The following is a 112,588-nucleotide window of genomic DNA, read 5'->3' on the forward strand; positions in this document are numbered from 1 at the left end:
ACACTTTCACTTCTCTCCTTCGCGGATTCAGACCATGGCCGAGGTGATCGCCGCCAAGTTGGTGGAGCTGGATCCTGACAATGAGCCCCAGTACCGGGCCAACCTGACGGAGTTCAGTCAGCGCTGGTCCCAGGCGACCACCCGCTGGCGGACCCAGGCAGCGCCGCTCAAGGGCAAGAGGGTGATCGCCTATCACACCAGCTTTCAGTATCTGTTTGACTGGCTGGGGATGGAGCAGGCGGGGGATCTGGAGCCCAAGCCGGGACTGCCACCCACCACCGGTCACCTGGCACAGCTGCTGAAGCTGACCGAGACCACCCCCATCATGGCGGTGATCTATACCGGCTACCAGGATGGCCGCGGTGCCCAGTGGTTGGGGCAGCGGGCGGGGCTGCCTGTGGTGCAGCTGCCTTTTGGCCCGGGTGTCGAGGGCGCGGCGGATCTGTTCCAGCTGTACGACACCAACATCGCACTGCTGTTGGCGGCGATGGAGGAGAGTGATGTTTGATCTCACCATGTTCAGCATCCTGTTGCCGGCCCTGGCAGCAGGCACCCTGGTGTTGGCCAGCCATGTGGTGATGGGACGGCAGGTTCTGGCCAGGGGGATCATCTTCATCGATCTGGCGATCGCCCAGATCGCGGCGTTGGGGGCGGTATTCGCCGCCACCCATCATGAACTGGCACACCTGCCCGGTTCGGGGTTATGGATGCCGCTGCTGTTTGCCCTGCTCGGTGCGGGCCTGATCGCCCTGCTGGAGAAGCATGCCAAGGCGGAGCTGGAGGCGATGATCGGTTGCCTCTATGTGCTGTCGGCGGTGGCGGCGATGCTGCTGCTGGCCAAGGACCCCCATGGCGGTGAGCTGCTCAAGCAGCTGCTCTCCGGTCAGATCCTCTGGACCGACTGGCCGGCGCTGATGTTGCCCGGGTTGTGCACGGCGCTGGTGCTGGGCCTGCTGCTGTGGCGGCCGGCGCTGCTTGACGGCCGCGCCTTCTACCCGCTGTTTGCCCTGATGATCACCTTCTCGGTGCAGCTGGTGGGGGTCTACCTGGTGTTTTCCAGCCTGATCCTGCCGGCGCTGGCGGTCAATCGCCTCAACGGAGCCAGGGCGCTGTTGCTGGGCTATGGCGCCGGACTGAGTGGTTACCTGTTGGGGTTGTGGGTGTCCGCCAGCTGGGACCTGCCCTCGGGGGCGACCATCGTCTGTACCCTGACCGTGGTGTGTGCCCTGATCAGGTTGACCCTGGCCAGGGGCGGAAAGTGGTCACAGTCGCAGAGTGGCAGATGAAGCGGCAAGAGCGGCGGATGGGCCGCTCTGTTTCAACGGCCTCATTAATCCTCGTCGATGTTCTGGGTCTGCAGGTAGTTCTGGATGCCCATCTTGTCAATCAGCTCCAACTGGGTCTCCAGCCAATCCACATGCTCCTCCTCCTCCTCGAGGATGTCATCCAGCAGTTCGCCGCTGACAAAGTCCCGTACTGATTTGCAGTAGGCGATCGCTTCCCTCAGGTCCTGCATGGCGTCCATCTCCAGGGCCAGGTCGCACTCCAGCATCTCCTTGGTGTTTTCACCAATGCGCAGCTTACCCAGACTCTGAAGGTTGGGCAGTCCTTCGAGGAAGAGGATCCGCTCGATCAACTTATCGGCGTGTTTCATCTCGTCGATGGACTCGTGGTACTCCTTGTCGGCGATCCTCTTCAGGCCCCAATCTTTATACATCCGCGCGTGGAGGAAGTACTGGTTGATGGCGATCAGTTCGTTAAAGAGGATCTTGTTCAAGTGGGTAATGACTTTCGGATCGGCTTTCATGATCAGGCTCTTCTCAGGGTGACGACCATTAAGCATAGAAGAGCCCGCCCCCCTGTCAAAAAGGGACGCAGGAGAGGGGAGGACGAAGGATCAGGCCACTTCGTAGTAGCGGGGTTGGCTCTCCATCAGTTGCGCCTGGATCACTTCCAGGGTTGCCTGGATGCAGCGGCCACACTCGCTGCCGACACCCAGTTTCTGCTTGAGTGACTTGATGTCGGTAGCGCCGTCGTCCACCGCTTGGCGGACCTGCTTCTCGGTGACGGCGTGACAGATGCATACGTACATGGTGACAACCCTTTTGTTGAACTGGGCTCAGATTAAATGAGAACGATTATCATGTCCAATCACTTTTGGCCATTAATTCGGCACTAGTTAGGTTTTGTTGTTATAAAAATATGTGATGTCGATCTTTTTCAGCAGGAGGTGCTGGCTATGGATATTAATAAAGAAGCTCTAAATCAGTCAATTAGGCGATATCTTAAGGAGGTGGGCATAAAGTCTCACCAGACGCTGGAGAGCCAGATCCTGGCACAGGCGAGCAAGCTCGGAGAGGCACAGACGGTCAAGGTGACCATGATCCTGGAGGTGGAGGCCCTGGGGCTGGAGCAGCGGGTCGAGGGGCGGCTGACCCTGAGGGGTCAGTAGCCGCGGGGCCAGTCGAAGAGGTGGATCAACCTCTCCCCCCGCTGATAGCGCTCGAGGTTGGCGGTGAACTGCTGCCAGATCTGCTCGGGAAAACTCTTGGCGGCGACATGGGGGGTCAGTGTGATGGCGTGGTGATGCCAGTAGGGGTGCTCCGCTGGCAGCGGTTCGCCGGGAAAGACATCCAGTACCGCATGGCTCAAGGGCCCGCTCTCCAGGGCGTCCAGCAGGGCGGCCTCCTCCACCAGGCTGCCGCGGCCGATATTGATCAGCACCGCGCCTTCGGGCAGGGCGGCCAGTGCCGCGGCATCCAGCAGGCCCCGGGTTGCTGGGGTGTCAGGCAGCACCCCCACCACCACCTGCGCCTGGTCCAGCGCCCGCTGGAGCTGCGCCACCGGATGGACTCGCTCGAAATGGTGGACCTTGGCGCCACTGCGGCTGACGCCGATCACGGTCATGCCGAAGGCGGCGGCGACCCGGGCCACCTCCTGGCCGATGTCTCCGGTGCCCAGAACCAGCACGGTTTTCCCCTTGACGCTGTCATAGTCGAAGGGTTGCCAGATTTTTTGCTGTTGCTGTCGCCTCAGCCGGGGCAGATCCCGAAACAGGCTGAGCAGATGGGCCATCACATATTCCGCCATCAACGGCCCGAAGATCCCCTTGATGTGGGTGAGGGTGTAGTCCCGGGGCAGATCGGGGGCCAGCAGGGGGTTGACCCCGGCAAAGGTGCTGGCCAGCCAGGATGGTGGGGGGCAATGTCGGAGGGCGTCGACGGCCAGCGCCGGGTCGGCCAGCCAGATCTCCGCCTCGGCGGGATCCTCGACCAGGGTCAGGCCCTCGGGCCGGGTGGTCACCATCAGCGCCCGGTAGGCGAGGTTGTTGGAGGTGAGCAGGGTCAGGGTGGTCATTGCCAGGCTTCCCCCGGGCCGCGCTGGTCGTTGCCGATGATGCTCCTGGCTTTGTCGGGCCAGTTGCAGAAGACGCCGTCCACCCCCAGCAGTTGAAGCTCGAGAATGTCCTCCGCCTCATCGACGGTAAAGACGTAGACCCTGAGTCCGCGCCGCTTGGCGTCGGAGATGAACTCGGGCTCGGCAAAGTTCACGTCCATATGCACGGAGAAGGCCCCAAGCTCATCGGCAAATCTGGCGTAGTTCAGCGGGCAGCTGGTGGTCAGGGCGCCGATCTTCAGCCAGGGCAGCGAAGCCTTGATTCTGGCCAGTTGGGGGTGGTTGAAGGAGGAGACCAAAAACTGCTCCCGGCTGTAGCCGAGCTCGGCGATGGCCCGCTCGAGCATCGGAGCGAGCAGTTCGCCGGTGCCCCGTCCCTTGAGTTCGATGTTGAGATCGCAACGTCCGGCGATCAGCTCCAGCACCTGCCACAGGGTGGGCACACGTTCGCCGTTGCCGGCATCCAGGCCGGCCAGGTGAGCCAGGGTGGATTGGTGGACCAGGCCATGGCCGTCGGTATGACGTTGCAGCCAGCGGTCGTGGATCACCACCAGTTCCTGCTCCACCCGGTGAACGTCCAGTTCGATGGCGCAGGCTCCAAGCTCTAAGGCCTTCTCCATGGCGGCCAGGGTGTTCTCCGGAGCCAGGCCGCTGGCGCCGCGGTGTGCGATAACTAACATCGGTTCATCCTTGCTTGACGGTTAACGAATCAGGGCAGTGGCGCCTTCATGCGGCTCGCCGCGGTGTCTCAGCTGGATCTCCATCTGAGGGTAGGCCAGCTCCACCTTGGATTCTCGGAACTTTTTGATGATCAACTGGTGCAGGCGGTGACGCAGGGGCCAGCGTTTGCCCATCTCATCGGTGTAGACCCGGATCTCGTAGTCCTGGGTGTGGGTACCGAAGCCGGCGAAGTAGATTTCAGGCTCGGGCTGGGCCAGGGCATGGGGGGTCTCCTTGACGGCCTGGTGCAGCAGGGCCTCCACCAGCGCCGGATCGCTGTCGCGGGCTACGCCCACCTTGATGGTGACCCGGGTAATGGCGTCGGAGAGGGACCAGTTGATCAGCTGCTCGGTGATGAACGCCTTGTTGGGAACGATGATCTCCTTGCAGTCCCAGTCGACGATGGTGGTCGCCCGGGTCTGGATCTTGGAGACATTGCCGGTGAGCTCGCGGATGGTGACGGTGTCACCGATGCGGATCGGCTTCTCGAACAGGATGATCAGGCCGGAGATGAAGTTGGCGAAGATCTCCTGCAAGCCGAAACCCAGACCCACCGACAGGGCGGCGACCAGCCATTGCAGTTTGCTCCAGGCCATACCCAGGGTGGAGAAGGCGGCGATGGTACCCACCAGGACCACCAGGTAACGACTGACCGTGGTGATGGCGAACCCGGTGCCCGGGGTCAGTTCCAGCCGTTGCAGCAACACCAGCTCCAGCATACCCGGCAGGTTGCGGGCGGTCATCAGGGTGAACACCAGGATCAGGCTTCCCGCCAGCACCGATTTCAGGGTGATGGGCAGCGTCTGCTCGATGCCGCCGACCACCTCATTGCTGGTCCACAGCACGACGGCATCCAGGGAGCTGAACATCGCCGGATGGGTCTGGCTCCAGACGCCCAGCAGGGTCAGGATGAAGGCGAGGATCATCAGTGAACGCACCAGCCCCAGGGATTGAGTGGAGATGGTGTCCAGATCGATCTGCGGCTCCTCCAGGGGGTCGAGGGCGTCGCCGCCAGGCTCGCTGCGCTCCTTCTCCCTCTGGGCCAGCACCTCGGCGCGTTTGGCCTTGGCCCGTTCGAAGGCCAGGCGGCGGCGCTGGATCAGCATCCAGCGCTTCACCATCAGGTGGGCCAGCATAAAGCCGATGGCCAGCAGCACGGTCAGTTGAACCTGGGTCAGCACCGAGAAGGCGGTGTAGTAGTAGCCTCTCAGGGTCAGCAGGAAGGCCACCAGGGGCAGGAGCACCAGCGCCAGCCACACCAGGCGCTCCAGCAGATGCTGATTGGGCCGGCTGCGGGTGTGGTACTCATGGTACTGGTCCACCAGTTTGATGAAGCGCCAGTAGGCGTGCCCGAGCAGCAGGCACAGTCCGAGGAAGGCCGCCCGCCCCAGGCTGTTGCTGAGCAGGGGCACCTGGCTCTCCTGGCAGAAGCGGATCAACACCAGCAGCGGCGCCGCGGTCAGCAGCAGTCTGCGGAAGAACTGGATGTTCTGTTGGATCAACGGGGGATGGCGTCGGAAATGGGCGATAAACAGGCCATCGTCACGGCTGAGCTGGTAGACCAGCCAGTAGAGGGCGATCAGCAGTACGCCGGCCATCAGTCCCGCCCCCAGGGCGTGGACGAACGGCAGCTGCACCTGGGATTGCAGGCGCCAGGCGGCGGCCAGCAGTGGTGCCGGGATGATGGCGGAATAGGCGATGGCGGCCACCAGCTCCTTGAAGGAGTCGTTGAAGCGGTCGTGGGTGACGTTTCCCACATAGCGGGCATGGTGCTTCCTTAGCCGGGCGTAGGGGGCTCGCAGCAGGTCCTGCATCACCAGGGCCAGCACCGCCATGACCAGCCAGAGGGACCACCAGCGGCCATCGGCATGAATGGCGCTGCTCAGCTCCAGCCAGCGGTCGGTGGTGGCAAGCCAGGTGATGCTGCCCAGTACCTGGGTGAACCAGTGAGTATCCAGCGTCTGGGCATTGGGCAGCCAGAACAGCCGTTCGCTGATGAGTTGCAGCAGGCGTTGTTCCAACTGGGTGACCTCATGACGCAACTGGTTCAGGCGGGAGAGCTCCACCACCTGCTGCTCCAGGGCGTTCAGCGTCTGGGTCAGCAGGGCCTGCTGAGCCTGCCAAAGGGGCACCCTGGGATCCTTGTCGCCTTTGTGGCTCAGCTGGTACTCCAGCTCCGACTGGCGCTGCTCCAGATCGAACTTCTGAACCCGCGAACGGCTGATGTCCTGGTCCAGCAGGGGCAGCTGCTGACGACGCTCCAGTTGCCAGAGCTGCTTGAGCAGACTGCTGCCGAAGGTGGCGTCCGGGGTCATCCACTGGAGCTGGTCCTTGACCTGGTTAAGCCGTTGCTGCTGTTTGCGGTGCATCTGCTCCAGCTGTTGCTGCTGCTCGACCAGAGACTCGGTGGTCTGGTTCACCGACGCCAGCTGTCGGGCCAGCTGGCCGTTTTCCTCAGCCAGGGCGGCCAGGGCGGGATCCGCCAGTTCCCTGGTGTCGGCCACGCCACTCAGGGCCTGCTCGCTCTGACGGCGCCGCAGTTCGTTGGCCTGCTGGTTCAACTGTTCAATCAGCTGCTCCTGGGCCAGGATCTGGGCCTTGACCAGGCGTTGGCGCAGCTGAGTCAGTTTGAGCTCCTTGGGGCGAACCTGCTCCTCCAGGGTCAGGGTATGTCGCCATTGGTTCAGATAGGCCTGGCGTTCGGACAGGGCGGCGCCGTCCTGTTCGGCCAGGCGTTGCTGCTCCTGGGCCAGGACCAGTTCCCGGTGTATCTCTTCGCGGCGCCCCCGCAGCCAGTCGATGCGCTCAGCCAGGGCCTCGAAGCTGCTCTTGAGTTCGCCGAGCATGTTGTGTGCCAGCGACAGCTGCTGCGCCAGAGGCAGGGCCTGGTCAACGCTGGCGGACAGGGGGTGTTGCAACTGGGAGAGGATCTGCTGTTGCTGGACCGGGTAGTCCGCCAGCTGTTGCTGATACTCCTGGGCGCGCCGCAGTTCGGAGCCGGTGGCCTCCTGCCACTGGGCCGGGGTCAGGGAACCCGCTTGGGGTTTTCCTCCGGAGAGCTGTTTTTCCAGTGAAAAGGGACTGGCTACGGTTAACGGAGTAGCCAATAGGGAGAGGCAGAGTAGAAGTATGCGCCACATGGGTGTTGTTCGGTTCATCTGAAGCAGTTAAGGCTGGTTCCGATGGTATCGGAGAATGGGGGAGGAGCACTAGCGGTTTGACTGGGATTTTTTCGCCCTGGCCGAACTTTGTTGATGGGTTTCAAACAGTGCGGCGCAGACCACCAGGCATCCTCCCAGCAGGGTGCGGCCATCGGGCCACTGTGCCAGCACCAGGGCGGCCAGGGTGACTCCGTAGAGAGGCTGCAGGCAGCCCACCAGGCTGACGGTCTTGGCAGCCAGGTGCCGCAGCGACTGAGACATCAGGGCGTGGGGCAGGGCGGTGAAGACCACGGCCAACAGCAGCAACAGCCCCAGTCCCTCAGCGTCAAGTTCCGTGGGGGCCTGGCCGCACCAGGGCAGCAGCATCAGTGCGGCGATGCCGGTCTGATAGGCCATGGTGGTGGGGCCGTCGTAACCACTGAACCAGCGCTTCTGAATCAGGTTGCGGGCGGTGAACAGGGCGGCGGAGATCACCCCCAGGGCAACCCCCAGGGTGAGGTTATTGGACAGGGTGGGGGCGGGCACCAGCAGAACAATGCCCGCCAGCACCACCATGGCGCTGAGCAGATCGGCCCCCTTGGGCAGCCGCTTCTGTAGCAGGGGTTCGGCGATCACCGTCATCACCGGATAGGTGAAGAAGGCGATCATGCCGATGGCCACACTGGAAGCCTGCATGGCGGCAAAATAGCTCACCCAGTGCAGGCCGACGATGATTCCCAACAGGGTAATCACCCCATAATCCCGGTAGTGCTGCAGCTTCAGATGGCCCCGTCGATAACCGACCACGCTTGCCAGCACCAGCGAGGCGATGGTGGCGCGGAAGGCGGTGATCTCGGTGGCGGGCAGGGGAATCAGGGCGGAGAAGAGGGCGGTGCCGCCGAACAGCAGCACCGCCAGGTGCAGTTGCAACAGGGGGGACATCAGTCCAGCTTGGCCATCGGTCTGCCCAGGCGGGTGACGGCGCCAGCGTAGACGTCGTCATCAAACTCCTCCAGCATCCCTTTGCCAAACAGGGCGATGATGGTGCTGCCCAGCTTGAAGCGTCCCAGCTCGGCCCCCTTCTCCAGGGTGATCGCCTGCTTGCCGTCGCTGGGGTAGTCCCAGCTGAATACCGAGGGACCGGTGGGCGGAGTAATGGTGCCGGCCCAGACGGTCTCGATACTGGCGACGATGGTGGCTCCCACCAGGATCATCGCCATCGGCCCCTTGTGGGTATCGAAGAGACACACCACCCGTTCGTTGCGGGCAAACAGGCCGGGGACGTGTGCCGTGGTCAGGGGGTTGACCGAGAACAGATCGCCGGGCACGTAGATCATCTTGCGCAGGGTGCCGGTCATCGGCATATGGATGCGGTGGTAATCGGTGGGCGAGAGGTAAACGGTGGCAAAGTCACCATCGGTGAACTTGGTCTCATCCTCGCGGCTGCCGGCCAGCAGGGTGTGCAGGCTGTACTCATGGCCCTTGGCCTGGAACAGGTGACCATCCTTGATGGGGCCTAACTGACTGACACAGCCATCCACCGGGTGAATCACCAGGTCGTCACCCTCGGCGATGGGGCGCATACCGGGCTTCAATGGGCGGGTAAAGAAGTCGTTGAAGGTCTTGTAGGCGCGGGGGTCGCTGTGCAGTGCCTCCTCCATGTTGACCTTATACTGCTTGATGAACCACTTGATGAAGGCGGTGGTCAGGGGACCCGCCTCGGAAGCGGCAAAGCTGCCCACCAGGCGAGATAGGGCGTGCTTGGGCAGGATGTACTGCAGATTTACTTTAAGTTTGTCCAGAGACACGGTTCTTCCTTTCTATTTCCTGTCCATGGGATCGTTGCTCTGGCGAGTGGGTCGATCTGTGGCCATGGTTTCCAAAATTCTGTGATAGTTATCGAATCGTTGTTGACTGATTTTTCCCTGTTCCACGGCTTGTTGCAAGGCGCATCCTGGATCATCCCCGTGTTTGCAGTCACGGAAGCGGCAGCTGCCCATCCATTCGCGAAACTCCCTAAAGCCCCAGGTGACCCGCTCGGTCTCCAGGTGCCACAGGGCAAACTCGCGCACCCCGGGGGAGTCGATCAGATCGCCGCCCTCGGGAAAGTGGATCAGCTTGGCGGTGGTGGTGGTGTGCTGCCCCAGGCCGGAGACTTCGGAGATGGCACCCACGTCCAGCTCGGTGTCCGGCATCAACGCGTTGATCAGGGAAGACTTGCCCACGCCCGACTGGCCGACAAAGATGCTGACCTTGTCCTTAAGACACTGGCGCAAGGCGTCGACCCCCTCTCCAGTGTGGCTGCTGAGCAGGAAGATGGGGTAGCCGATGGTCCGATAGGGGGCCAGGATGCGCTCCACCTCGTCGCGGCCAGGTTCATCCAGCAGATCGATCTTGTTCAGTACCAGCACCGGCGGGATGCCGGTGTCCTCGGCGGCCACCAGGTAGCGGTCGATGATCTGGCTGGAGAGCTCAGGCAACACCGATGAGACGATGAAGATCTGATCGATGTTGGCGGCCACCACCTTGACCCCGTCGTAGTAGTCGGGGCGGGTGAGGGCACTGCGCCTTGGGTGCACCGCCTCGACGATGCCACTGATGCCGTGCAGATGTTCCTTGCCCAGGCGAAACTCCACCTCATCGCCAGTGACCAGGCTGCCGATGGTGCGCCGCAAGTTGCAGCGGTGGACAGTGCCGTCTGGGGCTTCGATGTCGGCGTGCTGGCCATAACGGCTGATCACCCGCCCTAACATCTGGGGACCCAGCTGATCGTTGTCCCACTCGGGCTCCTGGCGTTTCAGTCGCTTTTGCTGATTCGCCCTGACCCGGCGAATCTGTCCTTTGGTCAGTCTCTTTTTGCCTTTGCTCACGCGTGAATAAACTCTGTCTCAGGCCATGGGGTGCCTTTCGGACCATGGCAGGGGGAGAAGTAAAAGGGTTATCATACTACTTAATGCATCAAAAATACTGGATTTGAGGGAAATCACCCATGGCAGCGGACCCAAGCAACCTGATCTGGATCGATCTGGAGATGACCGGGCTGGACCCGGACCAGCACTGCATCATCGAGATCGCCACCATAGTGACCGACGCTCAGCTCAATGTGCTGGCGGAGGGGCCGGTGCTGGCCATCCATCAGAGTGAGGCGGAACTGGCCAAGATGGATGAGTGGTGCACTCGCACCCATGGTGAGAGTGGACTCACCCAGAGGGTGAAGGCGAGCAGCATCAGTTGTGCCGAGGCAGAGCGGCAGACCATCGAGTTTCTGAAATTGTGGGTGCCGGAGGGGGCGTCCCCCATCTGCGGTAATAGTGTGGGACAGGACCGCCGCTTCCTCTACCGCTATATGCCGGCCCTGGAGCGCTACTTCCACTACCGCTATCTGGATGTGAGCACCGTCAAGGAGCTGACCCGCCGCTGGAAGCCCGAACTGCTTGATGGATTTACAAAAAAAGGCACCCACTTGGCACTGGATGATATCCGCGAGTCGATCGCTGAGCTGGCCTACTATCGGAGCGAAGTTTTTAAAATTTGACCACTTAAACCAAAATTGGCGGCTGGGGGTTGCAGAGGCTCTATTTTCGCTTATAATGCGCCCTCGCTTCCTGAGACAACTCGGGAAATGCGCAAGAGAAAATTAAGCGGCACTAGCTCAGCTGGTAGAGCGCAACCTTGCCAAGGTTGAGGTCACGAGTTCGAACCTCGTGTGCCGCTCCAATTTTCCAAGCTTGTCGAAGCGGCACTAGCTCAGCTGGTAGAGCGCAACCTTGCCAAGGTTGAGGTCACGAGTTCGAACCTCGTGTGCCGCTCCAAATTTACAAGCTTATCCAAGCGGCACTGGCTCAGTGCGGGGTAGAAAGTAGCGCAACCCTCTTTTCGCCCATGAGACACTCGCCAGAGTCCATAGAATTAAGCGGCACTGGCTCAGTGCGGGGTAGAAAGTAGCGCAACCTTCTTTTCGCCCATGAGACACTCGCCAGAGTCCAAAGAATTAAGCGGCACTAGCTCAGCTGGTAGAGCGCAACCTTGCCAAGGTTGAGGTCACGAGTTCGAACCTCGTGTGCCGCTCCAAATTTCAAAGCTTCTCGAAGCGGCACTGGCTCAGTGCGGGGTAGAAAGTAGCGCGACCCTGTTTTCGCCCATGAGACACTCACCAGAGTCCAAAGAATTAAGCGGCACTAGCTCAGCTGGTAGAGCGCAACCTTGCCAAGGTTGAGGTCACGAGTTCGAACCTCGTGTGCCGCTCCAAATTTCAAAGCTTCTCCAAGCGGCACTGGCTCAGTGCGGGGTAGAAAGTGGCGCAACCCTCTTTTCGCCCATGAGATACTCGCCAGAGTCCAAAGAATTAAGCGGCACTAGCTCAGCTGGTAGAGCGCAACCTTGCCAAGGTTGAGGTCACGAGTTCGAACCTCGTGTGCCGCTCCAAATTGAAAAAGCCATCCTCCGGGGTGGCTTTTTTGCGTTTTGAGGTTGATGCCGTCACTGGCGAAATGTCCCCTTGAAGGGCTGAGGTCTCCCTCTCTGCCCGGCTCGGGGAACCTCGCCCGGTGCGCCAGATTGGAGCAGGCAGCCTTAGGGACGGCTTTTGCCCGGAGACCGCTCTCCTTCGTTGCGCCGTCGACCTGGTTTGGCACCGCCACTTTCCATCAGATCCGTGAACGGAGTGAACCAGTTATCTGTTGATTGCCTGAAATGGTGTTCCCACGGGCATCACAGAGTAGCGATGACGGGATGTGATCCCAGATCACTAAAGGGTGATGACGTTCAAAATATCTTTTCTACAAAGCCACCATAATGAGGCTATACCTAAGATCAAACGCTTGAATTTGTGGAGAGATCCTATGCGCTTTAAACAGATGCGAGAGCTGCTCGAATATGTATCGCAATGCCGGGTGGCGATGAGCAAGCTGTACGATCGCCTGGACCATCAGGCTGACTCGTCCCGAGTTAAGTTGCTGCTGGAGTATCTGCGAAACCACCAACTTGAGGTGGCCAAGAAGATGGATCAGTACATCGAGGATGCGCCGGACGGGGTGCTGGACACCTGGTTCAAGCGGTTGGACTATGACGACATTGTGGCCGAGTGCACCCACATCGTCCTCGAGGGGGGAGCCGATGAGCACGCGGTGATGGATCTGGCCCTGGAACTGGATAACAAGGTGCTGTCGCTGCTGCATCTGGCCCTGGAGCAGTCTGAGCATCAGGAGACTCAGGCGGCCCTGGAGGCGGTGCTGGCGGCGGAGCGCGTTCGGCAGCAGCGATTCGTTCACAGTACACTGCGGATGGACGATATTTGACGCTGATCAAAGCCGGGTTCGATTAGGCTGGTAGCCGGGTTGATGTTGGGGTACCTATCATTAACCTTGAGCGGATGCAGATCACAGTCGTAGATATTTCGGCAACCGATTGACACAAGAAACGGTCAGGGATTCCTGACCGTTTTTTTTCCCTGTATGGAGGCAAGACACAGCGATGCGTAAGGCAACGGCGGCACTACCCTCAACCCTGTTTTCCGGCGCCACGGTAAGGAAATGGGAGCCTCTTCTGGCCAAGCAGCACGGTGTGCTGATGTGGTCGCTGATGGAGGAGGCGGGTCAGCGAGCCTGGCAACTGTTCCGGGAGCGCTGGCCCGAAGCGAAAGAGGTCGCGGTGGTCTGTGGCCGCGGCAACAATGCAGGAGATGCCTATGTACTGGCCAGGAATGCCCTGGCCGAGGGCATGGCGGTGAGGGTGCTGCAGATTCAGCCGGAGAGGCTGTTAAAGGGGGATGCCAAGATCGCCCAGCAGCAGTTTCTGGATGCCGGCGGTCGCATCGAGGTGGCCGAAGCCTGCCGTCTTGCCGATGCCACCCATATCGTCGACGGTCTGCTGGGGACCGGTTTTGAAGGGGAGCTGCGCCCCGAGTTCCTGGAGATGATCAATGCCATCAATGGCAGCGACGCCAAGGTGTTGGCGCTGGATCTGCCCTCGGGCCTCAATGGCGACAACGGCTATGTGGCAGAGGCGGTGGTGGAGGCTGATGTCACCCTGACCTTCGTCGGCGTCAAGCAGGGCCTGCTCACCGGCATGGCGGTTGGCTGCTGCGGTGACATCGTGCTGGCCCCACTGGCCATCGGTGACGCCATGGCCACTCAGGTACGTTGCGATGCGGCCAAGATCAGCTATGCGGATTATGTGCATTATTTGGGGCCCAGGAAGCCGGATTCCCACAAGGGCGATCATGGTCGCATCGCGGTGATCGGTGGCAATCATGGCATGCCCGGGGCGGTGCGGCTGGCCTCCGAGGCCGCCCTGCGCAGTGGCGCCGGCCTGGTGAGCATCATCAGCCGGTATGAGAACCTGCCTTTGATCCAGGCGGGCCGTCCGGAGCTGATGCTCTGGGGCAGTGATATCGCCGATATGGAGGTGTACCAGAGGGTGAGCTGGGGGCAGGTGGTGTTGTGCGGCCCGGGACTGGGCAGCGGGGACTGGGCCTATCACATGTGGCGGGTGGCCCTGAACTCCGAGCGCCCACTGGTGATGGATGCCGATGCCCTGAACCTGCTGGCGAAGAACCCCCAGAAACGGGATAACTGGGTGCTGACACCCCACCCCGGAGAGGCGGCCAGGCTGCTGGGGGTGGAAACGGTGGAGGTGCAGCGAGACAGGTTCAAGGCGGTGCGGGAGTTACAGGATCGCTACGGCGGCGTGGTGCTGCTCAAGGGGGCGGGCACCCTGATCTACGATGGTGACTCCATGTTGGTGGCGCCGGTTGGCAACCCGGGGTTGGCGACGGGGGGCAGCGGCGATGTTTTGTCTGGTATAATCGCCTCCCTGCTGGCCCAGGGGCTGCCACTGCTCGACGCTGCCGCCTGCGGCGTCTGTCTCCATGGGGAGGCTGCGGACATGGCGGCGGAAGGGGGCCAGCGAGGGATGTTGGCATCGGATCTGATGCCCTATGTACGACAACTGGTAAACCCGCAAGAGTGAACTGAATGAGGCAACTGACCCGGATTCTGGAAGACGACTCCCAAACCCTGGCCCTGGGGGCCGACCTGGCAAAGCAGATCGTCCCGCCGATGGTGATCCACCTGGAGGGAGAGCTGGGCGCGGGCAAGACGACCCTGTCCAGGGCGCTGATCCAGGGGCTGGGTCATCAGGGGCATGTGAAGAGCCCCACCTATACCCTGGTGGAACCCTATGAGCTGGAGCGGGTGAGCGTCTACCACTTCGATCTCTACCGGCTGGCGGATCCCGAGGAGCTGGAGTTTATGGGGATCCGGGACTATTTCACCGAGCGCTCCCTATGCCTGGTGGAGTGGCCGAAGCGGGGTCAGGGTGTATTGCCCCCGGCGGATCTAACCATTACCCTAAGCTATCAAGGGGATGGGCGGAGTGCGACACTCAGCAGCCATACCACCAAAGGCGAGGCACTACTGGAACAGCTATAACAGATGAGACGAAACTGGGGACACCGGCTGTTGGCCTTTTGGGGGCTGACGCTCTGTTTGGGGATCATTCCGGGCCTGGCCCGGGCCACCGACATCGACACTATCCGCATCTGGCCCGATAGCAATCGGACCCGGGTGGTGTTCGATCTCTCAACGGCCCCCAGTTACGACAGCTTCAGGTTGGACTCCCCCGAGAGGCTGGTCCTGGACCTCAAGGGGGGCAGACTCAACGCCAAGCTGTCCGACCTCAAGTTCGACTCCCCTCAGCTCAAACGGATCCGCAGCAGTCAGCCCCCCAAGGCGGGTACCCTGCGCCTGGTGCTGGATCTCAAGCAACCGGCCTCCCACAAGGTGTTCAAGCTGGGCCCCAAGGGGAACTACGGCCACCGGCTGGTGATCGACCTGATGGCGGCGTCGTCTGGCAAGCCCGTTGCCAAAAGCAGCCAACCCAAGCCCGGACGCAAGGTGGTGATCGCCATCGATGCCGGTCACGGAGGCAAGGACCCCGGCTCCATCGGTCCCTCCGGCACCTATGAGAAGAACGTGGTACTGCCCATTGCCCGCAAGCTGAGAGACAAGATCAACGCGGCCCCGGGGTTCGAAGCGATCATGGTGCGTTCCGGTGACTACTTTGTCTCCCTGGATCGGCGTTCGGAGCTGGCCAGGGAGAAGCGGGCCGATCTGCTGTTGTCCATCCACGCCGATGCCTTCACCTCGCCCCAGCCCAAGGGGGCGTCGGTGTGGGTGTTGTCGAAGCGGCGGGCTAACTCCGAGATGGGTCGCTGGCTGGAGAAAGACGACAAGCTGTCGGAGCTTCGGGGCATCGGTGAGGTGATCTCCGCCAGTGGCAGTGATGATCCTCATCTGCAGCGTACCTTCCTGGACCTGGCCCGCGAAAATTCCATGGTGGAGAGCCAGGCCATTGCCGAACAGATGCTGCGCCGAATCGGCAAGATCACCAAGCTGCATAAACAGGCGCCTCAGCACGCCAGCCTGGCGGTGCTCAAGTCTCCGGATTTTCCCAGCCTGCTGATTGAAACCGGTTTCATCTCCAATCCAAGCGAGGAGAAGAAACTGCGCAGCAGCGCCTACCAGAACAAGATGGCCGATGCCATTGTGCAGACGGTCAAGGCCTACTTCACCGATAACCCCCCCCGGGACGCACTGTTGGCACAGACCCGAACTCACAAGGTGAAGTCGGGCGATTCGCTTTCCCGCATCGCCCAGAAATACCGGGTGAGTGTGGCGGCCATTCGCAGTGCCAACCGGCTGACGTCTGACACCATCCAGGTGGGACAGACCCTGACCATTCCCCGCCTCTGAGGATCCCCCTATGCCCATTCAGATACTGCCGCCGCAGCTGGCCAACCAGATCGCGGCCGGCGAGGTGGTCGAGCGCCCCGCCTCGGTCGTCAAGGAGCTGGTGGAGAACTGCCTGGATGCCGGTGCCAGCCGCGTCGACATCGAAGTGGAGCGGGGCGGCAGCAAGGCGATGGTGATCCGCGACAACGGCCTCGGCATCGCCGAGCAGGAGCTGCCCCTGGCCCTATCCCGCCATGCCACCTCCAAGGTGGCCAGCCTGGAGGATCTGGAGAGCATCCTCAGCTTTGGCTTTCGCGGTGAGGCACTGGCGTCCATCAGTTCGGTCTCCAGGCTGACCTTGACCTCCAGGACCCAGGAGCAGGAGCAGGGGTGGCAGGCCTACGCCGAGGGCCGGGAGATGGCGGTGAAGCTGCAACCGGCGGCCCACCCGGTGGGCACCACAGTGCAGGTGGAAGATCTGTTTTTCAATACCCCTGCCCGCCGCCGCTTCCTGAGGGCGGACAAGACCGAATTTAACCACATCGACGAACAGCTGCGTCGCATCGCCCTGGCCAAGCCGACGGTGCACTTCACCCTCAGTCACAACGGCAAGTCGGTGCGCCAGTACCGTCCCGCGCGTACCGAGCGACAGCACCAGCAGCGACTGGGGGCCATCTGCGGCCACCGCTTCGCCGACGCGGCCCTGGCCATCGGTGCCGGCAACGACCAGTTGCAACTGCACGGTCATCTGGCCATCGGCGATGGCCATCAGCAGTTCAATGAGGTTCAGTACTTCTACGTCAACGGCCGGGTGGTCAGGGATCGTCTGGTCAACCATGCTTTACGTCAGGCGCTGGAACTTCACGGACAGCGACTGGATGCCGGCTATGTGCTGCACCTGGAGCTGCCGCCCCAGGAGGTGGATGTGAATGTGCACCCGGCCAAGCATGAGGTGCGCTTCCATCAGGCGCGCTACGTGCACGACTTTATCCTTCAGGGGCTCAGCGATGCCGTCGCCCAATTGGTCCGGGGTGCACCTGGAGTGGGAGAGGAAGCCGGAGAGTACCTAATATCACCGGCCCAGAGCGACAGCGACGCGGTTCGCTCACCTGCTGCCGACCTGGGTGTCCAAGAGCAGTCGAGCGCACCGCGGACAGGCTATGGCAGCGGTTTTTCGGGTTACGGGGGAGCCCCAGGTGAGAGGGGGGGCGAACGTTCCACTGCGGGGCCCGCCGCAGCGACGGGGTATAGTCCCGCTCCGCTGCAGCCGGCCCCGAGCCGGGACGCGGTGAGCAATTACGGTGACCTGATGCGCTCCGAGCGCGGAGCCGAGCCCGTGGTGGCGGGACAGAAGCAGGAGTCGTGCTGGCGTTGGCTGACCCAACTGGACGATCAGTGCGCTTTATTTGGCCGTGGCGATCAACTAAGATTGCTGCCCCTCAAGGCCCTGGCCGACGCGGTTCTGCGCCGGGAACTGGCCGAGCGCCTGCCTCAGGGACTGGTCGGTCAGCCCCTGTTGCTGCCGGTCTCCGTCTCCCGGGCCGATGCCTGGGACGGTGTGCTGGAGTCGCAGCTTCCCCTGCTGAAGCGTCTCGGCCTGGAACTGGCGGAGCAGAAGCAGCGGCTGATCATTCGCAAGGTCCCGGCTCTGCTGCGCCAGGCCAACCTGGCCCAGGCGGTGCCGGAGCTGCTGCAGTGGCTGGCCTCCTTCCCGGCAGGCGAAGCGCCCAACAACGATGCCCTGGTGGCCTGGCTGGCGGAGCACTCGGTCCAAGAGAGCACGGATGCCGAAGCGTTATGGCACCGTTGGCAGCAGCTGCCCGGGGCCGATATTGAAACATTGTTGATCAGCCGGGGCCGGGCACTGCCCTGGCGCACCCAGCTGGAGTCCTGATATGAGCAACACTCTGCCACCGGCCATCTTCCTGATGGGACCGACGGCGTCCGGCAAGACCGACCTGGCCATCGAGTTGTGCCAGCGTCTGCCTTGCGACCTGATCAGCGTTGACTCGGCGATGATCTATCGGGAGATGGACATCGGTACCGCTAAGCCCAGCGCCGAAGAGTTGGCGCTGGCGCCGCACCGGCTGATCGATATTCTCGATCCTGCCGAAGCCTACTCGGCGGCTGATTTCCGCACCGATGCGCTCCGGGAGATGGCCGAGATTACCGCCTCAGGCCGGATCCCGCTGTTGGTGGGGGGGACCATGCTCTATTACAAGGCATTGCTGGAGGGGCTGTCGCCGCTGCCCGGTGCCGATCCAAAGGTTCGGCAAAATATCGAACAAGAGGCGGAAAGCCTTGGTTGGGCCGAATTACACAGGCAGTTGTCAGAGATCGACCCGGTTGCCGCTGAGAGAATCCACCCCAACGATCCGCAACGATTGTCGCGGGCTTTGGAAGTCTATAGAATTAGTGGCGAAACTCTGACAGAGCTGACAAAACGCAAGAGCGAGCCCTTGCCTTATGAAGTCAGCCAGTTTGCCATTGCCCCGGAGCAGAGAGCGCGCCTGCATGAGCGGATCGAGCAGCGATTCCACCTGATGTTGGAGGCAGGCTTCGAGCAAGAGGTGCGTCGGTTGTACCAGCGGGGGGACCTCCATCCGACTCTGCCGTCCATCCGTTGCGTCGGTTACCGCCAGATGTGGTCTTTCCTGGCTGGTGACGATGACTACGATCAGATGACGCAGAAGGGGATTGCTGCGACCAGGCAGTTAGCCAAGAGGCAGATTACCTGGTTGAGGAGCTGGTCCGATCTGCAGTGGTTGACTTCAGAGTCTGCAGGTAATGTGGATAAACTGTTACGTGGACTCGCCATCTAACTTGACATAGGCTATAACTACCATCAGCTCAGTTAGATGTTGCTTGCAGACTGGTTATTAAAAGCAATTAGAATATTATTAGTTAAGGAATCATTATGGCTAAGGGGCAATCCTTACAAGATCCGTTTCTGAACGCTTTGCGTCGTGAACGGGTACCAGTATCTATTTATCTGGTAAACGGAATTAAGCTGCAGGGACAGATTGAGAGCTTCGATCAGTTTGTGATTCTATTGAAGAACACCGTGAGCCAGATGGTTTACAAGCACGCCATCTCCACTGTGGTTCCCGGCCGTCCATTTAATATGAACCAGAGCCAGCCGAGCGGTTACAATCAACAGGATCAAAATCAAGGTTAACAGCCAGGAGTGTCTGCTTGTTTGAGCGGTATGAGGCAGGCGAACGCGCTGTACTTGTTCATCTGAACTTCTCCCGAGAGGGGGATAGAGAAGACTTGGAAGAGCTGCAACTCTTGGTATCCTCCGCAGGCGTTGACGCCTGCGGAGTTGTTACCGGCGCACGCTCTTCTCCCCATCCCAAATATTTCTGTGGTGCCGGCAAGGCGGAAGAGATCGCGGCCCTGGTCCAGGCGGAGCAGGCCGATGTGGTGATCTTCAATCATGCCCTTTCCCCGGCCCAGGAACGCAACCTCGAAGCCCTGATGAAATGCCGCGTGCTGGATCGCACCGGCCTGATTCTGGACATCTTTGCCCAGAGGGCACGAACCCACGAAGGTAAGCTGCAGGTCGAACTGGCCCAGTTGCGCCATCTCTCCACCCGACTGGTGCGGGGCTGGACCCACCTGGAGCGTCAGAAGGGCGGGATTGGCCTTCGCGGTCCGGGAGAAACCCAGCTGGAAACTGATCGGCGCCTGCTGCGTGAACGTATCAAGACCATCCTGCGTCGGTTGGAGAAGGTGGCCAGGCAGCGCGAGCAGGGGCGACGCTCCCGCGCCCGGCGTGAGATCCCGACTGTGTCCCTGGTGGGCTATACCAACGCCGGCAAGTCGACCCTGTTCAACCTGGTCACCGATTCCGGGGTGTACGCCGCAGACCAGCTGTTTGCCACCCTGGATCCGACCCTGCGCAGGATCGAGATCGACCAGGTCGGTCCGGCGGTGCTGGCGGATACCGTGGGCTTCATCCGTCACCTGCCCCATGATTTGGTGGCGGCCTTCAAGGCAACCCTGCAGGAGACCCGGGAGGCGGATCTGCTGCTGCACGTTGTGGATGCCCATGACCAACGAGCCGTCGAGAATATCGAAGAGGTTCATCGGGTTCTTCAGGAGATTGAGGCCGATGAGATCCCGCAGTTGCTGGTTTACAACAAGGTGGACCTGCTGGAGGAGGCGGTGCCCCGCCTAGACAGGGACGACCAGGGACGGCCGATTCGGGTGTGGATGTCCGCCCAGGCCAACCTGGGGCAGGAGTACCTGTTCGAGGCGCTCAGCGATCTACTCAGTAGGCAAATTGTTGAACTATCATTGAAACTGCCACCAGCTGAACAGAAATGGCTCAACGTTTTCTTTGAACTCAGCGCGGTTCAAAAGAGTCAATACGACGAGGAGGGCAACTGTCTGCTGACCGTTTCCCTGCCCGAATCGGAGTGGCGCAGGCAGGTGAAGGCGTCTGAGGGAAGGCTGGAGCACTTTATCATCCAGTAATTGCCTGATAAATTAGCGTTAAACCTCTAGCTATCGGCCGGGGGCGCGATGTCCGTCAGAGGCGGGCGCTGCCACTGGAGTTCGATAAGACATTACGGAGAACTACATGGCCTGGAATGAGCCTGGAAATAAGGGAAATGACCCGTGGGGGAACCGCGGCGGTAATGATCAGGGACCACCGGACCTGGATCAGGTCTTCCGCAAACTCACTTCCCGCTTCGGCGGCAACCGGGGAGGCGGCGGCATCAACGCGGCCGCCGTCGGCATCGCCGTCATCCTGCTGGCCCTGGTGTGGGGCCTGTCCGGCTTCTACAAGATTGAGGAAGCGGAGAGGGGCGTAGTGCTGCGCTTCGGTCAGTACTATGAGCAGGTCGGTCCCGGCCTGGGCTGGAAGGCCACCTTTATCGATGAGGTGATTCCGGTCAACGTCAACAACATCCGCGAACTGCCGGCCTCCGGCATGATGCTGACCATGGATGAGAATGTGGTGGCGGTGCAGATGAAGGTGCAGTATCGCATCACCGATCCCCGCGCCTACCTGTTTAACGTGACCAATCCCGACGAGTCCCTCAACGAGGCGATGGACAGTGCCCTGCGCTACGTGGTTGGCCACACCACCATGGACGACATCCTGACCACAGGCCGTGAGCAGGTGCGTCAGGACACCCGTGTTGAGCTGGAGGGGATCATCGAGCCCTATGGCCTGGGTCTGACCGTGGTGGACGTCAACCTGCTGCCCGCCCGTCCGCCAGAGGAGGTGAAGGACGCCTTCGATGACGCCATCTCCGCCCAGGAGGATGAGGAGCGTTTCGTGCGCGAGGCGGAAGCCTATGCCCGTGCCGTCGAGCCTGAAGCCCGAGGCCGGGTCCAGCGCATGGAGCAGGAGGCGACCGCTTACCGTGAGCGTGTCACCCTGGAAGCCCAGGGTGAGGTTACCCGCTTCGTTCAATTGCTGCCCCAATATCTGGCGGCGCCCGAGGTGACTCGCGAGCGCCTCTATCTGGAGACCATGGAGAAGGTGTTTGGTAACACCTCCAAGGTGATGGTCGATACTGAGGGCAACGGCTCCATGTTCTACCTGCCCCTGGACAAGATCATCGAGCGCTCCGGCAGTAAGAGTGCCCCCAAGGTGGGAGCCTCACAGATGAGCGAGAGCGACTCCCAGCCCTCCGGCACTTTTAATACCAACCGCGGCGCCAACAACCGCGGCGGCAGCATCCGTCAGGGGAGGAACTAAGCCATGAGACCCGCAGCTATTGTTACCCTGGTCCTGGTGTTCTTCCTGGGCCTGTCCAGCCTGTTCGTGGTCAGCGAAGGTGAGCGCGGCATCGTCAAGCGCTTCGGTAAGATCGCCAAGGATGCCGAAGGGGCCACCGTGGTTTACGAGCCCGGCTTGCACTTCAAGGTGCCGCTGATCGACTCGGTGATCCGTATGAATGCCCGGATCCTGACCCTGGATGCGCCGGCGGACCGCTTCGTGACCTCCGAGAAGAAGGACCTGATGGTGGACTCCTACGTGAAGTGGCGCATCATCGATTTCGAAAGGTTCTTCCTCTCCACCTCTGGCGGCAACCAGTTGCAGGCGGAAGCGCTGCTGCAGAGCAAGATCAACAACGGCCTGCGCAGCGAGTTCGGTTCCCGCACCATCTCAGAGATCGTGTCCGGCAGCCGTGACGAACTGCAGCAGGAGGCGCTGAAGGCGGCCTCCGACAGTGCCCTGGAGCTCGGTATCAAGGTGGTCGACGTACGGGTGAAGCAGATCAACCTGCCCCGAGAGGTGAGCCAGTCGATTTACGACCGGATGCGCGCAGAGCGTACCGCCGTGGCCAAGGAGCACCGCTCCCAGGGCCGAGAGAAGGCCGAGATCATCCGGGCCTCGATCGATGCCAAGGTAACGGTGATGCTGGCCGAGGCGGAGAAGAAGGCCAGGACCCTGCGCGGTCAGGGGGAAGCCCAGGCGGCCAAGGTTTACGCCGATGCCTACAACCGGGAACCTGAGTTCTACAGCTTCATGCGCAGCCTGGAAGCCTACGCCAAGTCCTTCGACAGCAAGCAGGACGTACTGGTGGTCTCCCCGGACTCCGATTTCTTCCAGTATATGAAGGGTACCAACAAGGCCAAATGATCGAGGCCTGCCTGAAAAGCCCGGCCCGCCGCCGGGCTTTTTCATTGAAGGAGAGTCACTTATGTCTGAGTCCTGGCTAATTGCCCTGGGATTGCTGCTGCTGATGGAGGGGATCGGCCCGGCGCTGTTCCCCCGTCAATGGCGGGCGGCGGTCTCCGAATTGAGCCGTCAACCCGACGCCATGCTGCGGCGCATCGGCGGTGCCCTGGTGACTGCGGGTGCGGTAATAATGTACATTTTTTCTCGATAACGGCTGTTTTGCTCAGGCTGTTTTGCTAGAATCCTGCTTTAACCACCGACTCTGTATCCATAATGAGCAAAAACGTTGTTGTTCTCGGCACCCAGTGGGGTGACGAAGGCAAAGGCAAGGTCGTCGACCTGCTGACTGATAAATCCTCCTACGTAGTGCGTTATCAGGGTGGCCACAATGCCGGCCATACCCTGGTTATCAACGGCGAAAAGACCGTCCTGCACCTCATTCCATCGGGTATTCTCCGCGAAAACGTCAAGTGCATCATCGGTAACGGTGTAGTGCTGGCTCCCGATGCCCTGCTGCGTGAGCTGACCATGCTGAAGGAGCGTGGTGTGCCGGTCGAGGAGCGTCTGCTGATCTCCGAAGCCTGTCCGTTGATCCTGCCCTACCATGTGGCGGTGGACCAGGCCCGCGAAGCGGCCCGGGGCAGCAAGGCGATCGGCACCACCGGTCGCGGCATCGGCCCCGCCTACGAAGACAAGGTGGCCCGTCGTGCGCTGCGTGTCGGTGACCTGTTCGACGCCGAACGCTTCGCCGAGAAGCTGAAAGAGGTGCTGAGCTACCACAACTTCATGCTGACCGAATACCACAAGGTCGAGCCCGTCTCCTTCGATGAGGTGTATGAGCAGGCGATGTCCGTGGCGGATCTGCTGAAGTCCATGGTGGTGGACGTGACCGACTTGCTGGACAAGGCCCGCAAGGCCGGGGAGCCTATCCTGTTCGAGGGCGCCCAAGGCACCCTGCTGGACATCGACCACGGCACCTATCCCTATGTGACCTCCTCCAACACCACCGCCGGTGGTGTGGCTACGGGTTCCGGTTTTGGCCCCAACCGCATCGACTATGTGCTGGGGATCATCAAGGCCTACGCCACCCGCGTCGGCGGCGGTCCCTTCCCCACCGAGTTGGACGACGCGGTCGGTCAGCACCTGGGTGAAAAGGGGCACGAGTTTGGTGCCACCACCGGCCGCCAGCGTCGCTGTGGCTGGCTGGACATCGTGGCGATGCGCCGCGCGGTTCAGATCAACGGCATCACCGGCCTGTGCCTGACCAAGCTGGACGTGCTGGACGGCCTGGAAGAGCTGAAGCTGTGCACCGGCTACAAGATGGCCGATGGCAGTGTTGTCGAGGTTCCGCCCCTGGCTGCCGAAGACTACGAAACGGTCGAGCCCATCTATGAAAGCCTGCCCGGCTGGAAAGAGAGCACCTTCGGTGTGGTGGAACATGACCGGCTGCCCCAGGCGGCATTGGACTACATCGCCCGCATCGAACAGCTGCTGGAGGTCCCCGTGGACATCATCTCCACCGGCCCCGACCGGGTAGAGACCATGATTCTGCGGAATCCATTCGCCTGACGGCGATAGTGACGGGGCCATCTGGCCCCGTTATGCTATGTTGGACTACAGATTGAACACCCCGGGCCGATAACCTGAGTATGAGACGACTGCTGCTGCTGCTGACAACCCTGATGCTGATGGCCCCTGCCCGTGCGGAACTGCAGGCGGTGGAGCTGTACTCACAGGATGCGCTGCTGCAGATGCTTCGCGCCAACACCCACCTGATGCAGATGCGCCGGGATGAGTGTCAGCTGGTGGAGGACGTGCGCGCCCACGCCAAGGTGCTCAAGGAGCCCGCCTACCAAATGCTGTGGGCCGACATGCTGATGTACGGCGTCTGCATCGACAAGGATGTCCGTGAAGGGTTCTATTACCTGGAGACGGCGTCGGAATCCGGCCTGCCCGATGCCCTGGAGCAGCTGGCCCGCTACTACCGCATCGGCAAGTTCACCCTGGTGAACAATGAGCTGGCGGTACACTACTACAAGCTGGCGTCGGAGCAGGGCCACCTGCGTGCCCGCTTCGATCTGGTACGCATGTACCTCAGGGGGCATGGTGCTCCCCGGGACTACCCCCAGGCCTACCGCTGGCTGTTCGAGGAGGTGTACCGGCGAGAGGAGGATCAGCAGCTCGCCGCCACTCTGCTGGCTCAACTGGAGCCGTTGATCCCGCCCCGTGAAGTGGCCGCCATCCGCGCCGATCAGAAATTTCAGGATAAGTACCGCTGATTGTCGGTATACTTGAAGCTAAATTCCCTATTTTTCTACGAGAATATTTACTATTGGATAAAAACGATCCCCATTATCAGCGCGAGGCTGAGAAGTACGAAAACCCGATCCCCAGCCGGGAGTACCTGCTGCAGTTGATCACCGAAGGCCGCGGCCTGATTGGCCGCGACGAGCTGGCTGCCGAGCTGGGCCTGGAGGGTGAGCAGTATATCGCCCTGATGCGCCGACTGCGCGCCATGGAGCGCGATGGCCAACTGGTCTACACCCGCAAGGGGCGTTACGGCATCCCGGAGAAGATGGATCTGCTCACCGGTACGGTGATCGGCCATCGCGACGGTTTCGGCTTCTTCCGCCCCGATGACGGCAGCCAGGACCTGTTTCTGACCGAGCGCACCATGCACAGCGTGCTGCACGGCGACCGGGTCATGGCTCAGGGGGATCGCCATGATCGCCGTGGTCGCCAGGAGGGACGGATCGTCCGGGTGCTGGAGCCGAGAAACCCGATGATCATCGGCCGCTACTTCACCGAAGACGGGGTCGGCTTCGTGGTGCCCGATGACCGGCGCATCAGCCAGGATGTCCTGATCCATGAAGGGGACCGAATGGGGGCGCGTCTCGGCCAGGTGGTGTCCGTCGAGCTGGTCCAGCGCCCCGGACGTCACACCCATGCCAGGGGTAAGGTGATTGAGGTGCTGGGGAACGACATGGATCCCGGCATGGAGATCGAGATCGCCCTGCGTAACCATGATCTGCCCCATCAGTGGCCTCAGGCGGTGCTTAGCGAGGTGGCGGCGATCGACGACGAGGTGGCCGAAGAGGACAAGAGGGGCAGGGAGGACCTGCGCCATCTGCCCCTGGTGACCATCGACGGTGAGGATGCCCGTGACTTCGACGATGCGGTCTACTGTGAGAAGAAGCGCGGCGGTGGCTGGCGGCTGTGGGTGGCCATCGCCGATGTCAGCCACTATGTGCGCACCGGCACCCCCCTGGATGATGAGGCGATCAAGCGCGGCAACTCCGTCTACTTCCCGGCCCAGGTGATCCCCATGCTGCCGGAGAAGCTCTCCAATGGACTCTGCTCCCTGAACCCTGGCGTCGACCGCCTGTGCATGGTGGCGGAGATGACCGTTTCCAGGGGAGGCAACCTCTCCGGCTTCAAGTTCTACCCGGCGGTGATGCACTCCCACGCGCGCCTGACCTACACCAAGGTGGCAGCGATGCTCGATGGCGATCAGCGCCTTCAGCAGCGCTACGCCGGCATCCTACCCCACCTGCAGGAGCTGCACCGGCTCTACGGCGCCCTGGATGAGGCGCGGCTGAAGCGTGGTGCCCTGGTGCTGGAGACCACCGAAACTCAGTTTATCTTCAACGCCGACCGCCGCATCGAGCAGATCGTGCCGCGGGAGCGCAACGTGGCCCACAAGATGATCGAGGAGTGCATGATCCTCGCCAACGTGGCCGCCGCCAAGTTCGTCAAGAAGCACAAGGGGGAGACCCTGTACCGGGTCCACGAAGGTCCCAGCGAGTCCAAGCTCAAGTCCCTGAGAGACTTCCTTGGTCAGCAGGGGTTGCACCTGGGTGGCGGCGAGGAGCCCCAACCGAAGGATATCGCCAAATTGCTTGCCTCTCTGGAGGGGCGGGGCGATGCCGAACTGGTGACCACCATGGTACTGCGCTCGATGAAGCAGGCGGTCTACAGCCCGGATGACCAGGGCCACTTCGGCCTGGCGCTGCAGGGTTACAGCCACTTCACCTCCCCCATTCGCCGCTACCCGGACCTGATTCTGCACCGGGTGATCCGTGCCCTGCTGGTGAAGGACCAGGGCCTGATTCGCAAGGCGATGGACAAGATGAAGGGACGCGGCCAGGATGGCGCCGCCGTGCACTATGGTACCCAGCAACTGGTGGAACTGGGCGATCACTGCTCCCTGACCGAACGCCGTGCCGACGACGCCACCCGGGACGTGTCCGACTGGCTCAAGTGCGAGTTCATGCAGGATCACGTGGGAGATAGCTTCGACGCGGTGATCAGCGGCGTCACCAGCTTCGGCCTGTTTGTGCGCCTCAACAGATATCACATCGATGGCCTGGTGCACATCTCCAGCCTGGAGAACGACTACTTCCATTTCGACGCGGTGCGTCAAGGGCTCTACGGTGAGCACAGCGGCAAGCGTTATCGTCTTGGTGATGAGGTTCGGGTGAAGGTGTTGTCCGTGAAACTGGACGATCGTCAGATCGAGCTGGGCATGGTGGAGGAGAAGGGCGTCGGCAAGAAGATGAAGGCCAAGGCCAAGTCCAGCCGTAAGCCGGCCCAGAAGCAGCCTCAAAAGCCAGCCGAGAAGCAGTCGCAGAAGGGGCCCTACAAGGCTGGCGACGCCAAAACCAAGGCCAAGGGCAAGTCCGGTCGCGGCAAGGGCGGCAAGCCCCACTCCGACGGACGCGCCCAGGGCGGCCAGAAACAAGCCACGGGCCGGGATAAGCCGGCCAAGCAGAAGAGTAATAAGCGGAACAAGCGGTAATGAAACAAGAGATGGTGTTTGGCCTCCACGCGGTGGAGGCGCTGTTGCAGTCTGAACCTGAGCGGATTAAGGCGATCTGGCTGCTCAAGGGGAGGGACGACGAGCGCCTGCACAGGATTCTGCAGTTGGCCAAGCAGAATGGCATCAGCTGCCAGCCTGCGGCACGCAAGGCCCTGGACGACAAGGCGGGTTCGCCTCAGCACCAGGGAGTGGTCGCCGCCGCCAAGCCCGCCCCGGTGAAGGGAGAGGCCGAGCTGGCCGCCCTGCTGGACGGGGTGGCGACGCCGCTGCTGCTGATACTCGATGGCGTCACCGATCCCCACAACCTGGGCGCCTGCCTGCGCAGCGCCGACGCCACCGGTGTCCATGGGGTGGTGGTGCCCCGGGATCGCTCCGCCAGTCTGGGGCCGGTGGTGCGCAAGGTGGCGGTGGGCGCTGCCGAGTCCGTGCCGCTGTTCCAGGTGACCAACCTGGCCCGTACCATGAGGGATCTTCAGGAGCGGGGGATCTGGATCGTCGGCACCGCCGGTGAGGCGGCCCATGACCTGTACCAGGCCAAACTGAACGGCCCCCTGGCGATCACCATGGGCGCCGAAGGCAAGGGGATGCGTCGTCTGACCCGGGAGCACTGCGATGAGCTGATCTCCATCCCCATGGCCGGGGTGGTTACCAGCCTCAATGTGTCGGTGGCCACCGGCGTCTGCCTCTATGAAGCGGTGCGTCAGCGCCGCAGCTAGGAGTGGCTTGGAACAACAAGGGCGCCGTTTGGCGCCCTTGCTGATCCTGGCGGGCGCCTTAGAAGGTGTAGAGCAGGTTGACCGTGGAGATGATGTCGGTACGTTCGCTGTTCTCCGGTACCCGGTCGGTGAACTTGAGGTCGGTACCGATCTTCAGAGCCAGATCCGCCCACAGCTGGTTGCGGATGGACATCTTCAGGGTCGCTACGGTGTTGCGGTTACCGGTTTCCACCGCCCCCTCGGTGTTGAAGGTGGTGTACTCGTGCAGCCGCTGGGAGAACTTGCCGGAGAAACGGGCAATCCCCTCGTCGGTGGAGCGTCTGCCTCCCTGGTCGGCATCGGTCAGGTTGGGCTCGTTGTACCGGTAACCGCCACCCACTTCCAGAGAGAGCTTGGTGTGGCGCCTATCGACAAGGGTGGAACCGTACCCGGCGGAGTAGATCTGCTGGCGGGTGAAGGAGCCGAACTTGTCCCAGAGCAGTTCACTACGGCCATAGATGTAGTTGCTGCCGCCGAGCTTGTAATCCAGCTGATACTCCAGGGTGTACTGCTCGGCGGTGGTACTCTGGTTGTCCGAGGCAAAATAGGCCTTGAGAACGGTTTCATGCTTGGCGGCGTCGGCATCGTACACCAGCTTTCCCCGGCCGTTGAAGTTACTGGATTCGGAGTTGCCGGAGGTGAACTGCAGACCCAGTTCGACTTCGGCGTCGAGGCGGTCTTCGGGCTCCTTATATTCAGGCGGCACCAGGGCCAGGGCCTGGGGCGCCACAAGCAGCAGCGGCAGCGGCAGCCAGTAGGGTGTCTTTAACACTGTGTTTGTGCACTCTTGTCATTATGGGGTGAGCCCGTTGCGGGCCTGTAGCAGTGACACAGTGTACTCTGCCCCAGGCACCAGGGAAAGGCGTCGCTCAACCGGCGTCGTGGCCGGTGGTCTGTGCTAAACTCCGCTGCGGATTGGCCAATCTCCTTGCCCGGCGGGCGGGATTGCTGTAATATGCGCCGGCTAATCAGCCGAAACCCTTTTTGTTCCTTGCCTCTAGGTCCGGCTGAGCCTGCAAGAGGCTGAATAACCGTAAGGATCAATAATGCGTCATTACGAAATCGTATTTATGGTTCACCCTGATCAGAGTGAACAGGTTCCTGGCATGATCGAGCGTTACACCGCTACCATCACCAAAGATGGTGGTTCTGTAACCCGTCTGGAAGACTGGGGCCGTCGCCAGCTGGCATACCCAATTGAGAAGCTGCACAAGGCTCACTATGTGCTGGTTAACGCCGAAGCTACCGCTGAGGCCATCGAGGAGCTGGAAACTGCTTTCCGCTTCAACGATGCCGTTATCCGCAGCATGGTAATCCGCACCAAGGGCGCCATCACCGAGCCTTCCGCCATGGCGAAAGCCAAGGAAGAGCGTCGTGAGCGTGAAGAGCGTCGCGAAGCCAAGCCTGCTCCTGCACCTGCTGCTGAGGAAGCCAAGGCCGAGTAATCGCTGTGAATACCAACCGCCTGGAGCTGACGGGCACCGTCCTTCGGCCTCCTAAACGGGCAACCGGTATCAACGGAGTTCCCCACGGGTACTTTGTGATGGAGCACCGCTCCATGCAGCAGGAGGCGGGACTGAATCGTCCGGTCTACTGCAAGATACAGGTGGTCGTCAGCGGTCGGGAAGCACAGCCTTTACTGGATTCATTGGACTCAGGTCAGCCGATCCGGGTGGCGGGATTCCTCGCCTGGCAACAGAGCCGGAATGGCCAAAGCCGCCTGGTATTGCACGCTGACTCAATTGAACCTATTTCATAGGAGATGCCCAAATGGCACGTTATTTCCGTCGTCGTAAATTCTGCCGTTTCACTGCAGACGGTGTAACTGAGATCGACTACAAAGACGTAGCGACTCTGAAAAACTACGTTACCGAAAGCGGTAAGATTGTACCGAGCCGTATCACTGGCACCAGCGCTAAGTACCAGCGTCAGCTGGCTCGCGCCATCAAGCGTGCTCGTTACCTGGCTCTGCTGCCCTACACTGACCTGCAAGGTTAAGTTCGGCATTAGGTTAACCCTTTAAAGTAGAGGAAAAGGTAATGGAAGTTATTCTGCTGGATAAAATTGCCAAGCTGGGCGGTCTGGGTGACAAGGTAACCGTAAAATCCGGTTACGCTCGTAACTACCTGCTGCCTCAAGGCAAAGCGGTATTCGCTAGCGAAGCCAACATCGCTGAGTTTGAAGCTCGTCGCGCCGATCTGGAAAAGAACATCGCTGACAAGCTGGCTGCTGCCGAGGCTCGTGCCGAGAAGCTGGCCGCTCTGGAAGCCGTTGTTATCGCCTCCAAGGCTGGTGACGAAGGTAAGCTGTTCGGTTCCATCGGTACCCGTGACATCGCTGATGCCATCACCGCTGCCGGTGTTGAAGTAGTGAAGTCCGAAGTTCGTCTGCCTGAAGGCGCCCTGCGTCACACCGGCGAATTCGACATCGCTATCGCTCTGCACAGCGAAGTGAGCACCAACGTTAAGCTGAACGTTGTTGCCGAGTAATCTACCGAGTTAATTGGAAGATTGAAAAACACCGCCTAGGGGCGGTGTTTTTTTTTGCTCGAGCCCCTGGGGGGTCGGCCAGCGGCTGATAGCTGGCAACAAAAAAGGCCCCGGCGGGGCCTTTTGAGTGAGCAGCCCGGATCACTTCAGCAGGGTCAGCTCATTCAACAGGTTGTCGGCGTTGTCCACCTGCTCCATCATCCACAGCACGTAGCGGAAGTCGACGTGCACCGCCCGGGTGATCTCAGGGTTGAAGTACCAGTCCTTGGTGATCGACTCGTAGGTGGAGTCGAAGTTCAGCCCCACCAGGTCGCCGTCACCGTTGAGGATGGGGGAGCCGGAGTTGCCGCCGGTGGTGTCGACACTGGATAGGAAGTTCACCGGCACTGAGCCGAAGTGGGCATCGCGGGGTTCTGTACAGGAGAAGATGGAGCAGTGCCAGGCCGGGTTCTGCGCCTTCAGGCTTTCCTGGGCAAAGCTGCCGTAGCGCTTGGCCTTGATGGCGTCTACCACCTTCTCAGGGGCGTTGAAGGGGTAGATGCCGGTGTGTTTCTCCACGATCCCCTCCAGTTTGGTGAAAGGCTGCTTATAGAGGGCATCGGCGGACTGATAGCCGTCCACCATGCCGTAGCTGATGCGCAGGGTGCCGTTGGCGTCGGGGTACACCGGCTGGTTACGGCTGTCGTACCACGCCAGCAGGGCGTCCATCATCGCCGGACGGGCTGCGGTGATCTCGCCGGCCAGGGTCTGGCTCTCCCTGCGGTTGGCTTCGTTGGCTTCGTAGAGGGCGACGGCCATCTGGATGAAGGGGTCCTCGCTGGCCTTGAACGCTTCCACCGGCTGGGTCATCCACTCCAGGCGCTTGGCGCCGTCATGCAGCTCGGTGTTGGCGTAGGCGCTATCCAGGTCCAGGGTGGTCAGCACCTTGTCCAGGGCTTCGGAGCGCAGCGGCTGGTCAAGGTAGGCGTTGATGTCGGTCTGCCATAGGGCGCGGTCCATGCGGGAGTCGTAGCTGCGGGACAGGCGGTTCAGTCGGCCCTGCAGCATCTTCATATCCCGCTCCTGGTAACCCTCTTCACGTTCGGCATCGGGCTTCTGGCGCTCGTTGGCCAGCTTGTAGAGGCGGTTGGCGGTGCTGAGCATGGCGCTGGACTGGGCGTTTTCGAAGTAGAAGGCGCGTTGCTTGTACTCGCGCTGCTTGGCCAGCTTCTGCTCCAGCTCCTCCACCTTGGCCAGCTGTTTGGCGTGCTTGGTGTCGGCCTTGAGCCAATCGATGAACGCCTGCTCACTGGCGCCCTTGATGGCGGGGATGTCGGTCTTGCGGAAGCCGTCCAGCAGACCGTTGAGCTTCTTCATCCGGTTGGCCAGGCTGGCCTTGGTACCGGCGTAGGCGATCTTGATGACGCCATCTTCCATTCCATGCTGATCGATCAGATCGATATGGTGCTGGTAGCGCTTGGCGGCCACCGGATACTGCCAGTCGGAGGCGAACTCCAGTTCGCTCAGCAGTTTGTGACGGCTGGTACGGCCTGGGTAGCCGGCAACCAGCACGCCGTCCCCTTCGCGAACGCCACTGGCATTGATCTTGAGGAAGCTCTTGGGCTGGTAGGGAACATTCTGCTCGCTGTAGGCGGCGGGGGAGCCGTCCGGGGCCACATAGGCGCGCAGGAAGGTGAAGTCACCGCTGTGACGCGGGTACTCGAAGTTGTCGATGTCGTCGCCGTAGGAGCCGACGCTCTGGGGCGGCGCGTACACCAGGCGTACATCGCGAATCATCAGCTGGCGCAGCAGGTAGTACTTCTTGCCGCCGTGGAAGCTGCGAACGTGGCAACGATAGTTGTCGTTGGACTCACACTCCTTCAGCAGGGCCTTACGATTGCCCTGGATGGTGTGGTAACGCTGGTAACCGTCCATCTCGTCGGTGGTGCCAGCGTACACCTTGTCGGTGACATCCTCAATTTTATCCGTAACGTAGAGGCGTTCCTGAGGGCCTGCGGAGGGCTCTTGTTCCATGGAGGTAGCCAGGAAGCCGTCGTCCAGGTAGTTATGCTCTTCGTTGCTGTTAAACTGGATGCCCCGGTAGGCACAGTGGTGGTTAGTGACCACCAGCCCTTTGGGAGAGACGAAGGAGGCGGTACAATAGCCGAGCCCCACCACCGCATTCATCGGATACTGGTTCAGATCGGCCAGCTGCTCCGCCGGCAGGCGGATACCGGCCTGCTTCAGGTCGTCGGCGAGTTGCGGCATCTGCATCGGCAGCCACTGGCCTTCGTTCGCCAGGGCGGGCATGGTCAGGGAGAGGCTCAGCGCCAGTGCTGATACCGAAGAAGAAACTTTGGTTGGCATGGGAGATCCCTTTATTATTATGAATCCTGTCTGGGCTGGCGCCCGGAAAGGGGCAATCTTATCAACTAAAAGTTCCTAGTGTAACGGGTTTAACATGGCAGAAACACGCCGGCGCGAAAGCGGGCAGCAGAAAACGGTCGACCAGCTGAAGATCCCTCCGCACTCCATTGAGGCGGAGCAGTCGGTCCTGGGTGGCCTGATGTTGAACAACGATGTGTTCGATCAGGTGGCCGAGCGAGTGGTCAAAGAGGACTTCTACAGCCGCAGCCATCAATATATCTTCGCTGCCATGTCGCTGCTGCTGGAGGGCGGCCATCCCCTGGATCTGGTGACGGTCTCCGAAGAGCTGAGCCGTCAGGGGGAGTTGGACAACGTCGGTGGCATCCCCTACCTGTCTGACATATCTCGTAACACTCCCAGTGTCGCCAACATCGTCGCCTACGCCGAGATCGTCCGTGAGCGGGCGGTGGTGCGGGAGATGATCAAGGTGGCCAACGAGATCGCCGATGCCGGCTTCAATCCCGAGGGGCGAGACTCCGCCGCCCTGCTGGACCTGGCGGAAACCAAGGTGTTCAAGATCGCCGAGAGTCGGGCCAACGCCAACGAGGGCCCGGAGAACATCAAGAGCATCTTGGAGAAGACGGTCGACAAGATTGAGCAGCTTTACTCCAACCCCCATAACGGGGTGACCGGGGTCTCCAGTGGCTTCTCTGATCTGGATAAGATGACCGCCGGCTTCCAGCCGTCGGATCTGATCATTGTGGCGGCCCGTCCCTCCATGGGTAAAACCACCTTCGCCATGAACCTGTGCGAAGCGGCGGCCATGAATGAGCAGAAGCCGGTGCTGATCTTCTCCCTGGAGATGCCCTCGGAGCAGATCATGATGCGTATGCTCGCCTCCCTGGGCCGGGTGGATCAGACCAAGATCCGGACCGGGCAGCTGGATGACGAGGATTGGGCCCGGGTTTCCAGCACCATGGGACTGATGATGGAGCAGGGCAAGATGTACATCGACGACGCCTCCGGCCTGACCCCGACCGAGGTGCGCTCCCGCGCTCGGCGAATCGCCCGTGAGCATGGCGGCCTCTCCATGATCATGGTGGATTACCTGCAGCTGATGCAGGTGCCGGCCCTGGCGGACAACCGGACCCTGGAGATCGCCGAGATCTCGCGTTCCCTCAAAGCCTTGGCCAAGGAGCTGAATGTACCGGTGATTGCCCTGTCCCAGTTGAACCGCTCCCTGGAGCAGCGGGCGGACAAGCGCCCGGTGAACTCCGACCTTCGTGAATCCGGCTCCATCGAGCAGGATGCCGACCTGATTATGTTTATCTACCGGGATGAGGTTTATCACCCGGACACCGCCGAGAAGGGCACCGCCGAGATCATCATCGGTAAGCAGCGTAACGGCCCCATCGGTAAGGTGCCACTGACCTTCCAGGGGATGTTCTCCCGCTTTGACAATTACGCTGGTGGCGGTTTCGAATACGACGAGTAAGGATCTGCAGTGCGATTTTCCCCAGTGGCTGAGATCAGCCGAAGTGCCCTGTTGCACAACCTGGGCCGGCTGCGCCAACTGGCGCCCGGCGCAAAGATCATGGCGGTGGTCAAGGCCAACGCCTATGGCCATGGCCTGACCACCCTGGCCCGCTGGTTAGATGATGCCGGCGTCAACGGCTTCGGCATGGCCCGTCTCGAGGAGGCCCTGTGCCTGCGTCGGGAGGGGATCGGTGCCCGGATGCTGCTGCTGGAAGGAGTGTTCTCGGAGGAGGATCTGGAGCTGGCCGCCAGCCATGACCTAGAGGTGGCGATTCATGATTGTCAACAGGTGGCGATCCTGGAGCGGGCCCGGCTCTCCAAGCCGGTACGCGTCTGGTTGAAACTGGATACCGGTATGCATCGTCTCGGGGTGCAGCCACACCAGTTCGAGGCCCTGTACCAGCGCCTGCGAGCCCTGGAAAACATCCAGGGAGAGATCAATTTCATGACTCACTTCGCGGTGGCGGATGAAGCGGAAAACCCGGAAACCACCCGGCAGATCGCCCTGTTCAACCAGTTGACCAAGAACCTGCCTGGTGAGCGCACCCTGGCCAACTCTGCCGGGACCCTGGCCTGGCCTGTTTCCCACGGTCAGTGGGTGCGGGCGGGACTGGCGCTGTATGGGGGGTCGCCGATGATCGCCGGCCGTCCCGAAGATTTTGACCTCAGGCCGGTGATGACCATGAAGACCACCGTGCTGGCGGTGCGGGAGCACAGGGCCGGCGATCCGGTTGGCTACGGCCAGAGTTGGCGTGCCAGCCGCGACACTCGTCTGGCGGTGCTTGCCATGGGCTACGGGGACGGCTACCCGCGCCACGCGGTCAGCGGTACCCCGGTGTTGATCAACGGCAAGCGCTACCCCCTGGCGGGTAGGGTCTCCATGGATATGATCACCGTGGAGATCGGCGATGATCCCATTCAGGTGGGTGATCCCGTGGTGCTGTGGGGCGATGGATTGCCGGTGGAGGAGATCGCCGAGTGCGCTTCCACCATCCCCTATGAACTGCTGTGCAGCACTACCGCCAGGGTGCAGTACCGCTACGTCGACTAGTCCGGGCCTGCGGTTGTGACGCTGCCCCGACGGAGGTGAGAGAGGATGAAACAGTTAGAGTTGCGATTGGAGGCCCGCCCCAGAGGCTTTCACCTGGTGACCGATGAGATTGTCCGGGCCCTGCCCCTGAAGGCGGTGCCGGCGGGATTGCTGCACCTGCAACTGCTGCACACCTCGGCCAGCCTGACCCTGAATGAGAACTGCGACCCGACGGTCAGGGGGGATTTTTCCACCTTCTTCGACCGCTTGGTGCCCGACGGCACTCCCTATTTTCGCCACGACTATGAGGGGGATGATGACATGCCGGCCCACATCAAGAGCAGTCTGCTCGGCACCAGCCTGATGCTGCCGGTGAGTCGCGGCCGGCTGGCCCTGGGTCAGTGGCAGGGGATCTACCTTGGGGAGCATCGGGACCAGGGGGGCAGCCGCCGAATCCTGGCGACGCTGACCCAGTAGAGAAAAAAGGGCCGTGGCCTGTGCGGGCACGGCCCCAGTGAGGTCCGGCGGCGTGATCCGGACAGAACGACTTACAAGCCCAGCATCTCCTCTTTCAGGTCGTCATCCAGCGGCTTGTCTCCCAGCCAGATCCCCAACAGTACTGAGCGGAACAGCTCTCCCTCCACGGCTACCAGCTGCTCACCATTCTTGATCAGGGTCACCGGCTGGCCGGGGATGGAGAGGATCTGGAACCGATCGCCCTCAGTGACCGGGGCGCTGAACGCTTGGGTAAAGCGGGCGATCTGCTCCTTCAGCTCCGGCAGGTGCTGGCCTGCCGAGCGGGCGAAGCCGTCCTCCATGCTGGCGGTCATCTTCTCCGAGGTGATCATCGAGGAGATGATGTCCAGCTGGATGGCGGTGGCGGTGTGCCCCTCCATCAGTTCACCGGCGGGAAGGTTGTCCTGGTTGTAGAGGGAGCTGACGTAAAGATCCATAAAGAATTTGGAGCGGATACCGGCCCCCCGGTAGGGAAGCTCCACTCCGTTGAGCGTCAGGTTGTCGGCCAGTTCGACGTCGGCCAGGGTGGCCGACCAGGCAGCACCGCTGAAGGCCAAGGAAAAGCAGAGAGAAAGCAGGGGCATTTTTTGCATCTTGAATCACCTATTGATATGGCCAGAAACCAATCTAGAGTATTTGCTCTAATTTATTTTTTATTGATTTGTATCAATCTACTTCCCCAAATTGTTCGCACATGTTAACGAATGGCGTTACCTGCTTGATTGGTGCTGCTCCGGTGGGGATTTGACGGTGTTGAAGGTGTTCGTAACAGAGGATTAGTCCACCACATGAAGGAATAATCTGGTTCGAACCATATTGATGCCGGCTCAAAATTTCCGCGGAAAATTTCTTGATCCCTGTCATGAAAATCGGCAAACCCAATGATTAGAGTAAAAGCTCTAATGTGTAAGTGGAGAATTTCCGAGGTTGGTATGGGTATTCCGATTTCTACCTATGTAGTTTCCATGGTGGGCTACATAGTATTCCTTCTGGTTCTCGTCGAAATGATGAGAAGAACACCAAGATTCACCTTTGTCTTCTGGTTGCTGTCGTTATTAACTGCCCCGCTTTGGGCAGACAATCTTGATGGGTGGTTCCGCTGGGCGAAAACCGTCAGTGTGCTTATTCCTACCGCCTTAATAGTGGGTACGGCACGAATTGCCTACCTCTATTATGAAAACCCCAATCGAATTCTGAAGTTTTTCCGAAAGGATTGGGTGCTGTGGGTCCTATACGGCGTTCTGTTCCTGAATATTGCCGAGGCGACCGTTAAGGATCTGGTCACCGAGAACTACTTCAATTTCATTGCCGGCTGCGTGTTGCTGGCCACCATGCCGTTCCCCAAGTACAAGAATGGCAAGCGTCAGTACTGGCTCATCGGCAAGGATGCGCCCAATGACCTGCTGTTCTACTCCACCGCGGCGTGGAACTTCCTCTACACCACCTGGAACATGGCGTTTGTCTATGGTGAAAACCCCGGCTACTTCGCCAGCTCCTTCTGCATCCTGATGGCCGCCGAGCTCTACCCGGTGTTCAAGAAGCGCCCCGAGCTCTACATCATTGCCCGGGTCTATACCCTGGCGTTCCACATCCTGGTACGCGCCATGGGTGACCCCTTCGCCGAGGTGATGGATTCCACCCACTGGGCCAACGATCAGGTGCTGTTGTTCTGGGGCGTCGCCAACGCCGTGCTGCACATCGCCTACCTGTTCTGGTACTTCAAGAAGTTCCGTCAGCCCAACGCGGAGGGGGGATATGAACCGCCCTACGGCAATCGTCAGCCTCCGTTGGTCGTGGATGCCAGAACCGAAGAGAGCAGCCCACTGCTGCCTGGTCAGAAGCCTGTCACTGCCTGAGTTGACTCAATAGCGGGGCAGGGTGGCTGCCCCGCGGAGATACGTAATGAAGTCCTTTTTGAAACTAATGAGTGCCTGGCTGCTGGCTCTGGTGCTGACCCCGGCCGTCCTGGCGAATGAGCTGGAGGGGGTGAACATCGGCGACCAGTTTGCCGGCCAGATCTGGCAGGGCACCATGGACGGTGATCCCGGCCAGGGCAGCCTCTTCTTCCGACTGGAGTTCTCCGCAGACCACCAGGTGACCGTCACCAGGCAGTCCGGCGGACACAACCAGGTGGAGGTGAAGCAGTGGCAGATTCAGGGTGAGCAACTGGTCATCACCGGCTCGCCTGGGCAGATGATCGACAACTTCGACGAGGCGACAATGACCGTCGTCTCCGCAGACCGCTTCCACTATGCCAAAGACAACAAGAAGTTCATCGGACACAAGTGGATCGAGGCCCGGGCCTATGGACACGTGCTGTTCGTGCTCATTGGCCTGATGGTGATGAATGAGATCTGCCGCCGTTACAAGTGGCCCACGGTGATCATCTTCTTCGTCCTGCCCATCGTACTGATCCCCCTTTGGGCCAGCTACGGGGTCAGTTACTGGTTCAAGTGGGTCAAGCTTTATTCGGTGGTGGGCGCCTGCGTACTGTTCACCCTGATTCGCTACACCAGGGTGGGGGAGATGAGGTGGGCCAAGTTCTGTGCCGCCGGTTTCCTGGCCCTAAACATCTCCGAGGCGGTGCTGCAGGATTTCAGCATGGGATATACCGCCAACGTGCTCAACGCCATCGGCGGCATCTTCTCCATTATCACCCTCACCGGATGGGCCCAGATCCAGGCGGCCAAGACCAAGGAGAGGGACATGATCTGGCCGGCGATGACCACCTTCTGGATCATCGCCTACGACGTGTGGAACTTCGCCTTCGTCTACCTGAACTTCCCCGGCTCCGCCACCGCCCAGTTCATGGTGCTGACCGCGGCGACCATTCCGTCGCTGTTGATTACCCGGGGAACCTGGCTGCAGGCACGGGCGTTCACCCTGGCGCTCTCCTTCATGTACTACTTCACCAACCCGGCCATGTACGAGAGTAACGTGGTGATGCTACCGAGAAATGATGAATTGATGCTGGCGGTTGGATTATTGAGCTTCGTTCTTAATTCCATCCTTTTCTATCAGGTGTATGGAGCCAAGTGGAGAAATTATAGGCTGAAGCAAGAGATGGCGAGTTAGTTTTTGATACGACACAAACAAATAATTAAATTATTCTGGAGTTGATAATGAAAAAGTTCACTGCATTAGCGATGGCTGCCCTGAGTTTGTCTGCATTTGCTTCCGAAGAAGCACCCGATATGGGGAATCCAACCGAGGTTTATACCTATTTGGGGGCGTCCTATGGCAGCGAAGGAGCCAACCTCAAGGGGATGATGGCCCTGAGTGAAGACAAGGGTGAATATGATCAGAAAAGCGGCATTCTGTTTGAGGTAAAAAACATCTTCAATGAAGGTGATAAAACCCCCAAGTTTGGCGGAATTCAGTATGGTCAATATCCCGACGGCAGCATCGGCCCGGTAGGCACCAAAACCAAGGGGTACGCCAGCAACCGCTCCTATCGCCTGCGCTATGGCACCATCAACACCAAGAATGGCCTGGGCTTCTCCGTGGATGCGGTGTTTGCTGATCACCCCTTCTTTGGTTCCACGTCGGTGATTCAGGCGGGTCCGGTGGCTACCATTCCGGTGGGCGAGGATATCCTGATCTGGCCCATCCTCTACGTGGGGGCGGTGGTCATGGATGACAACATCCAGGATCTGAATCCGGAGTGGCCCGACGCCAGCTCCAGCGGCGTGGACATCGCCTCCACCATCGGTACCGCCATGGTTTATGCCAAGTGGACCATCTCCGATAACTGGTGGACCCTGGCCAGCTACCGCTACACCATGGAGCTCAACGGCAAGTCCTGGGATGACGATGTGATGGACGGCGGTCTGCAGATGGACGCCACCGAGTTTGAGATCTCCCTGGCCTATCAGCTCACCAAGAAGCAGAACGTCCGTGCCTACTTCAGCACCGCCAAGGACGACAGCTACTGGCTGGAGTACAACTACGCCTTCTAACCCCCAATCGTCGTCAGGGCGTCGTCCGTCGCCCTGACGACACCCTGGAGGGGCGGTGTCATCCTCAATCCCCGTTCCGCCCCTCCGCCCCAATTCAGAGGTGGTAGCATGTTCCTGTTTGAACCCATCCCCTGGTACTCCTGGGCGGCCTTCTTTGCGGTACTGGCCGCGCTGATTCTGCTCAACGAGATCTCCCGCCGCAGCCTGTGGGCAGGTCTCGGCTGCTTTGTCCTGCTCCCCCTGGTGCTCACCCTTACCGTCTGGCCCCATACCACCTCCGCCGAGGGCTCCAGCGTCGGCACCTGGTTCCACTGGGCCAAGGTGTACTCCTCCCTGGCCGGATGTGTCGGCTTCATGGCCATTCGTTACATCAAGGGAGCGGCCGACAACAAGTGGGTGCTGATGTTCCCACCGGCGATCCTGGCCATCAACATCGCCGAGGCGGTGGTAAGGGACTTCCAGTGTTACAGCTTCAACGGCCTGGTCGATGGCATCACCATCATCGGCGGTCCCTGGAACATCATGAACGGCATCGCCGGCATCCTGAATATCCTCACCATCTGCGGCTGGGCCGGCATCTTCATCAGCCGGGACAGGTTCAAGGATATGCTGTGGCCGGATATGCTGTGGTTCTGGATCATCGCCTACGACCTGTGGAACTTCGCTTATGTCTACAACTGCGTCGGTGACCATGCCTTCTACGCCGGAGGGACACTGCTGCTCTCCTGCACCATTCCGGCGTTCTTCATGCGTCGCGGTGCCTGGTTGCAGCACCGGGCCCACACCCTGGGGTTCTGGATGATGTTCGTGATGTGTTTTCCCGGTTTCGTGGACACCTCCCGATTTGCGGTGAAGGCCTCCGGCGATCCTGTCGCCCTGTGGTGGGTCTCCGCCATCGCCCTGGCCGCCAATGTGGTCCTGGTGTTCTACCAGATTCATCGCATCCGCACTGCCCGCCGCCATCCTCTCAAGGATGAGCTCTACGATCACCTGCCCGCCTATCAGCAGGTGGCCTCCACCCGTTGATCCCCCGGGCGCGCCGGGTCGCACCACCCGGCGTGCCTAGCCAACCCATTGAGAAACAGCCCATCGACCCCTTTGCCCCGTCCGCTGCGCCGACGGGGTTTTCTTTGATGCCGTGGCCTTTGCTATAATCCCCGCCCCAAAGTCGGCCGGCGTGTGCGTTCCGGTCCCGTTGAACTGAATCTAGGGTGATCTTCCTTTGAGTTACGCCGAGCACAACTGCCGCTTCTCCGTGGCCCCCATGCTGGACTGGACCGACAGGCACTATCGTTATTTTGCGCGGCTGCTGTCCCGTCAGGCCCTGCTGTACACCGAGATGGTGACCACCGGGGCGATCATCCATGGGCGGGGAAACTACCTGGATTACAACGAGCAGGAGCACCCGGTGGCCCTGCAGTTGGGAGGCAGCAATCCCCAGGAGCTGGCCCAGTGTGCCAGGCTGGCCGAGGAGCGTGGTTATGATGAGGTCAACCTCAATGTGGGCTGCCCCTCGGACCGGGTACAGAATGGCCGCTTCGGGGCCTGCCTGATGGCCGAGCCCGAGCTGGTGGCCCAGAGCGTGGACGCCATGCGCCAGGTGGTGGCGATCCCGGTGACGGTCAAGACTCGCATCGGCATCGACGACCAGGACAGCTACGAGTTTCTCACCCGCTTTATCGAACTGGTGGCGGCGGCGGGGTGTGAGCAGTTCACCATCCATGCCCGCAAGGCATGGCTCTCCGGCCTCAGCCCCAAGGAGAACCGGGAGATCCCACCGCTGGACTATGAGCGCGCCTACCGGCTCAAGCGGGATTTCCCCCAACTAACCCTGGCGCTGAACGGTGGCATCAAGACCCTGGCCGAGTGCCAGACGCACCTCAAGCAGATGGACGGGGTGATGGTGGGCCGCGAAGCCTATCAGAACCCCTACCTGCTGGCGTCGGTGGACCGGACGATCTACGGCTGCGATACCCCCCTGGCGGACCGCCGCGAGGTGGTGGAGAAGATGGTGCCCTATGTGGAGCGCCACCTGGCCAGTGGTGGTCGGGTCAACCACGTGACCCGCCACATGCTGGGGCTGTTCAACGGCTTGCCCGGAGCCCGGAGCTGGCGCCGTACCCTGTCGGAACGGGCCCACCTCCCCGATGCCACCCCGGGGCTACTGCTGGAGGCGATGGCCGAAGTGGGTGAGTCCCTGGAGCCGGAAGTCGAATAGCACAACGCCGCCCTCGGGCGGCGTTGCTGCATCTATGGCTCGAGAGAGCCGTTGCGCCTGGCCTAAATCCCCACGGCCGACGGTGAGGCATCCGCCGTCAGGGCTGTCTTGGGATAGGGGAAGGAGCCGCTCCTCCTCGACTCCGCGGTCCCTTTCCTGACCAATTTCACCAAGGGTTGGTGAAAATCACCATTTCCCCCCCGTTCTCCTCAGATGGGCACCTCCTGGTGTCTCCCATGTTTTTATTAATTCAATAAAATCATGCGGATAAAAACTGGCACGCCGTTTGAATACTTCTGAGTGAATCACCCATTCACCCATTTGGAGAAAATCTCATGGACCGTTCAATCAAAGTGAAGTCTCTGGTATCCGCGTCATTGGCCGCAGTGTTGATGTTTTCCGCCGGTGCCCAGGCGACCCCTCACGGCGAGATTGAGCAGGGAGTCGAGCAGTTTGTGTCTTCCCAGGTAGCCTCAATGCGCCAAACCCTGGAACGTCAACTGGCCAACGAAGTGCGACTGGCCGCCCGGATGCTGCTGGCGGGCCACTCCACCGAACTGGCCGCCAAGCCGTCTAAGCCTAAGTTGACCGCCGCTGCCCGACGCCAAGGAGAGGAGGAATGATGGTTGTGAACTGGATGCTGGCCGTGCTCTGCCTGTTGCCACTGGCCGGCTGGATGCTGAGTGTGTTGGGTTACTGGCTCTACAGTGAAGTGCGCTAGGAGGTAAGCATGGCCAATCGAATTGAACGTGATCCCAGCCGGGGCTGGATCGCCGGAACCTTTGCCGGTCTGTGCCGCTATCTGGGTTTCAGCCCCTTCTGGTGTCGGGCCATCTTCCTGGTCTATCTGATGCTGGAGCCGGTCACCGCCACCCTGGCCTACCTGGTGGCCACCCTGTTGATGCCCAAACGCCGATGCCGCTACTGCTGATCGTTCTGGTACTCTGCCTCGGCGTGGCGACCCTGAGCGCTCCCCCCGCCCTGGTCTGGTGGTGGCAGGATTATGGCAGTGGGTCACTGGCCGCCCTGGCGGTGGTGGTGATCGCCTGCTGGTACTGGCAGAAGAGCCAGTAGCAACCCATTTTTTGCGGGGGCCCCATCGCCCTCTCGGGGTTCCCGCCCTCCCTAGGGCTTCAGCCTGGCCTGGATAACCCTCCGGGCCTCGTCGCTGGCGAGCCGCTCGCCCAGGGCGGCAAACTCCGCCTGCATCACCGCTCCCAACTGAGGCTGGGACAGCTTCAGCAGCCGCTTGGCCTGCTGCATCGCCAGGGGGGGCCTGGAGGCAAACTTCTGGGCGTAGCTCATGGCCAGGTCCATCAGCTCGGCCTCGGGACAGCTGCAGTTAACCAGTCCCACCTGCTTGGCGCGCGCCACGCCGAAGGACTCACCCAACAGCAACAGTTCCGCCGCCAGAGGCCCGCCACACATCTGCGGGATCAGGGTGCTGGATCCCGCCTCGGGAACGATCCCCAGGTTGACGAAGGGCAGCATAAAGGTGGCGTTGTCGGCGGCGATTACCATGTCGCAATGGGGCAGCAGCGTGCAGCCAATGCCCACCGCGCTGCCGCCGACGGCGGCGATCAGCGGTTTGGTCAGGGTGGGCAGCAGCCGGATAAACCGGGCGGCGGCATTGTTGTCATCGAATGCCTGGTCGGCGTGGAAGTTACCCAGGTCGTTGCCGGCGGTGAAGCAGTCGCCCTGTCCCCGGAGTAGGCAGGCGTGGATCTCGGGATCCTGTTCCGCCTGTTGCAGCCCGTCACACAGCTGGCAATACATCTCTTGGGTCAATGCGTTACGCTTGTCGGGCCGATGGATGGTCAGTACCATGACATGACCGTCACGGGATATCGCTATCGGATTGGCCATACTTGCTCCTTTCCGTGGAGAGATTTTGTACCGAAGGAAAAAGTGTAAGGGAAGCGTGATGAAATTCAAACAACTGTTTATATTTTCTGCCCTGCTGACCGCCACCCCGGTGATGGCGGCGATCACCCTCAGCGATGCCCAGGTCAGGGAGATGCCGCCCGGGGTGCCCAACACCGCCGCTTACCTGACCCTGCACAATGACGGCGAGGCCACGGCCTTGGTGGGGGCCAGTTGCGACATTGCCGCCAACACCGAAATCCACACCATGCTGACTGAAAATGGCATGATGAAGATGCGCCGCATCGACCGGGTCGACCTCCCTGCGGGCCAGTCGGTGTCTCTGCACCAGGGCGGTGATCACCTGATGCTACTGCAGCTGACCCGGCAACCGCTGGCGGGTCAGCGGATCAACTGCATCCTGACGTTTGCCAGTGGCGCCAGCCTGAGCGCCACCCTGCCCGTGGTGGAGATGAAGTCCGCCGGGCATGAGCACCATCAACACCACTAAAGAGGAGCCGCGTAATGGCCGCATTAAATAGGACGTGGATAGTGTCTGGCCTGGTGGGCCTGTTGCTGCTGAACTGGTTGATCGCCGTCTGGTGGAGCTTCGAGCCGGAACAGATTGGTGTGAATCGCCTGCGCGGAGAGGCCCGGGTGACCGGCTACGCCACCACCTCTGCGGCCATTGAGGTGATGGCAACCCTGCTGGACAAACCCGGCGGCTTCCTTTCCAATGACAAGATGCCGCCGTCGGTGCTGATGGACAACATGCCCGCGTTCGAATTCGGGGCATTGGAGCAGGTGCGGGACCTGACCCTGGTGATGCGCAAGGATCTCTCCCGCTCCCAGTCCCAGTCCACCGAAGATCCGGATCTGGCCAAGGCTCAGCCCAAGTTCAACATCGATCATCGCAGCTGGATGATCCCCCGCGCCGAGTCCGAGTACCGGGCCGGGATTGAGGCGCTGAAGTCCTATCGGACCCGCATCAGTGATCCGACTCAGCCGTCGGCGCAGTTTTATGTTCGGGCCGACAACCTGGTGGCGGTGCTGGATCAGGTGGAGAAGCGACTGGGCAGCCTGTCCCAGAGGTTGTCCGCCAGTGTTGGCCAGGCCCGACTGAATACCGATCTGGCCGGGGACACCTCCGCCAGTGCTTCCACCATGACGGTGAGCGAACAGGAGGTGAAGACCAGCTGGTGGAAGATTGACGACGTGTTTCACGAGGCCCGTGGCAGCTGTTGGGCGCTGCTGGCGATCATGAATGCGGTGGAGTCTGACTTTGCGCCTGTACTGGAGAAGAAGAATGCCACCGTCAGTCTGCAACAGATCATCCGTGAGCTGGAGGCGACCCAGGAGACCGTCTGGAGTCCCATGGTGCTCAATGGCAGCGGATTTGGCCTGGTGGCCAACCATTCGCTGGTGATGGCGAACTACATCAGTCGTGCCAACGCGGCACTGATTGACCTGAAACAACTGCTAACTCAAGGGTAACTCTTTATGCGTTTGAAACTCTCTGTTGTGGCGGCCTGTCTTGCCACTGCACTGACCGGGACCGCCCAGGCCGATGTACTGGGGGTCAAGCTGGGCCTGGATCTGCAGCAGAACAGCGTCAGCGGCGATCTGCACAGCACTGGCGGCGATTGGGACGACAGTTATCAGCCCAGCGGCTATGCGGCGTTCGAGCATTTCATCCCCCTGGTGCCTAACGTGATGTTGCGTTACAACCAGCAGGAGTCCGATGGTCAGGGATCCGTCAAGGCGGACCTCTCCAACACCGATCTGGTGGCCTACTATGAGCTGCTGGACAACGGTGCCGTAGAACTGGATCTGGGTGCCAGCTACCGTCTGTACAGTGGCAAGCTTAATGATGGCGCCCTCAATCAGGACAATCTGGATGAAGGGATCCTGATGGGGTATGTGCGTGGTCAGGTGAACCTGATTGGTACCGGCCTGTTTGTGTTTGCCGACGGGGTGCTGGCCAGCTACGACGACCGCGACATTAGCGACTACAAGGCGGGTCTGGGCTGGGAGCTGGACATGCTGGCCCTGGATCTGGCCATCAAGGGTGGCTATCGTCAGCACAGCTTCGATGTCAGCGACTGGGGCACCCGGGCGGACCTGGAGTTCTCCGGTGCCTTTGTTGGCGTGGAACTGAGTTTCTAAGGATACCCAGCCACAAAAAAACCGCCCAATGGGCGGTTTTTTTGTTGGCGTAAAGTCTACTTCAGACCGTTGTTGATCATCTGTACGTCTTCGGCGCTCAGGGTTCCTGCTGCCTGCTTCAGGGACAGAACCGCCAGGATGTAGTTGTAGCGGGCGTCAGCCAGCTGCTGCTTGGCGCTGTACAGCTGACGGGTGGAGTTCAGTACCTCAACAATGGTACGGGTACCCACTTCGAAACCGGCTTCGGTGGCCTTCAGGGCGCTCTCGGCAGACACCACGGACTGCTCATAGGCCTTGATGGTGCTGATGGATGCCTTGACGTTGTTCAGGCTGTTGCGCAGGTTACGTACCACGGAGCGGTGTGTCTCCTCCAGAGCCTGAGAGGAAGCCACGAAGTTGTACTTGGCCTGCTCAACCTGGCTGGTCACGGAGAAGCCGCTGAAGATGGGTACCCTCAGGGTCAGACCGATCTGGCCGGTGGTGTCGTTGGTGATCTGGTTGGGGCGATCTTCCTGACCATAGTTGGTGGTGATGCCGGCGGCCAGATCCAGGCTCGGCAGGTGACCGGTTTTCGCCAGTTCAATCTGCTCTTTGGCGATGTCCACTCCCAGGCGGCGGCTTAGCAGTTCCAGGCTGCTTTCCTCACCCAGTGCCAGCCAGGCGTCGTGGGTGGCCGGGGTCGGGGATGAGGGACTGAAGCGCTGGGTATCCAGGATGGCGAGCTGGCTGTGCTCCAGGCCGGTGATTTCGCGCAGCCCTTCGTAGCTGTTCTCCAGGGTGTTCTGAGCGTTGATCTCCTCGGCGATGGCCAGGTCATACTGAGCCTGGGCTTCATGCACGTCGGTGATGGCGGTCAGACCCACGGCGAATCGCTGCTTGGTCTGCTCCAGCTGGCGTTCGATGGCACGCTTGTTGGCTTGAACAAACTCAAGGGAGTCCTGAGCAGAGAGGACGTCGAAGTAGGCATTGGACACCCGAACGATCAGGCTCTGGGCGGCCAGAGAGTAGTTGGCGTCGCTCTGGGCGGCACTCTTCTCACTCAGTGCCAGGTTGACGTAGTTGGCGTGATTGTAGATGCTCTGACCCAGCTCGATGCTGCCGGAACCGGCACCGCCGCTGTCGGTGGTTTCGCCCAGATCATCGAACCAGCCGTAGCCGTAGCCCAGGGAGGCGCTGATCTGGGGCAGCAGGGAGGCGCGGCTCTGGTCGATGGCCTGGAAGGCGGCATCGCGTGTCGCTTTGGATTGCAGCAGGACCGGATCCTTGGTCAGTGCCTGTTGGTAGATCTGGTAGAGATCGTCCGCGTGGGCTGGCAGGGTGGTTCCGGCCAGACCAAGCGCTAGGGTCAATGCTCGAAATTTGAGTCGCATTTGAAATCCTTAAAGTAAATACAAAGCTAGCCTGCACCACAGGCAAGCTAAATTTCCGGGCTGGGAAAACCCGTTATTCCCAAGACGACCTTGACTTTGACAGCCTTAGTAAACTGAATTACACCCAGAAAAGTCAATGATTTTGCGTCACCAAGTGTAACAGTTTATGGAGTTCACAAGGCTGAAGAAATTCGCCAATCAGAGGGTAGATGGATGAAAGTACAACTTCCAAACCAGATGGATCCTGAACGGATCGAACTTCTGGAGGAGAGGACGCTGTTCCAGGGCTTCTTCAAAGTGATTCAGCGTAAGCTTCGCCATCCCCTGTTCGACGGAGGCATGAGCCAGGTAGTCACCCGGGAGATCTTCGAGCGGGGCAACGCCGTGGTGGTGCTGCCCTATGATCCGCTGCGCGATCAGGTGGTGCTCATCGAGCAGTTGCGGATCCCCGCCATCGGCAACACCAGCCATCCCTGGCTCTATGAACTGGTGGCGGGGATGATCGACAAGGAGGAGTCGGTGCTGGAGGTGGCTGAGCGGGAACTGATGGAGGAGACCGGTCTGCACCCCATCAGCCTGAGCGCCATCGGCAGTCACCTCTCCTCCCCCGGCGGCAGCTCCGAGCGGCTGTTTATGGTGTTGGCCGAAGTGGATGCCGCCGGAGCGGGCGGAATTCATGGGCTGGATCATGAACATGAGGATATCCGGGTGGTGGTGGTGCCCAGGACTCAGGCCTACCGGATGGTGGAATCGGGTGAAATTGACAATGGCAGCAGTGTGATTGGTCTACAATGGCTGGAATTGAATCACCACAAGCTTGGGAGGGGCACACCCTGATGGCCAAACGGCGTGACTCACTGGTGCGGCTGCACGCCCTCTATGGGCGCAACTACCTGCGGCTGCTGCCACTGATCCCCGATGATGTCCGTCCAGGGGACCGCTGGCATATGCGGCTGGCCCCCCGGATTGAGGTGGGCCTGACCCTGGTGGAGCAGACACAGTACACCCAGGTGGTGCAGATACAACGCTGGTTGCCGGCCAGTTCCTGGCTGACCATACCCACCCTGTCGGTCAGGCTGTACCACGATGCCCGCATGGCAGAAGTGTTAAGTGGTCAACAGATCTCCGGGTTGTCGCCGTTGTATGATTGGCAGACTGCCAAGTTGTGGCTGGCGCAGGACAGGTTCCAGACAAACCTGTTTCTGGCTGAAATACTGGAATGTTTATCGCCCCATCGGCTTAAGTCCATGGCGGCCGAAGTTAGGGAGTAAACCAGCCCTTGAGTGTTCGAGCCAAGGCTCTGTCGTTTCCTGCGGACAAGCAGTCGATCCGCATCGCACAGATCTCCGATCCCCACCTGTTTGCCGATAAAGGGGCCGAGTTTCTGGGGCTCAACCCCTGGGACAGCTTTTCCGCCGTGCTGTCTGAACTGCGCTATGAGCCGCTGGATATGGTGATCGCCTCAGGCGATCTCAGCCAGGATCACAGTATCGAAGCCTACCGCCATTTCGCCGATGGCGTGCGCGGCCTGGGGGTGCCCATCAGCGCCCTTCCCGGCAACCATGACGCCTTCGACCGCATGGAGCTGGGGCTGGAGGGCAGTGGGGTCATACTGGATCGCCGCATCATCCTCGGCCGTTGGCAACTGCTGCAGCTGGACAGCACCGTCCTGGGGCTGCCCGGTGGTCACCTCAACCACCATCGTCTGGAGTGGCTTGAGGCTGTGCTGCACCACTCCAGCGCCTACCATACTCTGATCGCCCTGCATCACCACCCCCTGGATACCGGTTGCACCTGGCTCGATCAGCATCGGTTGGACAATGGCGCCGAATTCAATGCCCTGATCAGTGGCTTTGACACGGTGAAGGGGGTGATCTGGGGGCATGTGCATCAGGAGATGGATGAGCGCCTGGATCATATCCGCATGTTGGCCGCGCCCTCGACCTCCATCCAGTTCCGTCCTCAGTGCCGTGACTTTACCCTGGACAACCTACAGCCGGGTTACCGTTTGCTGACCCTCAATGCCGATGGTAGCATCGACACCTCCATCAACCGGCTCTCCGGCGACCGCTTCCAACCAGATAGGACGGCGTCCGGCTACTAGGCAGGGAAGCATGCTGCTCTACATTCACGGATTCAACAGTTCCCCCGGTTCCCAGAAGGCGGTGTTGGTCCGCGATTATCTGGCGCGCCACCATCCCGATGAGCCCCTGGCGATCCCCAGGCTGGAGACCAGCCCGGAGGCGGCCATGGCCCAGTTGGAGCGGCTGGTGCGGCCGGCGCTGGCGGCCGGCGAACCGCTGCGTATGATGGGCAGTTCCCTTGGGGGCTATTTTGCCAGCTATCTGGCCGAGAACTGCGGGGGCCGGGCGGTGCTGATCAACCCGGCGGTTCGGCCCTATGAGCTGCTACTGGATTATCTGGGTCTTCAGGAAAACCCCTATACCGGCGAGCGCTATCGGGTGACGGAGGAGCATATGGCGCAACTGAAGGCGCTGGATACCCCGGTGATCCGCCATCCTGACCGTTTCCTTGCCCTGCTGCAGAGCGGCGATGAGGTGCTGGACTACCGCCAGGGGGTCGATAAGTACCACCACTGCCAGATGGTCTTGGAGTCTGGCGGTGACCACAGTTTTGTAGGCTTCGATCGGCACCTGGCCGGAGCCTGCCGTTTCCTCGGGCTGGCTTGAAGCCGGCTCGGTGATGCCGATAACATAACCACCACCTAAGCGGATTTGGGACCAGAGATGACCAATCAATACACCTCAGATGCCATTGAGGTACTCAACGGACTGGAGCCGGTGAAGCGGCGCCCGGGGATGTATACCGACACCGCCCGCCCCAACCACCTGGGTCAGGAGGTGATCGACAACAGTGTCGATGAGGCCCTGGCGGGGCACGCCAGCAGCATCCAGGTGATCCTGCACAAGGACCAGTCCCTGGAGGTGATTGATGATGGCCGAGGCATGCCGGTGGATATCCATCCGGAGGAGGGGGTGCCCGGCATCGAGCTGATCATGTGCAAGCTGCACGCCGGCGGCAAGTTCTCTAACAAGAACTACCAGTTCTCCGGCGGCCTGCACGGGGTGGGGATCTCCGTGGTGAACGCCCTGTCGACCCGGGTCGAGGTGACGGTTCGCCGCGACGCCCAGGTGTATGAGATCGCCTTCGAGAACGGCGACAGGGTGCGCCAGCTCGAGGTGACCGGCAGCTGTGGCCGCCGCAACACCGGTACCCGGGTCCATTTCTGGCCCGACCCCTCCTATTTTGATTCGGCCAACTTTTCGGTGGCTAGGCTGACTCACCTGCTGCGGGCCAAGGCGGTACTCTGCCCCGGTCTGAAGATCAAGTTTGACAACAAGGTCACCGGTGAGGTCACCGAGTGGCACTATGAAGATGGCCTCAAGGACTACCTGTTCGACACGGTCAAGTCCTGGCCAATGCTGCCGGAGGCCCCCTTTACCGGTGCCTTTTCCGCCGACAACGAAGCGGTGGACTGGGCCCTGGTGTGGCAGCCGGAGGGGGGCGACTCCATCGCGGAAAGTTACGTCAACCTGATCCCGACCGCTCAGGGTGGAACCCACGTCAATGGCCTGCGCCAGGGGCTGCTGGAGGCGCTGCGGGAGTTCTGTGAGTTTCGCAACCTGATGCCCAGGGGCGTGAAACTGGCCCCGGAGGATATCTGGGACAAGGTGAGTTACATCCTCTCCATCAAGATGCAGGACCCCCAGTTTGCCGGCCAGACCAAGGAGCGACTCTCCTCCCGTCAGGCGTCCGCCTTCATCACCGGGGTGGTGCGGGACGCCTTTAGCCTGTGGCTGAACGAGCATACCGAACAGGCGGAAGCCCTGGCAGAGTTCTGCATCGCCAGCGCCCAGAGCCGGTTGCGCAAGGCCAAGAAGGTCGCCCGCAAAAAGGTGACCAGTGGGCCGGCGCTGCCGGGCAAGCTGACCGATTGCACCACCACCGAGCCGATGCGGGGTGAGCTGTTCCTGGTGGAGGGGGATTCCGCCGGCGGCAGTGCCAAGCAGGCGCGGGATCGGGACTTCCAGGCGATCATGCCTCTGCGAGGCAAGATACTGAATACCTGGGAGGTGGATGCCTCCCAGGTGTTGGCCTCCCAGGAGGTGCACAACATCTCCATTGCACTGGGGATCGATCCCGACTCCGAGGACCTTAGCGGACTGCGCTACGGCAAGGTGTGCATCCTGGCGGACGCAGACTCCGATGGCCTGCACATCGCCACCCTGCTGTGCGCCCTGTTCATGAGGCACTTCCGCAGCCTGGTCGCCAACGGACACGTGTACGTGGCGATGCCGCCGCTGTTCCGCATCGATGTCGGCAAAGAGGTGTTCTATGCCCTGGATGAGCAGGAGCGTCAGGGGATCCTCGACAGAATCGCCGCCGAGAAGCGCAAGGGTAAGGTTCAGGTCACCCGGTTCAAGGGGCTGGGTGAGATGAATCCCGGTCAACTGCGGGAAACCACCATGGACCCCAACACCCGGCGGTTAGTGCAGCTGACCGTGGAGGACGCCCAGGCCACCGAGGCGCTGATGGACATGCTGCTGGCCAAGAAACGAGCGGGGGACCGCAAGTCCTGGCTGGAGGCCAAGGGGGACCTGGCTTCCCTGGAAAACTGATAAAAAAGGCCGCACTCAATGCGGCTTTTTTTACGTCGGCGCTTACCAGTTGGTGTGTTGTATCGCGTCGCTTACCAGCTGGTGCGTCGTTTACAGTCCATGTAGTTCAGGGCGCTTACCACGCCGTTGGACCAGTCTTCGGCCAGTTCCCGTTTCTCGTGATTGACCTGAACCACGTATTTGCTGAAGTTGCCGCCCAGTTCGCTGCGCAGGGATTTTCCGGTAAAGGACATACGGGCTGCCACCACCTGGTGCAGGGGCATGCGCCAGTGGACCAGGGTGCCATCGGGCTCCTGGGTGACGGCGGTGGTCTCGGTGACCCAGCCGGTGTCACGCACCAGCTCTTCCAGGGTCGGACGGCGATCGAGCGCCTGATGTTGAGTGTCCAGTGTGTTGAATACGCGTTGCATGATCGTTACCCGATTAGTTGTGTGCAGGAGTATTAATAGCAGAGAGATCGAGGCGGGAATCGTCATCAGCTCACACTATTGAATCGGTCTAAATATTGAGCATCTTTTCCGTGAATGTTATCACTGTGGCAAAGGTGTGTGCGCGATCGAGATCGCGGTGAGCGAAAAAGTGTGAACCGAGGGCTGGGTCAGATAATCACAAATTATTGATATTGATGCTCCATATATAATCTTTTTTGAAGATCTTGATTGCGGGTTCTGCAACTCTGAGATGTTTTTTGAAATTGTTGCCGAGGAAATGGTGATAAAATAACCGGGTGGCCAAGGGGTGGCCGAAATGAGATTGCATAATCATGCGGTTTTAGCCGGGCTGGCGGAGGGAGGAGAACATGGTAAATGTTGCAATTTTGGTGTCGGCAGGGATGGCCGCGGCGACCTCGGTGTCGCTTCCTCCCGGCTTCAGCCTGATCCAGGTGGCCGAAGCCCCCAATGCCAGGCAGATGGCCTGGGGGGATAACGGCACCCTGTTTGTCGGCAGCCGCAAGGCCGGCAAGGTCCATGCCCTGCAGGACCGGGACGGTGACGGTTACTATGAACGCCGGCACCTGGTGGCCGAAGGGCTGTATCTCCCCTCCGGCGTCGCCTTTCGACGGGGGACGCTCTATGTGGCGGCGGTGAACCGTATCCTGGCTTTTCCCCGGGTGGAGGAGCACCTGGGGGCGCCGAAGAGCGAGGTGGTGTTCGATGGCCTGCCCAGTGATGCCCACCACGGCTGGAAGTTTATCCGTTTTGCCCCGGATGGCCGCCTGATTGTGCCTGTTGGCGCCCCCTGCAACATCTGCAATCCCGAGTTGCCCTATGCCTCCATCCTGGCCCTGGATCTGGCCAAGGGTGATTACCAGGTTCTGGCCCGGGGCGTGCGCAACAGCGTCGGTTTCGACTTTCACCCGGACAGCGGTGAACTCTTCTTCTCCGATAATGGCCGGGATCTGATGGGGGACGATCGGCCTCCGGACGAGATCAACCGGCTGACCACGTCGGGCAGCCACTTCGGTTACCCCTTCCTCCATGGCGCCTCCGTCCTGGATCCCCAGTTTAAGGTCGGGGCCGGGCAACAGACCCGTTTCCAGCCGCCGCTGTATGAGCTGCAGGCCCATGTGGCGCCCCTTGGGATCCACTTCTACCGGGGCGAGGCCTTTCCCGAGTCTTATCGTCACGCGCTGTTCATTGCCGAACACGGCAGTTGGAACCGCAGCCGCAAGGTGGGGTATCGGGTCAGCGTGCTGACCCCCCAGGCCGATGGTCAGTGGCAATACTCGGTGGTTATCGGCCCCTGGCTTGACGGAGAACAACCTTTGGCCCGTCCGGTGGCATTTCTTGAGCACCCTGATGGTTCGCTTTTGATTTCGGACGATTATAATGGTGCGGTTTACAAGCTAACTTACAACGGAATGCCGGCGCAGACGGCGGATAACGAAAACAATGAGTGATGCAACTGATTTGAGCCTTGAGGGAGTGGAGCAGCGGCCGCTGCATGCCTTCACCGAAGAGGCCTACCTGAACTACTCCATGTACGTCATCATGGACCGGGCTCTGCCCCACATCGGTGACGGTCTCAAGCCGGTGCAGCGGCGTATTATCTACGCTATGAGCGAATTGGGCCTCTCCGCGTCTGCCAAATACAAGAAGTCGGCCCGTACCGTGGGGGACGTGCTGGGTAAGTACCACCCCCATGGCGACAGCGCCTGCTACGAGGCGATGGTGCTGATGGCCCAACCTTTTACCTACCGTTATCCGCTGGTGGACGGGCAGGGCAACTGGGGCGCGGCGGACGATCCCAAGTCGTTCGCCGCCATGCGTTATACCGAATCCCGGCTCTCCCGCTTCTCCGAGGTGCTGCTCAGCGAACTGGGCCAGGGGACGGTGGAGTGGGGGGTGAACTTCGACGGTACCCTGAAGGAACCCAAAAGCCTGCCGGCCAGACTGCCCCACATCCTGCTCAATGGCATCACCGGCATTGCCGTGGGCATGGCCACCGACATTCCGCCGCACAATGTCCGCGAGGTGGCCAACGCCTGTGCCTATCTGCTGGATAACCCCAGGGCCGAGCTGCCGGAGCTGATGACCTTCGTCAAGGGCCCCGATTACCCCACTGGCGCGGAGATCATTACCCCGGCCGACGACCTCACCAAGATGTACGAGACCGGCAAGGGCTCGGTGAAGATGCGGGCGGTGTACCGCATTGAGCAGGGCGAGGTGGTGATCACCGAACTGCCCCATCAGGTGTCCGGGGCCAAGATCCTCGAGCAGATCGCCGCCCAGATGCAGGCCAAGAAGCTGCCGATGGTCACCGACCTGCGCGACGAGTCGGATCACCAGAACCCCACCCGGCTGGTGGTGGTGCCCCGCTCCAACCGGGTGGATCTGGACCAGCTGATGGCCCACCTGTTTGCCACCACGGATCTGGAGAAGAGCTACCGGGTCAACCTCAACATGCTGGGCCTGGATCAGCGCCCGGCGGTTAAGGGGCTGAAGAGCATCCTCGGTGAGTGGCTGGAGTACCGCATGGCCACGGTGCGCCGCCGCCTGGAGTATCGCCTGGACAAGGTACTGTCCAGGTTGCACATCCTCGATGGTCTGCTGATTGCGTTCCTTAATATCGACGAGGTGATTGCCATCATCCGCAACGAGGATGAACCCAAACCGGTGCTGATGGCTCATTTCGGCCTGACCGATAAGCAGGCGGAAGCGATCCTGGAGCTGAAGCTGCGCCACCTGGCCAAGCTGGAGGAGATGAAGATCCGCGGTGAACAGGATGAACTGTCCAAGGAGCGGGATAGGCTGCAGCTGACCCTCTCCTCCGATCGCCGCATGAAGACCCTGGTGAAGAAGGAGCTGCTGGCGGATGCGCAGAAGTACGGTGACGATCGCCGCAGTCCGCTGCAGGAGCGTGAGGAGGCCAGGGCTCTCACCGAAACTGAATTGATGCCCACCGAGGCGATCACCGTGGTGATGTCTCAGAAGGCCTGGGCCCGCCAGGCCAAGGGTCATGAGGTGGATCCCGAAACCCTCAGCTACAAGTCCGGCGACGGCTACCTGTCCCATGCCCGGGGCCGCAGTAACCAGCCGGTGATTTTCCTGGAGAGCTCCGGCCGCAGCTACACCACCGACGCCCACACCCTGCCGTCCGCCCGCAGCCAGGGCGAGCCCCTCTCCGGCCGGTTCAACCTGGTGGCCGGGGAGATGCTGGAGCACACCATGATGGGCGATCCTGAGCAGCTCTACCTGATGGCATCAGACGCCGGTTACGGTTTCGTCTGCGCCTTGAAGGAGATGATCAGCCGCAACAAGGCCGGCAAGGCGCTGCTGACCGTGCCCCTAGGGGCCCGGGTCATCGCCCCGGCCGCCATCGCCAATCAGGAGAGCGATCGCCTGCTGGCGATCACCACCGAGGGACGGATGCTGCTGTTCCCCGTGTCCCAGCTGCCGGTGCTGAGCAAGGGCAAGGGTAACAAGATCATCGGTATCCCCAGCGAACGGGTGAAGAGCCGTGAGGAGTACCTGAAGCACCTGGTGGTGGTGCCCCAGGAGGCGGCGGTGACCCTGTGGGCCGGCAAGCGCAAGCTGACCCTCAAGCCCGATGACCTGGCGCACTATCAGGGGGAGCGGGGCCGTCGAGGCAACAAGCTGCCCCGTGGATTGCAGCGGGTGGACAAGCTGGAGCTGGTTACCGACTGAGAAAAGAGCGAAGCCTGAGGCTTCGCTTTTTTTGTGCCGTTGCCGTCGCTCTGTTATATAACTGGCGTACACTCTCAGCGGGCCGTTAAGAGCCCGGACAGACTAAGGACATCATGAAACATCTGGATATGGAGTGCTGGCCCCGCCGCCAGCAATTTCAGTTCTTTACCCAACTGGATCAACCCTACTTCAGCCTGTGCGCCGATGTGGTGATCACCGAGCTCTATCACCGCTGCCGCCGGGACAAGCTGTCGGCCTACCACGCCATCACCCACGCCATCATGACCGTGTGCCATCAGCTGGACTGGACCCGCTGGCGCATCCGCGGTGACCGTGTGGTCGAGCATGAGCGGCTGTGCGCCGGCATCACCACCCTGGGGGAGGATCGGCTGGTGCGGTTCACCCGCGTACCCTACTGCCAGGCGTTCGCCGAGTTCTCCCGGCGGATGACCTGCCAGTCGGAGCTGGCCTGGAAGCGCCCCGGGCTGTTTGATGAGGAGGGCGACGGCGATGACGCCATCTACATGTCCTGCCTGCCCTGGGTGCGCTTCACCCAGATGACCAACCCCATGCCGCTGAGCCCGGCGGACTCGGTGCCCCGCATCACCTGGGGTCGCTACGACAGCAGTGGTGAAGAGGTGAAGGTGCCGGTGGCAGCCCAGGTACACCATGGATTGGCCGATGGCCTGCATCTTGGGGAGTTTTACGAGGCTTTACAGCAACGTATCAATCAGTGCCGTCATTGGCTGTAAGGCCCGCCCATGATCGGGGTCGATTTTTGAGCGAACACATGTAACGAATTCGTTGAGTCGGCAACGGGGTTTGCCTATACTGGGCGCCCCCTGTTGTGAGGATAAGACGTTACCGATGCTGTTACTGTTGCGTTCCCTGACTTTGGCCCTGCTGTTGGTGCTGGTATCCACCCTTGGCCTGGTACTGTGCCTGCTTCGCCCCTTCCACCGAAACAATGTTCATTACACCGCCAAGGTGTTTGGCGCGGTGGCGCCCATCCTGGGGCTGAAGGTGATCCACCGCGGTCGGCGCGGGGATGGCGAGCCCGTTGTTTACGTGGGTAACCACCAGAACAACTTTGACCTGTTTACCCACACCGGCTCGGTGCCCAAGGGGACGGTGTCCATGGGCAAGACCAGCCTGAAGTGGATCCCCTTCTTCGGTCAGCTCTATTGGTTGACCGGCAATATCCTTATCGATCGCGGCAACCGCTCCAAGGCGGTGCGTACCCTGAAGCAGGCGGCGGAGAAGATCCGCGGCAAGTCCCTGTCGGTGTGGATCTTTCCTGAGGGGACCCGCAGCCGTGGGCGCGGCCTGCTCCCCTTCAAGACCGGCGCCTTCCACACCGCCATTCAGGCCGGTGTGCCTATCGTGCCGGTGATCGCCTCGGATCAGCAGACCATCAACCTGAATCGTCGCAACAACGGCGTGGTGATTGTCGAGACCCTGGAGCCCATTTGCACCAAGGGCTACTCCAAGGAGCAGGTACGTGAGCTGGCGGAAGAGGTCTACAATCGCATGAAGCAACGCCTTGAGGAGCTCAATTGCGAGGCGATGCGTCTGGCGGGGGCCAAGCCCGCCCTGGCCTGATATACTGGCGCCAACTTTACCGTATTGGAGATGGTCATGACCATTGAACAACTGATCCTGGAGCAGGAGCAGGAGAACCGCGAGATTGTCGAGGCCCTGCTGGAGGATGGCTCCCAGCCTGATGCCGACTATGTGATCGAACACCATTTCTCCGGCAGCAACTTCGACAAGCTGGAGAAGGCGGCGGTGGACGCCTTCAAGGCGGGCTTCGAGGTGGAGGACGCCGAGGAGCTGGAGCTGGACGACGGTGCCATCGTCTTCGCCTTCGACGCGGTCGCCGAGCACAAGCTGGAGGTGGAGCGCCTCAACAAGGACACCAAGGCGATGATCGAACTGGCCGATAAGCACGGCATCCAGTACGACGGCTGGGGCACCTACTTTGTAGAATAATCACCCTGGTGGTGTGCTGACTCGTCGGTGACGGCGAACCAATGAAGCGCCGTTTGGCGTTTTTTTTGTACCTGTACCTCCCCTGGGGTCCGACACCACTCCGGGTTGTCGTTGCAACAGCCTGGCCGGTGAGAGGTGAACCGGTTGGGAACCCGGGCTGGAGGGTGCCGGAGTTTGGGACTATAGTCTGGTTTCGACTCGGGGGAGGGGCCATGACCGACAGGCAGCCACAACAGGAGCGGCGCAGCATCAATCGGCGCCAGAGCCAGGACCGGCGCCAGTACGTGCGCTGGGAGCCGGGCAAGAAAGAGCGGCGCCACGGCTGGGGGCGTCGCAGGGAGGATGGTCTGCAGGGATACTGGCAGGACTAGCCGGGGCGGCTTCAACTGGCCAGTGCCAGGATACAGCGGTTACGCCCCTGCCGCTTGGCCTCGTACAGCGCCTTGTCTGCCGCTTCGAACCACGCCTTGTTGTCCTTCAGGCCGTCATGAAAGGGGGCATAACCGATGCTGACGGTAAAACTGGCCTCACCGGCGTCGGTCTCTACCACCAGTTCTGACATGGTTGCCCGGATCCGTTCTGCCAGCAGGCTCGCCTGCTCCTGGGTGGTCTCCGGCAGCAGCAGGGTAAACTCCTCACCGCCGTAGCGTGCCGCCACATCACTCTTCCTCAGCAACTGGCCCAATTTCTGGCCCACCGCCGCCAATACCCGATCGCCGGCGCTGTGGCCCAGGGTATCGTTGATGGTTTTGAAGTGATCGATATCCAGCACCATCAGGGTGGAAGGGTGGCCATAACGGCGGCTGCGCTCAAACTCCTGCTCCAGGTGTTGCTGCCACATCCGCCGGTTGGCCAGCCCGGTGAGGGTGTCGACCTGACTCATCTTGGACAGGGCCTGGCGGTGGTTGGCCTCGACGGTCACGTCGTACACCACCAGGGCGACGTTGTTCACCTCACCATAACGGTTGCTCAAGGGCTGGATGGTCAGGTTCTGGTACATGTGGGGGCTCTGACCGGTGATCGGCCGGGAATTGGGAAACTTGAAGATGCAGGGGCGCTGTTCCCAGGTGGTAAAGGCGCGATTGTTCAGCAGGAAGGCGGTCTCCAGTTTGCCGGTCAGCCAGGCTTCCGGCAGCTCCTCAAACAGGTCGAAGATCCGTTTCCCCCTAACTTGAGAAGCCCTCTGGCCACTGTGGTTCTCCATGAAGCTGTTCCACAGGTGCACCCGGAACTGCCGGTCCAGCACCACCAGGCCGACCTCGATGGTCTGGACCAGCTGGGTCAGCAGGTGCAGGGCGTCCAGTTCGGCATTGTGGGAGTGTTGATTGGCCATGGATTACACCAGGTCCTTGAGTTGAGCCTGCAGCCGTGCCCAGCTGGACTGGGGCAGCAACAGCAGGAGATCGCAGTTGAGCTTATGTTGCTCCTGTCGGTAGCTGATTTCAATGGCGTACACCTCGCCGCTGAGGCTGTTGACCTCCTTGGTGTGGCGCCAGATGATCGGCGGGCTCTGACTGAACGCCACATCCAGCTGCTCCGATAGGCTGTTGAGGAAGGCCCCGAACAGCAGGTTGGCGGCATCCATCAGGATCTCCTCCTGTTGGGCGGCGGTTTCCCCCTTGAGGCCAAACAGCTGGCTGAGATCGGTCTCGTTGATGTCGTGGAACAGCAACAGCGCCTCGCCGGTGATGCCGGCGCCGATAAAGCCCTGGCTGAGGATCTGGGTGTACTGATCTTGGCGGGCGGCGCCGAGCATCATCTCCAGATCGCCACTGCTCCAGTGGGAGACCTTGGGCACCGGTAGGTGCACGAAATCATCGATCACCTTGGCCAGCAACGAGGCGGTGCGTCCCATGGCCACGTTGCAGATCTCCTGCAGGGCATCTTCCAGGCTGACCGAGACGGAGTCTATCACGGCGGTCGCCAAGCCGGTGTCGAGCTGCAGCCGTGCCAGCGCCGAGGCCAGCTCCTTGCGAGTCACCGGCTTCTTGATGAAGTCCACTGCCCCCAGTTCTTTGACCCGGGCCAGGGCCTGGGCTTGGATATCGGCGGAAACCACGATAGTCTGAGGCTTGGAGGTCAGACCAGAGAGGGCGCCGAGCACCTGGTAACCGTCCAGACCCGGCATGTTGAGATCGAGAAACATCAGCTGATAGTTGGATTGTTTCAGCATCTCCAGGGCCCGTTCGCCGCTCTCGGCGAAGGCGATGTCACTGCAAAGGCCCGACGGCAAAGTTCTGGCCAGTTGTTTACGGGCCAGCGCAGAGTCGTCGCAAATTAGAACCTTAATGGTGGTGCCTCCCTGCCCGGGGTCTGAATGACCTTGTTCAGTGGTGGTGGTAAAAGAGCATTCTATTGAATTAATTTATAAATGTCATGATCTTGGCGGTGATGAATTTCTGACGACAAAGGAGTGGCCATGTCGGAAAAAGTAATTTTGAGTGTCGATGACGGTATTGCGTTGGTGGAGTTGAATCGTCCTGAAAAATGCAATGCCCTCGATTATGAACTGTTTAAAGCATTGGTGGATGTACAAAAACGCATCGCCGACATGAGGGAGGTTCGTGCGGTGGTGTTGACCGGGCGGGGCAAGGATTTCTGCTCCGGCATAGACATTAAGTCCATGTTTCGTTCTCCGTCAATCGCGATGAGGTTGCTGTTCAAGGTTCTGCCCTGGAGCGCCAACCGGGCGCAGCGGGTCAGTACCGGCTGGCGGGATCTGCCTGTGCCGGTGATCGCCGCCATTCAGGGGCGCTGCTGGGGGGGGGGGATGCAGATCGCCCTCGGGGCAGATTTCCGCATTGCCAACCGGGATGCCAGCCTGGCAGTGATGGAGGGGCGCTGGGGGCTGATCCCCGACATGGGCGGTACCCTGGCGCTCAGGGAGCAGCTGCCTCAGGACCAGGCCCTGCTGCTTTCCATGATGGCCGAGCCGGTGACTGCCGAGGAGGCGCGGAGTCTGAATCTGGTCACCGAACTGGCGGAGGACGCCAGGGAGCGCAGCCTGCAGCTGGCTCGGGCCCTGTGTGAACGGTCGCCCAACGCGTTGGCGGAGGTCAAGCGGCTGTATAAACGTCGAGGCTTTGGCTCCAACGGTGCCGTGCTGTTTGGGGAAACCTGGGGGCAAATAAGGGCGATGCTGTCGAAAAACCAGAGAATTGCCGTGGCCAGACAGCAGGGGAAGGAGCGGAACTATTTACCCAGATAGGGCGGTTGCAGTTTTTCCGATCAGAGCGAAGGGGCCGACGCCGAAATAGCGGCGTTGTGCCGGCCAGAAATAAAAAAACGCCCCGCTTTGGCGGGGCGTTTTTCTATTGGATTACTCGTCCAGGAAGCTCTTGAGAATTTCAGAGCGGGAGGGGTGGCGCAGCTTACGCAATGCCTTGGCCTCAATCTGACGAATACGCTCACGGGTCACGTCGAACTGCTTACCCACCTCTTCCAGGGTGTGGTCGGTGTTCATGTCGATACCGAAACGCATCCGCAGCACCTTGGCCTCACGGGCGGTCAGTCCCTCCAGCACCTCGTTGGTGGCCACTTTCAGGCTTTCGCTGGTGGCGGCGTCGATGGGCTGGGCCAGGGTGGTGTCCTCGATGAAGTCGCCCAGATGGGAATCTTCATCATCGCCGATGGGGGTCTCCATGGAGATCGGCTCTTTGGCGATCTTCAGCACCTTGCGGATCTTGTCTTCCGGCATCATCATCCGCTCGGCCAGCTCCTCGGGGGTGGCCTCACGGCCCATCTCCTGAAGCATCTGGCGGGAGATGCGGTTCAGTTTGTTGATGGTCTCGATCATGTGCACCGGGATCCGGATGGTACGGGCCTGGTCGGCGATAGAGCGGGTGATTGCCTGACGGATCCACCAGGTGGCGTAGGTGGAGAACTTGTAGCCGCGGCGGTATTCGAACTTGTCCACCGCCTTCATCAGGCCGATGTTGCCCTCCTGGATGAGATCCAGGAACTGCAGACCCCGGTTGGTGTACTTCTTGGCGATGGAGATCACCAGACGCAGGTTGGCCTCCACCATCTCCTTCTTGGCGCGGCGGGCCTTGGCCTCGCCGATGGACATACGGCGGTTGATGTCCTTGATACGACCGATGGTCAGGCGGGTTTCCACTTCAACCTGGCCCAACTTAGCCTGGCATCGGGATACCTCCTCCTGCACCTTGGCCAGGCCATCGCTGTAGCTCTTGCTGGCGGCGATCTCGGTCTGCAACCAGCTGTCGTCGGTCTCGCTGCCGGCGAAGACTTTCATGAAGTTCTTCTTGGGCATCTTGGCCTGCTCGACACAGAGCTTCATGATAAGCCGTTCCTGAACACGCACCCGATCCATCATGGAACGCATGTTGCCTACCAGGTGATCGAATTGCTTCGGCACCAGACGGAACTGCTTGAACAGTTCGGACAGGCGGGTGACCACCATGGCCACTTCGACAGAGTCGTGTCCGTGGTCGACGATCGCCTGCTGGGCCAGCTCGTAGTGACGGCGCAGTTCGCCAAACTTCTCGCGGGCCTCTTCGGGATCCGGGCCGGAGGCGGTCTCCTCCTCCTGATCGTCGTCATCCTCGTCGTCTTCGTCGTCCAGGTCCTCCTGGGACAGTTCAGAGCCCACGTGGGTGGCGGTCGGAGCAACGTTGTTTTGATCCTCATCATCGGAGACAAAGCCGGAGATGATCTCAGACAGGCGGATCTCGTCCGCTTCGAAGCGATCCCACTGGTCCAGCAGGAAGGCGATCGCCCTGGGGTACTCGGCGACGGAGCACTGCACCTGGTTGATGCCATCTTCGATGCGCTTGGCGATCAGGATCTCGCCCTCTCGGGTCAGCAGTTCCACGGTGCCCATTTCACGCATGTACATGCGCACCGGATCGGTGGTGCGGCCCAGTTCGCCTTCCACGCTCGCAAGCATCTGAGAAGCGGCTTCGGCGGCGTCTTCATCCGTGGCGTCTTCCGACATCATCAGGGTATCGCTGTCCGGGGCGGACTCGAATACCTGAATCCCCATGTCGTTGATCATCTGGATAATATCTTCGATCTGATCGGAATCGATCATATCCGCCGGCAGGTGGTCGTTCACCTCGGCGTAGGTCAAGTAGCCCTGCTCTTTGCCTTTGGCTACCAGGAGCTTAAGTTGTGACTGCGGAGTTTGATCCATAGATATCATCCACTTACTAATGCGAACAGAGTGTTTGAGCGACAGCCGCGCAAATAGCCAATTATAGCGTTTCGGCGGTTCAATCGCTAGCCTTTGCCGGGGCCTTAAGCCCCTGTAATAACAGATTCATCTCTTGCAGTTGACGCAGCTCCTCGGTGGATATTGACCCATCACGCGCTTTACGTTGCAGTTGCTCTGACATCTGTTCAAAAAAACGTTGGTTTAACCATAACAAACAGTCGGTAAACTCCTGGCGGAAGGCGGACTCGTCGGCGATTTCCAGCTTCCAGTTCAGCAGTTTACTCAGGGTGCCGTGCTCGGGCCGGCCCCGGAACCGCTCCATCAGCTGACCCGTGGTCAGCGCCTCAGGCCGGCAGATCTCCAGCATCTCCCGCAGCAGCGGCAGCCCCGCCATCTCCAGGTATTGCAACTCCTCCTGCACTGGCAGCTGGTGGCCCAGCTCGGGTTGTTGCTGCAGCAGGGCAATGGCCCGCCGCACTGGCGTGCCGCGCCCTTGGACCCCGGCAGGTTGACCTGCCTTGGGGGTGCTGCGCTGACGCAGGGAGTCGGCCCCCCACCCCAGCTCGGTTCTAAGCCGGGCGAACAGGCTCTCCTTGAGCAGGCCGTCGGGCACCCGGTTGAGCAGCGGCTCCATCAGGGTGGCCAGATGGGCCTTGCCCTCCTGGCTGGAGAGGTCGGCGTCGGCCAGCAGGGTGTCAAACAAGTAGTCGGAGAGGGGCATCGCCTTCTCCACCAGAGCTTCGAACGCATCCTTACCCTGTTTTCGTACCAAGCTGTCCGGGTCCTCCCCATCGGGAAGGAACATAAATTTCAGTTGGATGCCGTCCCGCAGATGGGGCAGGGCGGTCTCCATGGCGCGCCAAGCCGCTTCCCGGCCGGCGTTGTCGCCGTCGTAGCAGCAGATCACCTGCTTGCTGGTTCGCACCAGCAGCTGCATCTGGTCCGCCGTGGTAGAGGTTCCCAGAGAGGCCACCGCATAGGGCACCCCGTGCTGGGCCAGGGCCACCACGTCCATATAACCTTCGACCACCAGGATTCTGGCAGGGTTCCTGTCGTGCTGCTTCAGTTCGTACAGGCCATAGAGCTCCCCACCCTTGTGGAATATGGGGGTTTCCGGGGAGTTCAGGTATTTTGGGGTACCCTCGCCCAAGACCCGGCCGCCGAAGGCCACCACCCGGCCACGCCGATCGCGGATGGGAAACATCAGCCGATCGCGGAAACGGTCGTAGCTGCGCCCGCCTCCCTCTTTGGCGATCAACATGCCGCACTCGGTGAGGACCTTGAGGCCGTCGGGGTTGTGCTTGTGCTGTGATTGCAGGTTGTCCCAGCCGTCCGGGGCAAAGCCGATGCCGAAACGTTTGACCGTGTCGCCATCCAATCCCCGGTTACGAATGTAGTCGATCACCTTTGGGCGCTGGGGGTGTTTGCGCAGCTGCAGCTGGAAGTAGCGTGCGGCCCAGTCCATCAGCTCATAGTGGCTGGTCAGCTTGGGCGCCTGTGGCTGGTGGGTGCCGTGACCCTGCTCGCGCGGCACCTCCATGCCGAGCATGGACGCCAGCTCCTCGATGGCATCGAGAAACTCCAGTCGATCGTACTCCATCACAAAGTCCAGGGCATTGCCGTGGGCGCCACAGCCGAAACAGTGGTAGAACTGCTTATCCTGACTGACCGTGAAGGAGGGGGATTTTTCGTTGTGGAATGGACAACAGGCGCTGTGATTCTTGCCTGATTTCTTAAGTTTTACGCGTGCGTCGATCAGATCGACAATGTCGACTCGGGCCAGCAGCTGGTCAATGAAATCTCTGGGGATACGCCCTGCCACTTACTTATGAGTCTCCGTGGTGCTATCGATTAGAGACGAACAAGCCGTGCAGGGCACGGCTTGTTTCACGCTAAGGCAAGATGGCTTAGCTCAGGCGGGCCTTGATCAGGCCGCTGACCGCGCCCATATCGGCACGTCCCTGAACTTGAGGCTTGAGCAGCCCCATCACCTTACCCATATCCTGCATTGAGCTGGCACCGGAATCGGCCAGTGCCTTGTCTACCAGAGCGCCCAGCTCCTCCTCGGTCAGTGGCTGAGGCAGAAACTCCTGCAGCACAACAACTTCGGCGGCCTCCACATCGGCCAGATCCTGACGGCCAGCGGCCTCGAATTGACTGATGGAGTCACGGCGCTGCTTGACCATCTTGGTCAGGACGGCGATCACCTCATCGTCGGTCAGGGTCTTCTGACCGTCTACCTCTTGCTGCTTGATCGCAGCCAGAGCCAGGCGGATGGTGCCCAGGCGCGCCTTGTCTTTGGCGCGCATGGCAGTCTTCTGTTCGTCTTTCAGACGCTCAACTACGGACATCGTCAACTCGGCTTAGTACAGACGGGTACGACGAGCGTTTTCGCGAGACAGCTTCTTAGCGTGACGCTTGGCAGCGGCGGCCTTGGCGCGCTTGCGTGCAGTGGTCGGCTTCTCATAGTGCTCGCGGCGACGTACTTCAGACAGGATACCCGCCTTTTCGCAGGAACGCTTGAAGCGACGCAGGGCTACGTCAAAGGGCTCGTTTTCACGTACTTTAATTACTGGCATCTGCCACTCACCTCAATAAATTGGGTTTGAGCTGGTCATCTTTTGACCGGCGTAAGTTCAAAATGGTGCGAAATTCTACTCTGAACCGCACTGACTTGTAAAGGGTCGTTCACTGCTATTGATGAACATAGGCGACAACCATAACCAATCCCCCTCTCAACCCTTTGGGGTGAAAGGAGAATTTCTGCTGTCCCCGGTGAGCTTCCCCAGGGTTAAGGGCGGTTGTGCCGGCTGGGATTGGTATCCTGGCCAAGGCGCAGGTAGAATTGCCGCCTTCAACTATTGATATGAGAGTCTAGCATGCGACTGTTGGGAATCGAAACCTCCTGTGATGAAACCGGAATCGCCATCTATGACGATGAGCGGGGGCTGCTGTCACATGCCCTCTACAGTCAGGTGAAGCTGCATGCGGATTACGGCGGCGTCGTTCCCGAGCTGGCCTCTCGGGATCACGTGCGCAAGATTGTGCCCCTGGTTCGCGAGGCGGTCGCCAACGCCGGCCTCAGGCCCGAGGAGCTGGACGGCATCGCCTACACCGCCGGCCCCGGTCTGGTGGGCGCCCTGCTGGTGGGCGCCTGTGTCGGTCGCAGCCTGGCCTTTGCCTGGAACATCCCGGCGGTGGCGGTTCACCATATGGAGGGCCACTTGCTGGCACCGATGCTGGAGGACACTCCGCCGCCGTTTCCCTTCGTCGCCCTGCTGGTGTCCGGTGGCCACACCATGCTGGTCAGGGTCGATGGCATCGGCCAGTATCAGGCGCTGGGGGAGTCCATCGACGATGCTGCCGGTGAGGCGTTCGACAAGACCGCCAAGCTGATGGGACTGGATTACCCCGGCGGCCCGCTGCTGGCCAAGCTGGCCGAAAAGGGCTTCGCCGGTCGCTTTACCTTCCCGCGGCCAATGTGCGACCGGCCAGGGCTGGATTTCAGTTTCTCCGGCCTCAAGACCTTTGCCGCCAACACCATCGCCGCCGAAGGGGATGATGACCAGACCCGGGCCGACATCGCCCGCGCCTTCGAGGATGCGGTGGTGGATACCCTGGCGATCAAGTGCCGTCGGGCCCTGAAACAGACCGGGTTGAACCGGCTGGTGATCGCCGGGGGCGTCAGTGCCAACCGTCATCTGCGTGCTCAACTGGCGGCGATGATGGCCAATCTGGGGGGGGAGGTGTACTACCCGCGTAACGAGTTCTGTACTGACAACGGCGCCATGATCGCCTATGCCGGTCTGCAGCGCCTGAAGGCGGGGGAGACCCAGCCGCTGACGGTGAAGTGTCAGCCGCGCTGGCCGCTGGACAGCCTCAAGGCGCCGGGGGCTGCTTAGCCTTGGGCTTGAGCCGTTCGGAGATCTTGGGCTCTTTGCCCTGCCACAGACGCACCAGGTTGGGCTGGTGGCGCCAGATGATCAGCAGGCACAGCAGCACCACCGACAGAGTGTATTGGGGCTTGATCAGGTAGGTGTAGACAGGAGCCAGCATCGAGGTGATCACCGCCCCCAGAGAGGCGTACTGGGTGATCCAGACGGTCACCAGCCAGGTGGCGATGATCAGCAGTCCCATCCAGTCGCTGATCGGAGCCAGGGCCCCCAGGGCGGTCGCCACCCCTTTGCCGCCGCGAAAGCCGAAAAATACCGGGTAGATGTGACCCAGGCAGGCGGCAATGCCGATAAAGGCCAGGGAGAGGGGATCGATCCCCAGGTGGTAGCTGGTCCACACCGGGATGGTGCCTTTGAGGACGTCGAACAGCAGCACCATCACCGCCGCTCCCTTGCCCCCCAGCCTGAGCACATTGGTGGCGCCGGGGTTGTTGGAGCCGCTGGTTCTGGGATCGGGTAACCCTTTGAGCTTGCACACCAGCACCGCACTGGATACGGAACCCAGCAGGTAGGCAAACAGGATCATCAGCAGGGTCATGGAAACGGCGAGTCCTTTTCAGCGTTAACGGCCGCCCGTGGCGGAGGTCGAGGTTTGCCGCAGCAGGGTAAAAGGCTTTATGATTCCGCCACACCCGCACATGGACAGGATGTTAGGGTAACTAACCTTTGATTGGAGTACCAGAGTTGCAAGCAGATACGGTTTTCGTCGACCAGCTGAAGTGTGAAGCGGTCATCGGGGTATTCGACTGGGAAAAGCAGATCACCCAGCCCCTCTTCCTCGATCTTGAGATGAGCTGGGACCACCGTCCGGCGGCGGCGTCCGACGATTATCGCCACGCCCTGTGCTATGACACCGTCTCCACGGCGGTGACAGAACTGGTTGAGGGGCGCCCTCACGAGTTGGTGGAGACCGTGGCAGAAAGGGTGGCCGAGCTGATCCGCAGCCGCTTCGGCGTCCACTGGGTCAGGGTGACGGTCAACAAGCCGGGGGCGGTGAAGAACGCCGCCAACCTCGGGGTGCGCATCGAGCGGGGCAGCAGGACCCACCCGTGACCCGAATCTACATCAGTGTCGGCAGCAACATCTGTCCCAGAGAGAACATCCCGCCCGCTCTGGATGACCTGTATCGTCGCTTTGGTCCCCTGACCCTGTCCCGGGTGTTTGAGAGCGAAGCGGTGGGGTTTGACGGGGATAACTTCCTGAACTTTGTGGTGGCCTGCGACTCCCAGCTGTCTGTGGCCGAGACCGCGGCGGCATTGCGGCGGATCGAGCTGGATCATGGCCGGCCGCCGGACGCCCAGAAGTTTTCCAGTCGCACCGTGGATCTGGATCTGCTGCTCTACGGCGATGCCCAGTGCCGGGAGCCTGTGGTGTTGCCCAGGGGGGAGATCCGCGACAACGCCTTTGTGCTCTGGCCCCTGGCGGAGCTGGCCCCCGAACTGATCCTCCCCGGGGGCGACCTCCCCCTGTCCCGCCTGTGGCAGGAGTTCGATAAGACTCAACAGAAACTGTGGCCAGTGGCGTTTCACTGGTCCCCCTCCGGAGACATGCAGTAAATGGATCTGATACAAGCCTTCTGGCTCGCCCTGATTCAGGGGATCACCGAATTTCTTCCCATCTCCAGCTCGGCGCATCTGATCCTGCCCTCCCAGCTTCTCGGCTGGCCGGATCAGGGGCTGGCGTTCGATGCCATCGTCAACCTGGGTACCCTGGCGGCGGTGGTGATCTATTTTCGCCAGGATGTGGTGTCCCTGCTCAGCGCTTGGCTGCGATCCCTGACCGGTCGCCACTGCCAGCAGAGCCGACTGGCGTGGCTGATAATCCTCGGCACCATTCCCGTGGGCCTGACGGGGTTGCTGTTCAATGACCTCATCGGCACTCACCTGCGCAGCACCCTGGTGGTGGCCAGCGCCACCCTGATTTTCGGCCTGCTGTTGTGGTGGGCGGACGCTAAGCCCAGTGAGAAGCGGGGCATTGAGGATCTGACCTGGCAACTGGTGTTGTTTATCGGCCTCGCCCAGGCCCTGGCGCTGATCCCCGGTACCTCCCGCTCCGGGGTAACCATCACCGCGGCGCTGCTGGTGGGGCTCAGCCGGGTGGCCGCGGCGCGCTTCTCCTTCCTGCTGGCGATCCCCGTGGGCGCCTTGGCCGGGGGCTACGAGGCCCTGGGGCTGATCGGCAATCCGGACCCGGTGAACTGGGCCCCCCTGGGCGTCGCCCTGGTGGCCACCTTCGCTTCCGCCTACCTGTGTATTCACTACTTCCTGAAGATGATCAGTAGCATGGGTATGTTGCCCTTCGTGATCTACCGACTGGCCCTGGCGGCGGTGCTGTTCGCTTTCTTCCTCTAGGAACCGGGGGCGAAAGGGGCGGCCGGGAGGCCGCCTTTTTCATGGTTTGCCTCGCGCTAGCCGCCCAGGCAGGGGCAGGCTTGCGGCAGAATCAGGTCCAGGGCGCCGGGGTGGCACTGGAAGCGGATGGGGACCGCCTCCAGGGGTTCGCCATCCAGATTCATCGGCATGGGATCCTCCGCCTGGTATTCGGCCCAGGGCAGCCGCATCCAGATGACAAACTCGTTGTCCGGAGCGGGTGATTCCAGTTCGCTCAACACCTGGGGCAGATCCTGAGGGCCGAAGGCGGAGAGCCCGACGAAATCCAACAGGCCATCGTCCAGCAGGGCGTTGGGCGCCAGTGGCTGACCTCCTCCGGCCTGACGGCCGTTGCAGACCGCCCCGACCAGGATCCGGTTCTCCAGCGATCCCTCCGGGGTCAGCAGCCTTCCCTGGTAGGGCTCGAAACTCAGTGCCTGCAGCAGGCCGTTGAGGGTGTAGGCGCCGCCGCCGAGGAAGTTCTTCAGGGCCTCGGGGGTGGTGGCGGTGACCCGGGCGCCGAAACCGCCGCTGGCCACGTTGAGAAAGAATCGCTCATTGGCGCTGCCCACATCCACCGGTCTGGGCCGTCCCTCCCGGGCCAGGGCCAGCGCCTCGTCGGGATCCAGGGGGAGGGCGCAGGCCGCGGCGAAGTCGTTGGCGGTGCCCAGGGGCAGGATCGCCAGTGGCGGGCGCTGCTCTCTGGGATAGGTCATCAGGGCGGAGACCATCTCGTTGACGCTGCCGTCGCCGCCGCCAACCACCAGCCGGGTGCAGCCCTCGTTGAGGGCTTCCGACACCAGCCGGGCCATATCCCCCCCCTCCCAGGTGACCCGTACCTCGATGGGCCCCTGGTCTCGTTGGGCGGTTACCGCGTTGCGAACCTCGGGCAGATCTGCTTTTTTTCCATTGAGAATCAGGCGCATCTCTCTCTCCAAAACTCGGGCGGCCATTTCAGTTTAGACCGCCACCGCGCCGGTTAGTAGCCTCCGGGGTCAATCGCGGTGACGGTGAGTGCTCACCGACCTGGGGGCTCAGAACTGGTAGTCCAGCCTGGCCCACAGGGTGCGCCCTGGCTCGTTGACCTGGCGGGTGCGCTGCTGGGGAGGCAGCAGCTCGTTGCCGGCACCGCTGTTGCTGATGTGCTCGGCATAGGCCTGGTCCAGCAGGTTGTCGATGCCGAGGCTCAGGGTGAAGCCTTCGGCAAAGCGCCAGGCGCCGTTGAGGGAGATCACGCCAAAGCCGGCGGTTTCTCCCAGATCCTGGCCGACGATGTTGCCCTGGCCGAAGGCCACCCGATCCTGGCGGGCCACCAGGCGCCACAGGGCGCCGAAGCTCCAGTCATCCCCTTCGTAGTTGAGGGCGACCTTCCCCTCCAGGGGCGAGATCTGACCCAGGGGCCGATCCTCGCTGTTGTTGTCTCCGTGGCTGTAGGCCAGGGAGGTGACCCATTGCCAGCCGTCGGCTAAGGCCCAGGTCAGACCCGCTTCTCCCCCCCACAGGGTGGCGTCGATGTTGCGGGCCGACGGCTGGGTGGTGTTGTCGATCAGGATGTAGTCGCTCAGATCGGCGTAGAACAGCGACAGGGAGAGCTCCAGCGGTCCCTGGTAGATCCAGCCCAGATCCAGCTGGTCGGTGGTTTCAGGCTCCAGAGTCAGCCTCTGCCCCGTCTTCATCACCTCCCAGTAGTCGGGGGTGCGCTCAGCATGGCCGATACCGGCGTACCATTGATGGGCACCACGAAGCCGCTCATAACGGGCGAAGCCGGAGATCAGGGTGTCATCCCGGCTGTTCCGCTTGTCACTGCCGGCCCAGCTTCCCTTCAGCTCAGTGGTCCAGCGATCCAGCCGCAGGCCCGCCTTGAGAACGTCGCTGTTGAGGCGGTAGTCCGACTCGGCGAACAGCCCCAGGCTTCGTTGGCTGAACACCTCCTTGAAGGGGGCCGCTTCCAGCTGGTCCAGGCTCTTGCCGCCACGCATATCCTGGGTGCTGTCCAGGGCATCCACTCCCAGGGTCGCCCGCCACGCCTGGGATGGGGTCAGCTCCAGCCACAGGTGGCCACCATAGGTGGTGCGCCTGGGGTTCATCCCCATCGGCAGGTTGTCCGGTTCGGTGACGGGGCGATCAAACTCATCCATGATGTGGTCGTTTTCGTTGGCGTACAGGCGAAGTTCCACCGAGCGGGCCCAGTCGCTTTCCAGTTCACTGCGCATCAGCAGCGCCAGGTTCTGGTTGTCGATCTGTCGCGCCTTGTTGGTGCGGTCGGCGTACTCGGCGCTGCCCTGGGAGAAGCCATAGCTCAACTCCACCACCTGCCCCTGGCTCGGGGTCCAGCCGAAGGCGGTGTTGACGCTCTGCCGGTCATACCCGGACTGCATCTTGTCGCCGTTTCCGTCCTCATAGTCGTCGCTCTGTGACCCGTTGATGTCCAGTTGCCAGTAGTGGTTTTCGGTGCCGGTCAGCAGCTCCATCAGGTAGTCTTTGCGCCCGAAACTGCCGCCGGTGAGGCTGGCCCGTCCCTCGGTCCCCGCCTGGGTCAGCCCATAGCTGTCCCGGGAAAAGACCACGGTGCCGGCACTGCCCACCGGTCCGTACTTCACCGTCTGTGGTCCCTTTATTACCGTCACCTCCTCATAGGTTTCCGGGGAGATGTAGTTGGTGGGGGGATCCATGCGGCCGCCGCAGGTTCCCTGCAGGTGCTGGCCATTGTTGACCACGGTGATGCGCGAGCCCGCCATGCCGCGCAGGCTGATGTCGCCGCCCGATCCCCCCTTGCGGGTCACCGCGAACCCGGCGATGGTGCGCAGATAGCCAGAACCGTCGAAGGCGGGAATCGGCTGTCTGGGCTGCTTGGGGTCGATGACCACGGTCAGCGGGGAGTGCATCGGCTCGCTGGTGATCACGATGATCTCATCGCAGCGGCGCTTGTGGCACAGGTTGACGGCCTCCTCGGCCAGGGTGGGGAGGGAGAGTGACGCGGCGACGGCGACCGCCGTGGGTAGGAGTGTGGATTTCATGGTAATCATCCCGATGGTTATCTTTCTAACAGCTTGTCGGCGCGCATTATTTTCGGGGTGAAGGGGGGCGGCAACGGCAAAGGGGCAAAGTGCGACAATCGGTCGCAGCCGTTGATAAGTCGTTATCTCTGGTGAGGTTTTTTTAGGAGTTTTTATTCTTTTCCGGTGTGTTTTCCATGAGCGGCTTCCCGTCGGGGTGGCAGAGTGTTCGGCAGGGGGCGCTGAAAGGAGCGTGGGAGATTGACGCCATCATGCCGGTGGCGATCGCTGCTTTTCCGTCCACCCGTGGCGGGGGCGGCGCCCCCCTCCTAGACTTGCCAGGCCCATGGACCAATGACGGTCCGGGCTTGGCTCTCAAGGCATACAAAGGATTGAACTATGAGCATCTCCAAGGATATTCAAACCGGTCTGTTTCCCGTTTCCTATCGAATTGCCCTCGGCAGCGTAGAGCGGCCGATTCTCGGCGGGGCCTCCCTGACCCTGAAGCTGCTGGTGGACACCGTCAACAAACAGGTCTCCGGTGTCGGTCACATCACCCAGCCCGTCAGCCCGCCGCTCAATCTGGTGTCCCAGTTCACCGGTGAGTGGTCCTACATCTGTACCATGAAGGAGTGCCACATTCTGGTGGTGGCCGAGGGCTTCGACCTCAGCCCGCTGCTGGTGGGGGGCCATCCCATCGAACACAAGAACGCCAAACTGAGGATGGTGATGAACGAAGACTGGCAGTGCGGCGTGGCCAACTTCTCCTTCTTCGCCCGGGGCCAGTGGCATGAGGTGGAGGGGGCGCGGGCCGAGCTGAGCACCATCGATGCTCAGCAGAGCCGAAAGCAGCTGGAGGAGAGCGCAGCGGAGAAGAAACCGGTCCTGGAGGACTGATCCTGTTGGTGAACCGAAGGGCCACCCGGGGTGGCCCTTGTCGTACCGAGGCCGGCTAGCGGGCTTCCACCGGGTCTGAGCAGGGGCCCTCCAGCGTCTCACACAGCTGGTATCGGTAGCCGGCCCGGCCATCGTTGTCCTTATAGCCGCCGTCGTTGTCGGCGGTATAGATACGGTCTTCGGCTCCGCCGGTGTCTCTGAGGAGGTACACGGTACTGCCGGAGGCGCCACTCCAGTTGAGGGCAACGAAGGGCTTGCGCCCCCCCTTGACCTGAGCCGTCAACTCGATATTGCTGGTGGAGGGCGGCTGCCCTTCGGAGACTGTGGCATCCAGGCGGACTGCGCTGTATCCCTCGTAGGCGTAGACCGCCAGGAACCACTCTCCCGCCTGAGGCGTCTCGATGCTGCACTGTTCATTGTTGTTGGCGTTGTAGGAGCCGCAGTCAAACAGTCCCTCGGGCACCGTGGGGTCCACCCGCGGTGGTTCACCATGGCGCAGGTAGAGGTCGGCATCGCCGCTGCTGCGGTTGCGCCCCTTGCTGGCGCCGCTGAGGGTGACATCCAGTCGCGGGGTGTTGTTCGCCAGGGTGAGCTGCCAGCAGCGCCAGGTGCCGGTGGCCGCCGTCAGGTTGCCTATGGAGAAGCTCTGGGCGTGGACCGACTCTATGCTGTCGCAGGCCGGGGCGGGCGGTGGTTTGGGGATGCCCACCTGGCTGAAGGCGGACTGGATGTCGTCTCGCCGTGCGCCAGCCTGGTCGCCGTACAGCTGATCCGCCGCATCCAGCAGGGCATAGTAGGCGCTGTCAAAACTCTCGCTGGCCCCCCAAAGGTAGCGGTTGGCGTGGGCAAACAGGATGAAGGCCTGGCGGACATCCCAGCCCTGGCGGGAGGCAAGCAGGTAGAAGGCGCGATTGTAGACGCCACTGGAGTAGTGCACGTCCATGCCGCTGACGTAGTCCGAGGCATGGCCTATGGAGCGGCCATCCAGGGTGGGGTCCGCCATGTAGCGCAGGGCACCATCGGCCTTGAAAATCTGTGCTCCAACCAGGAAATCGGTCGCGCCCCACAGGAAATACTCGGCCGCCTCCCCGGCCATGTCGGAGAACGCCTCGTTGATGCCACCGGACTGGCCGGAGTAGATCAGGTTTGAGTGCTGTTCGGTGAAGCCGTGACTCACCTCGTGGGAGACCACGTCCAGGCTCACCAGGGGATAGAAGCGGGTGTAGCCGTCGCCAAAGGTCATGGTGGTACCATCCCAGAAGGCGTTCTCATAGTTGGTGCTGTAGTGCACCCGCATGATCAGCTGGGTGGTCAGCGGGGCCACGCCGATCCACTGGTCATAGAGGTCGAACACCACGTCGCCGAAGAAGTGGGCGTCGTTGATGGGGCTGAAGGCGCCATTGATCGCCTTGTGGGCATTCTCGAAGCAGGGGAAGTCGAAGGCGGTGGATCCTTGGGTGCCGTGGTTGAGATCGACGGATTTTACCCGTTGAGTGTTCATGGTGCACTGGCTGCCGGAGACGGTGACATCCAGCAGGTTGCCGCCCTCCTCGTAGGTGTAGGCTTGCTTCTCATTACCGCCGGGACCGGTGCCCACCTTTTGGTGGGTCAGTCCGTCATACTCCAGCAGCCGCTCGCCGCTGTGGGCATCCAGCAGCAGGGTGGGGCGCGATGGCTGCCCGCCGCCGCTGACGTCGGTGACCATCTGGATGGCGTAGCACAGCCTGGGGATGGCCCCGTTGAGGTAGATCACCAGCTCGTTGCTCTCATCGCGAAACAGGAGCTCGGCCGCGCTGTTGCCCTGCAGGTACCCCTTGGCCTGGGCCAGGGCGGCGGCCGCCGCGATCTGTGGCCTGGTGTCCAGGTGGTGGCGCTGCAGGCCACGAATCAACTGGCCATTGAGGTGGGAGATCCGGCCATCGGGCCAGCGGCTGACGGTGATCGATTCCCCCCAGATGGGGACGCCACGGTACAGCTGGCGGTAGCGGCGATGAATGAAGCCCCGAGGGTCGGTCAGGCTGCGGGTCATCGCCAACTGCTCCTCGGCGCCCAGCCCCAGGGCCAACGCCAGATCCGGCTGGGAGCGGGCGGCGTTCAGCAGCTCCGGCTGATGGCTCAGGGGCTGACGCTCGGCCGCTTGGGGGGCGGGACAGAGCAGTCCCAGCAGGAGCAGGGGGGCAAGCAATCGTCGCGCAGTGGTCATGGTGACCCTCCAGAGCCTGGATGCAGAGCTGAGGAGTATAGTCGATGCCGTTGATGGCCGGAGGGTTCTTCCCGCCCCCTTCCGGGGGGCAGTTGCCCTTTGTGCCCTTCGGCCGGCCTGTTTGGCGCCGTGTCATTCGGCGATCGGTTCGGCGCGGCAGGCAGTCAGCAGGGTCTCGAAGGGGACGTCGGCCAGAGCACCGAACCCCGCCAGCTTTCTGGCTCCCAGCTTGGTCAGCCAGGGGGTGGGCAGACCAGCGAGGAAGCGGGCCGCCAGCTCCGGCGTCAGCGGCTGCTGAAGCCCCTGAGTCAGCGCTTGCGCCAATGGGCCTAGCCAGCGCCGCAGCGGCTCTTGGGCGATCGTCTGGGGAAGCGAGATCGGGGGCAGGATCGCCGGCTCCCCCCGACAGGCCGAGCAGTGGCCGCAGCGCCGAGGCGCCCGGTGATCGCCGAAGTAGCTGGCCAGTGCATGGCTGAGGCAGTCGGGCTCCTGCAGCAGTTGCAGCATCTGGCCGATGCGGGCCACCTCCTGCTGTTGCTTGTCGAGGAATTGCCGGTGCAGCCGCTCAGCCAGGAGGTCCAGGTCCGGCAGGGGCAGGCGCACCCGGAACGCTTCGGTCATCTGCCGGGTTTGCAGCTCGATCAGTTGCTGCTGAGCCAGGTATTCCAGGGCGGTCATCGCCCGGTTTCGGTCAGAACCGTACTGGGCATGCAGGGCGTCGAAGTCGGGCTGGTACCAGGTGCGCGCCTTGTGACTGTGGGACAGCAGTGCCCTGAGGAACTGTTGGCGCTCCCCATCGAACCGGGTGAGCAGGCTGGCCTCTGCCACCAGCAGCTTGAACTTGATCTCGGCGAAGTAGCTGTACTGGGGCTCGATGATGCCGGCCATCTCCAGGTAGACCAGCAGGGTGCGCAGGGGCAACGGCCGGATGTTGCTTTGGGCCGACAGCGAATTGGGCAACAGCTCCCACTGGCTCCCCGCCTGCTCAAGGGCGGTCAGCACCAGGCGGATGCCGGTCAACTCCGGGGTGTCGCCATAGACGAAGTTCTCCAGCAGGGGACGATTGCTGCCATCGGCCAGCAGCAGACAGTGGGACGGTTGACCGTCTCGGCCGGCCCGGCCGATCTCCTGGGAGTAGTTCTCCACCGACTTGGGCAGATCGACGTGGACGATCCGGCGGATGTCCGCCTTGTCCACCCCCATGCCGAAGGCGATGGTGGCCACCACCACCGCCACTTCGCCGGCCATGAAGGCGCGCTGACAGTCGCCGCGGAGGTCGTGATCCATGCCGGCGTGATAGGCCCTGGCCCCGATCCCCTGCTGACTCAGCCATTGCGCCAGATCGTCCGCCGCCGCCTGCTGGGTGACATAGACGATGGTCGCCGCCGCCGGATCCTCGGCGAGGGCGTCGAGCAGCAGCCTGCGTTTCTGTGGCCCGCTGGCTACCTTCACCGTCAGGTCCAGGTTGGGCCGGTAGAAGCCGGTGGTTTCCACCCCCTCCGCGGGGATGTCAAATCGGTGACACATCTCCTCGATCACCCTTGGGGTGGCCGTGGCGGTTAGCAACAGCACCTGAGGGATCTTCAGCCATCTTCGGTAGTGGGGCAGCTTCAGGTAGTCGGGGCGGAAGTTGTGGCCCCACTCCGAGATGCAGTGGGCCTCGTCCACCACCAGCATCGACAGGGGCACCTGGCTGATGAAGCGACGAAAGCGCTCGTTCTTCAACCGCTCCGCCGACACCATCAGTATTTTCAGCTCCCCCCGCTGCACCTGCTGCATCACCTCATGGCTCTGCTCGAAACTCTGGCTGGAGTCGAGGGTGGCGGCGGGGATGCCATGGTGACGCAGGAACGCCAGCTGATCCTGCATCAGGGCCAGCAACGGCGAGATCACCAGGGTCAGATGGGGCAGAGCCAGTGCCGGCAGCTGGTAGCAGAGGGATTTGCCCGAGCCGGTGGGAAAGATGGCGACGGCACTGTCGCCGTCGAGCAGCCTGAGGATGACCGGCTCCTGGCCCGGACGGAAGGTGTCGAAGCCAAAGTGGTGTTTGAGTAGCTGCCTGGGCATTGAGGGCTCCTGATTGGGGGCTGTGGTCAGTGTACGCCAGCCCGGTGCGCTCTTGGGATAATTCAGCCGGAATGGCGGTGGTGCCGGGCGATAGGCTTACATCACCCCGGGGGATGGGCGGGCATCTGCCAGCACCTGGGTGCGGCGGCGAGTCAGCTCGGCCTTGATCTCGCCGCCGCTGAAGCCGGCCTGGATGATGGGCCGGACTTCGATCTGGTTGGCCAGCCTCAGGGCGTCGCGCAGCCATTGGCCCTGGGGATAGGGGCTATCCTCCATCCCCAGCCGCCCCTGGGCGTCGGCCTGGCACACCAGAACAAACTCCTCGAACCGTTGGGGCTTGCGCCAGGCGTCGATGCCGTCGAACAGCCTCAGCAGGGTGGCCGGTTTCAGCGCCAGCGCTCGATGACCGTGCAGGTGCCAGCGACAACCGATCTCCGCCAGCTCCCTGGGGGCATTGGGGACCTTGAGCCGCTGACACAGTCGGGCTAGAGGGGCGAGCCCCCGCTGCTCATGGCCGATATGGCTGGGCCACCCCGCCTGGGGCGTCAGCGCCTTGCCCAGGTCGTGGGTCAGAGCGGCAAAGCGCACCGAAACCGAGCCGGACAGCTCAGAGGCTCGCTTCAGCACCATCAGGGTATGCCGCAGGGTATCCACTTCCGGGTGATGGGCCTTCGGTTGGGGCACGCCTTCCAGGTCGGCCAGCTCCGACATCAGCACTTTCAGTGCCCCGCAGGCGTGCAGCACCTCGAAGTAGACCCAGGGACAGGGACCGGCCAGGGCCCGCTCGGTTTCGTTCCACACCCGTTCCGGCGTCAGATGGGCCAGTTCGCCCGAGCTTGCCAGCTCAGCCATCAGCGCCAGGGTCTCATCGGCGACCCTGAACCCCTGGGGGTGAAAGCGGGCGGCAAAGCGGGCCACCCTCAGCACCCGCAGAGGATCCTCGACAAAGGCGGGGGAGACATGGCGCAGCACCCTGGCATCCAGGTCGGCCTGACCATGGCAGGGGTCATGCAGTCGGCCCTGGTCGTCCATGGCGATGGCGTTTACCGTTAGATCCCGCCGAAGCAGGTCCTGCTCCAGGGTCACATCAGGATCGGAGCACACCTCAAACCCGGTATAGCCGTGACCGGACTTGGTTTCGGTTCGGGCCAGGGCATACTCCTCTTGGGTCTGGGGGTGCAGGAACACCGGGAAGCTCTTGCCCACACTCTGGTAGCCCAGATCCAGCATCTGCTCCGGGGTGGCCCCCACCACCAGATGATCCCTGTCCTTGACTTCCAGCCCCAACAGCTGGTCGCGCACCGCGCCTCCCACCAGGTAGATCTGCACCTTTATCTCCTAAAACTCGCTGTTTCGTCATTATATGGCCAGGCGGCTTTGACAAGCCAGATGACACCCCTTACCTTGGGCGAATCAGACCAAGAACCGCACAAAAACTATGTATAAGGGATTTTATGGGCTGGCGGAGAGCCCCTTCTCCATCGCCCCCAACCCGGCCTTCCTGTTTCTCAGCGGACGTCACCGAGAAGCCCTGGCTCACCTGACCTATGGCCTGGGGGAGAACGGTGGCTTCGTGCTGTTGACCGGAGAGGTGGGCACCGGCAAAACCACGGTCTCCCGCAGCCTGCTCAAGCAGCTGCCGGAGAACACCGATACCGCCTTCATCCTCAATCCTGCCCTGACGGAGCTGGAGTTGCTGGCCACCCTGTGCGATGAGTTGGCGATCCCCTACGATCCCGCGCCCACCCTGAAGCAGTTGACCGATAAGATCAGTGCCTTCCTGCTGGCCAACCACCAGGCCGGACGCAACACGGTGATGATCATCGACGAGGCCCAGCACCTCAAGCCCGAGGTGCTGGAGCAACTGCGGTTGCTGACCAACCTGGAGACCGACACCCGTAAGCTGCTGCAGGTGATCCTGATCGGTCAGCCCGAGCTGCAGGAGCTGCTTCAGCGGCGGGAGTTGCGTCAGCTGGCCCAGCGGATTACCGCCCGTTACCACCTGCTGCCCCTCACCAAGGAGGAGGTGTCCCACTATGTGCAGCACCGTCTGCAGGTGGCCGGCCGGGCCCAGCCCCTGTTCAAGTCGGCCGCCATCAGGGCGTTGCACCAGTACAGTGGCGGGGTCCCCAGGGTGATCAACTTGCTGTGTGAGCGGGCGCTGATGGGGGGCTATGCCCACCAGAAGATCTACCTGGGGCGGCGCGAGGTGGAAGCCGCTGCCGCCGAAGTGCTGGGGATCAAGGCCAAGGCCAAGGGACGGTGGCCCTGGATGGCCGGCGCCCTGGCCGCCGGGCTGGCGGGCGCCGCCGTAGTGTATGCCCTGGCGCCCAAACCGGCGCCTCAGCCGCTGGCCGAGGCGCCGCCGATGCCGCGGCTGAATAGGTTTGACGATGATCTGCAGGCGTATCAGGCGCTGCTGCACCACTGGGGGCAGCCGGTGCCGGCCAATGCCCCTTGCGACTATGCCCTGACTCGCCAGCTGGCCTGCCTGGACGGGGTCAGCAGCTGGCAGCAGCTGTTGGCCATGGATTACCCGGCGGTGGTCAGCCTGCGAGGGGAGGAGGGCTCCCTGTTTTATGGTGCCCTGCTGGCCAGGGGCCGCGACGGCGATGCCCGGCTGACCCTGCAGTTCGGCGACCAGTGGATTTCCGTTAGCAAGTCTTGGTTTATCAACCATTTTGATGGTCACTACAGCCTGATATGGCAACCGGTCGGCCAACTGCCCAGGTTGGTGGGCGAGGGCAGCGCCCAGGGGCAGGTGCAGTGGCTGGAGAACACCCTGAGCCGGCTGCAGCAGCGTCCGGCGCGGATGCTGCAAAGTTATGACTCTCAGCTCAGGCAGCAGGTGATGCAGTTCCAACGCCGGTTTGGCCTGGAGGTGGATGGCATCGCCGGTCGCCAGACACTGGAGCTGCTGAGCCTGATGAGCAGTGAACAGGGGCCCAGACTCAGCCAGGGAGGAGAAGCCTGATGTCCTATCTGTTGGATGCGGTTGGCCGTGAGAAGCAACAGCAGGGTCTGCTGGACCCGGCCTTGGCGGCGCCGCTGGCGCCGAAGCGGGCGCTGCCCTGGCACTTTGGCTGGCCCCTGGTCGGTGCCGTCCTGGGGGCTGGACTGGGTTGGCTGGCGGCCAGCCTGCAACCGGCCCCCGAGCCCGAGCCGGCAGTGACCCAGGAACTGGCGGTGATCAGGCAGCTGACCATGCCGGTTCCGGTGTCCTGGGAGCCGGTGGCCGAGACAGAACCTCAATATGTGTATCAATCCGGCGGTGACCCGTCACAACCGGAGCTGACCGAGGCCGAATTCAAGGCCCAGGTGCTGAGCCAGGACAGCCTGGCCGCCGAGTCTGCCAGCGCCTCCCCAGCCGTGCGGCAGCAGGAAACCACCGCCGAGCCAGCCAATGCCAAACTGCTGGCCGCCTTCGAGAGGGCGGTGGCGGATCTGCAGTTGGATCCCCAGGTGGCGGCGGAGACGGGGCCTGACCCTGAAGTCAGTGCAGAGTCCCTGCAGGAGGCGACGTCCCCGCCACCATCTCAGCCTCAGGCCGAAGTGCCCAAGTTGGGCACCCTCCCCTGGAACTTCCAGAAGCGCCTGCCAGACATCAACATCACCGCTCACGTCTACTCCTCCGATGCGGGCAACCGCTGGCTGCGGGCCAATGGGCGGGAGCTGCAGGAGGGGGACAGCATTGCAGAGGGGGTGACCCTCAAGGAGATACGTCCCAACGAGGTGGTGCTGGAGATGGCCGGCCAGGTCTTCAGTGTGCCCGCCCTGGGGCAACTGTGATGTCAGAGGGGAGGTTCACTCCCCTCCCGGTCTTGATACTCTAAAACCGCATATTGCCCTAGGTATTCCTGATATACTGCGCCGCATACCTATGAGCTCGCCTCCGCCGCAACGGCGAGAGTGACTATGATTATTGCGATCGCTATCTCTCGGGGTAGATGAATGTGAACCCGGAGTAGGGAGTCCCGTGAACATTAAAATCCTTTGGAGTCGCCCCTGGATTCGCCGGGGGGCCTGGGCGCTGCTGGCCCTGTCTGTATACCTGTTGCTGACGGGCTGGGGCCTGCCACGGCTGATCCAGAGCCAGTCTCCCAAGTGGGTGGCCGCCAACCTTAACGGCCAACTGAGCCTGGAGAGGGTGACATTCCACCCCTTCGCCTGGCGCCTGCAGATTCAGGGGGTGCGGTTGAGCGCTGAGGATGGCGAGCCCATCTTCGGCCTCCGCCAGTTGGTGCTGGATCTCGATCCTCTTCACTCGCTGTTCAGCCTCAGTGGCCGCATTCGTACCCTGGCCCTCGAGGGGCCGGAGTTGGCCATTCATGATCTGGGACAGGGGCGCAGTAACCTGGGTGACCTGCTCAGGCCGCTGACCGAAGAGCAGCAGCCGAGCGCCGAGGAGGGGGCGGAGCCAAGGGTTCCCCAGCTCTACATCGCCGATCTGAAGTTGCTGGAGGGGGCGCTGAGTTACCGACGTCCCGATGGGGCCAGCACCCGCTTTACCGATCTGCAGCTGAGGGCCCAGGACCTGGCCCTGGCGGGGGCGGACAACCAGATGGCCCTGGCATTGATCGGCCCCGGCGGGGGCAGGCTGTCGGTGGAGGCCACCGCCTCCCTGGCACCGACCAGCGTGCAGATGCAACTGGCTCTGGATGATGCCGATCTGACCCGCTACTGGCCCTTCATCGACGATCTGTTCCAGTTCCAGCTGGATCAGGGACGAGTGGACCTGAACGCCACCCTGAGCCTGCGGCGGGACCACGACCACACGGCCCTGTTCCTGAATCAGGGGGCCATCGAACTCTCCGGCCTCAACCTCTCCAACCGGCAGTCTCCGCTGCTGACCCTGGCCAAGGCCAGGGTGGAGGAGATCAGCCTGGACCTGACTGAACGGACTCTGGCCATCGGCGGCGTCACTTTGGAGCAGGGCCAGCTCATGGGGCACGTCAGTGACCAGGGGCTGGATTGGGCCACCCTGTTTCTTCCCGCCGTTGATGGCCAACCGGACACCGACGCCGGGGCAGACGCCCAAGGCAAGCCCTGGCAGGTCCGCCTCGACGGTGCCAGCATCGAGCAGTTCAGGCTGATGCTGCAGGACAGCCTTCCCAAGCAACCGGTCGCCTGGGTGCTGGATCTGGATCGGGTGCAGGTTGGGCCGGTTTCCAACGATCTGAGCCAGCCCATCGCCCTGGAGCTGCTGAGCCGCATCAACGATGACGCCAGCTTCACCGCCCAGGGAGAGTTGATTCCCGAGTCGCTCAACGCCCAGTTCGACCTGAGTCTGGCGGGATTTCCGCTGACCGCCACCGTCCCCTACTGGCAGGAGCAGCTGCCCCTCAAGCTGGTGTCCGGTCAGCTGGCCAGTACCGGCGCGTTGAGCCTGGCCGGGGTGTCACCTCTGGACCTGCGCTATGATGGCGAGCTGGCCGTCAGAGACCTGGTGACCCAGGACCCGACCCAGGGGCGAGACTTCGTCAAGTGGCAGGAGCTGGCGGTAAACCACCTGGGCGTGGCGACCCAGCCGATGACGGTGCAGCTGGATCGGGTCACCGTCACCCAGCCCTACAGCCGGGTGATCATCGACGAGGATGGCAGCACCAACATTCAGCAACTGCTGGGCACCGACAGCGGCGCGGCCGCGGCGGCGTCCAAGGCTGAACCTGCGGGCGATCCCCTGCCTCTGAGCATCAACAGCATCGAACTGGTGGACGGCGCGGCCTTTTTCGCCGACAACAGCCTGACCCCCAAGTTTGCCACTGGCATCGAGCATCTGGCGGGCCGCATCACCGGCCTCAGCGCCGATCCCGCTTCCCGGGCCAAGGTGGATATCCACGGTCAGGTGGATCGCTACGCACCCATGAGTCTGATCGGCGAGCTGCAGCCTCTGGTGCCGGACAGTTATCTGGATATGGCCCTGACCTTCGATAATGTCGATCTGATCTCCCTGAACGCCTACTCCGGCACCTACGCCGGGTACTATATCGACCAGGGACAGCTGGATCTCTCTCTCAACTACAAGCTGGAGAAGCGCCAGCTGGTGGGCAGCAACCGGGTGGTGGTGGACAAGCTGAAGCTGGGTAAGCGCAGCGAGTCCGACAAGGCCACCAGCCTGCCGGTGGCCCTGGCGGTGGCCTTGTTGCAGGACAGCGATGGCGTCATCGACCTGGGGTTGGAGGTGCAGGGTGACGTCGACGATCCCAGTTTTGCCATTGGCCCCCTGGTGGGCAAGGCGCTGTTCAACGCCATCTCCAAGGTGGTGACCTCACCCTTCTCGCTGCTGGGCTCCCTGCTCGAGGGCGAGGCGCCCCCGTCTGAGGTGTTGTTTGAGCCGGGCACCGCCACCCTGTCGCCTCGGGCCGAGGATCAGCTTCGGCAACTGGCCAAGGGGCTGACTAAGAGGCCGGGTCTCAGCCTCTCCCTCAACGGCGCCGTCTCCGTGGCCGCCGACCGCAGTGCCCTGGCGGCCACGGCCCTGGCCGGCGAACTGGGTTTCGAGGCCACCCCGGATCAGCCGCTGACCGAGCAGCAGCAGACCCTGCTGGTGGCGGCCTACGAGCGCCGCTTCGGTGTCGGCAGTGCCCCGCCACTCCCGGAGGATCAGCCTCCCCAGGCCTGGCAGCAGAGCCTGTACAACCAGATGCTGGCCAGGGTCAATCTTCCCCTGGACGCCCTGCCGGAACTGGCGGCCAACCGGGCCGAAGAGGTCAAGCGGTTGCTGATCACCCGGCTGGGGGTGAGTGCCGAGCGGGTCTTTATCCGGGAAAGCCGCCTGGAGCTGAATCAGAGTGGTCCCAAGGTGGTGATGGCCCTGGACGCGCTGTAGCCGGCGTGACCATCCAACAGGGAGCCCCAAGGCTCCCTTTGTCGTTGCGGGGTCTGGCAACGGTGCGCAGACGGCCTGTCCCCGGCTACCACGAGATGCCTACCCTTTCCCGCAGGCGAACGCCGGCAGCGCTGTCCCCCCTCCCTGAGACCACAAAAAAGGCCGCCCGGTTGGGCGGCCTGTGATCTCGCCGATGACCCTTAACCGTCACCCAGGGTGAGCAGGGTGGCGTTGCCGCCGATGGCGGTGATGTTGTTGGTGCGGGTCTTCTCGGTCACGAACCGGGTCAGGTAGTGGGGGCCGCCGGCCTTGGGGCCGGTGCCGGATAGGCCTTGGCCACCGAAGGGCTGTACCCCCACCACGGCGCCAATCTGGTTGCGGTTGATGTAGGCGTTGCCCACGTTCACCCGGTCGGCGATGTGCAGCGCATGGGACTCGTTGCGGCTGTGGATCCCCAGGGTCAGGCCGAAGCCGGTGCTGTTGATCTCGGCCACCACCTGGTCCAGGTCGCTGCTGCGGTAGCGGATGACGTGCAGAATGGGGCCGAAGTGCTCCTTCTCCAGCTGGGTGATGCTGTGGATCTCCACCGCGGTGGGCTGGATGAAGGTGCCGTTGCTGCATTCGTCCGACAGGGGCGCCTGACAGATCAGCTTGCCCTCTTCGGTGATGCGATCGATGTGGGCCAGCAGGTTGCCCTGGGCGGTTTCATCGATCACCGGCCCCAGGTCGGTTTTGTGCAGGGCGGGGTTGCCCACGTGCAGCTGGGCCATCGCCCCCTTGAGCAGCCCAATCACCTTGTCCGCGACCTCCTCCTGAACATAGAGCACCCTCAGGGCCGAGCAACGCTGACCGGCGCTGGCGAAGGCGGACTGGACCACGTCCTTGACCACCTGCTCAGGCAGGGAGGTGGAGTCCACCACCATGGCATTCTGACCGCCGGTCTCTGCCACCAGGGGCACAATGGCGCCGTCACGGCCGGCCAGGGAGCGGTTGATCACCTTGGCGGTCTGGGTGGAGCCGGTGAAGCAGACGCCGCCGATGCGGTCGTCGGCGGTCAGGGTGCCGCCGACCAGGGCGCCGGTACCCGGCAGCAGGGCCAGGACATCGCCGGGCACGCCGGCTTCGTGAGCCAGCTGTACCGCCCGATAGGCCACCAGACTGGTTTGCTCGGCCGGCTTGGCGATGACGGTGTTGCCGGTGACCAGGGCGGCCACCACCTGTCCCAGGAAGATCGCCAGCGGGAAGTTCCAGGGGCTGATGCACAGGAAGGTGCCGCGACCCTGGACGAACAGCTCGTTGAGCTCGCCGGTCGGGCCGGGCAGCACCGTAGGCTCCCCCTGCATCTTGCGGGCTTGTACCGCGTAGTAGCGACAGAAGTCGACCGCCTCGCGCACCTCATCGATGCCGTCCTGCAGGGTCTTGCCCGCCTCGCGGGTACACAGGGCGATCAGCTCTTCGCGGTGGGTTTCCAGAAGGTCGGCCAGCGCCTCGATGGCGTTGGCTCGCACATCGACACCGGTGCGGTTCCAGGCCGGGAAGGCGGCGTTGGCGACCTTCACCGCCAGCTCGATGGTCTCGGCGTCGGCGAAGTGCACCTGGCCGACGCTGCGGCGGCGATCCTGGGGACTGGTGACGGTCCGGGCTTCACCACAGTTGATGGTCTTGCCGCCGATCAGTGGGGCAGCGTGCCACTGGGTCTCCTTGAAGCCGTCCAGTTTGGCGAAGAAGGTGCGGGATTCGACAGCGATGTTCATGTTGATTCCTTTCGAGTTGCGTCGCTCGCTGCCAAAGATCTGTTGTGGCAGTACGATCTTGTTGTTATGCAGGGTGGGGCACTGGGTCAGGGTGGTGACCGGGTGTTCGATCAGGCTCTCCACCGGGGTGTTGGGGTCCACCACCTTGTGGACGAAGGAGGAGTTGGCGCCGTTCTCCAGCAGCCGGCGTACCAGGTAGGGGAGCAGATCTTCGTGGGCGCCCACCGGAGCGTAGATTCGTACCAGCTGATGGTGTCGGGACAGCACCGGATCGTACAGCTCCTGGCCCATGCCGTGCAGGCGCTGGAACTCGTAGTCGCGATCGCCCGCCATGTCCATCACCGCCGCGACGGTGTGTGCATTGTGGCTGGCAAACTGGGGATAGAGGTTGCCCCGGGTCAGATCGGATAGCAGGTAGCGGGCGCAGGCCAGGTAGGACACATCGGTGGCGGACTTGCGGGTAAACACCGGGTAGTTGTCCACCCCCAGCTGCTGACAGTGTTTGATCTCACTGTCCCAGTAGGCGCCCTTCACCAGGCGAACCGGGATGCGGTCCCCCTGTTCCCCGGCCAGGGCATTGAGCCAGCACAGTACCGGCAGGGCGGTCTTGGCGTAGGCCTGAACCACCACGCCGAAGTTGCCCCAGCCCTGGGCCTCCTCGCTGCGGTAGAGCTTCTCGAACAACTCGAGATAGAGCTCCAGTCGATCGGCCTCCTCGGCGTCCATGGTGATGCCCACGCCAAACTTGCGTCCCTCGGAGATCAGCGCGATCACCCAGCGATACAGCTCCTCCAGTACCAGCTCCCGGTGCGCCGCCTCGAACTTGGGGTGGATGGCGGTCAGTTTCACCGAGATGGTGGGCAGGGGGGCCTGGCTGTTTTTGTACTGATGGTTGCCCAGGTTGTGGATGGCGTCCAGGTATTCCTGGAAGTGGCGCTTGGCGTCATCCATGGTCAGGGCGCCTTCACCCAGCATGTCATAGGAGTGGGTGTACCCCAGACTCCGGTTGTCTTCGCTGTTCTTCAGGGCCTCACTGATGCTGCGTCCCAGGACGAACTGCTTGCCCATGATCTTCATCGCCGCGTACATCGCCTTGCGGATGATGGGTTCGCCCACGCGGTTGACCAGTCGGGCCAGCAGGTGATTGGGGTTGCCGTCGAGAGTCTTGTCCAGGGTGACCACCCTGCCGGTGAGCATCAGCCCCCAAGTGGAGGCGTTGACCAGCACCGAGTCGGAGCCCTTTAGGTGGCGGGCCCAGTCTGCGCCGGAGAGCTTGTCTTCGATCAGGGCGTCGGCGGTGGCGGCATCGGGGATGCGCAGCAGCGCCTCCGCCAGACACATCAGGATGACCCCCTCCTGGGTCTCCAGGCTGTACTGTTGCAGGAAGGCGTCGATCCCCACTGCCAGTCCCCGCTTTTCGACATTGCGCACCTCGGTAACCAGATTGGCGGCTTTGTCGGTGATGCGGTCGATGGAGGCCTGGTCTTGCGGAACCAGCTGCAGCAACTCCTCGAGATAGTCGGACTCGTCGGCGCCGTGGTTAACGCTGATCGCCTCCTTCAGACTGGACAGATCGGTGGGTATTCCATTAGCCAGAACTTGGCTTGCTTTAAACATCGCGTGTCCCTCGTAATCCATGGGGTGGCGCGGCTTCCTGTGATCGGTTTTGTTTTTGTATACAATCCGCGCCAACGGCGCGCACAGTATACCCACATTTTGTGAGCTGGAACAGGTTGTGGGCGGGTTTTGTTCAACTGGGTCTCAGGGACAGCAGACGCGGGGAGAGGGGTGGGATGGCGTCTGCTGCAGATAGGGCCGATAAAAAACGATCGGCCCTATTTCGGTGGGGTCAGGTCAGGCGGCGGGTTACACCCAGCCACTCTGGTTGCGCCGACGGCGCTGTGGGCGGGGCAGATAGGCGATGATCAGGCCCAGCACCAGTCCGGCCCCGGCCACCATGCCTCCCTGTTGCAGCCATTGCCAGCGTTCACTGTTCTTCATGCTGCGGTTTTCCTTCTCGAGCCGTTCGTTCTCGGCGGAGAGAGTGTCGAGGGTGGTCTTGAGGTCAGCCTCGGTGTTCATCGCCGCACGCTGACTGGCCTCAAGCTGGCTGTTCAACTGGTCGACCTGGCTCTGCAGTTGGCCGTTGCGGGCCTGCTGCTGCTCCAGCTGCTGCTTGAGGCTGGCCACCTCCTCGTTGAGGCGGGGCACCGCCAGGCGGAAACTTTCGGCCTGGGTCAGTTGATCCTGTTTGACCCAGCCGGTGCGCTCCCTGTCGTCGATGATCTGGACGTACTCTCCCTGACGTTCACCGGTGATGGACACTGGAATGCCCGCTTTCACCGATCCCAGAATACGAAACTGGGTGCCGGGGCCGGCGTGCAGATAGATGTAGATGTCCTCTGAGATGCTGTAGTTGCTCTCAGCGGCGGTGACTTGAGGGGCCAGAAGGGCGGCGCCGAGCAGCGCGGCGATGGCCAGAGGTTTGTGCGACATATTTCAGGAACCTTTAAAACAGAAAACCCGCTGCCCGTGAAGACAGCGGGTGATATCTGCTAAGGATATTAACCCAGCACGGCGCGGATCAAGTAGAAAATCACAATCGACAGGCCGGCACCGGCGGGCAGGGTAATGACCCAGGAAACCACGATGTTGCGAACCACACCCAGGTTCAGGGCGGCGATGCCTCGGGCCATGCCGACGCCGAGCACCGCACCCACCAGGGTTTGGGTGGTGGAGATGGGCAGGCCGGTTCCTGAGGCGATCACCACGGTGGACGCCGCGGCCAGCTCCGCGGCAAAGCCACGGCTGGGGGTCAGGTGGGTGATGTTCTTACCGATGGTCATGATCACCCGGCTGCCCAGGGTGGCCAGACCGATGACGATGCCGACACCGCCCAGGGGCAGAATCCACCACACCAGGGGGGCCTTGGCGAGGATCTCGCCCTGGGCATGGACGATGGAGACCACCGCGGCCAGAGGACCAATGGCGTTGGCCACGTCGTTGGAACCGTGCGCAAAGGCCATGCCACAGGCGGTGACCACCATCAGCAGGGCGAACACCTTCTCCACGTTGGCAAAGTGCATGTCGCGGTCGGCGCTGGGGTCCAGCTTCAGACGGCCGATGAAGAACTTGCCGATCATCGCCACTACGACGGAGATGGCGATGGCCAGGCCCCAGGCTTCTGTGTTGTCAAAGTGCAGGCCGACGTGTTTCAGGCCCTTCTTGATGGTCACCAGGGAGAGCACCATGCCTGCCAGGCCCATGTAGAAAGGCACGTAGCGTTTGGCGTTCTTCAGAGGATCTTCGGTGTCGAAGATCAGCTTCTGGGCACTCTGGAAGATGACATAGGCGATGAAGCCGGCGATGGCCGGGGTGACGATCCAGGAGCCGACGATGCCGGCCACCTTGCCCCAGTTGACGCTGTCCACGCCCACGCCGACAGCGGCGAAACCGATGATGGCACCGATGATGGAGTGGGTGGTAGACACGGGCCAGCCCAGGATGGACGCCACGACCAGCCAGACACCTGCAGCCAACAGGGCGGAGATCATGCCGTACACCAGCAGTTCCGGCTGGTCGACGAAGAAGGCGGAATCGATGATCCCTTTACGAATGGTGGAGGTGACCTCTCCCCCGGCCAGGTAGGCGCCCGCAAACTCGAAGATCATCGCGATGATGATCGCCTGCTTGATGGTCAGGGCGCCGGACCCTACCGAGGTCCCCATGGCATTGGCAACGTCGTTCGCGCCAATGCCGTAAGCCATAAGAAAACCGAATAATGCGGCCACAATGATCAAAATCGGGCCGTAATTTACCAGTACTTCTACCATGGTAAAACCTTAATTTATTGTTTTGTCACGCTTTAAGCGCGAGCAAGCATGAGTTCCAGACGAGAGCCAACCCGCTCCGCCTGGTCGGCCAGATCACCGGCCCACTCGAGGATCTTGTACAGGAACATCACATCCACAGGATTGAGGTCTTTCTCAATGCTGAACAGACGACGGCGCAGGCTGATCTGCATATGGTCGGTGTCGTCTTCGATGCGATCCAGTTGCTGGATCATCTCTTCGACCAGGTTCACTTCCCGTCCCCGGAAACCGGTTTCCAGAAGATCATCCAGTTCGTTGATTGCCTTGGAGGCTTGAGATACTGCGTCTACGCAGCGTTGTAGGTAGGCTTTCAGATCGTCCTGAAGTTCAGAGGGCATCACCATCTCGCGGCCGATGATGCGACCGGCGATATCCTTCGCCTTGTTGGCGATCTTATCCTGCTGGGTCAGCAGCTCGAGCATGTCGGTGCGCTCCACCGGCATAAACAGGCCACCGGGCAGGGTCAGACGGATCTCCCGCTTGAGAACATCCGCTTCGCGTTCCAGACGGCTGACTTCGCCCTGGAGTTCGCGGGCACGTTCCCACTTCTGGTCAATCACTGCTTCCATAAAAGGAATCAGCATCTTGGACGCTTCGTGCACCTTATGCATGTGCTCTTGAAGCGGTTTAATGGGTGACTTCGCGAAGACACCTAAGATCGAATTTACTGGCATAGCCAAATAACCTTCTGCTTTGCTCTGAGTAGCATTGGCGGGCGCATGTTACCCTATGCACCAATATAAGCAACATCAAAAAACCGGCCTGGAGTGGTGTAATTATAACCGCCAGGTATAAAAAACCCGCCCAATCAAGGCCGGGGCCATCGTAAGTCAGATATGTGACACTTATATGACATTGTTGCACTTCGCTGACGTTAATATGAATTTTTAAATAAACTTATAGACTTATGGAAATTGAACTGAAGTTGCTGCTGACCAATGTGGATCATGACCAACTGGTTTCGGTGTTGAAAAGTCTGGGCAGGGTAAAAAGTGATCAAACTCACTTTCTGGTCAATCGCTACTTCGATACCCCGGCACTGACCTTGCGTCATATGGATATCGGTTTGCGGGTACGCCAGAAGGGGGAGCACAGGGAGCAGACGGTGAAGACGGCCGGCAGCGGCGACAGCGGGGTACACCGACGCCCCGAATATAACGTGGTGATCGCTGGCGACTGGCCGGAGCTGGCGCGGTTTCCCGACGGGATCTGGCAGGGCACCGACATCGAGGCGTTGCAGGCTGAGCTGACCGAGCAGTTCGCCACCAACTTTCGCCGCCGCGCCCTGGAGCTTCAGCTGCCGGGAGGGACCGAACTGGAGGTGGCCCTGGACCGTGGCCAGGTGTTGGCCGCGGGCAAGAGTGAACCCATCGATGAGCTGGAGCTGGAGCTGATCTCCGGCGACCTGAGGGAGGCCCTGGTCCTGGCACAGAGCCTGGCTCAGCGGTTCTGCCTCAGGCTGGGGCAGGCCTCCAAGGCGGCCCGGGGCTACCGGCTGGCCGACCTATCGCCCCTGCCCTCCCTCCGCGACCGGCAGCCAGGCTCCCTGGCGGAGGGGCTGGCCGCCTGGCAGCTCAACGAGCACCACCTGGCGCTGGGGAGCGAAGGCGCGAGGGAGGCCCTGGTGACCCAGCTGAGCGGTCTGTCCCAGCAGCTGTTCGACGGTGAGGCTGGTCTGGCGGTGCGTCTGGCGGCCCTGGGGCAGGGGCTGATGGACGCCCCAGACGCTCGCGCCCGGTTAGTTCAGCTTATGGAGACGACCGCTTACGGCCAGGCTCAGCTGGCCCTTCTGGCTCTGCTGCCTGAGCTTCAGGAAGACTGAGGGCTTCCAGCCTGGCCAGGATCTGGCGGTTCTGCTCGCTGAGGGTCGACAGCTTGGCTTCCAGGGCATCGGCACGCAGTTGCAGACGTTGGTTCTGCTGATCCAGTTTCTCCTGCTCCTCGGGGGAGACGAAGATCGAGGCCAGGTACCCCGCCACGATGCCGAAGAAACTGACCCCGCAGATGATCACCATGGCGCCGATGATTCTGCCCTCGGTGGTTACCGGGTAGTAGTCGCCGTAGCCGACGGTAGAGATGGTCACCAGGGACCACCAGATGGCGGACTCGGCATCGTTGATGTTGGCGCCCGGGGCGCCATCCTCGAACAGCAGGATCAGCACCGACGAGAAGGTGAGCACGGTGATCAGGGCCACCAGCAGGCTGGTGACCGTGGTTTCGCGCTTGTGGGTGGTGTAGGCCCTGAGCAGGGAGCGGCTCATCCGCATCAGGCGGACGACCCTCAGCACCTGGAAGATCCGGGCGAAGCGCAGCGGCTCGATCACCGGGATGGAGGCCACCAGATCAATCCAGTGAGTCTTGGCGTACAGGCGTCTGTCGCTGCTCTTGGCCAGCCCCCAGAAGAAATTGATGATAAACACCATGCAGATGGCGAAATCGACATAGAGCAGCAGGCGGATCGCCTCCTTGGCTTCGTCGTTGAAGGCGATGATCAGTACCACGATCACCGACAGCACCGACAGCAGCATCATCCCCGATTCTCTGGGGCTTAGAGTTTCTTTTGGCATAGTTATCTCAATCAATCATGGCGCACAGCAGCAGGGCCACCCCCACCCATTGCGCCGCTTCCAGGGCGGCGACGCCGCTGTTGTCCTGCAGGGCGATCTCTTTGTCCGGGTTTATCTTCACCATCACCCAGGCGCTGAGCAGCTTCTGCCACAGGGTCAGGAGCAGCAGTCCGCCGACACTGAAGCCGAACCAGCTCCATACCAGGGTCAGCGGCTCATCGACGGGTGCCTCCGGCAGGGCAACGGTGGCCGCCAGAATGAGGGCAGCGGCGATCACCACCCCGGTATGACTCAGTGCCACCGAGCGCTGGTCCTGCTCGATGGCCTGCTGGAAGGGGCCATAGCCCTTGCGGTCGTGCAGATACTGAATCCAACGGCTGATGCCGGTGAGAATCGCCAGGCTGGCCAGGTAGATCAGCCCGTAGCTGACCGTCCCCATCAGGGAGGGATCTCGGTGCAGCTTCTCGAGCAGGGCCCGGATGATGATGGCGGCGCTCAGGGCGGCACTGGCATCGGTCAGCGCCATGGCCACGTTGCCGCTGAGGATATGCTGCTTCTTGTCGATGCGGTCGATGGCGAAGCGATCGTTGACCCACAGGCTGACCCGGATCAGCAGCAGTCCCACCAGGCCGAACATCACCAGATTCAACCCCTGCTCCAGATAGCTGAGGTTGCCCTGGCGGGGCATCACCGAACTGATCACCAGGGCCATCGCCAGCAGGGAGCCGGCGGTACTGATGCCGAAGGCGACGTTATCCCGTTCGGCCAACTCCGTCTGGCTGCTCACCCCCTCCCACCATCCCTGGCTGAAGCGGAGCAGGGTCAGAAGCAGCAGGCTGCCTCCCACCTCCAGTGCCAGGTGAATCCAATCCCATTGCCACCACTCTGCCATATCCGATCGCTGCCTTCCTAACCGCTTTCTGCTAAGGTGATTCCAGAAAAATCCTTATTCACAGGAAGTTATTATGAGCCTGCCGCCCGTGTTCGACAACCTCCCTGCCAGTCTGCGTCGGCAGGCGGAACACTATCGTCAGGGACTGGGTGAGGGGCCCTGGGGGGCCCTGGAGCCGGAACAGCAGCAGAGGCTGAACCTGTTGTTTGCCATGTCTGAATTTATCGGAGCCCGCCTCAGTCGCGATGGCGACTGGTTGCCGGAATTTTTCCGACTGCTGTCGCAGCACCTGCGTCACCCTCAGTACCGCGCCACCCTGGATGAGGAGCTGGCGCGGTGTCAGGATGAGGCATCCGCCAAGCGGGTGCTGCGCCGCTTCCGCCACCGGCAGATGGTGGTGATTGCCGCCCGCGACTTCCTGAACCTGGCGCCCCTGGATGAATCGCTGGCACACCTGTCGGAGATGGCGCAGAGCCTGATCCTGGCGGCGCGGGACTGGTTGACCGAGTACCTGGCAAGCCGCTTCGGCTATCCCAGGAGCGCTGCCGGAGAGCGGCAACCCCTGTTGATCCTGGGGATGGGCAAGCTGGGGGGCGGTGAGCTGAACTTCTCCTCCGACATCGATCTGATCTTCACCTACCCGGAAAATGGCACCACCGACGGACCTCGGCAGCTGGACAACCAGCAGTATTTTATCCGCATGGGGCAGAAGCTCATCGGGCTGCTGGCGGATGTGGAGCTGGAGGGTTTCTGTTTCCGGGTGGACATGCGGCTGCGCCCTTTCGGCGAGGCGGGACCGCTGGCGGTCAGCTTCGATGCCATCGAGGACTACTATCAGGAGCAGGGGCGGGAGTGGGAACGCTACGCCATGGTCAAGGCCAGGGCGATGGGTGAGGGAGATCAGGCATCCGCCCTGCATACGCTGCTGCGCCCCTTCATCTATCGCCGCTACCTGGACTTCTCAGCCATCGATGCCCTGCGGCGGATGAAGGCGCTGATCGAGTCGCAGCTGCGCCGCAGCAGCCTGACCGACAACATCAAACTGGGCCGGGGCGGCATCCGTGAGGTGGAATTTGTGGTTCAGAGCCACCAGTTGATCCGCGGCGGGCGTCAGCCTGCCCTGCGCCGCCAGCCACTGATGCCGGTGCTGGCGGAGTTGGCCCGCAGCAACTGCATCAGTGGCCGGGATCACAAGCGGCTGCTGGAGGGCTACCGCTTCCTGCGCCGTCTGGAGAACCTGCTGCAGGCCCTGAGCGACAAACAGACTCAGACCCTGCCAGACAACCCGGATGACCAGTTGCGTCTCTCCCTCAGCCTGGAATTCGACTCCTGGGAAGCGCTCAGGGAGACGCTGAGCCGGCACATGAGCAATATCCACGAGGTGTTCAGGGAGACCATCGGCGGTGACGAGCAGGAGGAGGAGGAACTGGGCGAACTGCCGGCCCTGTGGCAGCACCCGGATCCGGACGTATCCGAGATTCTCTCCGCCCAGGGGCTGGACAGCGAGCTGGCCGAGCCGTTGATGCGGCTGCGCGGCGAGTTTGCACGGCGCACCATCGGCCCCCGGGGACGGGACACCCTGGATAAGCTGATGCCGAGGCTGCTGGGGGAGCTGGCGGGCCAGCCTGGCCAGTCTGAGTTGCTGCAGCGGATGATGAAGGTGGTGGCCACCATCCTGACCCGCACCACCTACCTGGAGCTGCTGCTGGAGAATCCGGCGGCCCGTCAGCAGTTGGTGCGGCTGTGCGCCGCCAGTCCCTGGATCGCCGATCAGCTGGCCGCCTACCCGATCCTGCTGGACGAGCTGATCGATCCCATGCAGCTCTATCAGGTGTTGCCGCCGGATGGCTATGCCGCCAGTCTGCGCGAGTTCCTGATGCGGGTGCCGGAAGAGGATCTGGAGCAACAGATGGAGGCCCTGCGCCAGTTTAAGCAGATCAGCCGGCTGCACATCGCCGCCGCCGATGTCACCGGGGTCCTGCCGGTGATGAAGGTGAGTGACCATCTTACCTGGCTGGCGGAGGCGATCGTCGAACAGGTGGTGCAACTGGCCTGGAATCAGCTGGTGGTGCGTCACGGGCTGCCCTCCTGTGCCGGTGACGGCAAGGGGTTCGCGGTGGTGGCCTACGGCAAGATGGGCGGGCTGGAGCTGGGGTATGGATCCGATCTGGATCTGGTGTTCCTGCACCGGGCCGACAATGGATACACCAGTGGCGACAAGGGGATCGACAATAACCACTTCTATCTGAAGTTGGCCCAGCGGGTGCTGCACCTGTTCTCCACCCGTACCCTGTCGGGGATCCTTTACGAGGTGGATATGCGTTTGCGCCCCTCCGGTGCTTCCGGCCTGCTGGTCAGTCACATTGACCGTTACGACGAGTACCAGCGTCAGGAGGCCTGGACCTGGGAGCACCAGGCCCTGGTGCGCGCCCGGATGGTCTTCGGTGAACCGGCCATGGTGAAACGGTTTAATGAGATCCGCGAGTCGGTGCTGTGCTTGCCCAGGCATGAGGCGCAGCTCAATGGCCAGGTGCGAGAGATGCGGGAGAAGATGCGCGATCACCTGCACAAAGGCAGCGAACGGCTGTTCGATCTGAAACAGGGCCCTGGCGGCATCACCGACATCGAATTCATTACCCAATACCTGGTACTGGCCCATGGTCACCGGCTGCCGCAGATGAGCCGCTGGTCCGATAATGTGCGCATCCTTGAGCTGGCGCTGCAGCTGGGGCTGCTCAGTGCCGAGGAGGCGGATCTGCTGGTGCACACCTACACCGAGATCCGCGACACCAACCACCATCGGGTGCTGGCGGGGCTCAGCGGCCTGCTGCCCCACAGCGAGAAACCCGAGGGCTGTGAGGCGGTGGCGGCACTGTGGTCCCGAATCTTTGACAAAGATCACGAAAAAGGGGAATAATTGCCCCTGACTGATCAGACCAGTTGTGAGGAAGAGGATGTCCGATAACTACCTGTTGAAGATTCACCGCAGGGTGAAGACGCTGCCGTTCGGGGATTGGCTGATGACCCGCATCGTGGCCAATAAAGCCCCTTACTTCAAGACGATCCCGACGCGCCTGGAGGCGCTTCGCCCCAACCATGTCAGCTGCATCATCCGCAAGAAGCGCCAGGTGGAGAACCACATCGGTACCGTCCATGTCATCGCCATCTGCAACGGACTGGAGCTGGCCATGGGGATGCTGGCCGAGGCCTCCATTCCCCGGCATCTGCGCTGGATCCCCAAGGGGATGGAGGTGGCGTACACCGCCAAGGCGGGCAGCGATATCCGCTGCGTGGCAGAAACCGACCCGGAGGGATGGCAGCCCGGTGAACTGCCGGTGCGGGTGGCCGCCTACGACGATGAGGGTACCGTGGTGGTCAAGGGCACCATCAACCTGTGGCTGTCGGAAAAGCCCGATAAGCGTTAGGCGGGCTCCGCCGACGAGAGCGTGCAAAAGGGGCTGAGCACCATGGTGCTCAGCCCCTTCAGTGTCTTTGGCCCGCGACGGCACTCAGTACAGGCTGGGATCGCTTCTCTGAGGTCGGGTCTTGAAGCGGCGGTGCAGCCACATGTACTGCTCGGGTCGACGGCGGATCAGCTGTTCCAGGATCCGATTGCCGCGAACCGCGTCTGCCATCTCGTTGTCGCCGGGGAAGTCGTCCAGAGGCGGCAGAATCTCGATGGTGTAACCGGAGTTGTCCCGGTTGCGTTCGACAAAGAAGGGCATCACCCTGGCCTTGCCCAGCTTCGCCAGGGTGGTGGCCCCGGTGACGGTGACCGCCTCCTCCACCGCGAAGAAGGGGGCAAATACCGCGCCCTTGCGACCGGCGTCCTGGTCGGCGGTGTACCAGATCACTTCGCCGCTGCGCAGCGCCTTGACCATCTGCCGTACCTCCCGCTTGGGGATCAGGCCCTTGTTGGAGCGCAGACGCCCCTTCACCTGCAGGTACTCCATAAACTTGTTGTTGTGGGGGCGGTAGACGCCGACGCCCGGACAGCATTGGCCAAACACCCGGGCACCGGCTTCCAGCATCAGGCAGTGGGCGGCAAACAGGATCACCCCCTGGCCATCGGCCCTGGCCTGTTCGATGTGCTCAAGCCCCCTGATGGTCATGTGTTTCTGGATGCGCCGGTCGCTCCACCACCAGGCGTTGACGCTGTCGAACAGCGCCATGCCGGTCTGGTTGAAGTTGTCTCGCAGCAGCGCTTCGCGCTCCGCGTCGCCCATCTCCGGGAAGCACAGGCGCAGATTGGTGCGGGCCACGTGCACCCGTTTCTTCAGCAGTGCCTGTAGCAGCCGCCCTAGGCCACAGCCGAACCACCACTGCACCCTCAGGGGCAAAAAGCTCAGCAACCTCATCAGGGCGATGCCCAGCCACATGGGCCAGTACCTGGGGTGGAGGAAGCCCCGATCGAATTCAGCTGAAGTAACCATGGTGTTCCCGTAACAATCAGTGAGCCGGCTATTCTAACAGCCGAAACGGGCCCTGTGATACACTTTGGCGTCATGTACCCCTCTCATATTCTGAAGAATCTCTCATCACCTCGGGTGTGTTCCCGCCCGGGAGGTGGACGTTGCTGTCTCTGGTGCTGACTGCTCTCCTCGGTGGCGGGGCGCCGATGTGCGATCGCAGTGAGCTGCCCGGCTGCCTGGAGCGCCTTCCCACTCCCCTGGTGTCGGCGCTGTCACAACATTGGGGCGTGCCACCTCGTCAGCTTGGTCCGACCCTGGAGCGTCAGCTGGCCGGACAGGGGGCGGTCACCCTGACCCTGGGCAGACAGGCATTGATCCTCACCGATGGCCGGCGCATCGCTCAGCCCCATATCCTGCTGGTGGGTCACGAGGTGTATGAGTTGCCGTCGGTGCACTCCCTCTCCCTGGCTGTGCTTCATGAGCAGGGGCATCTGATTGAGGTGGGGGAGGAGCTGCGCCAGCCCTACCGTTTTGCCTACTGGCCCGAGGTGTGGCAGGAGGAAGTGGTCGCCGACCTGTACGCGCTGTGGCAGCTGGCCAGGCGGGGAGAGCTGGCGCTGGGGTGGGACCTGGTGCACCTGCGCAACTTCAACCTGATGGGGGCGGCTCCCGACTGGGCTCACTGGACCACTCCGGTGCTGCTGCCCTGGCTGGTGTCGCCAGAGCGACGCCAGACCCTGGCCCGGCTCAGTTTCGAGCGGGTGCTGGCAACAAGCGTTGTCGTTGCCGCGGATCTGCCCCATTTCCGCACTCTGGGCCGGCGTCAGTTCGGTCCCGGTCGTGGTGCCTATCCCTATGTGCCTCCCCAGCTGGTGGAGCGCTGGTGGCAGCTGTTGACTCCCAGCCTGTCACTGCTGATGGGGGAGGACCTGGCTCCCTATCGTCAGCGCCAGCATCGGCTGATGGTGGCGAAATCCGCCAACTAGCGGTCAATATCCCCCTTTCGCGTCAACCTGACTTTGACATCTATCATGCTAATCAATAGCTTAGTTGGGTGGTTCGTAACTTGCTAAAGTTGAAGGAACTGCCGGTTTGACCACCGGCGGCGACTGGGAAAGCCCAGACCTTGACGACATCCATCGCCACCCGGTGCTCGGCGCCGGGTCGCGCCCCTAGATAACAACAGCATAAGGAGAGTGAGATGCTGACCTCAGGATCCATCGTGGCCATCGTGGCCATCGTCATGGGGTGCCTGGTTGCCATGATAAAGAGTAAGCATAAGAGCGAGGCTCAGGCGAACCTGGCCCAGTTCAGCCAGTTGGAGGAGGAGCTGAAGGCCACCCGAGCACAGTGTCACGCCCTGGAGGAGCGGGTGGTGGTGCTGGAGAAGATCGTCACCGATTCCGGATTTGATCTGCAACAGGAGATCTCCCGACTGGGATAAGGGGGAGGGTGTCGTTCATTTTTGTACCGGGCGGCAGCCAGTCCAGGACGCGGTGTGACCCCGGTGGCGCCAGGGCCACACCGGCGCCATCGGGGTGTTGCCGGATCTGAATCAACTCATCGACACCCTGCTTCGACGTAGTCCCCTCCCTCGACTATAAGGTTTAGAGGGACAGTGCCTAAGGGGGAATGGTATGAGCAAAGTGGATATCGATACCGAGGATTTTGAACACCTGATCCAGTGCCGCCGAGTCTCCAAAGAGGCGGGGGAAGCCTATCACAAGGCGGTGGAAGCCCTGGCCCGCTGCGGAGAGTCCAGCCGCGGCGCCTGGATTGAGGAGTGCAAACGCGCCTTCGCCGCCAAGCAGCAGGCCCTGGCGGCGGAGAGGGAGGAGTTTCACCGGGTCTTCGACGAGTTGCCTCAGGGGTTGCCCAAAGAGTAGGGGAGCTCCCCCATGATGGATCCTGCGGGTTGGCCTCTGGTCGCGGTAATTATCGCGTTTGCTGCAGTGGCGGCGGTTATCGGCTGGTTTGGCATTCAGATGACCCGGCTTGCCCGGGATCTGGCCTCCGGCACCGGCTTGGGAGAGGCACTGGTCGGTGCCCTGTTCATCGGCGCGTCCACCTCCTTGTCAGGGATTACCACCTCGGTGTCGGCGGCGTCTTCAGGCCACCCTCAGTTGGCGGTAAGCAACTGTCTGGGCGGCATCGCCGCCCAGACGGCATTTCTCGCCCTGGCGGACATCGCCTACCGGCGGGCCAACCTGGAGCATGCCGCGGCCTCGGCGGAAAATCTGTTTCTGGCGGCCTTCGTCCTGACTCTGCTCAGTATCCACGTTCTGGCGCTCTCCACCCCCGATGTGGCCCTGTTCGCGGTTCATCCGGCGACCCTGCTGCTGGTGATCTTCTACGTGGTCGGCATCCACCTGCTGGCGCGAACTCACACCATGCCGATGTGGCTGCCCCGGCGAACCAAAGACACCTCCCGGGAGCCTGCCGCCCCTCCCAGGCTGCGCCGGCGTTCGCTGGGGCCGCTGTGGCTGAAGTTTGCTGGCTGCGCGGCGGTGGTCGCCCTGGCCGGCTGGTCGCTTGCCCGGCTGGCCGTGCCTTTGGGTGAGAAGAGCGGGCTGTCGAACGGGTTGGTCGGCGGCGTGTTCACCGCCGTGTCCACCTCGATCCCCGAGCTGGTGGTGGCCATTACCGCGGTCCGGATGGGGGCGCTGAACCTGGCTGTGGGCGACATTGTCGGCGGCAACGCCTTCGATACCCTGTTCGTGGCGGCCGCGGATCTGGCCTATCGGCAGGACTCCATCTACGCCGTCATCTCCCGTGTGGAGCAGTTTTGGTTGGCCACCGCCATGCTGATGACCGGAGTGCTGCTGATGGGACTGATCTATCGTCAGCGCCACGGCCCGGGGAACATCGGCCTGGAGAGCGTGGCGTTGCTGGCGATCTACCTGGGCGGAGTGATGATCCTCCTCCTGCTCCATTAGTTTTGGTTAAGCGCAATGGTCAGCCACCCACCGAGCCGGCGACATGGGGCAGGGCCCGCACCCGTGGCGTGCAGCTTCTGCTGTCGGCGTGCTGAAGGTGATCCGCATCGGTTCCCTCCAGGCTCACTGCCGCAGGAGAGCGGGGCCTGAACAGTCGGTCATGATGGTCAGCGACTTCTCGCCGCGATCAACCTGTTCCATCAGGTCGGCCATCTGGTAGGGGTCCAGGCCCCGGTACAGCAGGGCCACGCCGGGGTGTCGTGCCAGCGGCGCCAACGCCGAGCAGTCCGGCACCGCCATGATGGAGATGGTTTCGGCCTGGCTGCGGGCCAACGCCTGCCAATCCTGGCTGTGGACGGCGGACAGGGACAGGTTGCCGCTGAACCGGTCCAGACCCTCGAAGCGCTCTACCCGGCTGCCCTCCAGCTGCAGCAACTCCAGGCGGGCCAGGGGGGCCAGCGCCGTGAGATCGGTGATGTTGCCACCGGCCAGGGCCAGGGCCTGTAAGCTTGATAGCCCGGTCAGATCCGCCAGCGTCACCGGTTCCGTGGTCGACAACTGGCAGCTTAACGTCGTCACCTCGTCGCTGGTGTCCAGCATGAACTGCTCGGCGGCCTGACGGATGCACCGTCCTATGGACGGTTCACTGAATGTCAGGGCGGCGATGGGCGTGCTCTGCGGGGGGCTGGCGACGAGCGGTGGCGGCAGTGGTGGGGCGTCGTCGCCGACGTCTTCGGCCCCGTCCCCCCACCCTTGTTCGCTTCCCGGTGGATCCTCGTCATCGAGACTGGCGAGGATGGCGCCACTCCATGGCAGCGAGGCGGCCAGTGCCCCGTCGAGAGCTTGAAAATCCGCAGCAAGCGATGGCGCCGTCTCGGAGAGGTAACAGATCTTGGCGACGTTCAACAGGTCGACCAGCATGGCGAGTCGGGTCTGGCCGAGATTGATGGTCATCAGGGCGGCGAAGGCATCGCCTTCGTTGGTCACCGAGGTCAGCGACTCGAGGCTGTCCAGGTAATCCTGCAGCTCCGAGCTGATCTGCCGATACCGGTCAAGTTTCCGAGGCTGGTAACACTCGGAACTCTTGTTCAGTTCGCCAAGAAAACGCTGGTATTGGATAAGATATTGATTTCCTAGTGCTAACATCTTGGCGGCGGTTTGCTTCATCTCGGGGATGAGCGGACTCCCAAGCACCGCCAGGGCGCTCTGAGTGTCATCGAGTCGTCGAGAGAACTCCTCCATCTGCTCCGCATGTTTCCGGTTTAACCCGTGGGCCTGCTCGATGATGGTGGCGGTATCCTGCTGAAACCGGAGGATGGCGTCATCGGTCGAGGCGGCGGCCCCGCTGCACCAGGCGGTGGTCACGCCGCAGAGCAGGGCACTGAGGATTCCGCCTTTTGCGAATGTCATCAGAGCGCTGACGGGGTATCCGTATCCCAGAAGATTTAAACGATGTCTGACGGCCATTGGCTTCCCTATCGATAGCGAGTTGTTTGCGTTTAGTGTGAGGCACTCTTGAGGTGATTCTCTGGCGTGCTCCCCTTCGACGACTGGATTACAGGCTGGTATCGACCGGCGCTGTCGACTTTAAGTCACCCAAGTGACGGACTGGCAAGTGGAAAATCCTACACTCTATGTGTGACAGTAGGAAGGAGTGCCGGCAGCCACTTGGCAGCCATGTCGCAAAAGAACCAAAAAAAAAACGGAGCCACTTGGCCCCGTTTTTGAGTGTGCGCTAGCAAATCATCAGTCGGCCTCGTTGAGGCTGGAGGTCAGGTCGATGATCGCCTTCTTGCCGTCGCCGAACAGCATCAGGGTGTTGTCCTTGGCAAACAGCGGGTTGGGCAGTCCGGCGAAGCCGGGGCTCAGGGAGCGCTTCACCACCACCACGGTGCGGGCCTTGTCGACGTTGAGGATCGGCATGCCGTAGATGGGGCTGCCCTTGTCCTCACGGGCCATGGGGTTGGTTACGTCGTTGGCGCCGATGACGATGGCCACGTCGGTCTGTTCAAACTGGGGGTTGATGGCGTCCATCTCCACCAGTTGCTCGTAGGGCACTTCCGCTTCCGCCAGCAGCACGTTCATGTGCCCGGGCATGCGGCCCGCCACCGGGTGGATGGCGTACTTGACGTCGGTGCCGCGGCCCTCCAGGACGTCCGCCAGTTCCCGCACCGCATGCTGCGCCTGGGCCATGGCCAGACCGAAGCCTGGAACGATCACCACCCGCTCGGCGGTCTCCAGCATCATCGCCACCTCTTCCGGGGAGGAGGATTTGACCTTGCCCTGGTAGACCTCGTCGGCGTCGATGGTTGCGCCCCCCTCCGCCATCACTCCAAACAGCACGTTGGTCAGGCTGCGGTTCATCGCCTTACACATGATCTGGGTCAGGATCAGACCGGAGGCGCCCACCAGTGAGCCGGAGACGATCAGCACGGTGTTGTTGGAGATGAAGCCCGCAGTGGCCGCGGCGATACCGGAATAGGAGTTCAGCAGGGCGATCACCACCGGCATGTCGGCACCGCCGATGGGCAGTACCAGCAGGATACCCAGCAGCAGCGCCACCGCCACCAGAGAGTAAAGGATCGCCGGCGAGGGGTTGACCACCAGGGTGATCACCAGGGCCACGGCGGCTGCGGCCAGAAGGCCGTTGACCAGGGTGTTGCCGGGGACGGCGATGGACTTGCCGGAGATGATCTCCTGCAGCTTGCCGAAGGCGATGAAGGAGCCGGACAGGGTTACGGCACCGATCAGCACGGTGGCACCCACGGAGATCTGTGCCACCAGGGAGGTGGCCGCCACGGGATCCATGTAGTTGGCCAGGGCCACGAACAGGGAGGCGCCGCCTCCGAAGCCGTTCAGGGCCGCCACCATCTGGGGCATGGAGGTCATCTGCACCTTCTTGGCGAGGATGGCACCGATAAGGCCCCCGAGCACCATGCCGGCGATGATCCACTCGAAGCTGAGGATCGACTGGTCCAGCAGGGTGACCACCACGGCGATCAGCATCCCCACCGAAGAGATCTGGTTACCACGTACCGCGGTACGGGGCTTGGTCATGTTCTTGATGCCGAGCACGAAGCAGACCGCGGCCACCAGATAGGCCAGGTAGATAACAGCAGTATTCATGGTCGGTTACTTCCTCTTAAACATGCCCAGCATGCGGTTGGTGACCATGTAGCCACCCACCACGTTGATGGTGGCCAGGGTCACGGCGATAAAGCCCAGTACATTTACCAGAATGCCGGAGCCAGAGCCGGCGGAGAGCAGGGCGCCCACCAGGGTGATGCCGGAGATGGCGTTCGAGCCGGACATCAGCGGGGTGTGCAGTGTGGGCGGTACCTTGGTGATCAGTTCCACGCCGAGGAAGATGGCGATCACGAACAGGGTGAGCAGTAACAGCAGGGTTTCCATTTACGCCTCCTCCTTGTTGTCGGCGGTCAGTCCGAGCAGATCCCGGATGCGGGGGTTCACCACCTTGCCTTGGTAGGCGGTGACGGTGTCATGGACAATCTCATCGTCGAAGTCGAACACCAGCTTGCCTTCGTCGTCGACCAGGTGACGGATCAGGTTCTCCAGGTTGGTGCCGAACATCTGGCTGCCATGGTTGGCGGTGGAGGCAACGATGTTGGCCGGGCCGGAGATGATGACGCCATTGACGTTGATCACCTCCCCCAGTTGGGTCAGTTCACAGTTGCCGCCGGTCTCGGCCGCCAGATCGACGATCACCGAACCGGGCTTCATCTGAGCCACCATCTCCTTGGTGATCAGGGTTGGTGCCTTGCGGCCTGGGATGGCGGCGGTGGTGATGACAATATCCTGCTGAGCCAGCACATTGGCCATCGCCTGCTGTTGCTTGGCGATGAAGTCGGCGGACTGCTCCTTGGCATAGCCGCCGCTGGATTCGGTGTCGGCGTCCTCGATATCCAGCTCGACCGGGCGGGCTCCCACGGAGAGGATCTGCTCCCGGGCGGCGGGACGGATGTCGTAGGCCTCCACTACGGCGCCCAGGCGCTTGGCGGTGGCACAGGCCTGCAGGCCGGCGACACCGGCCCCCATGATAAAGGTGCGGGCGGGCTTCAGGGTGCCAGCGGCGGTCATCATCATCGGCAACAACCTGGGGGTGAGCTCCGCTGCCTGGATTACCGCCTTGTAGCCGGCGATGGTGGCGTTGGAGGAGAGTACGTCCATGCTCTGGGCCCGGGTGATGCGGGGAATCAGTTCCAGGGCGACGGTGTTGATCCCCTTGTCGGCCGCCTTCTGGGCGTTTTCCGGGTGCATCAAGGGGTCCATCATCCCCATCAGGGTCTGGCCCGAGGCCAGGTGTTCCAGCAGCCGGTCGAACTCTTCACCTTTGGCGTGCAGAGTCAGCACCAGCTCGGCGCCCTCCAGGGTCTGGGCGCGGTCAGCACCGATGCGAGCTCCACTGTCGAGATAGTCCTGATCGGTAAAACCGGCTTCAAAACCGGCCTGGGTTTCAATCGTCACCTCGCAGCCCGCTTTGGCGAGCTTGGCAACGTTGGTGGGTAACAGGGCGACGCGGGTTTCCCCGGCGAGATGCTCCTTGATCACGGCGATCTTCACAACGCTATCCTCTAGCAGATTGGGTTTATCGGTTTTAAATGGGTGAGACCAAAGTGTAAATCACTGAGCATTTTGGACTATTGGAAATCCAATGCTAAGTCGATTTAATGAATCGCCACAATCGTCTCAATGAATGGAGGTCGTTGTGTCATCGCGCCGTTGCCGCCGGAATCTATGGCAGAGTATGCTGGTCCCGGTGAGGACCCTGTCACACAGGCGTCGCCAACCTCTCTGTTATTGGTCACATTTTTATCAAATATTCCGACCTATTTACATTTAATGCATTTTTTGTGAAATGTGAACAGTTTTTCGTCGTTCTCCTTATATTCATTTATCGCATAAAAAAAAGTTTTTAATTCTTTTTTCTCTTGAGGCCGCGCGCCTACCCTGTTGCAATCGTCCACAGCCATGAGCGCAGAGCATGCAGTTATCCGAGTTATCCGCCGGAGCCGGGGTATTGGCGCCGGCACAGCTGTCCCAGTTGCAGCAGCTGACATCGAATCTCTCCCCCCTTCAGCTGGCCTGGGTCAGCGGTTACCTGGCCGCCTCGGCCAACCTGTCCGGCGCACAGCCCCAGCCGGCGGCGCAGCCCGAGAGCGCCCTGACCATCCTTTATGGCAGTCAGACCGGCAACAGCCGCTCCGTGGCTCAGCAACTGGCCGAGGCCGCCGAGGCGCAGGGACGCGAGGTGGCCCTGATCTCCATGGCCGAGTACAAACCCAAGCGTCTCAAGGAGGAGAGGCAACTGCTGGTGGTGGTCAGTACCCACGGTGAGGGCGAGCCGCCCGACGACGCCATCGCCCTGCACAAGTTCCTGTTTTCCAGCCGGGCGCCCAAGCTCGACGGGGTCCATTACGGGGTGCTCGCCCTGGGAGACTCCAGCTATGATCACTTCTGCCACACCGGCAGGGAATTCGACGCCCGCCTGGCGGAGCTCGGGGGGACCCGGCTGCTGGAACGCACCGACTGCGACGTGGATTTCGAAGACGCCGCCGAGGCCTGGATCGCCCAGGCCCTGCGCAAGCTGGCGGATCTGGCCCCGGCAGCGGCAGAGGCGGCGGCACCAACCCAGACCGCTGCCGCCAGCAGCTACAGCCGCAGCAACCCGTTCAGGGCGACCCTGCTGGCCAGCCAGAAGATCACCGGCCGCGGCTCCATCAAGGACACCCGCCACGTGGAGTTGAGCCTGGAGCAGTCCGGCCTCAGCTATCAGCCCGGTGATGCCCTGGGGGTGTGGATGGACAATGATCCCGCCCTGGTGGCCCAGATCCTAGCCGCCACCGACCTGCGCGGCGACGAACCCGTCCAGATCAAGGAGACCAGCGTACCCCTGTCCCAGGCGCTTCAGCAGACCTTCGAACTGACCCTGCTGCACCCGGCCCTGGTCAAGGGGTGGGCGGAGCTCGCCGGCAGCGCCGAACTGGCGCAGATCGCCGACGATGGCGACGCCCTTAAGACCTTTATCCTCAGCCACCAGCTGTTGGACCTGGCCAAACGCTACCCGGCCAAACCGGACGCCGAGGCCCTGGTGGGGCTGCTGCGCAAGCTGACGCCACGGCTCTACTCCATCGCCTCCAGTCAGGCGGAGGTGGAGGAGGAGGTGCACCTGACCGTGGCTCTGGTGGAGGAGGAGCGTGACGGTGAGCCTCGCCTGGGTACCGTCTCTGGCGCCTTCGCTCGTCGCCTGCAGGAGGGGGACGAGGTGAGGGTGTATGTGGAGCCCAACCACAATTTCCGCCTGCCCGACTCTGCGGACACCCCGGTGATCATGATCGGTCCCGGCACCGGCGTGGCTCCGTTCCGCGCCTTCATGCAGCAGCGTGACGCCCAGGGCGCCGAGGGGGAGAACTGGCTGTTCTTCGGAAACCCCACCTTTACCGACGACTTTCTCTACCAGGTGGAGTGGCAGGGCTATGTGAAAAGCGGCCTGCTGGACCGCATCAGCCTAGCGTTCTCCCGCGACCAGGAGCACAAGATCTACGTCCAGGACCGCATTCGCGAATCCGGGGCCGATCTCTATCAGTGGCTGGAGCGCGGCGCCCACCTCTATCTGTGCGGCGATGCCGAGCGGATGGCGGTGGACGTGGAGAGTGCCCTGATTGAGGTGGTGACCGAACATGGCCGCAAGAGCCGGGAGCAGGCCGAGGCCTACCTGGAAGCGCTGCGCAGCAGCAAGAGATACCAGAAGGATGTGTACTGATGAGTGACCAGAAAACCCCAGATCTGACCGCGCTGCAGGTGCAGGGCAAGCTGGCGGACAACGAGCGCCTCAAGGGGGAGAGCAACCTGCTTCGAGGCACCATCGAGGCGGATCTGGCCGATCCGCTTACCGGCGGCTTCAGTGCCGACAACTTCCAGCTGATCCGCTTCCACGGCATGTACCAGCAGGATGACCGCGACATCCGCGCCGAGCGCAACGAGCAGAAGCTGGAGCCGCTGCACACAGTGATGCTGAGGGCGCGGATGCCCGGTGGGGTGATCACCCCACAGCAGTGGCTGGCCATCGATGAGTTCGCCGCCGACAACACCCATGCGGGCAGCATCCGCCTGACCACCCGTCAGACCTTTCAGTTCCACGGGGTGCTCAAGCGCCACATCAAGCCGATGCATCAGATGCTGGGCAGCATCGGCATCGACTCCATCGCCACCGCCGGTGACGTGAACCGCAACGTGCTCTGCACCTCCAACCCGGAGCAATCGGAGCTGCATGCCGAGGCCTATCAATGGGCCAAGAGGATCTCCGAGCACCTGCTGCCGCGTACCCGTGCCTACGCCGAGATCTGGCTCGATGGCGAGAAGGTGGAGAGCACCCAGGAGGCGGAGCCTATCCTCGGTCGCACCTACCTGCCCCGCAAGTTCAAGACTACGGTGGTGGTGCCGCCCCACAACGATGTGGACATCCACGCCAACGACATGAACTTCATCGCCGTGGCCGACAACGGCAAGCTGGTGGGGTTCAACCTGCTGGTGGGCGGCGGCCTGGGGATGACCCATGGCGACACCAGCACCTACCCCCGCAAGGCGGACGAGTTTGGCTACCTGCCGCTGGAGCACACCCTGGCGGTGGCCGAGGCGGTGGTGGCCACCCAGCGGGACCTGGGCAACCGGGTCAACCGCAAGAACGCCAAGACCAAATACACCCTGGACAGGGTCGGCGTCGAGGTGTTCAAGGGGGAGGTGGAGCGTCGCGCCGGCATCCGCTTCGAGCCCATACGCCCCTATCTGCTGACCGACCGCGGTGACGGCTTCGGCTGGACCGCCGGCATTGATGGCAAGCACAACCTGACCCTGTTTATCGAGAACGGTCGCATCCTCGATTTTCCCGGCAAGCCCCTGAAGCGCGGTATGGCCGCCATCGCCCGGGTGCACAAGGGCGAGTTCCGCATGACCGCCAACCAGAACCTGGTGGTGGCCGGCGTGGCCGAGCTGGACAAGGCGCAGATCGAGGCCCTGGCCCGCGAGCATGGACTGCTGGACGACAGCGTCTCCAACCAGCGCAAGGACTCCATGGCCTGTGTCTCCCTGCCCACCTGCCCACTGGCGATGGCGGAGGCGGAGCGATTCCTGCCCGGCTTCGTCGATCGCATCGAGGGGGTACTGGCGACCCACGGCATCGCGGACGAGTCGATCATCTTCCGGGTTACCGGCTGCCCCAACGGTTGTGGCCGCGCCATGCTGGCGGAGGTGGGACTGGTGGGCAAGGGACCGGGTCGTTACAATCTGCACTTGGGGGGTAACCGCGAGGGCACCCGCATCCCCAAGATGTACAAGGAGAACCTGGACGAGGCCAGCATCCTGGCGGAGCTGGATCAACTGGTGGGCCGCTGGGTCGGTGAACGTCACCAGGGGGAGGGCTTCGGCGATTTCCTGATCCGTGTCGGCGTGGTACCCGAGGTGATCACGGCCAAGGTGGACTTTCATGGCTGACATCGATCTGGCCGCCCTGGCGGCCAACCCCGACACCGAGGCCCATCAGGCCTGGCTGGCCCAGGCCAACGAGACTCTGGCGGCGCTCAGCGCTCCCGAGCGGGTCGCCTGGGGGCTGGAGCACCTGCCCGGTGAGGCGATCCTCTCTTCCAGTTTCGGCATCCAGGGGGCGGTGATGTTGCACCTGATGACCCGGGCCTGGGCGGAGATCCCGGTGGTGCTCACCGATACCGGCTACCTGTTCCCGGAAACCTACCGCTTTATTGATGAGCTCACCGACAGGTTGAAGCTGAACCTCAGGGTGTACCGGGCTGAGATCACCCCCGCCTGGCAGGAGGCCCGCTTCGGCCAGTTGTGGGAGCAGGGCCAGGAGGGGCTGAATCATTACAACCGACTCAACAAGGTGGCGCCGATGCAGCGGGCCCTCGAAGAGCTGAATGCGGGCACCTGGTTCGCCGGACTGCGTCGCCAGCAGGCCGGTTCCCGGGCGGAGCTGCCATTCCTGGCGATCCGCTCCGGCCGTTTCAAGCTGCTGCCGATCCTCGACTGGAACAACAGGGATGTACACCAGTACCTGGAGGAGCATGGCCTGCCCTACCACCCGTTGTGGCACCAGGGCTACGCCTCGGTGGGCGACATCCACACCAGTCGTCCCATGGAGCTGGGGATGAGCGAGGAGGAGAGCCGCTTCTCCGGTTTTCGGCGGGAGTGCGGCTTGCACTACGACATCTAGAAATGGCAGGGGCGCCCCAGGGCGCCCCTGCGCTATCAGAGCTCCGGCGTCATCTGGGGGGATCGAGCCGGTTGTTGACCGAGGTGTTGACCCGGAACCACCCTGCGATGGAGTAACGATCGCGTTGGGCCGGCAGCACCTCGTGGGGAAACTCCTCGCTGAGGAACGCCACCACCGTACCCATCAGCGGCACCACCCTGGTGCCATGGTCGTCCCGATCGTCCCGGTACAGCACCAGTTCCCCTCCGTCGTCCGGTTGCCAGCCTGGATTCAGGTAGACCACCAGCGACAAAACCCGGTTGGCCTCGCCGCGAAAAGCGTCGTAGTGACGCTTGTAGTAGGTCCCTGGGGCGTAGTGGGCAAAGTGGCTTTCGAAGGAGAACAGCCCCAGAAACAGCCTGCGGTTCAGGAAGCGTTGCAAACCGCCCGCCCAGTCGAGCCAGGACGCTCCCGCTGTACTCTCCCCGGTGATCCAGCAGATTTGGTCGGTGCGGACAAAGTCACTCTTGACGAAGTCCTCACCCCGGCCGATGCCGGCACTGGTGAATTCTTGCTTCTTCATCGACTGACCGTGCTGGTACAGTGCACGGGCCAATGGCTCCGGCAGGGCGGTGGGACAGATGCTGTACCCTCGCTCCTCGATCTCCCGGGCGATGCGCGCGAACAGGGTGTCATCCAGGGTGTGGCTGTCATCCAGGGACAGTATCGATTTGGCTGTGGACACGGGGTGTTTTCCTATGAATGTAAGCGCTGCCACCGCCCTCCTGGCCACTGGGCCGAGGGCGTGCCGGTGTGTCCACATCATGATTCAGAGTCGCGGCTTTACCAAGAGAAATTTGCAGATGGTCCATGATGGCTAGTTGCTGCCCATGCTGGCAAAGTTTATCTTAAATTATATTATTGATTACATTGATTTTAATTTGGGTGCTTCGGCACCGGCTGGCCCTGGCGGCGGGCTCAGTCAGCAACCATCAGCATTGATGAGAGCGGCTGTCTGGGAAAAACGGGTGGCGCCGAAGACCGGGCCACCCCAAAACAGGATGTCGCAGTGGTGCTCAAAGGATTACAGGTGATACTTGACGATCAGGGCGACGTTGTCTTGATCCACTCCCTTGATGCCATACTTATTCAGCCACAGGGAGTACTCGATACCCACCATCAGCGTGTTGTGGCGGTCCATCAGCAGGGCGCCTAGGTCATATTTGAGTTGGGGGTTGAAGTGAAAGGTCTCCTCTTTACGGGCGTCATCGTAGGAGATCACCCAATCGATATATCCGTCCAGCACCAGCTGGCTCTTGCCCAGCGGCAGGCTGGACTTGAAGCTGGGGGACAGCTGCCAGCCATCGCTGATGTTGTCACTGGCCAGCCCCTGGCGCCGGTAGGCGTTGACCTTGAAGTAGTCGGCGCCGGGCAGCTTAAGGTCCACCCCCACGCCGCAGAGCAAGCTCTCTACATCGCCCTTTCCCTGCTCCAGACTCATTGCCAGGGACAGATCCTTCAGAGCCCCCTTGCCGTAGTCTGTCCCAAAAATCTTGGCCGAACTCAGGCGAGTCGTCAGTTCTCCGTAGGTGGTGCTGTCGCTGCCACGGCTGTTGCGAAAGTGAGTGAAGTCCTGAAATAGGAACCAGTCGCCATAGCGCCAGCCTCCGGCGGATTCCAGGGTCAGGGTGGCTTGCTGGTCTGACGGCGCCAGTTTGAAGTTGTCGCCATAGAGGCCGGTGACGCTGACGTCATGCCAGTGAACCAGTGAGCCGGCCTGGGCTTGAAGAGACAGGGCCGCCAGGGTCAATATCAGTCGTTTCACCACTGCTCTCCTACTTAGCCAGTTTCAGGCTGAGGCCGCCGAACATGGCCATCATCACAATACGGGTGGCATCACGCAGACCGTTCCAGTGCTCGGACTGCCAACTGGCAAACCACTCGCCACCGGCCGCCTGGAAGAT

The 112,588-nt window shown here is 61.9% G+C and carries 107 protein-coding genes and 5 tRNA genes (2 of these 112 running past the window's edge); 72 read left to right on the plus strand and 40 right to left on the minus strand.

The annotated features are described in order from the left end of the window. A protein-coding gene (locus FCL40_RS02060) for a metal ABC transporter solute-binding protein, Zn/Mn family (protein WP_407644130.1) crosses the window boundary here: on the plus strand, positions 1-508 show its 3' portion. The gene continues 404 nt to the left of window position 1, outside the view; only the last 508 of its 912 coding nucleotides appear in the window; its start codon lies off the left edge, out of view; its stop codon occupies positions 506-508. After that, positions 501-1,286, plus strand: a complete 786-nt coding sequence (locus FCL40_RS02065; RefSeq protein ID WP_136850855.1) for a metal ABC transporter permease — start codon at positions 501-503, stop codon at positions 1,284-1,286. Before FCL40_RS02060 ends, FCL40_RS02065 begins: the two co-directional genes overlap by 8 nt. Before the next feature lie 44 nt (positions 1,287-1,330). Here the strand turns inward: FCL40_RS02065 and bfr are convergent, their stop codons facing one another. Together bfr and FCL40_RS02075 are read right to left on the minus strand one after the other, a co-directional pair. Continuing rightward, positions 1,331-1,807, minus strand: a complete 477-nt coding sequence (bfr, locus tag FCL40_RS02070; protein WP_136850857.1) for a bacterioferritin — start codon at positions 1,805-1,807, stop codon at positions 1,331-1,333. A 90-nt stretch (positions 1,808-1,897) separates the two neighbouring features. Continuing rightward, positions 1,898-2,092, minus strand: a complete 195-nt coding sequence (locus tag FCL40_RS02075) for a (2Fe-2S)-binding protein (RefSeq protein WP_136850859.1) — start codon at positions 2,090-2,092, stop codon at positions 1,898-1,900. 147 nt (positions 2,093-2,239) lie between these two features. Between FCL40_RS02075 and FCL40_RS18535 the strand changes: the two genes are divergently transcribed. Further along, on the plus strand, positions 2,240-2,452 hold the full coding sequence (locus tag FCL40_RS18535; protein ID WP_267873492.1) for a DUF6494 family protein: 213 nt from the start codon (positions 2,240-2,242) through the stop codon (positions 2,450-2,452). Here FCL40_RS18535 and FCL40_RS02080 read toward each other — a convergent pair. The 6 genes from FCL40_RS02080 to rsgA all read right to left on the minus strand — a co-directional run bounded on the left by FCL40_RS02080 (position 2,446) and on the right by rsgA (position 10,126). After that, complete coding sequence (locus FCL40_RS02080) at positions 2,446-3,357, minus strand: D-2-hydroxyacid dehydrogenase (RefSeq protein WP_136850860.1); 912 nt, start codon at positions 3,355-3,357, stop codon at positions 2,446-2,448. The two genes, FCL40_RS18535 and FCL40_RS02080, sit on opposite strands and share 7 nt — an antisense overlap. Then, positions 3,354-4,076, minus strand: a complete 723-nt coding sequence (locus FCL40_RS02085; protein ID WP_136850862.1) for a glycerophosphodiester phosphodiesterase — start codon at positions 4,074-4,076, stop codon at positions 3,354-3,356. Before FCL40_RS02085 ends, FCL40_RS02080 begins: the two co-directional genes overlap by 4 nt. 21 nt (positions 4,077-4,097) lie before the next feature. Further along, positions 4,098-7,256 (minus strand): mechanosensitive ion channel domain-containing protein, encoded by a 3,159-nt coding sequence (locus FCL40_RS02090; RefSeq protein WP_169306971.1) that lies wholly within the window; start codon positions 7,254-7,256, stop codon positions 4,098-4,100. Between the two features lie 69 nt (positions 7,257-7,325). After that, positions 7,326-8,198, minus strand: a complete 873-nt coding sequence (locus tag FCL40_RS02095) for a DMT family transporter (RefSeq protein ID WP_136850866.1) — start codon at positions 8,196-8,198, stop codon at positions 7,326-7,328. Further along, the gene (gene asd, locus FCL40_RS02100) at positions 8,198-9,058 is read right to left on the minus strand and encodes an archaetidylserine decarboxylase (RefSeq protein ID WP_136851368.1); all 861 of its coding nucleotides are present in this window, start codon (positions 9,056-9,058) and stop codon (positions 8,198-8,200) included. Before asd ends, FCL40_RS02095 begins: the two co-directional genes overlap by 1 nt. A gap of 18 nt (positions 9,059-9,076) precedes the next feature. Next, positions 9,077-10,126 (minus strand): small ribosomal subunit biogenesis GTPase RsgA, encoded by a 1,050-nt coding sequence (gene rsgA, locus FCL40_RS02105; protein WP_136850868.1) that lies wholly within the window; start codon positions 10,124-10,126, stop codon positions 9,077-9,079. 119 nt (positions 10,127-10,245) lie between these two features. Between rsgA and orn the strand changes: the two genes are divergently transcribed. The 21 genes from orn (at position 10,246) to rlmB (ending at position 28,169) form a co-directional block, all read left to right on the plus strand. Continuing rightward, on the plus strand, positions 10,246-10,791 hold the full coding sequence (gene orn, locus FCL40_RS02110) for an oligoribonuclease (RefSeq protein WP_136850870.1): 546 nt from the start codon (positions 10,246-10,248) through the stop codon (positions 10,789-10,791). 106 nt (positions 10,792-10,897) lie between these two features. Beyond that, positions 10,898-10,973, plus strand: a tRNA-Gly gene (locus FCL40_RS02115). Positions 10,974-10,992: 19 nt separating this feature from the next. Continuing rightward, positions 10,993-11,068: transfer RNA gene (locus tag FCL40_RS02120), tRNA-Gly, on the plus strand. A 183-nt stretch (positions 11,069-11,251) separates the two neighbouring features. Further along, a tRNA-Gly gene (locus FCL40_RS02125) sits at positions 11,252-11,327 on the plus strand. A 101-nt stretch (positions 11,328-11,428) separates the two neighbouring features. After that, positions 11,429-11,504 (plus strand) — tRNA-Gly (locus tag FCL40_RS02130). A 101-nt stretch (positions 11,505-11,605) separates the two neighbouring features. Then, positions 11,606-11,681 (plus strand) — tRNA-Gly (locus FCL40_RS02135). Positions 11,682-12,097: 416 nt separating this feature from the next. Next, complete coding sequence (locus tag FCL40_RS02140; RefSeq protein ID WP_136850872.1) at positions 12,098-12,553, plus strand: hypothetical protein; 456 nt, start codon at positions 12,098-12,100, stop codon at positions 12,551-12,553. A 175-nt stretch (positions 12,554-12,728) separates the two neighbouring features. Next, on the plus strand, positions 12,729-14,225 hold the full coding sequence (locus FCL40_RS02145; protein ID WP_136850874.1) for an NAD(P)H-hydrate dehydratase: 1,497 nt from the start codon (positions 12,729-12,731) through the stop codon (positions 14,223-14,225). A 5-nt stretch (positions 14,226-14,230) separates the two neighbouring features. After that, positions 14,231-14,686, plus strand: coding sequence for a tRNA (adenosine(37)-N6)-threonylcarbamoyltransferase complex ATPase subunit type 1 TsaE (gene tsaE / locus FCL40_RS02150; protein ID WP_136850876.1), 456 nt, complete (start codon positions 14,231-14,233; stop codon positions 14,684-14,686). A 3-nt stretch (positions 14,687-14,689) separates the two neighbouring features. Further along, a complete protein-coding gene (locus FCL40_RS02155) occupies positions 14,690-16,009 on the plus strand; it encodes an N-acetylmuramoyl-L-alanine amidase (RefSeq protein WP_136850878.1) in 1,320 nt (439 codons plus the stop codon). 10 nt (positions 16,010-16,019) lie between these two features. Beyond that, positions 16,020-17,882, plus strand: coding sequence for a DNA mismatch repair endonuclease MutL (mutL, locus tag FCL40_RS02160; protein WP_136850880.1), 1,863 nt, complete (start codon positions 16,020-16,022; stop codon positions 17,880-17,882). A 1-nt stretch (position 17,883) separates the two neighbouring features. Beyond that, a complete protein-coding gene (gene miaA, locus FCL40_RS02165) occupies positions 17,884-18,810 on the plus strand; it encodes a tRNA (adenosine(37)-N6)-dimethylallyltransferase MiaA (protein WP_136850882.1) in 927 nt (308 codons plus the stop codon). A gap of 95 nt (positions 18,811-18,905) precedes the next feature. Continuing rightward, positions 18,906-19,166 (plus strand): RNA chaperone Hfq, encoded by a 261-nt coding sequence (gene hfq, locus FCL40_RS02170; RefSeq protein ID WP_136850884.1) that lies wholly within the window; start codon positions 18,906-18,908, stop codon positions 19,164-19,166. 17 nt (positions 19,167-19,183) lie between these two features. Next, positions 19,184-20,470 (plus strand): ribosome rescue GTPase HflX, encoded by a 1,287-nt coding sequence (hflX, locus tag FCL40_RS02175; protein ID WP_136850886.1) that lies wholly within the window; start codon positions 19,184-19,186, stop codon positions 20,468-20,470. A 106-nt stretch (positions 20,471-20,576) separates the two neighbouring features. Further along, positions 20,577-21,707 (plus strand): FtsH protease activity modulator HflK, encoded by a 1,131-nt coding sequence (gene hflK / locus FCL40_RS02180; protein ID WP_136850888.1) that lies wholly within the window; start codon positions 20,577-20,579, stop codon positions 21,705-21,707. A 3-nt stretch (positions 21,708-21,710) separates the two neighbouring features. Beyond that, positions 21,711-22,595 carry a protease modulator HflC gene (gene hflC, locus FCL40_RS02185; protein ID WP_136850890.1) on the plus strand — a complete coding sequence of 295 codons (885 nt, stop codon included), beginning with the start codon at positions 21,711-21,713 and terminating at the stop codon, positions 22,593-22,595. A gap of 61 nt (positions 22,596-22,656) precedes the next feature. Then, complete coding sequence (locus FCL40_RS02190) at positions 22,657-22,845, plus strand: DUF2065 domain-containing protein (RefSeq protein ID WP_136850892.1); 189 nt, start codon at positions 22,657-22,659, stop codon at positions 22,843-22,845. Between the two features lie 62 nt (positions 22,846-22,907). After that, positions 22,908-24,203 (plus strand): adenylosuccinate synthase, encoded by a 1,296-nt coding sequence (locus tag FCL40_RS02195; RefSeq protein WP_136850894.1) that lies wholly within the window; start codon positions 22,908-22,910, stop codon positions 24,201-24,203. Positions 24,204-24,283: 80 nt separating this feature from the next. Then, entirely contained in the window at positions 24,284-24,913 is a 630-nt protein-coding gene (locus tag FCL40_RS02200; protein ID WP_136850896.1) for a tetratricopeptide repeat protein, read from the plus strand. A gap of 53 nt (positions 24,914-24,966) precedes the next feature. Next, positions 24,967-27,432: a ribonuclease R gene (gene rnr / locus FCL40_RS02205; protein WP_136850898.1), complete on the plus strand. Its 2,466-nt coding sequence runs from the start codon at positions 24,967-24,969 to the stop codon at positions 27,430-27,432. After that, entirely contained in the window at positions 27,432-28,169 is a 738-nt protein-coding gene (gene rlmB / locus FCL40_RS02210) for a 23S rRNA (guanosine(2251)-2'-O)-methyltransferase RlmB (protein WP_136850900.1), read from the plus strand. The genes rnr and rlmB overlap by 1 nt, the downstream gene beginning before the upstream one ends. Before the next feature lie 58 nt (positions 28,170-28,227). Here rlmB and FCL40_RS02215 read toward each other — a convergent pair whose 3' ends face one another. After that, positions 28,228-28,980, minus strand: coding sequence for a DUF481 domain-containing protein (locus FCL40_RS02215; protein WP_136850902.1), 753 nt, complete (start codon positions 28,978-28,980; stop codon positions 28,228-28,230). A gap of 274 nt (positions 28,981-29,254) precedes the next feature. Here FCL40_RS02215 and rpsF point away from each other — a divergent pair, with 274 nt between their 5' ends. The 4 genes from rpsF to rplI are packed head-to-tail and all read left to right on the plus strand — an operon-like array spanning position 29,255 to position 30,697. Beyond that, entirely contained in the window at positions 29,255-29,653 is a 399-nt protein-coding gene (gene rpsF, locus FCL40_RS02220) for a 30S ribosomal protein S6 (RefSeq protein ID WP_136850903.1), read from the plus strand. Between the two features lie 5 nt (positions 29,654-29,658). After that, positions 29,659-29,967 carry a primosomal replication protein N gene (gene priB / locus FCL40_RS02225; RefSeq protein ID WP_136850905.1) on the plus strand — a complete coding sequence of 103 codons (309 nt, stop codon included), beginning with the start codon at positions 29,659-29,661 and terminating at the stop codon, positions 29,965-29,967. Positions 29,968-29,978: 11 nt separating this feature from the next. Beyond that, positions 29,979-30,206 (plus strand): 30S ribosomal protein S18, encoded by a 228-nt coding sequence (gene rpsR / locus FCL40_RS02230; RefSeq protein ID WP_028109942.1) that lies wholly within the window; start codon positions 29,979-29,981, stop codon positions 30,204-30,206. A gap of 41 nt (positions 30,207-30,247) precedes the next feature. Further along, positions 30,248-30,697 carry a 50S ribosomal protein L9 gene (gene rplI / locus FCL40_RS02235; protein ID WP_136850907.1) on the plus strand — a complete coding sequence of 150 codons (450 nt, stop codon included), beginning with the start codon at positions 30,248-30,250 and terminating at the stop codon, positions 30,695-30,697. A 141-nt stretch (positions 30,698-30,838) separates the two neighbouring features. On the opposite strand, the gene FCL40_RS02240 is transcribed toward rplI, so the two are convergent. Beyond that, on the minus strand, positions 30,839-33,043 hold the full coding sequence (locus FCL40_RS02240) for a S46 family peptidase (protein WP_136850909.1): 2,205 nt from the start codon (positions 33,041-33,043) through the stop codon (positions 30,839-30,841). A gap of 94 nt (positions 33,044-33,137) precedes the next feature. On the opposite strand from FCL40_RS02240, the gene dnaB reads away from it, so the two are divergent. Genes dnaB through FCL40_RS02255 form a run of 3 tightly spaced genes read left to right on the plus strand, consistent with a single transcriptional unit; the run spans position 33,138 to position 36,086 of the window. Continuing rightward, positions 33,138-34,538, plus strand: a complete 1,401-nt coding sequence (gene dnaB, locus FCL40_RS02245; protein WP_136850911.1) for a replicative DNA helicase — start codon at positions 33,138-33,140, stop codon at positions 34,536-34,538. A 9-nt stretch (positions 34,539-34,547) separates the two neighbouring features. Then, positions 34,548-35,630: an alanine racemase gene (gene alr / locus FCL40_RS02250; RefSeq protein WP_136850913.1), complete on the plus strand. Its 1,083-nt coding sequence runs from the start codon at positions 34,548-34,550 to the stop codon at positions 35,628-35,630. Positions 35,631-35,675: 45 nt separating this feature from the next. Then, complete coding sequence (locus tag FCL40_RS02255; protein WP_136850915.1) at positions 35,676-36,086, plus strand: secondary thiamine-phosphate synthase enzyme YjbQ; 411 nt, start codon at positions 35,676-35,678, stop codon at positions 36,084-36,086. Between the two features lie 71 nt (positions 36,087-36,157). Here FCL40_RS02255 and FCL40_RS02260 read toward each other — a convergent pair whose 3' ends face one another. Beyond that, on the minus strand, positions 36,158-36,718 hold the full coding sequence (locus tag FCL40_RS02260) for a chalcone isomerase family protein (protein ID WP_136850917.1): 561 nt from the start codon (positions 36,716-36,718) through the stop codon (positions 36,158-36,160). Between the two features lie 624 nt (positions 36,719-37,342). Here FCL40_RS02260 and FCL40_RS02265 point away from each other — a divergent pair. From FCL40_RS02265 to FCL40_RS18540, 8 genes are all read left to right on the plus strand, one after another. Further along, positions 37,343-37,981, plus strand: coding sequence for a hypothetical protein (locus tag FCL40_RS02265; RefSeq protein WP_229360250.1), 639 nt, complete (start codon positions 37,343-37,345; stop codon positions 37,979-37,981). A gap of 46 nt (positions 37,982-38,027) precedes the next feature. Further along, the gene (locus FCL40_RS02270) at positions 38,028-39,200 is read left to right on the plus strand and encodes a DUF5692 family protein (protein WP_136850921.1); all 1,173 of its coding nucleotides are present in this window, start codon (positions 38,028-38,030) and stop codon (positions 39,198-39,200) included. Positions 39,201-39,319: 119 nt separating this feature from the next. Continuing rightward, positions 39,320-40,084, plus strand: coding sequence for a hypothetical protein (locus FCL40_RS02275; RefSeq protein ID WP_229360251.1), 765 nt, complete (start codon positions 39,320-39,322; stop codon positions 40,082-40,084). Between the two features lie 108 nt (positions 40,085-40,192). Beyond that, positions 40,193-41,110, plus strand: coding sequence for a DUF5692 family protein (locus tag FCL40_RS02280; protein WP_136850925.1), 918 nt, complete (start codon positions 40,193-40,195; stop codon positions 41,108-41,110). 196 nt (positions 41,111-41,306) lie between these two features. After that, positions 41,307-42,302: a tRNA dihydrouridine(20/20a) synthase DusA gene (gene dusA / locus FCL40_RS02285; RefSeq protein ID WP_267873493.1), complete on the plus strand. Its 996-nt coding sequence runs from the start codon at positions 41,307-41,309 to the stop codon at positions 42,300-42,302. A 335-nt stretch (positions 42,303-42,637) separates the two neighbouring features. Next, positions 42,638-42,925 carry a hypothetical protein gene (locus FCL40_RS02290; protein WP_136850927.1) on the plus strand — a complete coding sequence of 96 codons (288 nt, stop codon included), beginning with the start codon at positions 42,638-42,640 and terminating at the stop codon, positions 42,923-42,925. A 107-nt stretch (positions 42,926-43,032) separates the two neighbouring features. Next, entirely contained in the window at positions 43,033-43,233 is a 201-nt protein-coding gene (locus FCL40_RS02295; RefSeq protein WP_136850929.1) for a PspC domain-containing protein, read from the plus strand. Then, positions 43,218-43,376, plus strand: coding sequence for a hypothetical protein (locus FCL40_RS18540; protein ID WP_169306972.1), 159 nt, complete (start codon positions 43,218-43,220; stop codon positions 43,374-43,376). The genes FCL40_RS02295 and FCL40_RS18540 overlap by 16 nt, the downstream gene beginning before the upstream one ends. Positions 43,377-43,427: 51 nt before the next feature. Here FCL40_RS18540 and FCL40_RS02300 read toward each other — a convergent pair whose 3' ends face one another. Continuing rightward, positions 43,428-44,168, minus strand: a complete 741-nt coding sequence (locus tag FCL40_RS02300) for an enoyl-CoA hydratase-related protein (RefSeq protein ID WP_136850931.1) — start codon at positions 44,166-44,168, stop codon at positions 43,428-43,430. Positions 44,169-44,226: 58 nt separating this feature from the next. Here FCL40_RS02300 and FCL40_RS02305 point away from each other — a divergent pair, with 58 nt between their 5' ends. From FCL40_RS02305 to FCL40_RS02315, 3 genes are read left to right on the plus strand one after another with little or no spacing between them, the layout of a single operon-like run. After that, a complete protein-coding gene (locus FCL40_RS02305) occupies positions 44,227-44,676 on the plus strand; it encodes a copper chaperone PCu(A)C (protein WP_136850933.1) in 450 nt (149 codons plus the stop codon). Between the two features lie 14 nt (positions 44,677-44,690). Next, a complete protein-coding gene (locus tag FCL40_RS02310) occupies positions 44,691-45,659 on the plus strand; it encodes a DUF2333 family protein (protein WP_136850935.1) in 969 nt (322 codons plus the stop codon). 6 nt (positions 45,660-45,665) lie between these two features. Then, positions 45,666-46,331, plus strand: coding sequence for a TIGR04219 family outer membrane beta-barrel protein (locus FCL40_RS02315; protein WP_136850937.1), 666 nt, complete (start codon positions 45,666-45,668; stop codon positions 46,329-46,331). Positions 46,332-46,387: 56 nt separating this feature from the next. Here the strand turns inward: FCL40_RS02315 and tolC are convergent, their stop codons facing one another. Then, positions 46,388-47,701 carry an outer membrane channel protein TolC gene (gene tolC, locus FCL40_RS02320; RefSeq protein WP_136850939.1) on the minus strand — a complete coding sequence of 438 codons (1,314 nt, stop codon included), beginning with the start codon at positions 47,699-47,701 and terminating at the stop codon, positions 46,388-46,390. Positions 47,702-47,914: 213 nt separating this feature from the next. Here tolC and nudF point away from each other — a divergent pair, with 213 nt between their 5' ends. Genes nudF through parE form a run of 5 tightly spaced genes read left to right on the plus strand, consistent with a single transcriptional unit; the run spans position 47,915 to position 52,341 of the window. Next, the gene (gene nudF / locus FCL40_RS02325) at positions 47,915-48,538 is read left to right on the plus strand and encodes an ADP-ribose diphosphatase (protein ID WP_136850941.1); all 624 of its coding nucleotides are present in this window, start codon (positions 47,915-47,917) and stop codon (positions 48,536-48,538) included. Beyond that, complete coding sequence (locus FCL40_RS02330) at positions 48,538-48,972, plus strand: DUF1249 domain-containing protein (RefSeq protein ID WP_169306973.1); 435 nt, start codon at positions 48,538-48,540, stop codon at positions 48,970-48,972. The genes nudF and FCL40_RS02330 overlap by 1 nt, the downstream gene beginning before the upstream one ends. An 8-nt stretch (positions 48,973-48,980) precedes the next feature. Further along, on the plus strand, positions 48,981-49,805 hold the full coding sequence (cpdA, locus tag FCL40_RS02335; protein WP_136850945.1) for a 3',5'-cyclic-AMP phosphodiesterase: 825 nt from the start codon (positions 48,981-48,983) through the stop codon (positions 49,803-49,805). Positions 49,806-49,815: 10 nt separating this feature from the next. Then, positions 49,816-50,391: a YqiA/YcfP family alpha/beta fold hydrolase gene (locus FCL40_RS02340; RefSeq protein WP_136850947.1), complete on the plus strand. Its 576-nt coding sequence runs from the start codon at positions 49,816-49,818 to the stop codon at positions 50,389-50,391. A 57-nt stretch (positions 50,392-50,448) separates the two neighbouring features. Beyond that, complete coding sequence (gene parE / locus FCL40_RS02345; RefSeq protein WP_136850949.1) at positions 50,449-52,341, plus strand: DNA topoisomerase IV subunit B; 1,893 nt, start codon at positions 50,449-50,451, stop codon at positions 52,339-52,341. A gap of 71 nt (positions 52,342-52,412) precedes the next feature. On the opposite strand, the gene FCL40_RS02350 is transcribed toward parE, so the two are convergent. Then, positions 52,413-52,751, minus strand: a complete 339-nt coding sequence (locus tag FCL40_RS02350; protein ID WP_136850951.1) for a hypothetical protein — start codon at positions 52,749-52,751, stop codon at positions 52,413-52,415. A 389-nt stretch (positions 52,752-53,140) separates the two neighbouring features. Here FCL40_RS02350 and FCL40_RS02355 point away from each other — a divergent pair, with 389 nt between their 5' ends. The 6 genes from FCL40_RS02355 (at position 53,141) to FCL40_RS18545 (ending at position 58,852) form a co-directional block, all read left to right on the plus strand. Continuing rightward, complete coding sequence (locus FCL40_RS02355; RefSeq protein ID WP_136850953.1) at positions 53,141-54,241, plus strand: PQQ-dependent sugar dehydrogenase; 1,101 nt, start codon at positions 53,141-53,143, stop codon at positions 54,239-54,241. Next, entirely contained in the window at positions 54,234-56,489 is a 2,256-nt protein-coding gene (gene parC, locus FCL40_RS02360; RefSeq protein ID WP_136850955.1) for a DNA topoisomerase IV subunit A, read from the plus strand. The genes FCL40_RS02355 and parC overlap by 8 nt, the downstream gene beginning before the upstream one ends. A 113-nt stretch (positions 56,490-56,602) precedes the next feature. Beyond that, positions 56,603-57,241 carry a CatA-like O-acetyltransferase gene (locus tag FCL40_RS02365; protein ID WP_136850957.1) on the plus strand — a complete coding sequence of 213 codons (639 nt, stop codon included), beginning with the start codon at positions 56,603-56,605 and terminating at the stop codon, positions 57,239-57,241. A 115-nt stretch (positions 57,242-57,356) separates the two neighbouring features. Beyond that, positions 57,357-58,091 (plus strand): 1-acylglycerol-3-phosphate O-acyltransferase, encoded by a 735-nt coding sequence (locus FCL40_RS02370; protein WP_136850959.1) that lies wholly within the window; start codon positions 57,357-57,359, stop codon positions 58,089-58,091. 36 nt (positions 58,092-58,127) lie between these two features. After that, positions 58,128-58,481: a ribonuclease E inhibitor RraB gene (gene rraB / locus FCL40_RS02375; protein WP_136850961.1), complete on the plus strand. Its 354-nt coding sequence runs from the start codon at positions 58,128-58,130 to the stop codon at positions 58,479-58,481. A 212-nt stretch (positions 58,482-58,693) separates the two neighbouring features. Further along, entirely contained in the window at positions 58,694-58,852 is a 159-nt protein-coding gene (locus FCL40_RS18545; RefSeq protein ID WP_169306974.1) for a hypothetical protein, read from the plus strand. A gap of 11 nt (positions 58,853-58,863) precedes the next feature. Here the strand turns inward: FCL40_RS18545 and FCL40_RS02380 are convergent, their stop codons facing one another. Beyond that, positions 58,864-59,814 carry a sensor domain-containing diguanylate cyclase gene (locus FCL40_RS02380; RefSeq protein WP_136850963.1) on the minus strand — a complete coding sequence of 317 codons (951 nt, stop codon included), beginning with the start codon at positions 59,812-59,814 and terminating at the stop codon, positions 58,864-58,866. A gap of 3 nt (positions 59,815-59,817) precedes the next feature. Next, a complete protein-coding gene (locus FCL40_RS02385) occupies positions 59,818-60,846 on the minus strand; it encodes a response regulator (protein ID WP_136850965.1) in 1,029 nt (342 codons plus the stop codon). A 54-nt stretch (positions 60,847-60,900) separates the two neighbouring features. Here FCL40_RS02385 and FCL40_RS02390 point away from each other — a divergent pair, with 54 nt between their 5' ends. Further along, a complete protein-coding gene (locus tag FCL40_RS02390) occupies positions 60,901-61,689 on the plus strand; it encodes a crotonase/enoyl-CoA hydratase family protein (RefSeq protein ID WP_136850967.1) in 789 nt (262 codons plus the stop codon). A 111-nt stretch (positions 61,690-61,800) separates the two neighbouring features. On the opposite strand, the gene rpoD is transcribed toward FCL40_RS02390, so the two are convergent. From rpoD to rpsU, 4 genes are all read right to left on the minus strand, one after another. Continuing rightward, positions 61,801-63,636 carry an RNA polymerase sigma factor RpoD gene (gene rpoD / locus FCL40_RS02395; protein ID WP_136850969.1) on the minus strand — a complete coding sequence of 612 codons (1,836 nt, stop codon included), beginning with the start codon at positions 63,634-63,636 and terminating at the stop codon, positions 61,801-61,803. 79 nt (positions 63,637-63,715) lie between these two features. Continuing rightward, complete coding sequence (gene dnaG, locus FCL40_RS02400) at positions 63,716-65,479, minus strand: DNA primase (RefSeq protein ID WP_136850971.1); 1,764 nt, start codon at positions 65,477-65,479, stop codon at positions 63,716-63,718. Between the two features lie 85 nt (positions 65,480-65,564). Next, on the minus strand, positions 65,565-66,008 hold the full coding sequence (locus FCL40_RS02405) for a GatB/YqeY domain-containing protein (RefSeq protein ID WP_136850973.1): 444 nt from the start codon (positions 66,006-66,008) through the stop codon (positions 65,565-65,567). A gap of 12 nt (positions 66,009-66,020) precedes the next feature. Then, positions 66,021-66,236 carry a 30S ribosomal protein S21 gene (gene rpsU, locus FCL40_RS02410; protein WP_136850975.1) on the minus strand — a complete coding sequence of 72 codons (216 nt, stop codon included), beginning with the start codon at positions 66,234-66,236 and terminating at the stop codon, positions 66,021-66,023. A 300-nt stretch (positions 66,237-66,536) separates the two neighbouring features. Here rpsU and tsaD point away from each other — a divergent pair, with 300 nt between their 5' ends. After that, positions 66,537-67,559 (plus strand): tRNA (adenosine(37)-N6)-threonylcarbamoyltransferase complex transferase subunit TsaD, encoded by a 1,023-nt coding sequence (tsaD, locus tag FCL40_RS02415; protein WP_136850977.1) that lies wholly within the window; start codon positions 66,537-66,539, stop codon positions 67,557-67,559. Here tsaD and plsY read toward each other — a convergent pair. Then, positions 67,537-68,148: a glycerol-3-phosphate 1-O-acyltransferase PlsY gene (gene plsY, locus FCL40_RS02420; protein WP_136850979.1), complete on the minus strand. Its 612-nt coding sequence runs from the start codon at positions 68,146-68,148 to the stop codon at positions 67,537-67,539. The genes tsaD and plsY overlap by 23 nt on opposite strands. A gap of 146 nt (positions 68,149-68,294) precedes the next feature. On the opposite strand from plsY, the gene folB reads away from it, so the two are divergent. The 3 genes from folB to FCL40_RS02435 are packed head-to-tail and all read left to right on the plus strand — an operon-like array spanning position 68,295 to position 69,961. Next, the gene (gene folB, locus FCL40_RS02425; protein WP_136850981.1) at positions 68,295-68,663 is read left to right on the plus strand and encodes a dihydroneopterin aldolase; all 369 of its coding nucleotides are present in this window, start codon (positions 68,295-68,297) and stop codon (positions 68,661-68,663) included. Further along, a complete protein-coding gene (gene folK / locus FCL40_RS02430) occupies positions 68,660-69,166 on the plus strand; it encodes a 2-amino-4-hydroxy-6-hydroxymethyldihydropteridine diphosphokinase (RefSeq protein ID WP_136850983.1) in 507 nt (168 codons plus the stop codon). Before folB ends, folK begins: the two co-directional genes overlap by 4 nt. Further along, positions 69,167-69,961: an undecaprenyl-diphosphate phosphatase gene (locus FCL40_RS02435; RefSeq protein WP_136850985.1), complete on the plus strand. Its 795-nt coding sequence runs from the start codon at positions 69,167-69,169 to the stop codon at positions 69,959-69,961. A gap of 56 nt (positions 69,962-70,017) precedes the next feature. Here the strand turns inward: FCL40_RS02435 and yegS are convergent, their stop codons facing one another. Together yegS and FCL40_RS02445 are read right to left on the minus strand one after the other, a co-directional pair. Next, positions 70,018-70,905 carry a lipid kinase YegS gene (yegS, locus tag FCL40_RS02440; protein WP_136850987.1) on the minus strand — a complete coding sequence of 296 codons (888 nt, stop codon included), beginning with the start codon at positions 70,903-70,905 and terminating at the stop codon, positions 70,018-70,020. Positions 70,906-71,013: 108 nt separating this feature from the next. Then, positions 71,014-72,996, minus strand: coding sequence for a TonB-dependent copper receptor (locus FCL40_RS02445; RefSeq protein WP_136850989.1), 1,983 nt, complete (start codon positions 72,994-72,996; stop codon positions 71,014-71,016). Between the two features lie 378 nt (positions 72,997-73,374). Between FCL40_RS02445 and FCL40_RS02450 the strand changes: the two genes are divergently transcribed. Continuing rightward, entirely contained in the window at positions 73,375-73,872 is a 498-nt protein-coding gene (locus FCL40_RS02450) for a DUF1842 domain-containing protein (protein ID WP_229360253.1), read from the plus strand. 55 nt (positions 73,873-73,927) lie between these two features. Here the strand turns inward: FCL40_RS02450 and FCL40_RS02455 are convergent, their stop codons facing one another. The 3 genes from FCL40_RS02455 to FCL40_RS02465 all read right to left on the minus strand — a co-directional run bounded on the left by FCL40_RS02455 (position 73,928) and on the right by FCL40_RS02465 (position 79,471). Continuing rightward, the gene (locus FCL40_RS02455; protein WP_136850991.1) at positions 73,928-76,075 is read right to left on the minus strand and encodes a M4 family metallopeptidase; all 2,148 of its coding nucleotides are present in this window, start codon (positions 76,073-76,075) and stop codon (positions 73,928-73,930) included. Between the two features lie 132 nt (positions 76,076-76,207). Further along, positions 76,208-78,142 carry a RecQ family ATP-dependent DNA helicase gene (locus FCL40_RS02460; RefSeq protein WP_136850993.1) on the minus strand — a complete coding sequence of 645 codons (1,935 nt, stop codon included), beginning with the start codon at positions 78,140-78,142 and terminating at the stop codon, positions 76,208-76,210. Between the two features lie 96 nt (positions 78,143-78,238). Continuing rightward, a complete protein-coding gene (locus FCL40_RS02465) occupies positions 78,239-79,471 on the minus strand; it encodes a multifunctional CCA addition/repair protein (protein WP_136850995.1) in 1,233 nt (410 codons plus the stop codon). A gap of 109 nt (positions 79,472-79,580) precedes the next feature. On the opposite strand from FCL40_RS02465, the gene FCL40_RS02470 reads away from it, so the two are divergent. The 3 genes from FCL40_RS02470 to FCL40_RS02480 all read left to right on the plus strand — a co-directional run bounded on the left by FCL40_RS02470 (position 79,581) and on the right by FCL40_RS02480 (position 84,971). Next, on the plus strand, positions 79,581-81,116 hold the full coding sequence (locus FCL40_RS02470; RefSeq protein ID WP_136850997.1) for an ExeA family protein: 1,536 nt from the start codon (positions 79,581-79,583) through the stop codon (positions 81,114-81,116). Continuing rightward, positions 81,116-81,931: a general secretion pathway protein GspB gene (locus tag FCL40_RS02475; RefSeq protein WP_136850999.1), complete on the plus strand. Its 816-nt coding sequence runs from the start codon at positions 81,116-81,118 to the stop codon at positions 81,929-81,931. The genes FCL40_RS02470 and FCL40_RS02475 overlap by 1 nt, the downstream gene beginning before the upstream one ends. 187 nt (positions 81,932-82,118) lie before the next feature. Beyond that, a complete protein-coding gene (locus FCL40_RS02480) occupies positions 82,119-84,971 on the plus strand; it encodes a DUF748 domain-containing protein (RefSeq protein WP_169306976.1) in 2,853 nt (950 codons plus the stop codon). Positions 84,972-85,171: 200 nt separating this feature from the next. On the opposite strand, the gene putA is transcribed toward FCL40_RS02480, so the two are convergent. The 4 genes from putA to FCL40_RS02500 all read right to left on the minus strand — a co-directional run bounded on the left by putA (position 85,172) and on the right by FCL40_RS02500 (position 91,271). Beyond that, entirely contained in the window at positions 85,172-88,342 is a 3,171-nt protein-coding gene (gene putA / locus FCL40_RS02485; protein WP_136851004.1) for a bifunctional proline dehydrogenase/L-glutamate gamma-semialdehyde dehydrogenase PutA, read from the minus strand. A 249-nt stretch (positions 88,343-88,591) separates the two neighbouring features. After that, a complete protein-coding gene (locus FCL40_RS02490; RefSeq protein WP_136851006.1) occupies positions 88,592-89,221 on the minus strand; it encodes a TIGR04211 family SH3 domain-containing protein in 630 nt (209 codons plus the stop codon). Positions 89,222-89,289: 68 nt separating this feature from the next. Beyond that, complete coding sequence (locus tag FCL40_RS02495) at positions 89,290-90,558, minus strand: inorganic phosphate transporter (protein WP_136851008.1); 1,269 nt, start codon at positions 90,556-90,558, stop codon at positions 89,290-89,292. Positions 90,559-90,590: 32 nt separating this feature from the next. Next, entirely contained in the window at positions 90,591-91,271 is a 681-nt protein-coding gene (locus FCL40_RS02500; protein WP_136851010.1) for a TIGR00153 family protein, read from the minus strand. Between the two features lie 233 nt (positions 91,272-91,504). Between FCL40_RS02500 and FCL40_RS02505 the strand changes: the two genes are divergently transcribed. Further along, a complete protein-coding gene (locus tag FCL40_RS02505) occupies positions 91,505-92,419 on the plus strand; it encodes a CYTH domain-containing protein (RefSeq protein WP_136851012.1) in 915 nt (304 codons plus the stop codon). Here the strand turns inward: FCL40_RS02505 and FCL40_RS02510 are convergent. Both FCL40_RS02510 and FCL40_RS02515 read right to left on the minus strand, forming a co-directional pair. Further along, positions 92,346-93,164: an ion transporter gene (locus FCL40_RS02510; protein WP_136851014.1), complete on the minus strand. Its 819-nt coding sequence runs from the start codon at positions 93,162-93,164 to the stop codon at positions 92,346-92,348. The genes FCL40_RS02505 and FCL40_RS02510 overlap by 74 nt on opposite strands. A 7-nt stretch (positions 93,165-93,171) precedes the next feature. Continuing rightward, the gene (locus tag FCL40_RS02515) at positions 93,172-94,056 is read right to left on the minus strand and encodes a DUF350 domain-containing protein (RefSeq protein WP_136851016.1); all 885 of its coding nucleotides are present in this window, start codon (positions 94,054-94,056) and stop codon (positions 93,172-93,174) included. Between the two features lie 73 nt (positions 94,057-94,129). On the opposite strand from FCL40_RS02515, the gene glnE reads away from it, so the two are divergent. Further along, positions 94,130-96,973: a bifunctional [glutamate--ammonia ligase]-adenylyl-L-tyrosine phosphorylase/[glutamate--ammonia-ligase] adenylyltransferase gene (glnE, locus tag FCL40_RS02520; RefSeq protein ID WP_136851017.1), complete on the plus strand. Its 2,844-nt coding sequence runs from the start codon at positions 94,130-94,132 to the stop codon at positions 96,971-96,973. 37 nt (positions 96,974-97,010) lie between these two features. Continuing rightward, the gene (locus tag FCL40_RS02525) at positions 97,011-97,481 is read left to right on the plus strand and encodes a hotdog fold domain-containing protein (protein WP_136851019.1); all 471 of its coding nucleotides are present in this window, start codon (positions 97,011-97,013) and stop codon (positions 97,479-97,481) included. Between the two features lie 84 nt (positions 97,482-97,565). On the opposite strand, the gene lpxL is transcribed toward FCL40_RS02525, so the two are convergent. Continuing rightward, positions 97,566-98,489, minus strand: a complete 924-nt coding sequence (lpxL, locus tag FCL40_RS02530; RefSeq protein WP_136851021.1) for an LpxL/LpxP family Kdo(2)-lipid IV(A) lauroyl/palmitoleoyl acyltransferase — start codon at positions 98,487-98,489, stop codon at positions 97,566-97,568. A 140-nt stretch (positions 98,490-98,629) separates the two neighbouring features. On the opposite strand from lpxL, the gene FCL40_RS02535 reads away from it, so the two are divergent. From FCL40_RS02535 to FCL40_RS02550, 4 genes are all read left to right on the plus strand, one after another. After that, positions 98,630-99,454, plus strand: a complete 825-nt coding sequence (locus tag FCL40_RS02535) for a hypothetical protein (protein WP_136851023.1) — start codon at positions 98,630-98,632, stop codon at positions 99,452-99,454. 215 nt (positions 99,455-99,669) lie between these two features. Then, positions 99,670-99,912: a hypothetical protein gene (locus FCL40_RS02540; RefSeq protein ID WP_136851025.1), complete on the plus strand. Its 243-nt coding sequence runs from the start codon at positions 99,670-99,672 to the stop codon at positions 99,910-99,912. Positions 99,913-100,105: 193 nt separating this feature from the next. Beyond that, positions 100,106-100,354 carry a hypothetical protein gene (locus tag FCL40_RS02545; protein WP_136851027.1) on the plus strand — a complete coding sequence of 83 codons (249 nt, stop codon included), beginning with the start codon at positions 100,106-100,108 and terminating at the stop codon, positions 100,352-100,354. 12 nt (positions 100,355-100,366) lie between these two features. Beyond that, positions 100,367-101,404 (plus strand): sodium:calcium antiporter, encoded by a 1,038-nt coding sequence (locus tag FCL40_RS02550; RefSeq protein WP_136851029.1) that lies wholly within the window; start codon positions 100,367-100,369, stop codon positions 101,402-101,404. A gap of 123 nt (positions 101,405-101,527) precedes the next feature. Here FCL40_RS02550 and FCL40_RS02555 read toward each other — a convergent pair whose 3' ends face one another. The 4 genes from FCL40_RS02555 to FCL40_RS02570 form a co-directional block, all read right to left on the minus strand. After that, positions 101,528-102,814, minus strand: coding sequence for a hypothetical protein (locus FCL40_RS02555; protein WP_136851031.1), 1,287 nt, complete (start codon positions 102,812-102,814; stop codon positions 101,528-101,530). A 336-nt stretch (positions 102,815-103,150) separates the two neighbouring features. Next, complete coding sequence (locus tag FCL40_RS02560) at positions 103,151-104,530, minus strand: NAD(P)(+) transhydrogenase (Re/Si-specific) subunit beta (protein WP_136851033.1); 1,380 nt, start codon at positions 104,528-104,530, stop codon at positions 103,151-103,153. Between the two features lie 6 nt (positions 104,531-104,536). Then, complete coding sequence (locus FCL40_RS02565; protein WP_028110007.1) at positions 104,537-104,815, minus strand: NAD(P) transhydrogenase subunit alpha; 279 nt, start codon at positions 104,813-104,815, stop codon at positions 104,537-104,539. Continuing rightward, entirely contained in the window at positions 104,816-105,985 is a 1,170-nt protein-coding gene (locus FCL40_RS02570; protein ID WP_136851035.1) for an NAD(P) transhydrogenase subunit alpha, read from the minus strand. A gap of 421 nt (positions 105,986-106,406) precedes the next feature. On the opposite strand from FCL40_RS02570, the gene FCL40_RS02575 reads away from it, so the two are divergent. The 3 genes from FCL40_RS02575 to FCL40_RS02585 are packed head-to-tail and all read left to right on the plus strand — an operon-like array spanning position 106,407 to position 110,645. Continuing rightward, a complete protein-coding gene (locus FCL40_RS02575) occupies positions 106,407-108,185 on the plus strand; it encodes an assimilatory sulfite reductase (NADPH) flavoprotein subunit (protein ID WP_136851037.1) in 1,779 nt (592 codons plus the stop codon). Next, positions 108,185-109,912 carry an assimilatory sulfite reductase (NADPH) hemoprotein subunit gene (gene cysI, locus FCL40_RS02580; RefSeq protein ID WP_136851039.1) on the plus strand — a complete coding sequence of 576 codons (1,728 nt, stop codon included), beginning with the start codon at positions 108,185-108,187 and terminating at the stop codon, positions 109,910-109,912. The genes FCL40_RS02575 and cysI overlap by 1 nt, the downstream gene beginning before the upstream one ends. Continuing rightward, positions 109,905-110,645, plus strand: coding sequence for a phosphoadenylyl-sulfate reductase (locus FCL40_RS02585; RefSeq protein ID WP_136851041.1), 741 nt, complete (start codon positions 109,905-109,907; stop codon positions 110,643-110,645). Before cysI ends, FCL40_RS02585 begins: the two co-directional genes overlap by 8 nt. 49 nt (positions 110,646-110,694) lie before the next feature. On the opposite strand, the gene FCL40_RS02590 is transcribed toward FCL40_RS02585, so the two are convergent. The 3 genes from FCL40_RS02590 to FCL40_RS02600 form a co-directional block, all read right to left on the minus strand. Further along, entirely contained in the window at positions 110,695-111,369 is a 675-nt protein-coding gene (locus FCL40_RS02590; protein ID WP_229360254.1) for a 2OG-Fe(II) oxygenase, read from the minus strand. A 339-nt stretch (positions 111,370-111,708) separates the two neighbouring features. Next, positions 111,709-112,449 (minus strand): outer membrane protein OmpK, encoded by a 741-nt coding sequence (locus FCL40_RS02595; protein ID WP_136851043.1) that lies wholly within the window; start codon positions 112,447-112,449, stop codon positions 111,709-111,711. A gap of 10 nt (positions 112,450-112,459) precedes the next feature. Continuing rightward, positions 112,460-112,588: the 3' end of a DUF2165 domain-containing protein gene (locus FCL40_RS02600; protein ID WP_136851045.1), read on the minus strand. It continues 369 nt past the right edge of the window; only the last 129 of its 498 coding nucleotides appear in the window; its start codon lies off the right edge, out of view; it ends in the stop codon at positions 112,460-112,462.

Source organism: Ferrimonas sediminicola (genome assembly GCF_005116715.1).
GTDB lineage: Bacteria > Pseudomonadota > Gammaproteobacteria > Enterobacterales > Shewanellaceae > Ferrimonas > Ferrimonas sediminicola.

Bases quoted from the DNA above. Each gene is read 5' to 3' on its own strand.
- FCL40_RS02065 (WP_136850855.1), top strand. From the start codon at position 501: ATGTTTGATCTCACCATGTTCAGCATCCTGTTGCCGGCCCTGGCAGCA.
- bfr (WP_136850857.1), bottom strand. From the start codon at position 1,807: ATGAAAGCCGATCCGAAAGTCATTACCCACTTGAACAAGATCCTCTTT.
- FCL40_RS02075 (WP_136850859.1), bottom strand. From the start codon at position 2,092: ATGTACGTATGCATCTGTCACGCCGTCACCGAGAAGCAGGTCCGCCAA.
- FCL40_RS18535 (WP_267873492.1), top strand. From the start codon at position 2,240: ATGGATATTAATAAAGAAGCTCTAAATCAGTCAATTAGGCGATATCTT.
- FCL40_RS02080 (WP_136850860.1), bottom strand. From the start codon at position 3,357: ATGACCACCCTGACCCTGCTCACCTCCAACAACCTCGCCTACCGGGCG.
- FCL40_RS02085 (WP_136850862.1), bottom strand. From the start codon at position 4,076: ATGTTAGTTATCGCACACCGCGGCGCCAGCGGCCTGGCTCCGGAGAAC.
- FCL40_RS02090 (WP_169306971.1), bottom strand. From the start codon at position 7,256: ATGTGGCGCATACTTCTACTCTGCCTCTCCCTATTGGCTACTCCGTTA.
- FCL40_RS02095 (WP_136850866.1), bottom strand. From the start codon at position 8,198: ATGTCCCCCCTGTTGCAACTGCACCTGGCGGTGCTGCTGTTCGGCGGC.
- orn (WP_136850870.1), top strand. From the start codon at position 10,246: ATGGCAGCGGACCCAAGCAACCTGATCTGGATCGATCTGGAGATGACC.
- FCL40_RS02140 (WP_136850872.1), top strand. From the start codon at position 12,098: ATGCGCTTTAAACAGATGCGAGAGCTGCTCGAATATGTATCGCAATGC.
- FCL40_RS02145 (WP_136850874.1), top strand. From the start codon at position 12,729: ATGCGTAAGGCAACGGCGGCACTACCCTCAACCCTGTTTTCCGGCGCC.
- tsaE (WP_136850876.1), top strand. From the start codon at position 14,231: ATGAGGCAACTGACCCGGATTCTGGAAGACGACTCCCAAACCCTGGCC.
- FCL40_RS02155 (WP_136850878.1), top strand. From the start codon at position 14,690: ATGAGACGAAACTGGGGACACCGGCTGTTGGCCTTTTGGGGGCTGACG.
- mutL (WP_136850880.1), top strand. From the start codon at position 16,020: ATGCCCATTCAGATACTGCCGCCGCAGCTGGCCAACCAGATCGCGGCC.
- miaA (WP_136850882.1), top strand. From the start codon at position 17,884: ATGAGCAACACTCTGCCACCGGCCATCTTCCTGATGGGACCGACGGCG.
- hfq (WP_136850884.1), top strand. From the start codon at position 18,906: ATGGCTAAGGGGCAATCCTTACAAGATCCGTTTCTGAACGCTTTGCGT.
- hflK (WP_136850888.1), top strand. From the start codon at position 20,577: ATGGCCTGGAATGAGCCTGGAAATAAGGGAAATGACCCGTGGGGGAAC.
- hflC (WP_136850890.1), top strand. From the start codon at position 21,711: ATGAGACCCGCAGCTATTGTTACCCTGGTCCTGGTGTTCTTCCTGGGC.
- FCL40_RS02190 (WP_136850892.1), top strand. From the start codon at position 22,657: ATGTCTGAGTCCTGGCTAATTGCCCTGGGATTGCTGCTGCTGATGGAG.
- FCL40_RS02195 (WP_136850894.1), top strand. From the start codon at position 22,908: ATGAGCAAAAACGTTGTTGTTCTCGGCACCCAGTGGGGTGACGAAGGC.
- FCL40_RS02200 (WP_136850896.1), top strand. From the start codon at position 24,284: ATGAGACGACTGCTGCTGCTGCTGACAACCCTGATGCTGATGGCCCCT.
- rlmB (WP_136850900.1), top strand. From the start codon at position 27,432: ATGAAACAAGAGATGGTGTTTGGCCTCCACGCGGTGGAGGCGCTGTTG.
- rpsF (WP_136850903.1), top strand. From the start codon at position 29,255: ATGCGTCATTACGAAATCGTATTTATGGTTCACCCTGATCAGAGTGAA.
- rpsR (WP_028109942.1), top strand. From the start codon at position 29,979: ATGGCACGTTATTTCCGTCGTCGTAAATTCTGCCGTTTCACTGCAGAC.
- rplI (WP_136850907.1), top strand. From the start codon at position 30,248: ATGGAAGTTATTCTGCTGGATAAAATTGCCAAGCTGGGCGGTCTGGGT.
- FCL40_RS02240 (WP_136850909.1), bottom strand. From the start codon at position 33,043: ATGCCAACCAAAGTTTCTTCTTCGGTATCAGCACTGGCGCTGAGCCTC.
- dnaB (WP_136850911.1), top strand. From the start codon at position 33,138: ATGGCAGAAACACGCCGGCGCGAAAGCGGGCAGCAGAAAACGGTCGAC.
- FCL40_RS02255 (WP_136850915.1), top strand. From the start codon at position 35,676: ATGAAACAGTTAGAGTTGCGATTGGAGGCCCGCCCCAGAGGCTTTCAC.
- FCL40_RS02260 (WP_136850917.1), bottom strand. From the start codon at position 36,718: ATGCAAAAAATGCCCCTGCTTTCTCTCTGCTTTTCCTTGGCCTTCAGC.
- FCL40_RS02270 (WP_136850921.1), top strand. From the start codon at position 38,028: ATGAAGTCCTTTTTGAAACTAATGAGTGCCTGGCTGCTGGCTCTGGTG.
- FCL40_RS02275 (WP_229360251.1), top strand. From the start codon at position 39,320: ATGGGGAATCCAACCGAGGTTTATACCTATTTGGGGGCGTCCTATGGC.
- FCL40_RS02280 (WP_136850925.1), top strand. From the start codon at position 40,193: ATGTTCCTGTTTGAACCCATCCCCTGGTACTCCTGGGCGGCCTTCTTT.
- FCL40_RS02290 (WP_136850927.1), top strand. From the start codon at position 42,638: ATGGACCGTTCAATCAAAGTGAAGTCTCTGGTATCCGCGTCATTGGCC.
- FCL40_RS02295 (WP_136850929.1), top strand. From the start codon at position 43,033: ATGGCCAATCGAATTGAACGTGATCCCAGCCGGGGCTGGATCGCCGGA.
- FCL40_RS18540 (WP_169306972.1), top strand. From the start codon at position 43,218: ATGCCGCTACTGCTGATCGTTCTGGTACTCTGCCTCGGCGTGGCGACC.
- FCL40_RS02300 (WP_136850931.1), bottom strand. From the start codon at position 44,168: ATGGCCAATCCGATAGCGATATCCCGTGACGGTCATGTCATGGTACTG.
- FCL40_RS02305 (WP_136850933.1), top strand. From the start codon at position 44,227: ATGAAATTCAAACAACTGTTTATATTTTCTGCCCTGCTGACCGCCACC.
- FCL40_RS02310 (WP_136850935.1), top strand. From the start codon at position 44,691: ATGGCCGCATTAAATAGGACGTGGATAGTGTCTGGCCTGGTGGGCCTG.
- FCL40_RS02315 (WP_136850937.1), top strand. From the start codon at position 45,666: ATGCGTTTGAAACTCTCTGTTGTGGCGGCCTGTCTTGCCACTGCACTG.
- tolC (WP_136850939.1), bottom strand. From the start codon at position 47,701: ATGCGACTCAAATTTCGAGCATTGACCCTAGCGCTTGGTCTGGCCGGA.
- nudF (WP_136850941.1), top strand. From the start codon at position 47,915: ATGAAAGTACAACTTCCAAACCAGATGGATCCTGAACGGATCGAACTT.
- FCL40_RS02330 (WP_169306973.1), top strand. From the start codon at position 48,538: ATGGCCAAACGGCGTGACTCACTGGTGCGGCTGCACGCCCTCTATGGG.
- FCL40_RS02340 (WP_136850947.1), top strand. From the start codon at position 49,816: ATGCTGCTCTACATTCACGGATTCAACAGTTCCCCCGGTTCCCAGAAG.
- parE (WP_136850949.1), top strand. From the start codon at position 50,449: ATGACCAATCAATACACCTCAGATGCCATTGAGGTACTCAACGGACTG.
- FCL40_RS02350 (WP_136850951.1), bottom strand. From the start codon at position 52,751: ATGCAACGCGTATTCAACACACTGGACACTCAACATCAGGCGCTCGAT.
- FCL40_RS02355 (WP_136850953.1), top strand. From the start codon at position 53,141: ATGGTAAATGTTGCAATTTTGGTGTCGGCAGGGATGGCCGCGGCGACC.
- parC (WP_136850955.1), top strand. From the start codon at position 54,234: ATGAGTGATGCAACTGATTTGAGCCTTGAGGGAGTGGAGCAGCGGCCG.
- FCL40_RS02365 (WP_136850957.1), top strand. From the start codon at position 56,603: ATGAAACATCTGGATATGGAGTGCTGGCCCCGCCGCCAGCAATTTCAG.
- FCL40_RS02370 (WP_136850959.1), top strand. From the start codon at position 57,357: ATGCTGTTACTGTTGCGTTCCCTGACTTTGGCCCTGCTGTTGGTGCTG.
- rraB (WP_136850961.1), top strand. From the start codon at position 58,128: ATGACCATTGAACAACTGATCCTGGAGCAGGAGCAGGAGAACCGCGAG.
- FCL40_RS18545 (WP_169306974.1), top strand. From the start codon at position 58,694: ATGACCGACAGGCAGCCACAACAGGAGCGGCGCAGCATCAATCGGCGC.
- FCL40_RS02380 (WP_136850963.1), bottom strand. From the start codon at position 59,814: ATGGCCAATCAACACTCCCACAATGCCGAACTGGACGCCCTGCACCTG.
- FCL40_RS02390 (WP_136850967.1), top strand. From the start codon at position 60,901: ATGTCGGAAAAAGTAATTTTGAGTGTCGATGACGGTATTGCGTTGGTG.
- rpoD (WP_136850969.1), bottom strand. From the start codon at position 63,636: ATGGATCAAACTCCGCAGTCACAACTTAAGCTCCTGGTAGCCAAAGGC.
- FCL40_RS02405 (WP_136850973.1), bottom strand. From the start codon at position 66,008: ATGTCCGTAGTTGAGCGTCTGAAAGACGAACAGAAGACTGCCATGCGC.
- rpsU (WP_136850975.1), bottom strand. From the start codon at position 66,236: ATGCCAGTAATTAAAGTACGTGAAAACGAGCCCTTTGACGTAGCCCTG.
- tsaD (WP_136850977.1), top strand. From the start codon at position 66,537: ATGCGACTGTTGGGAATCGAAACCTCCTGTGATGAAACCGGAATCGCC.
- plsY (WP_136850979.1), bottom strand. From the start codon at position 68,148: ATGACCCTGCTGATGATCCTGTTTGCCTACCTGCTGGGTTCCGTATCC.
- FCL40_RS02435 (WP_136850985.1), top strand. From the start codon at position 69,167: ATGGATCTGATACAAGCCTTCTGGCTCGCCCTGATTCAGGGGATCACC.
- yegS (WP_136850987.1), bottom strand. From the start codon at position 70,905: ATGCGCCTGATTCTCAATGGAAAAAAAGCAGATCTGCCCGAGGTTCGC.
- FCL40_RS02445 (WP_136850989.1), bottom strand. From the start codon at position 72,996: ATGAAATCCACACTCCTACCCACGGCGGTCGCCGTCGCCGCGTCACTC.
- FCL40_RS02450 (WP_229360253.1), top strand. From the start codon at position 73,375: ATGAGCATCTCCAAGGATATTCAAACCGGTCTGTTTCCCGTTTCCTAT.
- FCL40_RS02455 (WP_136850991.1), bottom strand. From the start codon at position 76,075: ATGACCACTGCGCGACGATTGCTTGCCCCCCTGCTCCTGCTGGGACTG.
- FCL40_RS02460 (WP_136850993.1), bottom strand. From the start codon at position 78,142: ATGCCCAGGCAGCTACTCAAACACCACTTTGGCTTCGACACCTTCCGT.
- FCL40_RS02470 (WP_136850997.1), top strand. From the start codon at position 79,581: ATGTATAAGGGATTTTATGGGCTGGCGGAGAGCCCCTTCTCCATCGCC.
- FCL40_RS02475 (WP_136850999.1), top strand. From the start codon at position 81,116: ATGTCCTATCTGTTGGATGCGGTTGGCCGTGAGAAGCAACAGCAGGGT.
- putA (WP_136851004.1), bottom strand. From the start codon at position 88,342: ATGTTTAAAGCAAGCCAAGTTCTGGCTAATGGAATACCCACCGATCTG.
- FCL40_RS02490 (WP_136851006.1), bottom strand. From the start codon at position 89,221: ATGTCGCACAAACCTCTGGCCATCGCCGCGCTGCTCGGCGCCGCCCTT.
- FCL40_RS02495 (WP_136851008.1), bottom strand. From the start codon at position 90,558: ATGGTAGAAGTACTGGTAAATTACGGCCCGATTTTGATCATTGTGGCC.
- FCL40_RS02500 (WP_136851010.1), bottom strand. From the start codon at position 91,271: ATGCCAGTAAATTCGATCTTAGGTGTCTTCGCGAAGTCACCCATTAAA.
- FCL40_RS02505 (WP_136851012.1), top strand. From the start codon at position 91,505: ATGGAAATTGAACTGAAGTTGCTGCTGACCAATGTGGATCATGACCAA.
- FCL40_RS02510 (WP_136851014.1), bottom strand. From the start codon at position 93,164: ATGCCAAAAGAAACTCTAAGCCCCAGAGAATCGGGGATGATGCTGCTG.
- FCL40_RS02515 (WP_136851016.1), bottom strand. From the start codon at position 94,056: ATGGCAGAGTGGTGGCAATGGGATTGGATTCACCTGGCACTGGAGGTG.
- glnE (WP_136851017.1), top strand. From the start codon at position 94,130: ATGAGCCTGCCGCCCGTGTTCGACAACCTCCCTGCCAGTCTGCGTCGG.
- FCL40_RS02525 (WP_136851019.1), top strand. From the start codon at position 97,011: ATGTCCGATAACTACCTGTTGAAGATTCACCGCAGGGTGAAGACGCTG.
- lpxL (WP_136851021.1), bottom strand. From the start codon at position 98,489: ATGGTTACTTCAGCTGAATTCGATCGGGGCTTCCTCCACCCCAGGTAC.
- FCL40_RS02540 (WP_136851025.1), top strand. From the start codon at position 99,670: ATGCTGACCTCAGGATCCATCGTGGCCATCGTGGCCATCGTCATGGGG.
- FCL40_RS02545 (WP_136851027.1), top strand. From the start codon at position 100,106: ATGAGCAAAGTGGATATCGATACCGAGGATTTTGAACACCTGATCCAG.
- FCL40_RS02550 (WP_136851029.1), top strand. From the start codon at position 100,367: ATGATGGATCCTGCGGGTTGGCCTCTGGTCGCGGTAATTATCGCGTTT.
- FCL40_RS02555 (WP_136851031.1), bottom strand. From the start codon at position 102,814: ATGACATTCGCAAAAGGCGGAATCCTCAGTGCCCTGCTCTGCGGCGTG.
- FCL40_RS02560 (WP_136851033.1), bottom strand. From the start codon at position 104,530: ATGAATACTGCTGTTATCTACCTGGCCTATCTGGTGGCCGCGGTCTGC.
- FCL40_RS02565 (WP_028110007.1), bottom strand. From the start codon at position 104,815: ATGGAAACCCTGCTGTTACTGCTCACCCTGTTCGTGATCGCCATCTTC.
- FCL40_RS02575 (WP_136851037.1), top strand. From the start codon at position 106,407: ATGCAGTTATCCGAGTTATCCGCCGGAGCCGGGGTATTGGCGCCGGCA.
- cysI (WP_136851039.1), top strand. From the start codon at position 108,185: ATGAGTGACCAGAAAACCCCAGATCTGACCGCGCTGCAGGTGCAGGGC.
- FCL40_RS02585 (WP_136851041.1), top strand. From the start codon at position 109,905: ATGGCTGACATCGATCTGGCCGCCCTGGCGGCCAACCCCGACACCGAG.